Raw genomic sequence first — 114253 nt, forward strand, 5'->3', positions numbered from 1 at the left:
GGCGCGTCGCACAGCCTCGACGGGCGGCCCAGCCAGGCCGCGGCGCGTGCATCGGCGATCACCGCCTGGTTCGACCGCTACCGAACCCGCAAGTAAGGGCTTTTCAGGGCGACCGGGCAGGCGCATGAGGTCGGCGTTCTTGCCGTCCCCGGAGGTTGCACTTGACCCGTTTCGCCCTGCTTCTCGCCGCCACCACGCTTGCCGCCAGCCCGCTTGCCGCGCAGTCCTTTTCGGTCCCGCGCCTGTCGCAGGACATCAAGACGCTTAGCTCCGACGCCTATGAAGGGCGCGGTCCCGCCACGCCGGGCGAGGCCAGGACCGTCGCCTACCTCACCCAGCAACTGAAGGCGGCGGGCGTGCAGCCGGGCGGCGACGTGGTGAACGGCCAGCGCCAATACACCCAGCGCGTGCCCCTGCTGCAGTCGAACTGGAGCGCCGATCCGATCGTCACTCTGCAGGGCGGTGCCGCTGCCGGCCGCTTGGCACAGGGTACCGACATCGCGGTCCGCGCGCCGCTCAACGGCGCCAGCCAGCTTCGCCTCGACAACGCGCCCCTCGTGTTCGCCGGCTATGGCGTACAGGCGCCCGAGCGTCAGTGGGACGACTTCAAGGGCATGGACGTGCGGGGCAAGATCCTCGTCGTCTTCATCAACGACCCCGACTTCGACGGTCCGCTCGCCGATGGCGGCCCCGACTTTGGCGGCAAGGCGATGACCTATTACGGTCGCTGGACCTACAAGTATGAACAGGCCGCCAAGCTTGGCGCCGCCGGCGTGCTGATCGTCCACGAGGACGCCCCTGCCTCGTACGGCTGGGCAACGGTCAAAAACTCGAACACCAATACCATGTTCGACGTCGTTCGTCAGAGCCCGGGGGGCTCGCACCCGGCGATGGAAAGCTGGATCAGCAAGGCGACCGCCGAGAAGATCTTCGCCGCCTCGGGCACCACCCTGGCGCAGGCCAAGGCTGCCGCGCGCCGCCGCGACTTCAAGCCGGTCGAGCTTCCCGTCCGCCTCAGCGCCACCGGCAATGCCGCCGCCCAGACCATCACCAGCTACAATGTCGTCGGACTGCTGCCGGGCACCACCCGCCCGGATGAGACCGTGATCTATTCCGCGCACTGGGACCATCTCGGAGTCGGCCTGCCCGATGCCGAGGGCGACCGCATCTACAATGGCGCCGCCGACAATGCGACCGGCACCGCCCATGTGCTGGAGCAGGCGCGCTGGTTCGCCAAGGAACCGCGCACCCAGCGCAGCCTGGTGTTCCTGTTCGTGACCGCCGAGGAGAAGGGCCTGCTCGGAACCGAATATTATGTGTCGAACCCGCTTTACGCGCTCGGCAAGACCGCCGGCGTGCTCAACACCGATGGCGGCGCGCTCTACGGCCCGGCCCGCGACTTCTCCATCTCGGGTTCGGCCAAGCTCGGCCTGCTCGACATGCTGACCGCCGAAGCCGCCCGCCGGGGCCGCACCTACTCCCCCGACGAGCGCCCGGAAGCAGGCTCCTTCTTCCGTTCCGATCACTTCCCCTTCGCCAAACGCGGCGTCCCGGCGATCAGCTGGAACGGCGGGCGCGATCTGGTCAATGGCGGCAAAGCGCGGGCCAAGGCGCTGGCCGACGAGTATGTCGCCAAGCGCTACCACCAGCCGGCCGACGAGTTCGACCCGAGCTGGGACTTCAGCGGCCTCGTCCAGGATGCCGAGATCCTGCACAAGGTCGGCCGCGACCTCGCCAATTCGGCGGCTTGGCCGAACTGGAGCGAGGATAGCGAGTTCCGCGGTGCGCGCGACACCTCGGCGGCCGAACGCGGCGGCACGGCCCCCGCGGCGACCACCGCGGCCGGCGAGCGGGGCTAGGCTTCGGCCGGCTCGGCCGATCGGGCGATCGCGTCGAGCCGGCTTAGCACCGCTTCCGACAGCTGCAGCTCGGCCGCGGCCAGGTTCTCGCGCAGGTGCGCCCGCGAAGAGGTGCCGGGGATCAGCAGGATGTTGGGCGAGTGCCCGAGCAGCCAGGCCAGCGCCACCTGCATCGGCGTCGCCCCCAGATCCTCGGCAATCGCCGACAGCTCGCCCGACTGCAGCGGAGTGAAGCCGCCCAGCGGGAAGAACGGCACGTAGGCAATCCCCGCCGCCGCCAGCTCGTCGACCATCGCGTCGTCTTCGCGGTGAACCAGATTATACATGTTCTGGACGCAGGCGATTTCGACGATTCCGCGGGCCTCGGCAACCTGCGCGGCGGTCACGTTGCTGATCCCGATGTGCCGTACCAGCCCGCCCTGCTGCAGCCGCGCCATCGCTTCGACCTGGCCGGCGATCGAGCCCTCGGAAGGGCCGTGGCCGTCGCCCATGATCCGCAGGTTGACCACCTCCATCGCCTCGACGCCCAAGCGCTGCAGATTGTCGCGGACGCCCTGCTCGAGGTCCTCCGGCCGGTTCCAGTGCAGCCAGGACCCGTCCTCGCCCCGCCGCGCCCCGACCTTGGTGACGATCACCAGATCGTCGGGATAGGGATGAAGGGCCTCGCGAATGATCTCGTTGGTCACGAACGGGCCGTAATAATCGCTGGTATCGATGTGGTTGACCCCGCTCGCCACCGCTTCGCGCAGGACGGCGATCGCTTCCCCTCGGTCACGCGGCGGACCGAACACGCCCCGGCCGGCCAGCTGCATGGCGCCATAGCCCATCCGCTTCACCTCCCGCTCGCCCAGCCGATAGCTACCTGCCTTCGCGATGTCGGTCATACAAAACTCCCTGTTCGTTTCCCGACAGATAAGGTGCCTGGTCCCATGAAGAAGGGTCGGCTGGGTTGAGGCGGCCAGCGTGTCGCGCTAGTTCTTCCTTTGTTCACAGGCAGGGAGAATCTCGATGGGCGACCTCACCTTCTACACTAACCCCCAGTCGCGCGGGCAGATGGTCCGCTGGATGCTCGAAGAGGTCGGGGCGCCGTACGAGACCGAGATTCTGACCTATGGCGGAACCATGAAGGCGGAGCCCTATCTGTCGGTCAATCCGATGGGCAAGGTTCCGGCGATCAAGCATGGCGACAAGGTGGTGACCGAGGTCGCGGCGATCTGCGCCTACCTCGCCGACGCCTTTCCCGAGGCCGGCCTTGCTCCGCCCACCACCGACCGCGCCGACTATTACCGCTTCCTGTTCTTCGCCGCGGGGCCGCTGGAACAGGCGTTCAGCCTCAAGGCAGTAAATTTCGAGGTCCCGCCCGACAAGCAGGCGCTGTTCGGCTTCGGCAATCACGCCAACACCTTCGCAGCGCTGACCAGAATGCTCGAGGGCCGCGACTATATCACCGGTCAATTCAGCGCCGCCGACCTCTACGTCGCTTCCGAACTCGGCTTCATGATGATGTTCGGCGGGCTCGAGCGGAAAGAGCCGTTCGCCAGCTACGTCGCCCGCTGCACCGACCGCGACGCCTACCGCCGCGCCAAGCAGAAGGACGCGGACGCGGCGGAAGCGATGAAAGCCAGCGCCTGAACCGTCATCGTTCGTCCTGAGCTGAGGTCCGCCATGACCGTAGTCGAAGGGAGTGGTCCCATCCGTCCTTCGACTACGCTACGCTGCGCTCAGGACTAACGATCTGAGGACTGCGTAGAATGACCGACGACCTCAAGGCCCGCGCCATCGAACTGTACGACCGCTTCACCCACGAGGGTATGGAGCGGCGTGAATTCATGTCGCGGATGGTGGTGCTGGCCGGAAGCGCCGCCGCCGCCGAAGCGCTGATCGGAAGCATCGCCGCCTCCCCCGCCGCCGCCGCCATCGTCCCCGAGGGCGACAAGCGCCTGACCATCCGCGACCAGACGATCGCCGGCACCAAGGCCTATGTCGCCGAACCACGCAGCCGCAGCCTCAAGCCTTCCGTGATCGTCATCCACGAAAATCGCGGCCTCAACGCCCACATCAAGGACGTCGCCCGTCGTGCCGCTCTCGCCGGCTACCGTGCGGTCGCGCCCGACTTCCTGACCCCGCTCGGCGGCACCCCCGCCAACGAGGACCAGGCCCGCGACATGATCGGCAAGCTCGATCTCGCCGCGGCTAGCGCGGCCGGGGTCGCAATGGCCCGCGAGCTCGCCGGGTCGAGCCGCGGCGGCAAGGTCGGCGCAGTCGGCTTCTGCTGGGGCGGCGCCTATGTGAACCGCCTGGCGGTCGATGCCGGCGCCGACCTCGACGCCGGGGTGGTCTATTACGGCACGGCGCCTGATCCCAGCCAGGCCGCGCGGGTCCAGGCCCCGCTGCTGATCCAGCTCGCCGGGCTCGACACCCGCGTCAATCAGACTGGCTTTCCCTGGGTCGAAGCGCTGCGCGCGGCGGGCAAGCCGGTCACCTTCCAGCTCTACGACGGCGTCAACCACGCCTTCCACAACGACACGTCGGCCGAGCGCTACGACAAGGCCGCCGCCGAATTGAGCTGGCAGCGGACCCTGCGCTTCTTCAAGAAGAACCTCGACTAGGCGGGCAGCGCGCCGCGTGAGGCTTGGCGCTTGCCGGCGTTCCAGCCCGACCAGGCGACCAAGCCACCGAAGGCGGCGGCGGCGATCATGATCGGCACCGGCGGGACGTCGGCCATGGCGGCGTAGAAATCGCGCCACAGCGGCATCCCGCCGATCGTCGCGAACGCCAGCGCGCCGAGCGTGCTAAGGAACGCCGCCCACAGCCACGGCCGCCCGTCGGCACCACGCCCGCGCGCGATCAGCAGCGCCGCCGCCGCCGCGATCAACTGGCCGGCGATGAAACCCGGATAGAGCAGGTGGAACGTCCCCGGTCCCCGCACGCCCAGCGGGATGCCGCTTAGTCGCCCAAGGATCGGCGGCAGCAGAGCGATCACCGTTGCCAGCATGTAGGCCGAATGCAGCTTGACCTTGCGGCGGTGGCGCAGCGCCTGATGATAGAAGACGATCATCATCGCCACGCTCGGGATGTCGAGCCAGGCGAGGCGCGCGGCGTAGAGGACATGGAATTCGCTTCCGGCGACCATCTTCGCGGCCATACCGAAGAACAGCGCCGCGCCGCCCGCCAGGAACAGCGGAAACAGCACCAGGCTGCCCATGCCCGCCAGGCGGTGCGTGTCGCGATCCCCGTGCTGAATGGTCCAGCTCTGCGCCGCCAGCAGCATCAGCCAGGCGAAGGCGGTGATCCCGTGAGCGTGGAATTGCCAGGTCGTGGACGGCAGCACCGACCAGTAGCTCGGCCAAAAGGCCAGCGCGATTAAAGGAATGAGTCCCAGAACATACCAGTAAGCGTGACGATACGGCATGTGCAAACCCCTTGCTGCCGAGCCGCTCCCCGCGGCGCTTCCACGAGTCGGCAACATACGCCTTGCTTGATCCAGCGCAAGAAAAAGGGCCCGGCGGTTGTCCGCCGAGCCCCTTTCGCGTTGCCGTCTGGATGCCCGCTTAGTCGCGGTTGCCCATGAAGCTCAGCAGGAAGGTGAACATGTTGATGAAGTCGAGATAGAGGTTCAGCGCCCCCATGATCACGACCTTGCCCATCATGTCTGTACCCGCGACATAGGCATACATGCTCTTGATCTTCTGCGTGTCGTAGGCGGTCAGGCCGGCGAAGATCAGGACGCCGATGGCGCTGATCCCGAACGCCAGGGCGCTCGACTGCAGGAAGATGTTGATGACCATGGCCACCAGCAGGCCAATCACGCCCATGATGAGGAACGTGCCCATGCCGGACAGGTCCTTCTTGGTGGTGTAGCCCCACAGGCTCAGGCCCGCGAACGCCGCCGAGACGGCGAAGAAGGTCTGCGCGATGCTGGTCCCAGTGTAGACCAGGAAGATCGAACTCATCGACAGGCCCATGACCACCGTGAACGCCCAGTAGAGCATCTGCAGGGTAGCGGTGGACATGCGATTGAGGCCGAAGCTCATCGCCATCACGAAGCCGAGCGGGGCAAGCATGATCACCCAGCGCAGCGGGGTCGACAGGACCTGCTGGGCAAGGCCGCTCGACGCGAAAAGCAGGGCGACGATGCCGGTCAGCAGCACGCCCGAGGCCATGTAATTGTAAACGCTCAACATGTAGGACCGCAGGCCCGCATCGCGAGCGGCGCGCGGAACGCCGACCGACACCGCCGGATCAAAGGCGGTCGTCGTGCGAGGGTCAGACCAGTTCTGCATTCTCAAGCTCCATCGTCGGCGGACCGAGGGGTCCGTCCACGTCACACTATATCGTAGAGGGGGATAAAGGTTTCAAGGAATTTCCCGAAGCGGAACTGTCCGCTGCGACCCGAGGTGACATCAACCCTCTGGCGCTTGCGCAAAACCGCCCCTTTGCTACTCTTCGACGCAAGTGACGGGGGGAAACAAATTGTTCGGTTATTTCACGGCGGCGCTGCCGCATTTCCTGGCCTATTTTGGAGCGGCGTTGCTGCTCGCCGCGGCGTTCCTTACGCTTTACATACAATTGACACCGCACCGGGAACTGGAGCTCATCCGTGCCGGCAACAGCGCTGCGGCGCTTCAGCTGACCGGCACCTTTCTCGGTTTCGCGCTTCCGGTTGCGGTGGTGATCGGCAACAGCGTCAGCATCCCCGACATGCTGCTATGGGGCGCGGTCGCGGCGATCGTTCAGTTGCTTGTGTTCTTAATCATCGCTCGCCTGCTGTTCCGCGGCATCTCGGCGAAGATCGACGAGGGCTGCACCTCCAGCGGGATCTTCGTCGGCGGCATGGGAACGGCGATCGGCGTGCTCCAGGCCGCCTGCATGGTACCCTGAGCGATGGAAAAGAAACTGACCCTTACCGTCACCCTGGCGGCGGCGCTGGCCGGCCTGGCCGGCTGCTCGGACGGTGACGAACTTCGCGCGACCGGCAATACCCGCGTCTGCGCCGACGACTGGGGCCAGCGCATCGCTGACGAATATTGTGAGCGGCGCGGCGGAGGCGGAAGCTTCTTCTACCTCGGCCGCGGCGCGCCAATCCCTTATTATTACGACAATATCCGCGACAAGCGCTACGCCTCCTACGTCAGCAGAAGCCCGGTGGGCGGGTCCTTTGTCCGTGCCCCCGCGGCCGCCAACATGTCCCGCTCGTCGGCCATCTCCCGCGGCGGCCTCGGCAGCAGCGGCCGCAGCTTCGGCCGCGGCGGCTGACCATGGAACGCCGTCGGCTCCGCCCGCGCGAAGGGTGGCAGGCCAAGGTCGAGGAACAGGGCCTCGTCTGGCACACCCAGGACGGCAAGCCCTATTGGGACGAGAGCGCCGCCTACGTCTTCACGCTGAGGCAGATCGAGACACTGGAAGCCGCCGCCGAGCGCTGCCACGAACTGTTCCTGAAGGCCGGCGACCACCTCGCCAAGCGCCCCGAAAAGCTCGCCCGCTTCGGCATTCCCGACTGGGCGATCGACGCCGTGCTGGCCGAATGGAAGCGCGACCGCCCGGCGCTCGATTACGGCCGCTTCGATTTCGGCTGGGACGGGACCGGCGAGCCCAAGCTGTTCGAGTATAATTGCGACACGCCGACCTCGATGCTCGAATGCGGAGTGGTGCAGTGGCAGTGGAAAGAAGAAGTCTTCCCCGGCCACGACCAGTTCACCTCGCTCCACGAGAAGCTGATCGACCGCTGGCGCTACCTCGCCCGCGACCTGCCCGGGCAGCGGCTGTGGGTCACCCACCATGCCGACGGCCTGCACGAGGACACGGTCACCACCACCTACATGCGCGATCTTGCCAGCCAGGCCGGGCTTGAGACGCGCGGGGTGCTGATCGACCGCATCGGCATCGATGGCGAAGGCCGGATCGTCGACGAGGAAGATTACCTCATCACCGCGCTGTTCAAGCTCTATCCGTGGGAATGGATCGTAGCCGAGGATTATGGCCGCGAAATCGTCCGGCGGATGGATAGCTGCCTGTGGCTGGAGCCGATCTGGAAGATGCTGTGGTCCAACAAGGCGATCCTCCCCCTGCTCCATGAGTTGGAGCCGAAGCACCCCAATCTCCTCGCCGCCGGATGGGACGCGGCCAGCGTCGGCCCCAGCCATGTCGTGAAACCGATCCTCGCCCGTGAAGGCGCCAACATTTTTATCGTCGAAGGCGGCCACGAAACGGCTCGTTCGGAAGGACCCTATCGCGAGTTCGGCCAGGTCTATCAGGCGCTCTATCCCCTGCCCTCCTTCGACGGCGCCTATCCGGTGCTCGGCGTGTGGACGGTCGGCGGCGAGGCGGCCGGGCTCGGCATCCGCGAGGGCGGGCGGATCACCGCCGACGACGCCCGCTTCGTTCCCCACATCATCGAAGGCTGACTCATGGCTACCTCCAGGCTTCGTGCCGCCACCGACACGCTGCGCGAACTGGCGCTGATGTACCTCGCGCTGCTCGCCGTCTGCGCCGCGCTGTTCGGCTGGTTCGAAAGCCGCCCCTTTTTCGAAAGCCTCTACTGGGCCGCGACCACCGCCACCTCGACCGGCTATGGCGACATCAGCGCCACGACCACCGGCGGCATGATCCTGTCGGTATTCCTGATGCACGCCTCGATCTTCATCATCGCCCCGATGATCATCGTCCGCCTGATCGAGCGGCTGAATGAGGATCGGCACGAATTTACTCACGAAGAGCAGGAGCGCATCCTCCTCACCCTGGCCCGGCTGGAAGAGCGGCTGGAGCGCATCGAGCGGCGTTGAACCGCCCATGCACCGCCTGTTCGTCGCCCTTCCCCTACCCGAGGCTATCGCCGACCTCCTGCTCGACGTGGAGGATGGCCCCGACAGCCTGCGCTGGGTCCATGCCGACCAGCTTCACCTGACCCTGCGGTTCATCGGTGAGGTGGACGGAGCGCAGGCCGAGGACGTCGCCGCATCGCTCGCCGCCGTCGCCTTCGACGCCTTTGCGCTCAGACTGAGCGGCACCGGCTGCTTCGCCCATCGCCGCCATGGCGCTTTGTGGGCCGGCGTCGCCCCGCGCGACCCCGTCGCAGCGCTCGCCGCCAAGATCGAGCGCGCGGTGCAGGCGGCAGGTGTCGCGCCCGAAACCCGCGCCTTCCACCCGCATATCACCTTGGCCCGCTGGAGCGGCCCGCAGCCGCCGATCGAGCCTTGGCTGACGCGTCATGCCGGGCTGGTGTCGGCCGAATGGCCTGTCGACCGCTTCGGCCTTTACGAAAGCCGGCTGGGCAAGGCCGGCCCTTCCTATTCGCTGGTAACGAATGTCCAGGCACGTTGAGAAAGTAAGGCCGGCCCGCCTCAGGAGGTGAAAACGGACCGGCCTCTTCGCCGGCTCAGCCGGGAAGGAAAACCTTGTCGGTGACGTGGATCACCCCGTTCGACTGTATCACGTCGGCCTGGGTCACGGTGGCGTTTCCGCCCGCGGCATCGGTGACGACGATGTTGCTGCCCGACATGCGCGCAGTCAGCATTCCGCCCTGGACGGTAGTCAGCATCGCGCTGCCGTTGCCGGCACGAATCTGCTGCATCAGGTCGGCGGCGGTCAGGCGTCCGGCGACCACATGATAGGTCAGCACGCCCTGCAACTGCGCCTTGTTCTCGGGCTTGAGCAGCGTGTCGACCGTGCCCGCAGGCAAGGCGGCGAAGGCGGCGTTGGTCGGGGCGAAGACAGTGAACGGACCGGCGCCGTTCAGGGTGTCGACCAGGCCCGCGGCCTTGACCGCGGCGACCAGCGTCGTGTGGTCGGCCGAATTCATCGCATTGGCGACGATGGTGCGATTGGCATACATCGGCGCGCCGCCGACGGTGACGGTGCCGGCCGGCGCGCTCATCGCCATGCCGCTATCGGCACTGTCCTCGGCCATGGTCATGCAGCCCGCCAGCGGCAAAGCGCTCAGGATCAGGATCAGCGGTGTCTTGTTCATCGATAAACTCCCAGTCTGCCCGTTGCAGGCTCATGAGGAGTTACGGCGCGGCGGGCGCCCCGGATGCAGCGAGGGTCAGCCCTGCTGCAGCGTTCCGGTGCCAAGCACCTCGCCGGTCGGCAGGCCGGTCGGCGATCCGCCGGTCGGTTCGTCGGAGATGGCGACGGTGGCGCCCAGCGCGATCTGGCGGCGGACCGCGGCGGCCAGCACCCGCCGCTGCGGCGCTTCGCCTTCGACCAGGCCGAGCGAGATCGGCGCCTGACCCGCCGGGATCAGCCACAACTGCCGGGCGCGGCGATCCGGGACCGCCAGCCGGGCCGGAACGACCAGCAGTTCGCCGCTGTCCGACAGATAGGTCAGCCCGACCACCGCGCTGGTGCCGGCATCGACCGAAGCGACCAGCAACGGCCCGCGCTCGGCGGTGGCGACGGGCGGAGCGGCCGGTGGCGGGGTGACCGTGGCCGGCACCAGCAGCAGCGCCAGCGCGGCGGCAATCGCCGCTCCTCCGCCTACTGCAGCCGCGGCGCGCCAGGCGCGGACCTGCCGCTTGAGCGAGAACACCAGCGGATCGCCGCCGCGTGCCAGCCTCGCCTCGATCCGCGACCACAGGTCGGCCGGGAGCGCGCGCTCGGGAAACTCGTCGTACCAGGGCGCCAGGCGGTCTTCCCACTGCGCCACCGCCGCCGCGAACTCGGGATCCTCGACCAGCAGGCGGCGTGCGGCGAGCAATTCCTCACCGTCCAGCAGCCGCAGGACCAGTTCGCCAGCCTGGATTTCCTTCTCGCTCATCCGTCCAGGCAATTCTTCAACTGCTGCAATCCGCGGCGGATCCAGCTCTTCATCGTTCCCAGCGGCACCTTTCCACGCTCCGCGAGATCAGGGTAGCTCAGACCGTCGAAGAAGGCGGCGCGGATCGCTGCCTGCTGGCGCCCTTCCAGCTCGTCCATGCACAGCGACAGCCGCCGCGCCGCATCGGCCGACAGCGCGCCCTGTTCGGGGTCGGGCCGCTCGTCGACGATCTCGAATGCCAGGTCGAGCGATGCTCCCTGCCGCGACCGGCGGCTCGAACGCAGCCGGTCGATCGCGCGGTTGCGGGCAATGGTCGCCAGCCAGGTGATCGGGCTCGCCCGTTCCGGGTTGAAGCTGGAGGCCCGATGCCACACGCTGACATAAACGTCCTGCACCGCATCCTCCGCCTCGGCCTCGTCGCCCAAGATACGGTGGCAGATGCCGAACAGCTTCGGACCGGTGCAATCGACCACCAGCTTGAGCGCCGAGCGGTCCCCGCCCGCAACGTCGGCCAGCGCCCGGCGCAGCAGCGCCGGCCCGTCGGGCTGCGGTTGGGGACCTTGGCTCAGAACGCGTCTTCCGCCAGCGCCATCAATGTGTCGCCGCCGGCTTCGATCTGCCCGCGATAGGCGCTCGCCTTGGGCAGCTCGCGCTGCGCATAGAAGCGCGCGGTGGCGAGCTTGGTCTGGTGGAACGCCGCATCCTCACCCGCTTCATTCTCCAAACGCGCCGACACGTCCGCCATCTTGAGCCACATCCAGCCCAAAGTAACAAGCCCGGTCAGGTGCATGTAGGGCACCGCGCCGGCCCCGGCGTGGTTGGGATCGGCCATGCCGTTCTGAGCCAGCCACATGGTCGAAGCCTGAAGCTCACCCAGCGCCTTTTCGAGCGGTCCGGCGACACCCGCCGGATCGCCATTCTTGCGCGCGTTGGCGATGTCGCCGGCGATGGTCTCGAACAGCAGCCGCACGCCGCGTCCGCCATTCTGGGCCAGCTTGCGGCCGACCAGGTCCATCGCCTGCACGCCGTTGGTGCCCTCGTAGATCTGGGCGATGCGCGCATCGCGAACGAACTGCTCCATCCCCCATTCACGGATGTAGCCGTGCCCGCCGAACACCTGCTGCATGTTGACCGTGGCCTCGAAGCCCTTGTCGGTCAGATAGCCCTTGATGACCGGAGTCAGCAGGCTGATCAGGTCGTCGGCCTTTTGCCGCTCCTCCTCGGTCGCGCCCTTGCGGCTGAGGTCGACCTGCAGGCTGCCCCACAGGATCAGCGCCCGCGCCGCTTCGTTGAATGCCTTGGCCTCCAGCAGCATGCGGCGGACGTCGGGGTGGACAAACAGATTGTCGGCCTTGGCATTGGGATCGCGCATCGCCGGGTTGATCGCCCGGCCCTGGCGGCGGTCCTTCGCATAGGCGACGGCGTTCTGATAGGCGATCTCGCCCTGCGCCAGGCCCTGCAGCCCGACGCCGAGGCGCGCGGCGTTCATCATGATGAACATGGCGGCAAGGCCCTTCTCCGGCTCGCCGACCAGCCAGCCAGTCGCCCCGTCATAGTTCATGACGCAGGTCGAATTGCCGTGGATGCCCATCTTGTGCTCGATCGACCCGCAGGCGAGGCTGTTGCGCTCACCCGGCGTGCCGTCCTCATTGACCATGAACTTTGGCACCACGAACAGGCTGATGCCCTTCACATTGTCCGGCGCCCCGGTGATCTTGGCGAGCACCAGATGAATGATGTTCTCGCTCATGTCGTGCTCGCCCGACGAGATGAAGATCTTGGTGCCCGAGATCTTGTAGCTACCGTCGGCCTGCGGCTCGGCCTTGGTCTTGAGCAGGCCGAGGTCGGTGCCGCAATGCGGCTCGGTCAGGTTCATCGTGCCGGTCCATTCGCCCGAGACCATCTTGGGCACGTAGGTCTGCTGCTGCTCGGGGCTGCCCTTGACCAGCAGGCTCGCGATCGCGCCCGCGGTCAGGCCGTGGTACATCTCGAAGCTCTGGTTCGACGAAAGCACATATTCGCTGAGCGCGGTCGCCAGCACGTGCGGCAGGCCCTGCCCGCCGAATTCGGCCGGGGCCGACAGGCTGGTGAAACCCAGCTCGCAGAACTGCTTGTAGGCGTCCTTGAAGCCCTGCGGCGTGGTGACCGAGCCGTCCTCGTGGCGGGTGCAGCCCTCCTCGTCACCGGTGCGATTAAGCGGCAGCAGCACTTCCTGCGTGAAGCGCGCGCCCTCGTTGAGGATCGCCTCGACCAAATCCGGCGTCGCGTCGGAAAAGCCCGGCAGATTGCCGTAGTTCTGCATCTCGACGATGTGATCGAGGATGTAGCGGGTGTCGCGAACGGGGGCGTTGTAGACGGGCATGTCTGGGGCTCTCTCCGGAAGGGGCGGTTGATCAGGGTCTAGGTGCGCAGCGAACTGCTATCAACAAGATTGTCAGCAAAGCGGGTCTCCGGCGAGATCGACCACCGGCTCGGGTTTGTCCATGCGGCTGAAAGTCTTGCCTTCAAAGCTTGCACCCGGTCCGCAATAGAATGCGCAGCCCGCGGTTGGCGCGACCATCGTCAAACGGGTCTCACCCTCGCGACGCACTTCGATCCGGCAGCTGCTGTCCTCCTGAGGCGCGAAATAGAGCTTGCCGCCCCGCTCCTCCATCCGCCCGCTGGCCGAGCAATTCTTGAGACCGTCGGCGGCATAAGTGATGACCGCCGCGGGCGCCGCCCTTCCGCCGATGCAGAGGCGATCCTTTCCGGCTCCCGCGAAGGTCTGGAGATCGTCGTCCAGACCTGCCGCCGAACTATTGCCGGAGCCATTGGCCGCCTGCGGCTCTTGACCGCCCTGCCCGCAAGAGGAAAGCACCAGCACAAGCGGGATGAGCAACGCGCGCATGGCGACCTTCCTGCCCGCACCCGCCGCGCCCTTCAACCCCGGTTCACTCCGCAGGCGACAAAGGCTCCGGGCGCCCGTATAGGGCGGCACTCACGGCGGACGGGCGACATTCATGCTTTCGACCAATCCCTTCGATGACGACAAGCTGCGCGAGGAATGCGGAGTCTTCGGCGTGTGGAACGCCGATGTGGCGGCCAGCTTCGTCGCGCTCGGGCTCCACGCACTCCAGCATCGCGGACAGGAAGCGGCGGGCATCACCTCGCTCGACGGCGCCGGCTTCCATTCGCACCGCGCCCAGGGCCACGTCGCCGGCAACTTCGACCGCGACGAGACCATCCGTGCACTCCCCGGCCGCACCGCGCTCGGTCACGTCCGCTATTCGACCACCGGCTCCAGCGCGCTGCGCAACGTCCAGCCGTTGTTCGCCGAACTTGCCGACGGCGGCTTCGCCATTGCCCACAACGGCAACATCTCCAACGCGATGAAGCTGCGCCGCACGCTCAACCGGCGCGGCTCGATCTTCCAGTCGACCTCCGACACCGAAGTCATCATCCACCTCGTCGCCACCTCGCCCCAGTCCAAGATGCTCGACCGGATCGTCGACGCGCTCCACCAGGTCGAAGGCGCCTATTCCCTCCTGATGCTGACCGAGCAGGGCCTGATCGCCTGCCGCGACCCGCTCGGAATCCGTCCCTTGGTGATGGGCCGGATCGGCGACACCATCATCTTCGCCAGCGAAACCGTCGCGCTCGACGTGATCGGCGCCCGTTACGAGCGTGAGGTTGCCCCGGGCGAGATGATCGTCGTCAACGCCGACGGGGTGCGCAGCTTCCGCCCGTTCGCCGCGGCCGCGCCCCGCCCGTGCATCTTCGAACATGTCTATTTCTCCCGCCCCGACAGCGTGGTCGACGGGATCAGCGTCTACGAAAGCCGCAAGAACATCGGCGCGGTGCTTGCCGAGGAATCGGGAATCGAGGCCGACATCGTCGTACCCGTCCCCGACAGCGGCGTTCCCGCGGCGATCGGTTACGCACAGGCCAGCGGCATCCCGTTCGAACTGGGGATCATCCGCTCGCACTATGTCGGGCGCACCTTCATCCAGCCGAGCCAGGAAGTCCGTCATCTCGGCGTGAAGCTCAAGCACAACGCCAACAGCGCGCTGATCAAGGGCAAGCGCATTGTCCTGATCGACGATTCGATCGTGCGCGGCACCACCAGCGTAAAGATCGTCCAGATGATGCGCGATGCCGGCGCACGTGAGGTCCACATGCGGATCGCCTCGCCGCCGACCCGCCACAGCTGCTTCTACGGGGTAGATACGCCCGAGCGGGCTAAGCTGCTGGCGGCGCAAATGGATGTCGAGGCGATGGCCAAATACATCAATGCCGACAGCCTCGCCTTTATCTCGATCGAAGGCCTCTACCGCGCGCTCGGCGACCAGCGCAGCGCGCAGCAGCCTCAACGCTGCGACGCCTGCTTCACCGGCGACTATCCGACCCGCCTGACCGACCTCACCGACAAGAAGGCCGAAGAAGCCGGGCTGATGCTGAAGGCGGTCGTCTGAGCGCCTTGTTTAGAGGGTGATCGTGCCGTCCTTGCGGCCCTTGGCCAGCTTCTTCAGCAGCATTTCGCGCTTCAGCCGGCTGATGTGGTCGATGAACAGCACGCCGTTCAAATGGTCGATCTCATGCTGCAGGCAGACCGCCAGCAAGCCGTCGATATCGCCCTCCTGCCAGCCGCCATCAGCGTCCTGCCACTTGGCCTTGACCCGGTCGGGCCGCATCACCTCGGCATATTGGTCGGGGATCGACAGGCAGCCCTCCTTGTAGGGGACGAAGCTGTCGCTCTCTTCCAGGATTTCCGGATTGATGAAGACGCTCGGGTCCTTGACCGGTTTACCTTCGGCATCCTCCTCTTCCTGCAGGTCGATCACCAGCAACCGCTTGGGGACGCCGACCTGCACCGCGGCGAGGCCGATGCCGGGCGCGGCGTACATCGTCTCGAACATGTCGGCGATGAGGGTCTTCAATTCAGCGTCGAAGGCTTCGACCGGAGTCGAGATCTCGCGCAGGATCGGGTCGGGAATGCAAACAATAGGAAGAATGGCCATGCGGGGCCATCTAGTGCGGTTTACAGCTGGGCGAAAGACGGAGCACAGCGCTCGACCGCCCTTCGACTTCGCTCAGGGCTAACGAGGGGAAGTGCACGCCCTCGTTCGTGCTGAGCGAAGTCGAAGCACGCTAGCGCTCACCCTCGGTACGTCACCTTCTTCACCGCTTCCACTACGTCCGCCGCCTTGATCAGCGCCAGCTTCTCGAGGTTGGCAGCATAGGGCAGCGGGACGTCGACGTTGGTCACTCGCATGACCGGAGCGTCGAGGTCGTCGAAGCCTTCCTCCATGCAGATCGAGATGATCTCGCTGGCGATCGAGCAGGTCGGCCAGCCCTCTTCCACCACAACCACCCGGTTGGTCTTGGCAAGGCTGGTCAGCACCGCCTGCTTGTCAAGCGGACGCAGCGTGCGCAGGTCGATGACCTCGGCCTCGATCCCCTCGCCCGCCAGCGTGTTCGCCGCGTCGAGCGCGACCCCGACCCCGATCGAATAGCTGACGATGGTGACGTCCTTGCCCTCGCGCATGGTGCGGGCCTTGCCGATCGGCAGCACCCAGTCGTCGACCGCGGGCAGCTCGAAGGTCTGGCCGTAAAGCAGCTCGTTCTCGAGGAACACGACCGGGTCTTCGCTCCTGATCGCCGCCTTGAGCAGTCCCTTGGCATCGGCCGCGTCATACGGAGCGATGACGATCAGGCCGGGTACGCTGGCATACCACGGGGCATAATTCTGGCTGTGCTGGGCGCCGACCCGGCTGGCGGCGCCATTGGGGCCGCGGAACACGATCGGGCAGCGCATCTGGCCGCCCGACATGTAGTTGGTCTTGGCTGCCGAGTTGATGATGTGATCGATCGCCTGCATCGCGAAGTTGAAGGTCATGAACTCGATGACTGGCTTCAGCCCGCCCATCGCCGCCCCGGTGCCAAGGCCGGCGAAGCCATATTCGGTGATCGGCGTGTCGATCACGCGCTTGGCGCCGAACTCGTCGAGCAGGCCCTGGGTCACCTTGTAGGCGCCCTGATATTGCGCGACTTCCTCGCCCATCACGAACACGCGCTCGTCGCGGCGCATTTCCTCCGCCATCGCATCACGCAACGCTTCGCGCAGCGTCAGCTTCTGCATCGCAGTGCCTTCGGGCACTTCCGGATCGACCGCCTGCGGCTTCACCAGCTGGGTAGTTCCGGTCTCGGCCTTCTGCGCCGGCGCGTCGGTTTCGACCTTCTGATCCGCGGGGGTCGGAGCCGCAGCGGGAGCGGGCGCCGGTGCCGGCGCAGCCGAACCCTGTTCGCCCTCGCCGCCCATCAGCGCGATGGCGGTCCCGACCTTCACCCCGTCGGTGCCCTCGGGGACCAGGATCTTCGAGATCACGCCCTCGTCGACCGCCTCGAATTCCATGGTCGCCTTGTCGGTCTCGATCTCGGCCAGGATGTCGCCGCTGGACACGGTGTCGCCTTCCTTGACCAGCCACTTGGCGAGCGTGCCCTCTTCCATCGTCGGGGACAGGGCCGGCATCTTCAGTTCAATGCCCATCAGTAGCGCTCCACCAGAACGTCGGTGTGAAGCTCGCCCGCCTCGGGCTCGGGCGCTTCTTCGGCGAACTTCGCAGCTTCGACCACGATGTCCTTGATTTCCTTGTCGATTGCCTTGAGCTCATCCTCGGGCACGCCCATCGCGGCCAGCTCCTTCTCAGCGCGCTGGATCGGGTCCTGGTTCTCGCGGTAGCTCTGCACTTCCTCGCGGGTGCGGTACTTGGCGGGATCGCTCATCGAGTGGCCGCGGTAGCGGTAGGTCTTGAGCTCGAGGATGATCGGGCCCTTGCCCGACCGGGTCCACTCCAGCGCGACCTGCGCCGCGCCGCGCACCGCCAGCACGTCCATCCCGTCGACCTGGATGCCGGGGATCTGGAAGCTCTCGCCGCGCTTGTAGAAATCGGGCTCGGAGGCCGAGCGCTCGACGCTGGTGCCCATCGCATAATGGTTGTTCTCGATCGCGTAGATCACCGGCAGGTCCCACAGCTTCGCCATGTTGAAGCTTTCGTAGACCTGGCCCTGGTTGGCCGCGCCGTCGCCGAAGTAGGCGAGGTTGACCCCGCCATCCTCGCTATACTTGTGCTTGAGCGCCAGCCCGGTGCCCAGCGACACCTGAGCGCCGACGATGCCGTGACCGCCGTAGAAGCCATGCTCGACCGAGAACATGTGCATCGAGCCGCCCTTGCCCTTGGAAATGCCCGCAGCACGCCCGGTCAGCTCGGCCATGATCACCTTGGGGTCGATCCCGTAGGCGAGCATATGGCCGTGGTCGCGATAGCCGGTGATGACGCTGTCCTTGCCCACCGTCATCGCGCTTTGCAGCCCTACCGCGACCGCTTCCTGGCCGATGTAGAGGTGGCAGAAACCGCCGATGAAGCCGAGACCGTAGAGCTGCCCGGCGCGCTCCTCGAAGCGACGGATCAGCAGCATCTGCTTGTAGAAGTCGAGCAGTTCTTCCTTGCTCGCCTGATAGCGCTGCGGCTGGGGCGGGCGTTCGCGATTGGCGAGAAGCGGTGACGCCTCGTCCGCGCGGGTCAGGTTCAACGGTTCGGCCGGAGCCGCGGCCTTGGGCGTACGCGCCACAATTTACCTCGTCGGATGAATGATCTGGGTGGGTCTATAGGAGCCGATGGCGCCGTCATGCAACGCCGCAGGTGGCTCAGTCCTCGAGCGTGACGATCACTTCGTCGGGCCGGACGAGGCCGAGGTCCTTGCGGATCAGTTCGTCGGCCATGTCGGGATCGGCCTTGCGCGGGTCGAGCAGCGCCGAGCGATGCTTGAGCGCCTGCCGCTCACTCTCCAGCTTGGCCAGTTGCCCCTGCTTGGCGGCGAGGTCGCGGTGATAGCCGCCCCACGCCAGCAGGCCATTGGGCCCGGCCACCGCATGGCCCGCGAAAGTGCCGATGATGAGCAGCGACACCGCGGGCCACATCGCCCTGCGGATCAGGCTTTGCGCCTGGCTCACTGCCCCCCGTCCCATGCGGAGACAGAATCAGTTTTGAGTCACGGACGCAAGGGGTTCGGCACGCCCCTGCAACAAAAAAGTGCCGAACCGATGCTTTCGAACCCTCAGCGGCGATAGGCCTTGAGCGCCGCCCGACCCGGATAGCGCGCGACGTCGCCCAGTTCCTCCTCGATCCGGAGCAACTGGTTGTACTTGGCGGTGCGGTCGCTTCGCGCCAGGCTGCCGGTCTTGATCTGCCCGCAGGCCAGCGCGACCGCGAGGTCGGCGATGGTCGAATCCTCGGTCTCTCCCGACCGGTGGCTCATCACTGCGGTATAGCCGCTAATCTGCGCCAGCCGCACCGCCGCGATGGTTTCGCTCAGCGTGCCGATCTGGTTGACCTTGACCAGGATCGAGTTGGCGATGCCGTCGCGGATCCCGTCGGCCAGCCGCACCGAATTGGTGACGAACAGATCGTCGCCGACCAGCTGGCACTTGTCGCCCAGCAGCTCGGTCAGCGCCTTCCACCCGGCCATGTCGTCCTCGCCCATCCCGTCCTCGATCGAGGCAATCGGGTAATCGCGAACGAGGTCAGCGAGGAAACGGGCATTGTCTTCGGGCGAAAGGCTCAGCCCCTCGCCTTCCATCGCATACTTGCCGTCGCGGTGATATTCGGTGGCGGCGCAGTCGAGCGCCAGAAGCACGTCCTCGCCCAGCGTGTAGCCGGCGGCGTGGACCGCCTCGCCGATGAAGTCGAGCGCCGCCCGGGCCGAGGCGATGTTGGGCGCGAACCCGCCCTCGTCGCCGACCGCGGTCGCCAGCCCGGCCGCATGCAGCTTACCCTTCAGCGCATGGAAGATCTCCGCCCCGCAACGCAGCGCCTCGGCAAAGGTCGGCGCACCGACCGGCATCACCATGAATTCCTGGAAGTCGATCGGGTTGTCGGCATGGGCGCCGCCGTTGAGGATGTTCATCATCGGCACCGGCAGCGTGTCCGCCGCCACGCCGCCGACATAGCGATAGAGCGGTAGCCCCCGCGCGTCCGCCGCCGCCTTGGCCGCTGCAAGGCTGACGCCAAGGATGGCATTGGCGCCCAGCCGGCTCTTATTCTCGCTGCCGTCCAGCGCGATCAGCGCGGCGTCGATCTCGGCCTGGTCCTCGGCCTCGTAGCCGACCAGCTCGTCCGCGATCTCGCCATTGACGGCGTCCACCGCCTTGCCGACCCCTTTTCCGCCCCACCGGCTCTTATCCCCGTCCCGCAGTTCGACCGCTTCATGCGCCCCGGTCGAGGCCCCCGACGGCACCGCCGCCCGGCCCATGCTGCCATCCTCCAGCGTGACGTCAACTTCCACCGTCGGATTGCCGCGGCTGTCGAGGATGGAGCGGGCGTGGATGTCGAGGATGGCGGTCATTGGATCGGGCTCTCCAGCAGGCTAAATCGTTACGCAGCCGTTGCGGACTCGCGGATCGGGTCCCATGTCACTTGTTCAACGATGGCCGGAACGGCGGCGGTAGCGGCTCGTTATCGGCCCATACCCAAGTTTTCCAGCGTCACGATTGAAAGAGGAGAGGCTGATGGCCGATACCACCAACAAACTGCCCGAAGGCACCGACACTGTGATCGAGGCTGGCGGCACTGGCGGCACCACCGGCGGCACGGGCCGCAGCGGCACCGCGTTCGGCGGGGCCGGCACCTCATCCGCGACCAACTCCACGGGTGGCCGCACGTCGGTGACGACGAGCGACAGCCAGACCGACTCGCTGATCACCGGCACCTCGACCAGCGACGATGATGGTTCGGCCAGCAATGGCGGCATCCGCGGCATGGTCAGCAACGTCACCGGCAAGGCCAAGGACGAGGCCCTCGGCCGCGCCCGCGGTTTCGTCGGCGAAGGCCTCAAGAGCGGCTCCACGACCCTCGGCAGCATCGCTGGCATCATCGAGGATACCGTCGAGCAGATCGGCGAGCGCCTCGGCCCGCAGTACGGCGACTATGCCAAGTCCGCGAGCTCGACCATCCAGCGCTACGCCAGCACGCTTGAAAGCAAGGATCCGGACGAGCTGGTCGACGATGCCCGGGCGCTGATCCGCAAGAGCCCGGCGGTGGCGATTACCGGCGCGGCGATCCTCGGCTTCGGCCTTGTTCGACTTCTGAAGGCCGGCATGCCGGAGGAGAGCAGCAATGGAACCCGGAACCGTCAGGATGACCGAGCCAGCACTACCCGGTGATCCGATGCTGAAGCGAACCGTAACCGCGCAGGGCGAACCGGACGGGATCGGTGATCTCGTCCATCGCCTGGTTGAGGATGCCAAGTCCTACGGCCGTGCCGAAGTCGGCTATTACAAGGCCGTCGGCATCGAAAAGGCCAAGGCACTCAAGGCGCCGCTGGTCCTCGGACTGGTCGCGCTGCTGTTCGCCCATGCCGCTTTTCTGGTCATGATCGCCACGATTTTCGTCGGCCTCGCCTCGCTGATGAGCGATACGCTGGCCGGTGTGGTGACGTTGGTGATCTGCCTGGTGGCGGCGGGGGGCCTCGGTTACCTCGCCTACACCAAGGCGACCAAGGGCCTGGAGGATGCGGCATGAGCGGCGCGGCAAAGGTTCGCATCGCCCGGGCCCGCGGCGAGGCCGACGAGGCCAAGGCGCGGCTGTTGAACACGGTCGAAGAAGCCAAGGCCAGGCTCGCGCCCGGCAAGCTGGCTTCGGACGCCGTCCAATCGGCCAAGGACAAAAGCATCGTGGTGGCGGACGACGCCGTCACCGCGGTCAAGGACAATCCCGGCCTCACCGCCGGGGTCGCCACCGTGGCTGCGCTCTACATCGCTCGCAAACCTCTGTTCTCGGCAGTTCGCAGCTTCTTCCGGAGCTCGGACCCCGACACCGCCCCACACCAGAATGACAAGGCGTCGCGCCGCAAGGCCGACGACATGGAGAATCTCAATGGCTAAAAACAACACCTACGACAGCGCCACCAACACCAGCGACCTTGCCGGTACGAGCACCAGGACCGGCAGCCGCTTTTCGGAGCTGGGGTCGAGTGCCTCGGGCCAGATCGACAACTCGCCGCTGATCGCGCTTGGCGCCGGTCTTGCGATCGGTGCCGTGCTCGGCGCCGTGCTTCCCACCAGCAGCCGCGAGCGCGAACTGCTCGAGCCCTATGGCCGCAAGCTCAGCGACGCCGGTACCGGCGCGCTCGATCGTGGCCGTGGACTCGCCAAGCAGAAGTTCGACGAAATGGCCGGTGACAAAGTCCGCGAATTCCTCGGCAGCAGCAGCACGTCGTCCAACGCCTGATGTAAATCCCCTCCCGTTTGTGGGAGGGGCCGGGGGTGGGCCGGCGAACAGCAAGCCCACCCCATTCGCCTTTTGGCGACTGAGCCCTCCCGTTAGCGGGAGGGTTTTTTGTGCGCCACGCTCATGCTAGGCGGCGCGCATGAGCAAGCTCCACCTCGTCTTCGGCGGCCGCGTGACGGATCCGCGGGGCACCGATTTCTCCGACCTTCCCAACATCCACATCGTCGGCCTGTTCGACAATTATGCGGAGGCCGAGGAAGCCTGGCGCGCCAATGCTCAGCGCACGGTCGATGACGCCGAGATGAAATATGTGGTGGTGCATCTGCACCGCTTGCTGGAGCCGGAGGCCTAGCCCCTCAGGCCCGGCGGTACCGCCACAACAGCAACGGCCGCTGCAATAGCAGGCCGGCGACGAACCCGCCTATATGCGCCGGGGTCGCCAGCAGCATGCCCTGCTGACCGGCCGACCAGCCCACCACCACCTGAAGCACGCTCCACGCCGCCGCCAGCCACACGATGTTGATCCAGCGGTTGAGCTTCATGTTCTTACTGACCAGACGCGGTCTGCCGAAGCTCAAGGCATAGGCCCCGATCAGCCCACTGATCGCACCGCTTGCGCCTATCACCGGACCGACGCCCGCCGGGTCCGATGCCCACTGCGCGACCATCGCGGCATAGGCGCCGACCACGTACAAGAAGATCAGGGCGCCTCTGCCCAGCACCCGCTCGACCGCGAGACCACACCATACCAGCATCAACAGGTTGAAGCCGAGGTGCATCGCACCGCCATGGACCAGCGTGGCGGTCAGTGGGGTCAGGAACACCGGCACCGACGTGAACGGAAAGCCGAGCCCAGTGACCCGCGCCGGCACGAAGCCAAAGGTCAGCGGGGCATGGACGCCAAGCGCGCCGAGGCCCGTGAAGATGCTGACCAGCACGGTCACCACCGCGATCCAGAAGGTCGCGGTGCGGGTGATCCCGGCCACCCTCAGACCTTTCCTGCCGGCCATACCGGTCGGAAGGCCGTGCGGAGGGTCATCAAACGAACTCGATCCCCGCAATCTCGTAATAACGATCCCCGCTCGGCGTGGTGACTTCCACCTCCTCGCCGACCTGACGGCCGATCAGGGCACGGCCAAGCGGGCTGTTGTAGCTGATCCGCCCGACCTTGGCGTCGGCTTCGGTCTGGCCCACCAGCTGATAGCGGACCGGCTTGTCGTCCTCGTCGACGAGGTTGACCGTCGCCCCGAACACCACCTTGTCACCGCTGAGCGTGGTCGGGTCGATCACCAGCGCGCGCGCCAAGCGATCCTCGATGTCGGCAAGCTGCGCCTCGATCTGGCCCTGCCGCTCCTTGGCGGCATGATATTCGGCATTCTCGGACAGGTCGCCATGCGCGCGCGCTTCCTCGATCGCATCGACGATCTGCGGACGCTCCGCCTTGAGCCGCTTGGCCTCCTCTTCGAGGCTCCGATAGCCCTCGGCCAGCATCGGCACCTTTTCACTCGCCATCAGCTTACTTCTTTCTTCAAAACTTCCCCGCGCGGCCAGGCCGCGTGCCCGAGTACCGACGTCATGGGGATGATCAGGATACGCGGGCGGAATAATAGGTCTGCAAGGAGCGGACTTCAAGCGAGCGCCCCTTGCTGGCTCGGATCGCCCGCGCCATCGCCTGCGCCGCGGCAACCGTGGTCACGTACGGCACCTTGCGGTTGAGCGCCGTGGCGCGAATCGACTGGCTGTCCTTAAGACTCTGCCAGCCCTCGGTGGTGTTGAACACGATCTGCACTCCGTCGTCGACGATCCGGTCAACGATATGCGGCCGCCCCTGCGCCACCTTGTTGACCCTGGTCACCGGAAGCCCGCGCGCGGCCAGGTGATCGTGGGTCCCGCCGGTCGCGATCACCTCGAAGCCAAGCTCCAGCATCGCTTCGACCGCCGGGACGATCCCTTCCTTGTCACTGTCCTTGACCGACACGAACAACGTCCCTCGGCCCGGCATCACGGTCCCCGCGCCGATCTGACTCTTGGCAAAGGCCATCTCGAAATCGTCCGCGATTCCCATGACTTCGCCGGTGCTCTTCATTTCCGGTCCGAGCACGGGATCGGTTCCTGGGAAGCGCGCGAACGGGAATACGCTCTCCTTGACCGCGACATGCGCAATCGCGCGGTCGATCACCGGCAGGTCCTTGAGCAGCTCGCCCGCCATCACCCGCGCGGCGATCTTGGCGATGGGAATGCCGATCGCCTTGGCGGTGAACGGCACTGTCCGGCTGGCGCGCGGATTGACCTCGATCAGATAGAGTTCGCCGTCCTTAACCGCATATTGGACGTTCATCAGGCCCTTGACGCCCAACGCCAGCGCCAGCGCCCGGGTCTGCTCCTCGATCCGGGCGATGATCTCGGCTGACAGGCTGTGCGGCGGGATCGAGCAGGCGCTGTCGCCCGAATGGACGCCTGCTTCCTCGATATGCTCGAGCACGCCGGCGACCACCACGTCGGTGCCGTCGCAAATCGCGTCGACGTCTACCTCGGTCGCATCGCGCAGATAGCGGTCGACCAGCACCGGGCTTTCGCCCGACACCTGCACCGCGGTGGCGATGTAATGCTCCAGCTGCGCCGGGCCGTCGACGATTTCCATCGCCCGCCCACCCAGCACATAGCTCGGCCGCAGCAGCACCGGATAGCCGATCCGCTCGGCGACCTTCAGCGCCTCTTCCCGGCTGCGGGCGATGCCATTCTCGGGCTGCTTCAAGCGCAGCCGGTTGACCAGCGCCGAGAAACGTTCGCGATCCTCGGCCAGGTCGATCGAATCCGGGCTGGTGCCCAAGATCGGGATTCCCGCCTTTTGCAGGCTGGCGGCAAGCTTCAGCGGGGTCTGCCCGCCAAGCTGCACGATCACCCCGGCGAGCTCCCCCTTTTCGGCCTCGCGGGTCAGGATCTCCAGCACGTCCTCGTGGCTCAGCGGCTCGAAATACAGCCGGTCCGACGTGTCCGGGTCGGTCGACACCGTCTCCGGATTGCAGTTGATCATGATTGTCTCGAAGCCGGCATCGCGCAGCGCGAAGGCGGCGTGGCAGCAGCAATAGTCGAACTCGATCCCCTGCCCGATCCGGTTCGGCCCGCCGCCCAGGATCACCACCTTGCGCCGCTCGGTGATCTCCGCCTCGTCCTCGGCCTCGCCGAACAATGGGGTCTCGTACGTCGAGTAGAGATAGGGCGTAGAGGCGTCGAACTCGGCCGCGCAGCTGTCGATCCGCTTGTAGACCGGCCGCACGCCCAGCTTCAGCCGGTGGCTGCGCACCTCGGCCTCGGTCACCCCGCCGGTCATCGCCCGCATCGCCTCGTGGACGATCCCGCCGCCGCGCGCCTGAAGCTCACCCATCCCGCGGCTCATCCCGGTCGAACGCAGGCTCAGCTGCGCCAGCCGCGAATCGCTGAAGCCCATCGCCTTCAGGCGTCGCATCTCCGCCGCCTCGTTGGGCAGACCATAGGCCCGCACCTGACCCTCGGCACGGACGATCTCCGCCAGCCGCTCGAGGAACCACGGGTCGAACCCGGCGATCTGATTGATTCGCTCGACGCTGATCCCGTGCCGCAGCGCCTCGGCCGCGACCAGCAACCGGTCGGGCGTCGCCACCGCCAGCGCCGCCTCGATCTCGTCCTGCGCCGCATTCTCGAGCGGACGCACCCGGTCGAGCCCGCACAGACCGATCTCCAGCCCGCGCAGTGCCTTCTGCAGGCTCTCGGCGAACGACCGCCCGATCGCCATCACCTCACCCACCGACTTCATCGCGGTCGACAGCTCGGCCGGCGAACCCGCGAATTTCTCGAAGGTGAAGCGCGGGATCTTGGTCACAACATAGTCGATCGTCGGCTCGAAGCTCGCCGGGGTCGCGCCGCCGGTGATGTCGTTGGCGATCTCGTCCAGCGTGTAGCCGACCGCCAGCTTGGCCGCGACCTTGGCGATCGGGAAGCCGGTCGCCTTGGACGCCAGCGCCGAACTCCGCGACACGCGCGGGTTCATCTCGATCACGATCATCCGCCCGGTCTTCGGATCGACTGCGAACTGAACGTTGGAACCGCCTGTTTCGACACCGATTTCGCGCAGCACGGCAATGCTGGCCGAACGCATCCGCTGATATTCCTTGTCGGTCAGCGTCAGCGCCGGAGCGACCGTGATCGAATCGCCGGTATGCACCCCCATAGGATCCACATTCTCGATCGAGCAGATGATAATGGCGTTGTCGGCGCGATCGCGGACCACCTCCATCTCATATTCCTTCCACCCGACCAGGCTCTCGTCGATCAGCACCTCGGTGGTGGGCGACGCTTCCAGCCCGGTGCGGACGAAGTGCAAATATTCGTCACGGTTGTAGGCGATCCCGCCCCCGGTCCCGCCCAGCGTGAAGCTCGGCCGGATCACCACCGGCAGCCCGATGGTGTCGAGCACCGCCAGCGCTTCCTCGACCGTATGGATCACCGCCGACTTGGGGCTCTCCAGCCCGATCCGGTCCATCGCGTCACGGAATTTCTGGCGGTCCTCGGCCTTTTCGATCGCCTCGGCATTCGCGCCGATCAGCTCAACCCCCAGCCGGTCCAGCGTTCCGTCCTTGTAGAGCGCCAGCGCAGTGTTGAGCGCGGTCTGCCCGCCCATCGTCGGCAGCAGCGCGTCGGGCTTCTCCGCCTCGAGGATCTTCGCCACAACCTCGGGCGTGATCGGCTCGATATAGGTCGCGTCGCACAGCTCCGGGTCGGTCATGATCGTCGCCGGGTTCGAATTGACCACGATCACGCGATAGCCCTCGGCCTTCAGCGCCTTGACCGCCTGGCTCCCCGAATAATCGAACTCCGCCGCCTGTCCGATGACGATCGGGCCGGCGCCGATGATGAGGATAGAGGAGATGTCTGTGCGGCGGGGCAAGTCTGCGTTCCTTCTCAGCGGCTCGTGTCTTGGACGGCGATGTAGTCGTGGGCGGCGAGGTGGCGCACCGTAAAGCCGCGCCCCCGCAGCATTTGCTCGATGCGCGGATCGTCGCCGTTGCTTTCGTAGATCAGCGCATCGACCCGATCGAGCAGGCCGGTGGCGCCCCGCAACGCGCCAAACTCCGCGCCTTCCAGGTCCATCTTCATCAGCGCGACGCGGCCTTCGGGGATCAAGGTGTCGAGCCGTGCGGTCTCCACCGTCAGTCGCAACGATCGCCCGCCCTCGCTGGCCGTCGCGATCGAGGCCTGCCCAAGCTTGCTCGGATCGGCACTGGCCTCGAGCATTTCGCCATCTGCCGCCGCCAGCGCTTTCTCGACCACCGTGACGTTGTCAGCGCCAGTCGCCGCGACGTTGGCGCGCAGGCTTTCTGCCGTGCCCGGCATCATCTCGATCGCGACCACCGATCCGCCCGGCCCGACCAGCTGGGATGCGCGCAAGGCATAGAAGCCGATGTTGGCGCCGGCGTCGACGAACCGATCGCCCGGCCGCAGCCGCTCCTCCAGCGCCGCCCACATATGCGGCTCGCGCCAGCGCAGGATGTGGATCGGGTCGTCGGTACCCCCCCGCAGCTGGAAAACACCGACCTTGTCGACCCTAACCTGGACGTCGCGCAGCAGCACCGGTGAGCCGAACCCGTCTAAAGCCCTGAGCGCGGTCAGCGGTGCCGCCAGCGCCGAGGTCGCAAGGGTCCTGCGGTCGGATCCGGATACGCCCGATGCAGCCTTGAGCAGCAACGCCCAATCACGCTGTCGCCGCGCAAAATGCTCGCCCATCCGGACCAGCTTGCGCACCGCGCCCGGCGTCCGCCGGGCCATCTGCTGGCGCAGCAGGGCGAGGCTGCCTGCGCTCACCCCATCATCCCGACGAAGCGCTGGAACAGATAGAAGCTATCCTGCGGCCCCGGGCTCGCCTCGGGATGATATTGCACGCTGAATGCCGGCCGGTCGGCCAGTTCGATCCCGCAGTTCGACCCGTCGAACAGCGACACATGCGTCTCGCGCACGTTGTTCGGCAGCCCCTCGCGCTCGACCGCGAAGCCGTGGTTCATGCTGGTGATCTCGACCTGCCCGTCGGCAAGGCGCTTGACCGGGTGGTTGGCCCCGCGGTGGCCCTGGAACATCTTGCTCGTCTTGCCGCCGACCGCGAGCGCGAGCAATTGGTGGCCGAGGCAGATGCCGAACAGCGGCTTGCCGGTGTCCAGCATCGCCCGGATTACCGGAATGGCGTACTCCCCCGTCGCCGCCGGGTCGCCCGGGCCGTTCGACAGGAAGAACCCGTCGGGCTCGTGCGCCATTACCTCGTCGGAGGTCGCCGTCGCCGGCAGGATCGTCACCCGCGCCCCGGCCTCGACCAGATTGCGGAAGATGTTGCGCTTCGAGCCATAGTCGATCGCGACGACGTGGGGGCGCTCGGCCTCGTTACCACCGTCGGAATAGCCGAGCTCGATTTCCCACTTGCCGCCGCTCCACACCCGCAGCTGCTCGCACGACACCTCCTTGGCGAGGTCCATGCCCTCCAGCCCCGGCCATTCGCTCGCCAGGCGCTGCAACGCCGGCAGGTCGAATTCGCCCGCCGCCGAATGCGCGATTACCACCGTCGGTGGCCCTTCGCGCCGGACCAGCCTGGTCAGCGCGCGGGTATCGACCCCGGCCAGCCCAATCCGCCCATTGCGCTTCATCCATTCGGGGAAATCGACCTTCGAGCGGAAATTGCTCGGGCTCGTCACCGGCTCGCGCACGATCGCGCCCACCGCATGGGGGTCGTCCGCCTCGACGTCCTCGTCGTTGGCGCCGACATTGCCGATGTGCGGAAAGGTGAAGCAGATCGCCTGACGCGCGAAGGAGGGATCGGTCATCACCTCCTGGTATCCGGTCATCGCAGTGTGGAAGCACAGCTCCGCCACCTCTGCGCCCTCGGCCCCGAACCCCTGTCCCCAGACCACCCGGCCATCGGCGAAGACGAGGGCGCCGGTGGCTCCCTTCGGCATGGGCGTGGGCGCAGGACTGGCCATCGGATGGAAGGCTCCGTGAGAGTGAAAACCGGCGATGTCGCTAAGCCGCCGCCGCTACGGCAGCAACGCGGGATGGTCAACCGGAGCGACAGCATTTAACGGCATGTCCATGATCCGAGACACCATCAAGACCGCCCTCGTCACCGCCATGAAGGGCGGGGACAAGCCCGGCACCGCCACCATCCGCCTGATCCAGAGCGCGATCAAGAACCGCGACATCGAATTGCGCACCGGCACTGCGCCCGCCGACGACGATGCGATGGTCACCGAAGTCCTGCAGAAGATGATCAAGCAGCGCCGCGAATCGGTCACCATGTACCGCCAGGGCAACCGCGAAGAGCTTGCCGCGCAGGAGGAAAGCGAGATCGCCGTGATCGAACGCTTCCTCCCTGCGCAGTTGAGCGACGAGGAAGCCGGCGCCAAGATTGGCGAGATCGTCACCGAACTCGGCGCGTCCTCAATGAAGGACATGGGCCGCGTCATGGCCGCAGTTAAAGAGCGCCTTGGCACCAGCATCGAACCGGCGCGGGCCAGTGCGCTGGTGAAGGGGGCGTTGGCGGGCTAGCGTTACCCGCTGTCCATGACCCTCTCCCCCGCCTTCCTCGACGAGCTTCGCGCCCGAGTCACCCTCAGCTCCGTCATCGCGCCCTACGTGAAGCTCACCCGCGCCGGGCGCGAGTGGAAGGCCTGCTGCCCGTTCCACAACGAGAAAACGCCCAGTTTCACCGTCAATGACGAGAAGCATTTCTACCATTGCTTCGGCTGCAGCGCGCACGGCGACGCGTTCCGCTTCCTCACCGACAGCCGCGGCCTGCCGTTCATGGACGCGGTCAAGGAGCTCGCCGCCTCCGCCGGGATGGAAGTCCCCGCCGCCGACCCGCGCGGCCGCGAGCGGGCGGAGCGGCAGGCGACCCTGCATGACGTCATGGCGGCAGCGCAGCGCTGGTTCGCCGAACAGCTCCACACCCCCGAGGGCGCCGAAGCGCTGGCCTACTGCCAGCGCCGCGGGATCGGCGGCGGCGCGATCCAGCGGTTCGGAATCGGCTTCGCCCCCGACCGCCGCCAGGCCCTGCGCACGGCGCTCGCCAGCCACACCGACGCGAAACTGATCGAAGGCGGGCTGCTCATCCAGGTCGACGACAAGGAGCCCTACGATCGCTTCCGCGGCCGGCTGATGATCCCGATCCGCGACGCGCGCGGGCGGGTGATCGGCTTCGGCGGCCGAATCCTTGGCGCGGGCGAGCCCAAGTATCTGAACTCTCCAGAGACCCCGCTGTTCGACAAGGGCTCCAGCCTCTACAATCTCGACCGCGCCTCCCCCGCCTCGCGCCAGGCCAAGCGGCTGATCGTGGTCGAAGGCTATATGGACGTGATCGGCCTCGACCGCGGCGGGATTGCCGAGGCCGTCGCCCCCAACGGCACCGCGCTCACCGAGCGCCAGCTCGAACTGCTGTGGCGGCTCGACCCCTCGCCGATCCTCTGCCTCGATGGCGATGCGGCGGGGCAAAAGGCCGGCATCCGCGCCGCCACCCGCGCCCTGCCCCTCCTCGGCCCCGAACGCACCCTATCGTTCGTCACCCTGCCGCAGGGTCAGGACCCCGACGACCTCGTCAACAGCGGCGGCCGCGACGCGGTCGAGGCGCTGCTGCAGGCCCCCGAACCCCTCGTCGACCGCCTGTGGCGCCACGAGCGCGATTCGACCCCCCTCGCCACGCCCGAACAGCGCGCCGGCTTGAAGCAGCGCCTGCTCGACCATGCCGCCGCCATCCCCGACCGCAGCCTGTCGCAGCTCTACCGCGACGAGTGGATGGACCGCTTTCACGCGCTCAACCGCCGCGAGCGCCCCGCCTTCACTCCCGGCGGCGGCTCGCAGCAGCGCCGCGGGACGTGGGTCAAGGGCCGCGGCTTCGTGCCGCCCGAGCCGCCCGCCAGCGAAGGCGCACGTGCCATCGCTGTCAGCGGGGTCGACCCCTTCACCGCCCGCGCGCTGGCCGCCGGGCTCGCCCGCTTTCCCGACCTGGTGGTGGAGGAAGCCGGCATCCTCTCGGCCCTTCCGTTCGCCGATCCGGCGGCCGAGCGGCTCAAGCATCGCCTGCTCGATCAGGCCCTTGCCGGGGGAAACCTTGATTCGGCTGCGGTCGCGCCCATCTTGGCAGACACCGAGATCGACCGGCTCCTGCAACAGGCGCTGGGCGGCTTCGGAAAAGGTTTCTCCTTCAACCGAATCGATACCGAGCCGAACCAGGCGCGGGCGGACCTCCGGGCGGTGATCGAACTGCTCGGCGACCGCCACGAAATCGCGCAAGGCTTGGCGGAGGTTTCGGCCCGGTTGATGGACGACCCGCAAGCTGTGGCTGAACAGCACCGGCTGCTGCTTGCTAACCAGGAAACAACCAAGAGACTGGCAGATTATAGCGCCAGCGACTAAGCGACCCGACAACCATGGCCAAAGAACCCCTAGAAAACGACGATCAGGACGGCGGCGACGCCCCGCTCATCGATCTCAACGACGCGTCGGTGAAGAAACTGATCGCGCGCGCCAAGAAGCGTGGCACGATCACCATCGATGAGTTGAATGAGGCGCTGCCTCAGGATCAGATGAACTCGGAGCAGATCGAGGACGTCATGTCCGCGCTCAACGATATGGGCGTGCAGATCGTCGAAAAGGAAGAAGGCGGCGACGACGAGGAGGAGGCGGAAGCCGAACCCGCGTCTGACGACGAGGTCGATCCGCTCGACGACGGCGGCCCGCGCCCCGCCGCCGCGGTGAAAAAGGAAACTGTTGATCGCACCGACGATCCCGTCCGCATGTACCTGCGCGAAATGGGCGCCGTCGAGCTTCTCTCCCGCGAGGGCGAGATCGCGATCGCCAAGCGCATCGAGGCCGGCCGCGACACCATGATCTGGGGCCTGTGCGAAAGCCCGATCACCTTCAACGCGATCATCGAATGGTCGACCGCGCTCAACGAAGGCCGCATGCAGCTGCGCGAGATCCTCGATCTCGAAGCCATGCTGTCCAAGGGTCCGTCGGCCGAGCAGCTCAACGCCGCCGAGAATGACGAGGATGGCGACGGCGAAGTCACTGCCGCCGCCGCCGGTCCGTCGATCAAGGAAGAAGAAGAGCCCGAATCGGCCCCAGCCGACGGCGACGACGAGGACGAACTGCGCGAGAATCGCGCGCCCAAGCCCGCTGAGGAAGAGGAAGAGGACAACACCCTTTCCCTCGCCCAGATGGAAGAAACGCTGAAGCCCAGCGCGCTCGAGAAATTCGCGGCGATCACCGACCATTACAAGAAGTTCGCCAAGCTCCAGGACGCCCGCCTCGCCTGCATGGCGGCCGGCACCCCCTTTTCCCCGACCAAGGAGAAGGAGTATCAGAAGCTGCGCGAGACCCTCACCGCCGAGGTCGAGAGCGTCCAGTTCCACAACGCCAAGATCGAATATCTGGTCGAGCAGCTCTACGCTTACAACCGCCGCCTGACCGCGCTCGGCGGGCAGATGCTGCGTCTGGCCGAACGCCACCGCGTGCCGCGCAAGGCGTTCCTTGACAGCTACATGGGCCATGAGCTCGACGACGGCTGGCTGCAGCGCGTGTCGAAGATCGACAAGAAGTTCGCCGCCTTTGCCGCGACCGAGGCCGATACCGTCGACCGCATCCGCACCGAGATCGGCGAGATCGCCCAGTCGACCGGCATGGCGCTCAGCGAATTCCGGCGGATCGTCAACCAAGTCCAGAAGGCCGAGCGTGAAGCCCGCATCGCCAAGAAGGAAATGGTCGAGGCCAACCTGCGCCTCGTCATCTCGATCGCCAAGAAATACACCAACCGCGGCCTGCAGTTCCTGGACTTGATCCAGGAAGGCAACATCGGCCTGATGAAGGCGGTCGACAAGTTCGAGTATCGCCGCGGCTATAAGTTCTCGACTTACGCGACCTGGTGGATCCGTCAGGCGATCACCCGCTCGATCGCCGACCAGGCGCGGACCATCCGCATCCCGGTCCACATGATCGAGACGATCAACAAGCTGGTCCGCACCAGCCGCCAGTTCCTCCACGAAACCGGCCGCGAGCCGACTCCCGAAGAACTCGCCGAGCGCCTCTCCATGCCGCTGGAGAAGGTTCGCAAGGTGATGAAGATCGCCAAGGAGCCGATCAGCCTCGAGACGCCGATCGGCGACGAGGAAGACAGCCACCTCGGCGACTTCATCGAGGACAAGAACGCCGTCATCCCGGTCGACGCCGCGATCCAGGCCAACCTCAAGGAAACGGTCACCCGCGTCCTGGCCTCGCTGACCCCGCGCGAGGAACGCGTGCTGCGCATGCGCTTCGGCATCGGCATGAACACCGACCACACCCTCGAGGAAGTTGGCCAGCAGTTCAGCGTCACCCGCGAACGCATCCGGCAGATCGAGGCTAAGGCGCTGAGGAAGCTCAAGCACCCGAGCCGGAGCCGCAAGATGCGGAGCTTCCTCGACCAGTAAGCGAATGGGTAGGCGCGTTTGGCCTCAGGCGGCCGAGCGCGCCAATTCCGTACCGGTATGACCGTGTCCGGACGGCTCGAACGGCTGCTGCAACAGCTCTGCGGCGGGAACGGGCGGCTGCAGCCAATATCCCTGCCCAAGAGTGCAGCCGAGTTTGAGCATGAGGGTAAGGTGGCGCTCGCTTTCGATATGTTCGGCGACGATGGGCACACCAATCCCGCGGCAGAGCGAGATCACCGCACCCAGCAGACGCTCACCATCCGCATTGTCCAGCGCAGCCGTGACCAGCGCGCCATCGAGCTTAATCTGATCGAACTGAAACTCGCGCAGATAGCCGATCGAGGCATAGCCCGCGCCAAAGTCGTCGAGCACGACCATGACCCCGGCCGCCCGGAGACGCGCCAGATTGTGCTTGGCCGTCCCGAAGTCGGCGAATAGCGCGGTTTCGGTGACTTCGACCTGTAATCGTTCAGGCCCCAGACGGGCTTGCTCGAGGGCGTCCAGAACCTTTTCCGAAAGGTCGGCGGAGCAAAGCTGGACCGCGCTGAGGTTCAGGGACAGACGGATCGCCGGATCCCAGCGCGCGACTTCGTCGATGGCGAGCCTCATCAGGTGATCGCCAAGATTCCCGATAACGTTGAGCTGTTCGGCAATGCTCACGAACTCCGACGGCGGGACATTGCCAAGCTCAGGATCGGTCCACCGGGCCAAGGCCTCGTTCGCCACGGGGCGCCCGGTCGCCAGATCGATTATCGGCTGAAAAAAGACCTGGATACGCTGGGTGACGTCGGTGGCCTGCAGTGCATGTTCGATCTTGGCCCGGCGCTGTCGCGGAACGTCCATGGCGAGCTCGAACACCGCAACGTCGCTAACCGCCTGCGCCTTGGCATCGTAGAGAGCGATATCAGCATCGGTCAGCACCCGCGAGGGCGTAGCCTCGACGCCGTCACGCGACAGGGCGATTCCGCAGCTTACAAAGAGTGGAAACTTGCGTCGCTCGACGATCGCCGGCCGATTGACCTTCTTCAGCAGGCGCTTGCCAGCTTCACGGGCATCGCTCGGCGACGTCATCGACGGAAACAGGATTCCAAATTCGTCTCCACCCATCCTCGCCACCAGGCACTGTGCCGGCGCGGCCCGCGCCAATCGCTTGGCGACGACCTTCAGCAGCGCGTCGCCATAACTATGTCCGTAGGTGTCGTTGACGACCTTGAAGCGATCGATGTCTGTCACTGCGACGGCGAACGGCTGACCGCTGGCGGCGCAATCGGCGACTGCGGCCACGAAGGCGCGGCGATTGGGAAGACCGGTCAGGAAATCGGTCGTTGCCGCGGTGATGGCCTCCTGCCGCGCCGTCTCTGCCAATTCTTGTTGCTGGCCGATCGCCCAGCGCGAGCGGACAATGGTGGTGAACTGGGCGCTTTGCCGCGCAATCAGTTGCAAGACGAGGAACATCACCACGGCAAGACTGACCGCGGCGCCCACATATTTGGGGTTGGGCGATTGCAAGCCGATGGCGGCGAGTGGAACCCCGAGCAGGAGCAGGGTCAGATAAGCGGCGGGGGGCACCGCGCTGAGACCGAAAGCGATACCGACAGCCGTGAATCCGCCGAGCAGGAAGATCGCCATGTGGGTGTCGGAGGGCGCTGTACCGAGCAGGTGCCAGCACCACCAAGCCAGCAAGGCGCACATGAAAGCTGCGAAGCCACATGCCTGGCGGATGCGCGAAATCATCAGCCGGTGGTCGGGATTGCAGGTCGAGCGCAGCCACAGCCACGTCCGCGCGATCGCGCACGCCAGCATGATGGTGGTGACCTCTAGCCCCAGTGAGATCGAGCCATTGGTGGTGATCTGCAAGGCAAAGACGTTGGTCGTTGCCAGCACGTACAGGATGGGCACCTGGCGACGAAGCGCCGCATAGCGTTCCTCGACGAGCGCTCGGCCCATCGGAGTGTCGATCTCCCCAACGGTGAGATGATAACGCAACCGGCTCACAAACATAGCCGCACCGACGTAGCGCGGGAGGCTTAACTTTTGTTTATGGTCGCGGCCGAGCATCGCGGACCAGTGTAGCGCCCTGCTCCTTCATTGCGACAGCCCTTAGTGTGGCGCGTCGAGCGCCCTCCCTCAGCTCCGCTTTCCCACCAGTTCGGCATAATGATCGACCAGCCGGTCCGCCCCTGTCTCCGGCGTCGCCGCCGCGTCGTAGCGATCCGCCTCCTCATTCCACACCAGCATCGACTCTTTCGCATAATAGCGCCCGATCCGCGCATATTCCGCCTTGTCGCGCAGGTTCGGGACCACGCGCCCCAGCGCCCCCAGCACCCCGACGATCACGTCCATCAGCCGCACCGGCACGTGCCGGAAGCGCGGCTTCTCCCCCAGCGGCGCGAACAGCGCCTCGGCCTGCTCGCGCGGCGTGATTGCCGGGCCCGGGCCGCCGATCGGCAGCACCCGGCCGCGCAGCGCCGGATCCTCGACGCAGCGGACAAGATAGGCCGCAAGGTCGGCGTCGCTGATCGGCTTGCACGCGGTCAGCCGGCCGTCACCGAACAGCAGCCACGGCTTGCCCCGCCGCACTGGCTCAACCTGGCCCGACAGCGACTTGAAGAAGGCGGTTGGGCGGACGATCGTGTAGGGCATGCCGCTCGCCATCAGCGCAGTCTCGAACGTGATCTTGGCATGCTGGAACGCCAGCCGCGGCTTCTGCAGACAGATTGCCGACAGTAGGACGAAGTGCCCGACGCCCTGTGCCTGCCCAGCCTCCAGCAGCGCCAGATTGGCGCTATGGTCGATCGCCCAGGCCTCGCGCGGCGACCCGGTGCGCGACGCGAGGCACGACACGATCGTATCGAACCGCTCCCCCCGAAACCAGTCGCGCGCGATTCCTCCGGCCTTAGTCACCTCGCCGACCCTGATCTCCGCACCGGCCAACTCAGGCAGCCGCCGCGCGCCCTCCGCCCCCGCCGGCCGCACGAAGCAGACCACCTGGTGCCCCCGCGCCACCAGCGCCCGCGCGGTGGCCCGGCCGATCGTGCCCGTCGCCCCCACCAGGAAGATGCGCCGGGGCTCCCCTGCCCCCGTCCCGTCTGTTGTCGCTCCGCCCACGAGGGGCAGCGTGCCACGGTCCGCCCCGCGCAGGCAAATGCGGCGCTGGGCGCAGGCCCGCACCTGGCCTAGCCTGCGGCAAGGCGCAGCGCCGTGCCGGACCAGGGAGGCCCCATGAAGCAGCTCATCTACCGCTCGCAGCCCTTCGGTTACGACAAGGCGATGCTCGCCGGCATCCTGCTCGCCGCCCGCCGCAACAATCCGCGCGACGCCATCACCGGCGCGCTGATCTGCCGCCAGGACCTCTATCTCCAATTGATCGAGGGGCCCGAGGCGGCGATCGACGCCCTGTTCGCACGCATCGCCGAGGACGACCGCCACAACGACGTCCGCCTGCTCCTCGACACCCCCGTCGACCGCCGCCTGTTCCCCGACTGGGCGATGCTCGACGATGAGCCCGACTCGCTGTTCTGGTCCCCCGACCAGGTCGCGGCCGGCGCGATCGAGCGGGCGGGCCCGCTGGCCCTCGTCGCGGCCTTCACCCGGCTGACCGGCCGGACCGAACGCTAGCTGCCGCCGGCGCGCTCCTTGCAAAGTAGGATTTCGCCTGTTCTACCCTGGTCGGTGGGCAGTTTCCCTTTCTCTTCGGGCCTCTCCCGACCGGCCGCACGCCTTCGCGCGCGCAGGCAGGGCGCCGCCCGCTGTGACCTTGTTCAGCCCGGCACCCCCGCCACCTGTGACCTTTGTGACCTTGTTCAGGAAAGGCGCATTGGGCGGCACCCGCGTCCAGCCACTCCTCAGCCCTGCAGCAGCGGCGCCATCTGCTCCTGCCACTCGCGCTCGCCGAAGTTGCAGTCGCGCAGGTCGTCCAGTTCCAGGTCGCCCAGTTCGGCCCGCACCTTCACCACTTCCCAGCTTTGGGTCAGCGTGCGGTAGGGCTTGCGGGTGGACAGGTTGGGAAGGACGAAATCGCACCCGACGAGCCTGGGCAGGTCGCTCAGCAGCCCGGTCGCCGCCGCGGGCAGCTTGAGCTCGCGCTTGCCGGTCCCGGTCGACAGCGCAATCCGCCACATGCCCGCGGCGAGGTCGATCTCGCTCCACCGCATGGTCAGGATCTCGCTCGTCCGGGCCCCGGTCAGCATCAGCAGCGCCATGATATATTTGAGCTGGCGGTTGGCGCTGGTGCAGGCGGCAAGCAGCAGCTGGCGCCCCTCCTCGCCGGTGATCAGCGTATAGCCCTGCGAGCGCCGGCCGAAGATCTGCTCGCCGCCGGCCGGCACTTCCTCCGCCTTGACCAGCTTCATGTCGACCGCCAGCGCCCACATCCGTGCCGTCAGCTTGCGCAGCTGCTGCACCTCTTCCTGCTGGAGGCCGGCCGCCTGCTCCGAGTCGAGGGAGGCAATGAAGCCGCCGACGTCGCTCCACCCGACCCGGTCTGCCGACCGCTGTCCGAAGCGCGGCAGGAAATGCTGGGTCAGCGCGTTCTGTGCCGCCCCGATCGCCTGCTCGTCGCCCGCCATGCTGTCGAGATATTCGCGCGACAGGTCGCGGAAGGTCGCGGGCATCCTCGGCAGCTTGAGCGGGTCGCCCCCCGCGACCGCCAACGGCGGATTGAGGCCGATCCGCTGCGCCAGCTTTTCGAGGTCGTTGTCATGGTCGGCCTGGGCCACAGCGCGGTCGGGATCGCCGGGCTTGGGAAGTCCCATCGTCGCCAGCGTGTAGGCCGAGATCCGCCGCCGCGTCCCCAACGCTCCCGTTCCGTCGTCGACCAGCGGCATGTCGAAATGGACGCCCAGCTTCCTCGACCGCGCCCGGACCACGCGGGCAAAGGTCAATTGTCCATCGCCTAGGTCGACGATGATCATCGAATGGACCGCAATCCCCTCGATCCCGTCGATCAGGGCGCCGGTTTCCGACAGGTTGCGGATGATCCCCGAGCGGTAGAAGCCGCCGTGGAGGACGCCGGCCTTGCGATAGACCGACTGGCGGCTGCTGCGCTGCATCGACGGGCCGGTCGGCTCGATCGCCCATTTGCCGTCGGCGACCCGTTCGCGCAGCTCCTCGTTGCTCAGCGCCTTGCTGTAGACCCACCCTTGGACATGGCTGACGCCCAGCCGGCGGATCAGCGCCAGCTGGTCGAGATATTCGATCCCTTCGGCGGTGGTATCCATCCCCAGCGCCTCCGCCAGCGCGACGATGGCCGCGATAATTGCACTGTTGCGCGATCCCGGTAGGGTCGCTTCCCGGACGAAGGTTTGGTCAATCTTGATCTTGTCGAACGGTGCGCTGCGCAGGTAGCCGAGCGACGAATAGCCGGTTCCGAAATCGTCCAGCGCCAGTCGCACGCCCAGCTTCTTCAACGTGGCGAACATGCCTTCCGACACCGTCGTATCGCCGAGGAACACGCCCTCGGTGATCTCCAGCTCGAGCCGGTTGGCGGGCAGGCCGCTACTCGCCAGCGCCGACACGATGGTCGTCGGCAAGGTCCCATCCGAAAATTGCGATGGCGACACGTTGACCGCCACCCGGATGTGGTCGGGCCAGCCTGCGGCATCCTCGCAGGCCTGGCGCAGGGCCCAGTCGCCCAGCCGCCCGACCAGACCCGCTTCCTCGGCGATCGGCACGAACACCGCAGGCGATATCGCCCCCCTCACCGGATGCTGCCACCGCATCAGGGCCTCGACCCCGGTAATGCTGCCGGAATGGCAATGAACCACGGGCTGGTAGACCAGCCGCATCTCGTTGCGCACCAGCGCATCGCGCAGGTCGTCTTCCAGCGCGCGCTTCTCTTCGGCCGACGCCAGCAACTCGGTGGAGAAAAATTTGAACCGCCCGCGCCCCTCGAACTTGGACGCATAGAGCGCCAGGTCGGCGTTGCGGATCAGGCTGACCCGCGAGGTTCCGTCGGCGGGCGACACCGCCACCCCGATCGACGCGCCGATGATGCACCGGCTGCCATCGATCGAATAAGGCTGCGACAGCGTGTGGATGATGTCGGACGCCAGGCTTTCGACCAGCTGCTGGTCATGCGAATTGGCAAGCATCACCTGGAATTCGTCGCCGCCCAGCCTGAACACGCGTTCCTTGTCGCCGACGATCCTCACCAGACGGTCGGCGACCTGCCGCAACAGCGCGTCACCGGCCGGATGGCCAAGCGTATCGTTGACCTGCTTGAAGCGGTCGAGGTCGACCAGCATCACCACGCACGGCCGGTGGTGATGCTCGGCACCGGCCAGCAGGCGGTCGAGATACTCCTCCATCTTGCGGCGGTTGGGCAGTCCCGTCAGCGCATCATAGGCGGCCAGCCTCGAGGCATGTTCGGAGGAGCGGCGCTGGTCGGTGACGTCGATCGCGCTGCCGCGATAGCCCAGGAACTCGCCCGACCGGCCGAAATGCGGTTCGCCCGACACCGACCAGCAGCGTTCGATGTCGGGATCGGCGGTGCGCAGCGTCATGTCGTCGAAAGCCGACCGCTTGGTCAGCATGAAAGGCAGGTTGCGCCGTCCGCTGCTGTCTTCTTCGGCGGCCACGAACAGGTCGCTGAACCCCGTGCCGACCAGCGCTTCGGTCGTGCTCGACAGGATCTCGGCGACGCTATCGCTTATGTAGACCACCCGACCGGCGGCATCGATCGACCAGAACCAGCCCTGGCAGGAACGTTCGAAGCCTTGCATCAGCAGCAGTGCCTCGGCCGTCGAATCGATGGGCGAGCGGGTCTGGCGAACGCGGTTTCCGAACAAAGGAATTTCCTGACGCTTCAGTAAGTGGGACAAAAGGAAGAAGTCTTGGCGACGAATTTCCGGAGGGGACGCCGACGGTCCAGCCGTGGCCGTCCCGGCCTTCGGAGGTGGAGGCGGCCGGGTGGCGCGATGATCGCCCCTTTCTGTGCCGCCCTTCCATGTCGCGAAACCTGCACCTTTTCCGTGATGCCCGCGGTCTACCGGACCCCGCTGAAGCTTGGCTCAACGGTCATGCCTAACAGCGCGTTAGGCAGCTTTGCCCATGTGGTCGCTGCAAGGGAGAACGTCGCTTGGTTCAACCCGAACGGTTCATGAAACCCGTCCCGCTCAGCGACAGGTCGCCGCTTCGCTCCGGCATCGTCCGTCAACACTACCCGGCGCCAGCTTGAGCCCGACCCAGCTTGCCACCGTGGGCAGGATATCGACCGTATCCGCCGCCGCCGCCGGGGCAGCCGGACGCAATCCTGGCGCCATGAACAGGATCGGCACCCGGCGGTCATAGTCCCACGGAGACCCGTGGCTCGCGACATAACCGACGCCGGGCTTCGAAATCGCCGCGACGTGCGACTTCAGTACGATCAACAGGTCGCCGGAGCGCGCCGGGTCGAAGCTCGCGCGGTAGCGCTGGCGGAGTGTCCACTTGGACGGATCACCGCTCGGCATCGGGGTGGAGGCAAGCTCGGCGGCCGTGAACACCGCCTCGACCTGCGGGTGGGCACGGGCAATGGCGATCGCGCCAGCCTCAACGGTGCGGCGATCGGCCGCAGACAGGCTCTTGTCGATCCACACGTCTCCGACCGACCCGCCGAGCAACACCGGCGCGCTTCGCCCGATCCGTCCGGCAAGCTGCCTGCCGATGTTCTGGACAGTGAATTCGGGATCGAGCCGCGCGGCGTCTGCCACGCCTCCGGCTTTCAGCCGCTCGACAAGGTCGAGCCCGCCGTGGTCCGCACTCAGTACCACGGCATAGTCGATCTTGCTGGCGTCGAGCCCGGCAAAGAAACCGTCGAGCTCGCGGTCGAGGCCCAGCATCTGCAGGCACATCTCCTGCCCGCCCCAGCCGTAGCTGTGTCCGACATAATCGGTCCCCGACAGGCCGACGCTCAGCATGTCGGTCGCCGGCCCCTTGCCGAGCCCCATCTCCCCGACCAGGCCAAGCGCGATGGCCAGCGTCGCGCCGTCGATCTCGGGGCTTGCGCGGAAATTGCGATTGTCGCCCGCCCCGCGGGCCAGCGTACCGTTGCCCACCGTCAGCGTCGGCGACACCTGGTATGGCGTCGCCCGCGCCTTGCACAGCGGCGTCGGCTCCAACCCAGCGCGAGGCTGCGCGAACGCGGCGGCAAAGGCCGGGCGGAAGGCGAAGATGGTCCGCGGCAGGGGCGCCGATTTGAGGTCGGTGACCCACGCCTTGCCATCCCAATACCAGCGCTGGTCGGGCGCCTGCCCGCTCATCATCACCGCGGCGCGGTCCTTGCCCGCGACCGCGACGTTGCGGCTGCGCGGGCTGGCTGCCTTCATCAGCTCGCCGAGGGTGGCGGCGCGCAGATGGAGTGGGCTGACCGTGTAGTTGGACGATGAGCTTCTCGCGACGCGCTCATCCTCGGCGCAATAGATCGTCTTGTCGGCGCGCGGCGCGCTCTGATCGATCCAGTCGTTGGCGACGATTCCCGTCGCTGCCGGATGCCGCCCGGTGAGCAGGGTTGAGTGCCCCGGGCAGGTTTCGGTCGCGGCATGGCTCTGATAGCCGTTGGCGAAGGTGACACCCCCCTCGGTGAGGCGCCGAAGCCCGCCCGTGAAATGCGGCCTATACGCCTCGAACAGATCGCTCGAGAACTGGTCGATCGAAATAGCGATGACGAGCTTGGGCGGTCTGGCAGGCCCCTGCGCGATGGCGGGAGCGGCGACAAAGGCCGCGGCGGCGGCAAGAAGCAGGTGACGCATCGTCGCCGCATAGCAGCGCCGATGCGACGCCGCCATGACTAGCCGAGCTTGGCCTTCAGCCGCTCGTTGACCATGCCCGGATTGGCCTTGCCGCCCATCGCCTTCATCGTCTGCCCGACGAAGAAGCCGAACAGCTGCACCTTGCCCTCGCGATATTGCGCGACCTTGTCGCCATTGACGGCGAGGATCTTGTCGATCTCTGCATCGATCGCGCCAGTGTCGCTGTTCTGCTTCAGCCCCTCGCGCTCGACGATCGCATTCGCGCCGTCGCCGGTCTCGAGCATCTTCTCGAACACGGTCTTGGCGATCGAACCGCTGATGGTGCCGTCAGCGACGAGGCCGAGCAGTTCGGCGGCCTGAGCAGGCGAGACCGGACAGTCGACGATGTCCTTGCCGAGGCGATTGAGAGCACCGAACAGCTCGGCCACCACCCAGTTTGCGGCCCGCACCGGTTCCGCGCCGGCTTCCAGCAGCGCATCGAACCAACGCGCGGTCTCGACCTCGGCTGTCAGGACGCTGGCATTGTAGGCGGTGATCCCGCCCGCCTCGTAGCGCTTGCGCTTGGCGTCGGGCAGCTCCGGCAGCGAAGCGCGGCAATCCTCGATGAAGCTGTCTTCCAGCTCCAGCGGAAGCAGGTCGGGATCGGGGAAGTAGCGGTAATCGTGCGCATCTTCCTTTGACCGCAGCGAGCGCGTCTCCTGCTTGTCGGGATCGTAGAGCCGGGTCTCCTGGACGATCGAGCCGCCCTCCTCGAGGATCTCGATCTGGCGCCGCGCTTCATGCTCGATCACGGCCTGGACGAACCGCACCGAATTGACATTCTTGGTTTCGGTCCGCGTACCGAACTCGGCGCCGGGCTTGCGCACCGACACGTTGACGTCGGCGCGCATGGATCCTTCCTCCATGTTGCCGTCGCACGATCCGACATAGCGCAGGATGGCGCGCAGCTTGCGCAGATAGGCCCCCGCTTCGGCTGGCGAGCGCAGGTCGGGCTTGGAGACGATCTCCATCAGCGCGACGCCCGAACGGTTGAGGTCGACGTAACTCATAGTCGGATGCTGGTCGTGCATCAGCTTGCCGGCGTCCTGCTCGACATGGATGCGCTCCACGCCGATCGTTCGCGCGGAGCCCTCGTCCTTCTCGTCGACCAGCACGGTGACCGAGCCTTCTCCGACCAGCGGATGATAGAGCTGGCTGATCTGATACCCCTGCGGCAAATCGGCGTAGAAATAGTTCTTGCGGTCGAACCGGCTCCACTTGTTGATCTTGGCGTCGATCGCGAGACCTGTGCGCACCGCCTGGCGAATGCACTCGCGATTGGGGACCGGAAGCATGCCCGGCATCGCCGCGTCGACCAGGCTGACCTGGGTATTCGGCTCGGCGCCAAACGCCGTTGCCGCGCCGCTGAACAGCTTAGCGTTGGAAGTCACCTGCGCATGGACCTCGAGGCCGATCACGACCTCCCACTCGCCGGTCTCGCCCTTGATGCGATAGGGTGCGTGTGCGTCGGCCATTACCACCACTTTCCCGGACGCGCGGTGAAGCCCGCGCGTTCCTCTATCGCAAGGCCGGCGTTGAGCACGCCCTGCTCGTCCATTTCGCGCCCGATCAGGTGCAGCCCAAGCGGCAGTCCCTGCGCATCAAGCCCGCCCGGCACGCTCATCGCGGGCAGCCCCGCGAGGCTGGCCGGGACCGCGAACACGTCGTTCAGATACATCGCGAGCGGATCGCTCATCTTCTCGCCGATCCCGAATGCCGCGCTTGGCGCGGTCGGGGTGAGGATGATGTCGCAACTCTCGAAGGCGCGAGTGAAATCCTGCTTGATCAGCGCCCGGATCCGCTGCGCCTTGGTGAAATAGGCGTCGTAAAAGCCTGCGCTCAGCACATAGGTGCCGATCATGATCCGCCGCTTGACCTCGGCCCCGAATCCCGCCGCGCGCGTCGCGGCATACATGGCGTCGAGATTGCCGCCTTCAGGCACCTCGCGGAGCCCGTAACGGACACCGTCATAGCGGGCGAGGTTGGAGGAGGCTTCGGCCGGGGCGATGATGTAATAGGTCGGCAGCGCATATTTGGTGTGCGGCAGGCTGATCTCGACCACTTCGGCGCCCGCATCCTTGAGCCAGGCAATGCCCTGGTCCCACAGCGCGTTGATTTCGTCGGGCACGCCGTCGATCCGATATTCCCTGGGAATACCGACGCGCTTGCCCTTGAGATCGCTCGACAATCCCCGCTCCCACGCCGGCACCGGCGCGTCGAGCGAGGTGGCGTCCTTGGGATCGAATCCGCTCATCTGCTCCAGCAGGATCGCGCAGTCGCGCACCGTCCGCGCCATCGGCCCGGCCTGGTCGAGCGAGGAGGCGAACGAGACGATGCCCCAGCGCGAGCAACGGCCGTAGGTCGGCTTAATCCCGGTGATGCCGGTGAATGCCGCGGGCTGGCGGATCGAGCCGCCGGTGTCGGTGCCGGTGACGCCCGGAGCAAGCCCCGCCGCGACCGCCGCCGCCGATCCGCCCGAGCTTCCGCCGGGGGTGAGCGCCGCATTGCCGCCATCGCTCCGCTTCCACGGGCTGATCACCGGCCCGTAGGTGCTGGTCTCGTTCGACGAGCCCATCGCGAACTCGTCCATGTTGAGCTTGCCGAGCATGCCAGCACCCGCATCGCGCAGCTTGGCGGAAACGGTGCTCTCATAAGCCGGCTTGAACCCACCAAGAATCTTGCTGCCTGAGGTCGTATCGACCCCGACCGTTGCGAAGAGGTCTTTGATGCCGAGCGGGATTCCCGAAAGCGGCTTCAGCGCGCCCGACTGCCGCGCGGCATCGGCGGCCTCGGCGCAGGCCAGCGCATCCTCGGGGGTCTCGACGGTATAGGCGTTGAGCGCGCGCGCCGCAGCAACCGCCGCGTTAAAACCCTCGGCGATCTCGCGCGCGGAAAACTCACCGCCGCGAAAGCCGTCGCGCAGCTGCGCCAGCGTCAGGCTGTTGAGATCGGCCATTATTCGATCACCTTGGGCACGGCGAAGAAGCCATGCTGAGCGTCCGGCGCATTCAGAAGCACCTTGTCGCGGACGTTTCCGCCGGTCAGCGGATCGGCATCGATGACGTCGTCGCGCAGCCGCAACTTCTGGTCGATTACGGTCGCCAGCGGCTCGACGCCCGAGGTGTCGGCCTCGCCGAGCTGCTCGACCCAGCCGAGGATGTTGTTGAGTTCGGGCACCAGGGCCTCCACTTCCGCGTCGCTCATGGCGATGCGCGCAAGCTTGGCGATGTGCCGCACGGTGGCGGTATCGACGGACATGGCCGGGCGTTAGCGAGGGGGAGCCGAGCCTTCAACTCCCCCTGCTGCCACCGCGATCACTTCACCTCAGCGAGGCCGGCGGCGATCCCTGCGGTTCTCGCGCCGAAGCTCGCGTGTGTCCTGGCGCTGGTCCTGGCGATACTCGCGGCGATCCTGGCGCCGATCGGTGCGAAACTGCTCCTGGGTCACCTGTCCGGCGTCGCGCGCAGCGCGATCGTCGCGTCGCTCGGTCCGGTAATCGCGGCGATCGTCGCGGCGCTCGGCACGATAGTCGCGATAATTCTGCTGGATCGCCGGGTTGCGGCTGCGCGCAATCCGCTGCTGCTCCCAATAGCGGCGCTGGGCAGTGCTGATCGGATAACGGCGGCGCTGCTGGTCGTAGACGTAGGCGCCGGTGCCCGGATAATAATAGCCGCCGTTCCAGCCGCCATACGACCCGTAATTCGCGCCATAGGCACCGTAGGGGGCATAGCCGCCATATTGCGGGTAATTTCCGTACCCATAGCCATAGCCCGACCCGTAGCCATAGCCGGTATTATAATAAGGCGAACCGACGCCGATCGAAGCGCCGTAATAGGGATCGATAGTGCTGCAACCGGCTAGGCCGACCGCTCCAACCGCAACCAGTGCGAGTTTGCGAACAAGGGACATGAGGACGCTCCGTACAAGCCCCCCGGCCTGACGTACGTCATCCGGCCGCCAGCTTGAACCGGAGGTGAACTGCGCAGGCGCACCGGGGACCTGCGCAGTCCCTCCTACGCTCAGGCTGCCTTGCGGGCAGCGATATAGGCGTCGACCTGCTCTTCCAGCACATCGAGCGGAAGCGAGCCATTCTCGAGCACCGCGGCATGGAAGTCGCGAATGTCGAACCGGTCGCCCAGCTCGCGCTTGGCTGTTTCGCGCAGTTCTAGGATCTTGAGTTGCCCAACCATGTAGCTGGTCGCCTGCCCCGGCCAGTTGAAATAGCGCTCGACCTCGCGAACGGCGTCGGCGCGGGACAGCGGCGCATTGGCCATGAAATAATCGATCGCCTGCTCGCGGGTCCAGCGCTTGTCGTGGATGCCGCTGTCGACCACCAGCCGGACCGCGCGCCAGACCTGCGTCGAGAGCATGCCGAACTCGCTGATCGGGTCTTGATAGAAGCCCATCTCCTTGCCCAGGCCCTCGGCATAAAGGCCCCAGCCTTCGGCATAGGCGCCATAGCCGCCGAACCGCCGGAACTTGGGCACGTTGGGCAGCTCCTGCGCCAGCGCGATCTGGAAATGGTGGCCGGGAGCTCCCTCGTGATAGCTCCGCGCCTCGAGCTGTGGCTTCGACACATCCGCCATGTTGGCGAGGTTGGAATAATAGATTCCGGGCCGCGACCCGTCCTCGGACGGCGAATTGTAGAAGGCGATCGCCGCCGTTCCCTCGCGCCACTTCTCGACCGCGCGTACCTCCAGCGCAGCCTTGGGCAGGCGCCGGAACCATTGCGGCGACTTGGCCATCACCTGCGCGACGAAACCCTCGGCGTCCTTGATGTAGGCCGCCCGCCCGGCATCGGTGTCGGGGTAGCGATACTTCGGATTGGTCCGAAGCTCGTCGAAGAATTGGCGCAGCGTGCCTTTGAACCCGACTTGGGTCTTGATCCGCTCCATCTCGCCATGGATCGCCGCCACCTGGTTGACGCCGAGCTGGTGGATCTGCTCCGCGCTCATCGACGTGGTCGTCGAGTTCTTGAGGCGATTGGCATAGAAGGCCGCGCCATCGGGCAGGCCCCATGCACCGCGGTTGCCCTTGGCCTGGCGTTCGGTCTCGCTCCACGTCGCGAGGAAGTTGCGATAGCCGCGCTGGAACGGTCCGGTCAGCGCCTCGCGGGCCGCGCCCAGCAGCCGGTCCTTCTCGGCCTGCGGTACGTCCAGCTTGGCGACCTTGGCGCGGAAGTCGGCGTAGACCGGCGTGTCCGGACCGCTAGTGAACGGGGCGCCCGCCAGCACCTTTTCGGCGTCCCTGCGGACCGGCGCGAAATTGAAGGTGGAGGGCACGATCCCGGCCGCGGTCTGCGCCCGCATATTGGTGGTGATTTCGCCCATCACCCGCTCGACCGCCTGCAAGCGCGAGACATAGGCCTCGGCGTCGGCGACGCTGGTGATCTTGTGATTGTTTATCAGGAACACCGGCAGCGACCCGGCCGGGCTGCCGTTGGTGCTGGCGATGAAGCCGTGCCGCCGCCAGCGGAAGTTCTCGACACTCTGCTGCACTTCGCTTTCGAAAAGCCGATAACTCAGCCGGCCATTCGGGCTCAGCTTGGCGGGATCGAACTGCGCCCGCATCGAGGCCAGCTGCCGCTGCGCCAGCGCCAGCCCTTCCGCCGCATTGGCGTCGGTGTAGCTGTTGAGCTCATTGTACCGCTCCTTGCGGCCTAGTCCGGTCAGGCCCTGCGGCGAGCGCGCAACCTGTTCCTCGAAGGCAGCGTCGAGGAACACCGTCAGCCTTTGATCCTCGGCTGCCGGATCGATTACGGGCTCTACCGGGCCGGCTGGCGCGGTCGCCGCCGTCTGAGGCGCAGCGAGCTCGCCGTTCGGCGTGGTGCAGGCGGCGGTGGTCAGCAAGAGCAGGGCGGAAAGCTTGATCTTCAAGACAGATACCTTTCACTTCAATCGGCCCCAGCCAAGCCTCACCCGGCCTTCAAGTCAACTTGGCTTTGAACGTGACCGGCCCTACCTGCGCCTCCCATGTGCGCCCGCCGGTTCCTGTTCGTCATCTTTTTCGTCACCTTGCTGGTCGCCGCCGGCGGCTTTGCGCTGTTCCAGTTCGGCGGCTCGGTACTGCGCAAGCAGGCGCTTCCCACCGTCCCCTACGAGGCCCCTCCCCCGGCCAGCGGACCCGACTATGTCCAGGTGGAGAACTGGCTCAATCTGCCCGACACGGTGCCGCCGGGCCCGGCCGAATGGACTCCCAAAGGTCTGACGGAGGACGCCGAGCGAGCCCGCTCGGTCGCCGTCTTCTACATTCACCCGACCACCTACCTCCAGCGCGATCGCTGGAACGCGCTGATCGGTCACCGCGAAAGCCAGGATCGCGCCGCCCTGTTCGTCCGCAGCCAGGCGAGCGCCTTCAATGCCGTCGGCCGGATCTACGCGCCGCGCTACCGCCAGGCGGCCTTCGGCGCCTTCCTCGACACCGGCGAGAATGCGACCAAGGCGCTCGACCTCGCCTATTCCGACGTAGCGCGTGCGTTCGACCGCTTCCTGGCGCAGGAGCCCGATGCGCCGATCGTGCTGGCCGGGCACAGCCAGGGTGGCCTGCACCTCACCCGCCTGCTGCATGAACGAATCGCCAGGAATCCCGCGCTGCAGCGCCGAATCGTCGCCGCCTACATCGGCGGCTGGCCGGTCAGCACCGTGACCGACGTGCCGGCAATGGGCCTGCCCGCCTGCCTCCGCCCCGACCAGGCCCGCTGCCTGCTGTCGTGGCAGAGCTTCTCCGAACCCGCCAACACCGACCTCATCACCGGCGTGTTCGAAGGCTCCACCGGCTTCAACGGGCAGAAGCGCCGCCGCGAGGGCATGCTGTGCGTGAACCCCGTCACCGGATCGTCCGAGCCGAGCACGCCGGCGCAGAGCCTGGGCACCCTGATTCCGGTCGATACGGCGTTGAGCGACGCCGACCTCGTTCCCGGCGCGGTGGGTGCACGGTGCGAAGGCGGGTTTCTGCTGATCAGCGGTGCCGACGACAAGCTGCCCGAACTCGGCCCCTACGTGCTCCCCGGCAACAACTACCACGTCTATGATTACGCCTTGTTCTGGGGCGACATCCGCCGCGACTTCGCTCGCCGCCTAGCCGCCTTCAGGTCGGCGCAATGATCACGGCAGTGGCCGCCGACTTCCTTGCCGCGCTTCCCGATGGCGGCGTGCTGGCCGGGCTCGACGTCGGGACCAAGACCGTCGGCCTCGCGCTTTGCGACTCCGGCTGGAGCTTCGCCGGACCGGCCGAGACCATCCGCCGGGCCAAGTTCACCGCCGACCTAGCACTGCTTCGTGCCTTTATCGACCGCCACTCGGTGCGCGGGCTGGTCGTCGGCCTGCCGCTCAACATGGACGGCAGCGATTCGCCCCGCACCCAGTCGACCCGTGCCTTCGCCCGCAACCTCGCCCCGCTCGCCCTGCCGATCCTGCTGTGGGATGAACGCTGGTCGACCCAGGCGGTCGAGCGGGCGATGATCGCCGCCGACGTCAGCCGGGCCAAGCGCGCCGTCGCGATCGACAAGCTCGCCGCCGCGCACATCCTGCAGGGTGCGCTTGACGCCCTTTGCATGTTGCCGCGGCCAAGCTAGCAGGCGCTTCCGTGCACCTGCTTTCCATCTCGTCGCTCGGCGACTCCCAACTCGACCAGCTCTTCGCCACGGCCCAAGGCTATGCGCAGAACCCGCGCAATGGTCGTGATCGGCTGGCCGGGCGGACCATCTTCAATTGCTTCTACGAAAACAGCACCCGCACCGCGATGAGCTTCGCGCAGGCCGCCGCCCGGCTCGGCGCGCAGGCGATCACGCTGTCGGTCGAACATAGCAGCATCAAAAAGGGCGAAACGCTCGCCGACACGGCGCGCACGCTGGGCGCCATGGCTCCCGACGCGCTCGTCCTTCGCCACCGCCAGAATGGCGCGGCGGAAGAAGTCGCGGCTTTGGTCGACTGCCCGGTGGTCAACGCCGGCGACGGGACCAACGAACATCCTACGCAGGCCCTGCTCGACGCGCTCACGCTGCGCCAGCATTTCGGTTCGCTCGAAGGCCGCACGATCGCAATCTGCGGCGACATTCTCCACAGCCGGGTCGCCCATTCCAACAACCAGCTGCTGCCGCGGCTCGGCGCCACCGTCCGACTTGCCGGCCCGCCCTCACTGCTGCCCTCTGACAGCAATGGCCTGTCGCTCGACGAGGCGATTGCGGGGGCCGATGCGGTGATGATGCTCCGGGTCCAGCGCGAGCGGCTCGACGAGGACCTCGGCGATGCTCCCGGCGAATATCTCCGCCTCTACGGCCTGACGCCCGAGCGCCTGGCGCTTGCCGCGCCCGGTGCCGTGGTGCTCCACCCCGGCCCGATGAACCGCGGGGTGGAGATCGCCGACGAGGTCGCCGACCTTCCCGGTCGGAGCCTCATCCTGCGTCAGGTGGCGAACGGCGTCGCGATGCGGATGGCCGTTCTGGAACTGTTGCTGGCCGGCTGACGCCTTAGCGGCCGGCAAAGCGTACCGGGGCGTCGCCAGCGGCATTGCGGACGAAGCAGGTCGCCCCGCTCGACTTCAGCTGCATGCACAGCCGCCGCGCTTCGCCGTCGCTGGCAAAGCCCTTCAGGCTCAGCCGGTAGACGCTGCCGCGGGCATCAGCGAAGCGCGCGCTCGCCGGGACATAAGCGGTGACGCCGCGATGGCGGCGGGCGATCGTCGCCCAGCCGGCCTTGACCCCCGCCTGCGTAGCATAGGCGCCCAGTTGCACGACGGCCTGGCTCATCCCGAAGCGCTTGGCCGCCGCGCGGCGCAACTCGGCCACCTTGGGCAATACCCCCGAAGGCCTGATCCGCTCCGCCCGCAGGCTGTCCACCATCGCCGCGACGTCGGGCGATGTTGCGGCATATTGAACCGCCGTATAAGGTTGCGGCACCTCGGCTGCCGCGACGGCGACCGGCTGCTGCTCCTGCTCGATCACGGGCACGGGCACGGGCTCGGCCGCTGCAAGCACGGGCGCTTCGGCCACCGGCGCTGCAACCGAGGCCTCGGCACTACGCACGTTCTTCGAGCGAAGCGCAAGCCTGACCGGCATGCCGGAATCGCTTGCGGGCGCTACCTTGAGCCCGATCAGCGACGCCACTTGGGTGGCGGCCACACCCGGCCGGGCGAAGGTTGCCCATTCGCTCATCCGCTGCTCGAGCTGGTCGCCGGAAAGATCCTGCTCCGCGACCCGGCGGGCTCGCGTCCAGTCACCTGCGATCGCATGGGCCAGCGCCAGGTTCTGACGCACTCGCGAGTCCGCTCCGTCGCTGCGGGCGGCCTGCTCGAGCGTCTCAATCGCCGCACCTGGACGCCCCGCCAGCGCCAGCGCCAGGCCGCCATCGGCCGGGCTAATGACCTGGGCATAAGTGTCGAGGGTCTGCGCCGCGGCCTCGTCCCGGCCCTGCGCGACCTGCGCCAGCGCCAGCTTCAGCGGGACGCCGACCTGGTTGGGATAGATGGCCAGCGCATCGGCGAAGGCGGCCTCGGCCGACCGGAAGCGCCCGGCGGCCAGATAGGCGTTGCCGAGCAGCGCGCGGAAGGCGGCATCGGTCGGGCTCTTCTCGACCGCCCGCTCGGCATAGGAGACGGCGCTTGCCACGTCGCCCTTCTGGAGCGCGACATGCGCCCGCATCGCGACGCCGATGTTGCTGTTCTCGGCGAGCCCACCGAAGTGCTTGGGCTTGCCCCCGCCCAGCGCACACCCCGTGAGAGCGGCCGCCGCGACGATGCTGGAGGCGGCGAGAAGTGCGGACCTGGACTTGGTCATAGGGTCAATCCTTACTTGGCTGACGATCGGGAGCGCGGCTGGCCATGGCGTCGAGTTCGGGCATGGTCGCCAGCAACTCGTCGAGCGCGCGGGTGACCAGCAACTGGGCCGACGTGCCGGTGACGGCGCAGGCCAGACGCAGCTTGAGGTGACGCTCTTGGTCCAGCCGCAGGGTGAACGCGGCTTTTGCCTTGCCGGCCGAAGCACGGCTGCGCGGCGTCGGTGCTGAGGCCGGTAGCGGTGCAGCGACCACTGCGGCGGGCACCACGATCGGCGCCCGCTCGGCACGGACCTGAAGCAAGGGCGCTTCTGGCTCGGCTTCGACCGGCGCGGCAAGTAGTTCGGCCAGCGGCGGAACGTCGGCGGGAACCGGGTCGGCGGGAACCGGGTCGGCGGTCTCATCGACCTCGTCACCGGCGTCGTTGGCGAGGCGCTGGGCGATTTCGACGTGGACGGCGTGGATCGGGCTCAGCCCGAGTGCCGGGTTGGACCGCAGCGCGGCGGGCGCCTCTTCACTTGCCGCGACCGGCGCCAGCGCCGGGCGGGGCGGTTCGAAGCCCATGTCGTTCCAGCCGAGATCCTCGAGGCCGCTGCCCATCTGGCCAAAGCCCTGCGGACGCATGGCGGGACGCGCGGCACCCTTGCGGGCGAGCAGTCCGGACGACAGGGAGGCGAAGGGCTTGGGTTCGCTCTTCATCATGGGAAATACGCCCCTTCTCAGCCGACCACGCGGCGGCCGAAGCCACCAACGGGACGCGGTGCGGCCGCTCCGACGCCGGGCGATGCGCCCGGGGCCGCGAACACGGTGCGGCGGAAGTTCTTCTCGAGCCGGTCGGAAATATATTCCCACAGCGCGACGACCTCACCGGCCGACTTGCCCTTGGGATCGACCTCCATCACCGTCCGGCCATCGATCATCGACGCGGCGAAATCGGTGCGGTGGTGAAGCGTGACCGGAGCCACGGTCCCGTGCTGCGACAGCGCGACCGCGGCTTCGTAGGTGATCTTGGCCTTGGGGGTCGCCGCATTGACCACGAAAATCAGCGGCTTGCCGGCGCGTTCGCACAGGTCGACCGTGGCGCCGACGGCACGCAGATCATGCGGGCTCGGCCGGGTCGGGATGACGATCAGTTCGGCCACCGCGATCACGCTCTGGATCGCCATGGTGATGGCCGGCGGAGTGTCGATCACTGCCAGCCGGAAACCCTGCTGGCGAAGGACTTCAAGGTCGCTCGCCAGGCGCGCGACAGTGGTCTGGGCGAAGGCCGGCATTTCGGTCTCGCGCTCGTTCCACCAGTCGGCGAGTGAGCCTTGCGGATCGATGTCGATCAGGCAGACCGGGCCAGCGCCCGCAAGTTGCGCCTGCACCGCCAGGTGGCCGGAGAGCGTGGTCTTGCCCGATCCCCCCTTCTGCGATGCCATAGCCAGAACGCGCATTCCGATCCCCTCGGGTAAGGTGCTTCAATCTTGTTTGCTGCCACCGGGATGCCGGGGCAGGCCTAAAATCAGGTTAACGCCGGGGCTTTGCTCGTTTAGGCTGAGCGCGTTGGGAGAGATGCATGCGTCGGATTTCGCTGATGACGGCGGCGTTGGTCGCGGCGGCCCCCCTCCAGGCTCAGAGCGTCAGGGCCGGGATCGAGGCGTGGGGCGTCGGGCAGCCCGAAAAGGCCGTCGCCATCTGGCGACCGCTTGCCGCCAAGGGACAGGCCGATGCCGCGTTCAATCTCGGCCAGGCCTACAAGCTCGGCCGCGGGGTGCCGGCCGACCTTGCCGAGGCCCAGCGCTTCTACGAGCAGGCAGCGCGCGCCGGGCATCTCGAGGCGCAGACCAGCCTCGGCCTGCTGCTGTTCCAGAACGGCAATCGCACCGCTGCCCTGCGCTGGCTGAAGCAGGCCGCTGACAGTGGCGAGCCACGCGCGATGCTGGTCTATGGCACCGCCCTGTTCAACGGCGACGGCGTGCCCGAGGATCGCATCCGGGCCTATGCCCTGGTCAGCCGATCCGCGGCGCAGGGTCTCGCTCCGGCCAAGACCACCCTCAGCGAGATGGACCGGCTGATCTCGCTGGAGGAGCGCCGCAAGGGCGTGGCGCTGGCGCAGCAACTGGCCAACGCCGGCGCCAGCACCCCGGTCTCGGGCAAGGCACCGCCAGCCAAGGTCATCACGGCCGCCACTGGCAAAGCCGCACCGGTCGTCGTCGGCGCGCCCGCGACGGGAGCCTTTCGAATCCAGCTCGGCGCTTTCCGTGACGGATCCTCGGCCCAACGCCTGTTCGCGACCCTGTTGCCGCGGCTTGGGGGAGCGCGGATGACCCTGGTGCCGTCGGGAACGATGACCCGCCTCCAGGCCGGCCCCTACCCCAGCCGTGCGGCGGCTGCGGCGGCCTGCTCGGCCCTGAAGCCACAGCCATGCTTCCCGGTCGCAGCCCGCTGAGTGAACGATGGGCGCCTAGTCGGTCGTCCATTCCATGCGCGAAATACCTTGAGCCCACAGCAGCGCGGTCAGGTCGTTGTGCCGGATCCGCGCCGTCGCGACCGCCTCCAGTTTGGGCTTGCCGCGGAAGCTGACGCCCAGCCCCGCTTCCTCGATCATCGGCGCGTCATTTGCCCCGTCACCGATCGCCAGCACATCGCCCTTTGCCAGATGCAGCTGCTCGCGCCGTTGGACCAGCGCCTGCGCCTTGGCCGCTGCATCGACGATCGCGCCGGTGACGCGCCCGGTAAGGTGGCCGTACATGCTCTCGAGGTGATTGGCGCGGACCTCCTCGAAGCCGAGTTCGGAGGCGAGCGGATCGGCGAAATCGTGGAACCCGCCAGTCACCAGCAATGTCTTTGCCCCCCGCCCCCTCATGGTCTGGACCAAGGTCCGCGCCCCCGGATTGTGGGTGACGCGCTCAGTCCGGCACCGCTCGAGACAGCCGACGCCAAGGCCGTCCAGCGCGGCGACGCGGGCATGAAGCGCTTCCTCGAAATCGATCTCGCCCTGCATCGCCCGCTCGGTCACCGCGGCGATCTCGTCCTTCTTGCCGGCAAAGTCGGCCAGTTCGTCGATGCATTCCTGCCCGATCATGGTCGAATCCATGTCGGCAACGAACAGCCTCTTCTCGCGGGTCTCGGCTGGCTGCACGATCACGTCGATCCCGGGCAGCCCCGCCTCCAGCTTGTCGCGAAGCGCTCGCCAATCGTCCACCGGGCCGAGCAGCAGGTCGGCCGCATCGCCCTCGTCGATCCATCGCATCTCGCCTCCGCCGGCGATTTCCGCGGCTCGGGCAAGATCGCTGTCGCGAAGGCGTCCTGCTGCTATCAGGGTGGCAATGAACAAGGGCGTTCCTCCTTTGTGCGTCATCGCAGGGCCGACCGCCAGCGGCAAGTCGGGTCTGGCGGTCACGCTTGCTCAACGCGCGAACGGCGTGATCGTCAACGCCGACAGCGCTCAGGTTTATTCGGACCTGCAAGTGCTGAGCGCGCGGCCCGGCGCCGACGAGATGGGCGGCATCGAACATCGCCTTTTCGGCCACCGTGATGGCGCCGTCTCCTGCAGCGCTGCCGACTGGGCAAGCGAGGCCAGGGCGGTGATCGCCGAGGTGCAGGGACGCGGCCAGTTGCCGATCCTTGTCGGCGGGACTGGCCTCTACCTCCGCACCCTTCTCGACGGCATTGCCGAGGTCCCTCCGATCGACCCCGTTACCCGATCCGAGGTCCGAACCGCTCCGGTTGCCGACAATCACCGCCGCCTGGCCGAACATGATCCCGAGGCGGCCGCCCACCTTCACCCCAACGACACCACCCGCATCGCCCGCGCCCTGGAAGTTGTGCTGTCGACCGGCCGCAACCTTAAAGACTGGCAGGCGCGGACCGTCGGCGGCATCCGCGGCAAAGTGACGCTGTTGGGGACGGTCCTGATGCCCGCGGCCGACATGCTGTCCGCCGCCATCGACCAGCGCTTCTGCGCGATGGTCGAAGGCGGAGCGATCGACGAGGTCAGCCGCCTGCTCGCCCGCCGGCTCTCCCCCGCCCTGCCGGTGATGCGCGCCATCGGGGTGCCCGAGATTGTCAGCTTCCTGACCGGCAACACCGACCGATCGGCAATGATCGCCGCCGGGCAGCTCGCTACCCGGCAATATGCCAAGCGCCAGCGGACCTGGTTCCGGGGGCAGGAGCTGGGTCTGGCGCGAGAAGCCGATCGCGACGCCGCCTTGCGCGGCCTTCTCGCCGACGCCAAGGAAAGCGGATGATAGGCGACGCCGACCTCGATCCCGCTCCGTTGGCCGGGCGCACCGTCGCGATCATCGGCTTCGGCAACCAGGGCCGCGCCCAGGCGCTCAACCTGCGCGACAGCGGAATCGCCGTCCGCGTCGGATTGCGGCCCGGTAGCCAGCGCGAGGAACATGCACGCGGCCAGGGCCTGACTGTGCTCGCGCCCGTCGAGGCCGTGCAAGGGGCCGACATCGTCGCCCTGCTCGCCCCCGACGAACATCTCCCGTCCATCTATGCGGGGATCGAAGCCGCGCTGAAGCCCGGCGCGGCGCTGGATTTCGCCCATGGCCTGTGCATCCATTACGGTCTGATCGAGCCGCGCGCCGACCTCGACGTCATCATGGTTGCACCGAAGGGCCCCGGCGCGGCCCTGCGCCGCCTGTATGGGGAAGGCCGCGGCATGGTGGCGCTGGCCGCAGTCGCGCAGGATGCGACCGGCGCGGCCTGGCCGCTCACCCTCGCCTATGCCCAGGCGCTCGGCAGCGGGCGGAAGGGCGCAGGCGTGCTCCGCTCGACCTTTGAGCAAGAGACGCTGTCCGACCTGTTCAACGAGGCCGCGGTGGTGTGGGGCGCGGTCCCGGCCCTGCTCGAAGCGGGCTTCGACACGTTGGTGGAGGCCGGGATCGATCCGCAACTCGCCTATCTCGAATGCGTGTCCGAACTGAAGCTGCTCGCCGATCTGGTCGAAGCCCGCGGCATCGCCGGCATGCGCGAGGCGATCAGCAATACCGCCGAACTCGGCGCCTCGCTCGGCGGGCCATGGCTGGTCGACGATGGGGTGAAACACCGGATGAGGGCCGTCCTTGCCGGCCTCAGCGGCGATGCCTTTGCCCGCTCGCTCACTGCCGAAGCGTCGGCCAACTATCCCCGGCTGCGCGCCGAACGCCGAACCGCTGCGTCCTCGGCGCTGGAAGCCGCCCGCAAGTCGCTACTTTAGCCGATGACCTCGGGCGCCTGCCAGCGTTCGCCGACACTGGCGCGCTCGGCATAGACGCGCTGCAGGCGGCGATGCACTCCCGCCGCGACCGGGTCCGTTGCCTTCTCGGCCCGCTCCTCCTCCTCGGCGGCGCGGCGGGCGAAATAGATGCGGCTGTCCTCGATCATGATCCGCCCTTCCTCGGTCCGGATCCGAAACCATAGCAGATGATCGCCAATCCGCAAAAAAAGGGGCGCCCGGACCAGCCGGACGCCCCTCGTTCGAGACCCTTGAGAAGGGTCGGTCGTTTAGAAGCGGGTACCGACCGTCGCGGCGACCTGATGGCGCACGAGATCGCCCTCATAGTTGCTGTAGCGATACTCGCCGCCCACGTACGACTTGCCGGTGAGCGCGAACTGCGCGCCGGCACCCAGACGGTAACCGTCCACATTGTCGGTGTAGGTGGTGTAAGTGGGCACCGGGGTGAGGCGCGTGACGGTCTCGGCCAGTGTGAAGCGGGCGTTGGTGTAGCCGCCCTTCAGATAGACGTTGCTGCCGTCCGCACCCAGCGGGAAGCTGACTCGGCCACCGGCGTAGAGGTCACGACCGGCGCTGATCTTGCCGGCAAACGTATTCTTCTTGGCGGTCGAGTCCGAGGCCTCGAGATCGGCGCCCAGGGACACGCCATTGCCCAGTGCTACGTCGTAGCCGACACCAAGGCCGTAAAGCACGCCCTCGTCCTTGAACTTGCCATTCGCGACGGCGTCCGAGATATCGAGACGCAGGGCATCATAGCCCACCAGCGCCTCGACGCGCGGACCCTGCGGCGCCTGCGCAAGCGCCGGGGTGGCGGCAAGGGCGACTGTGGCGACGGCGGTCAGCGCAACAAACTTTTTCACAGATATTCTCCCGATCTTTTCATTGGAGCAGCCCAAAGCAACTCGCTGCTCACGGCCAGATGTGGTGCCGTGTGCGAGAATGAAAGATGATCGGGAGAAGAAGTTGCGCCGTTCATGTGCGGGCAAGGCAAATACCTTGCCGCTGCCATGTTGATGAACAATGGTTCATCTTACTGACTGGCGACGCTTAATCTGGGTTTCGCTTCTCCAGTCACACAGATGTTACTTGCCGCGTTTCTTGCGATGACTGTCGAAGTCCAAGACACTGTTCTCGCCTTCCTGCCCTTCAAGCAGGCCAAGCCGGCGCGCGACTTCCTGATAGGCCTCGGCTTCGCCGCCAAGACCCTGCCGAAAGCGGTCTTTGTCGAGCTTCTCGCCCGAGCGCATGTCCCACAGGCGGCACCCGTCCGGACTGATCTCGTCGGCCAGGATGATGCGCGCGAAGTCGTTCTCCCACACCCGTCCGAACTCCAGCTTGAAGTCGACCAACCGGATGCCGATCGCCGCGAACAGCCCGGCCATGAAATCGTTCACCCGGATCGCCATGTCGGCGATGTCGTTCATCTCCTCCTGGCTGGCCCAGCCGAAGCAGGCGATGTGCTCGTCGGTGACAAGAGGGTCGCCCAGCGCATCGTCCTTGAGGTAATATTCGATGATCGTGCGCGGCAGCTGCGTGCCTTCCTCGATTCCGAGGCGCTTGGACAGCGAACCCGCCGCGACGTTGCGGACGACGACCTCGATCGGCACGATCTCGACCTGCCGGATCAGCTGCTCGCGCATGTTGAGGCGGCGGATGAAATGCGTCGGGACGCCGATCGTCGCGAGTGAGGTGAAGATATGCTCGGAAATCCGGTTGTTGATCACACCCTTGCCGCTGATCGTGCCACGCTTCTGCGCGTTGAAGGCGGTGGCGTCGTCCTTGAAATACTGGATCAGCGTGCCGGGCTCGGGACCCTCATAGAGGATCTTGGCCTTGCCTTCGTAGATCTGCCGGCGGCGAGCCATGGGCGTACGCTTTCATCTGGAGGTCGGTTCGCCACGCCATAGAAGCCGCCCGCGCGCGGCGCAACGAAGCTCCGGCCTAGACGAAGATCGCGACGGTCTGGCTTCCGGCCAGCACCCGGCGGCCCGCCGCGTCCCACACCGACATCGCCTGGCGCGAATAGCCGTCGGCGGTGCTCTGCGACGTGGCATGGCACAGGTACCAGGCCGCGGCGTCGTCGGGCAGCCGGTCGAGGTCGAAATTCCACGACAGGCTGCTGATCACGCCGAATTCCGGGAATGCCGGCATCGAGGCCGGCGGAAGCACGTCGGCCAGCGCGATCAGCGAGACCAGGGGATCGGCCCCGTCGGCATCGCGCATCCGCGCCCACATCACGAATTCGGGCTCACCGCCGCTGAAGGGCAATCCGCCCGACACGTGGCGGATGTCGTAATTGGTGGCGAAAGTCGGCCCCTGCCCTGCCTTCAGCACCGCCGGCAGGTCGTCAGGGGCCGGAGCGGCGGGAGCGATCGCCCGCTCGTGCATTACCTTAGACGGCCGGGCCGCGCCGCAAAAAAAGGTCAGCCGGGCGGCAAGTCCCGCTTCGCCGTGGACGTCGACACCGACGGTGGTCGCCGACTTGCCGCGGCGCAGGACAGTCGGCTGCAGGGTCAGCCGGCCGGCCGCAGGTCCGACGAACGCCGCCTGGACCGACCGAAGGGGCGGCAGGTCGGGAACGGTGTGCGCCGCTGCCGCCCAGCCCAAGGCTGCCGTCATGCCGCCATAGAGCGTCCGCCCCTGGCTCCAGCTCGGCGGCGCCTCGAGGGTCAGCGGGTCGCCCGACAGCGAGGCGACGACGGTGGCAAGCGAAGGATGGTCCATGGGGCCTGTCAGGGAATGATGGTGGTTAGTAGATAGGCCGCGAAGATGGCCAGGTGCACCGACCCGTGCAGCAGCGTCGTCCGCCCCCGCGCCAGCGACAGGCTGCCGATGAACAGCGTCAGCGCCAGCAGGGTCACGCTCTTGTTGTCGAGCCCGAGCGCCAGCGGCAGCCCGAGCGCGAAGGAAGCGACTGTCACCGCCGGAATGGTCAGCCCGATCGTCGCCAGCGCCGATCCCAGCGCCAGGTTCAGGCTGGTCTGCAGGCGGTTGGACCGCGCCGCGCGGACCGCGGCCACGCCTTCGGGGAGAAGAACGATCGCAGCAATGGCAATACCGACCAGGGTTAGTGGCAGGCCGGCGGAGGTCACCGCTTGTTCGAGCGGCTTGGACAGCGACTTGGCGAGCAGGATTACCGCGCCCAGGCTGATCAACAGTATGCCGAAGGAGATCCAGGTGGTCCTAAGGTCGGGCCGCTCCGCATGCGCTTCAGGAGACTTCTGGAGATCGCCCCGAGGCAGGAAATAGTCACGGTTGCCGACGGTCTGGACAAACACGAACACCAGATAGAGGATCAGCGAAAAGGCTGCGACGAACGCCAGCTGGGTGTTGCTGTAGACCGGTCCCGCTACGCTGGTGGTGAAGTTCGGAAGCACCAAGGTCAGCACCATCAGTGTCGCCAGCGTGCTCAGCGCCGCGGTTGCGCCGGTGCGGGTGAACCGCACTTCCTTCTGGTGCCGCGACGCCGCGATCAGGCACAGGCCGAGCAGCAGGTTCATGATGATCATCGCCGCCGCAAACACCGTGTCGCGGGCGAGGGTCGAAGCCGCGTCACGGTTGGCGAGCATCAGCGACAGGATCAGCCCGACCTCGATGATCGTCACCGCGACCGCCAGGATCAGGGTGCCGAACGGCTCGCCCACCCGGTGCGCAACCAACTCAGCATGATGCACCGCGGCGATCACGACCCCGATCAGCACTGCGCCAGTGACGAGCGGCGGAATGCTGATCGACACGCCGGCGACGATCAACGCCCACCCCAGCAACGGGCCTACAATACTCGCCCAACTTCCAAGTCTCGCCATGCCCCCTCCATGGAAAATGGGGGCGCAGATGTCGAGCGCTGGAAGGGTCAATGGCCGCGAAAGGTCACGATCCTTCCCACGCTAGGCGAAGCCGGGGCGCTGGCCCCGGCTTCGTTGAGCATACGAGGCAAGCGGACTATTTGCCGCCCATCGCTTCCTTCAGGCCCGGGGCGAATTCGGCACCGTGCGGGACCTTGGCGGTCGACATGGCGAGCGTGTCGCCAATCGGCTCCGCCCGACCACCGAGGCACTTCGACAGGAAGTTCTCGGTCACCGCATTGAATGCGATGTTGTTGACCGGACGGGCAAAGCCATGGCCCTCGTCGGGGAACAGGACATAGGTCACGGGGATGTCGCGGCTGCGCATGGCCTCGACGATCTGGTCGGCCTCGGCCTGCTTGACCCGCGGATCGTTGGCGCCCTGCCCGATCAGCAGCGGGCGCTGGATCTTGTCGGCCGAGAACAGTGGCGAGCGCTCCTTCAGCCAGGCCTTGCCGGCCTCAGTGTTCGGGTCGGCCATCCGTCCGTACAGCTGGGCACGCCCGGCTTCCCAATAGGCCGGGATCGACGCGAGCAGCGTGTTAAGGTTGGACGGCGCGACGATCGCGACACCGCAGGCGAACTCGGTCGGGGTGAAGGCCATTCCGGCAAGCGTCGCATAGCCACCGTAACTGCCGCCCATGATCGCTACCTTGTCGTCGGTGGTGATCCCGTTCTTCACCGCCCAGTTGACCGCGTCGAGCAGATCGTTTTGCATCTCGCGGCCCCACGTGCCGTTGCCGGCCGCCAGGAATTTCTTCCCGAATCCGGTCGAAGCGCGGAAATTGACGCTCATCACCGCATAGCCGCGATTGGCCAGCCACTGGTGGTAGCCGTTAAAGCCATAGCCATCGCGTCCCCATGGCCCGCCATGGACCAGCAACACCATCGGCACTGCCTTGTCGGGCCTGCCGTCGCCATTGCTGTCGCTTCCCGGCGGCAGGGTCAGGTAGCTCGGCAGGGTGAGGCCATCGCGGCTCTTGATCTCCAGCGTCTGCATCGGGCTGAGCGGCAGGCCGGCCAGCGCCGGGCGGCTGTCGAACAGCTTGGTCAGCTTCTTGGCCTGGCGATCGTAGAGATAGGTCGAACTTGGCCGGTCGGCATCGGCGGCTCCGACCACCCATAGCCGGTCGTCGGTGGTCCGCGACGAAATGCCGAAGTCGCCCTTCAGCTGCGTCTTGAGGAAGGCGAGGTCGCCGGCGATGGCATTGCCGACCGGCTTCCAGTCGTTGCGCAGGTAATTGACCGAATAACCTTCGAGCTCGCCGGTGCGCGGGTTGGCGATGCCGCCGCCGATGTCGGCCCGTGCATCCTGCGCGACCACCCGGGTCTTGCCGCTGGCGACGTCCTGCGCGACCAGCGCCGCCGTGTCGCGGCCGCGGCTGTCGACCCAGTAGAGCGTCTTGCCATCGGCGGTGAACCCGGCCGGCGATGTGGTTTGCGCATCTTCCAGACCGACGCTCGCGAACGGGGTCGCCGCCGCCTTGTTGTTCTCGATCCGAAAGAAATCGGTGCCGCCGTCCTTGCGCGGCTTGCTCGCCATGCGGACGTTGAGGTTCGCATCGGCGACAAAACCGGCGAACTCACCTTCGTTCATCAATACCGGCGTGGTCTTGCCGGTCTTTAGGTCAAGGCTGTGGACGTCGTGCCACTTGGGGTCGCGATTGTTGAGGCCGATCAGTATCCGGTCGCGGATGGTCGGCGAAATGCTCATCACCTGGACGGTGGTCTTGGTGAACGGGGTCAGCAGTTTCGCGTCGCCGCCGGTCGGGCTGGCGGCGTACAGCAGGAAGTCCTCGTCGCCGCCCTTGTCGTTGACGAACAGCACCGAAGAGCTGTCCGGCGCCCAGAAATAGCTGCGGATCGGGCGGGTCTTCTCGGCCGTGACCGCCTTGGCGGCGGCGGGGTTGGACGCGGGCGCGACCCAGATGTTCATCACCCCATCGACCGGCGCGGTCCAGCTCAACCACTTGCCGTCGGGTGAGATACGGGCGTTCGCCTTTTCGGGGTTGCCGAACAGGACGTCGCGGGGGATCAGCGGCAGGTTTGTCTGTGCCACGGCGGCTCCAGTCACGAATGTGGCGGCCGCGGTAGCGGCAAGAAGCAGTCGGCGCATCGATTATCTCCCCATTTCGACTCCGAGTCGAAGAGCGAGTTTAACGCCAATCAATCATCCTGGAAGCGGTTGCTGCGCGGAAAGCCGAGTGGCGCCATCCGTCCGCTCGCGCCCCGGATCGCCTTCCATTGCGTCAGATCGCCTTCAGTCCGGGTCCGCCCACTGTCCCCGCCCATGCTCCAGCTGAGGCCTTCGCCGGCCTTGAGCAGCGCAATGTCGGCGAGGCCGCCGTCGCGGTAACGTTGCAGCTGCACACCCGATCCGCGGCCCATCTCGGGCAGTTCGGACAGGTTGAAGACCAGCAGCTTGCGGTCGTCGCCGACCACCGCCACGGCCTCGGCACCCTCGGGTACCAGGCGCAGCACCTGCAACTTGGCGCCGGGGCGCAGGTTCATCAGTTGTTTGCCCTTGCGGGTTTCGGCCAGCACCGCCTCGCCGCTTGTCAGGAAACCGCGGCCATCGCTGCTCGCCGCCATCAGGCGCGCGCTGGGCCTGACCACCAGCATCGCCGCAATCTCGACCTCGGCCTGCAGGTCGAGCGACAGCCGGACCGGTTCGCCAAGGCCGCGTCCGCCCGGCAGCTTGTCCCCTCCGAGCGTATAGACCCGGCCATTTTCGCCCGCAATCAGGATCTTGTCGGTGGTCTGGGCATGCAGCGGCCGGCCCCACAATTCGTCGCCTTCGCGGAACTTGAGGGTCGCGAATTCCTCGGGCGCCAGATGCCCCTTCATCGCCCGGATCCAGCCGCGCGCGGACAAGATGACGGTGATCGGCTCCTTTTCGATCATCGCCGACCAGTCGATCTCGGCCCGCGCCGCTAGCGGCTTCTCCTCGATGGTGGTCCGGCGCGCGTCGCCGAACTTGGTCTTGACCCCTTCGAGGTCCTTCTTGAGCCGGTTGCGCTGCCGCCGCGGGCTTTCGATCAGCCCGAGCAGGTCCTCGCGCTCCTTGGCCAGCGCGGTGCGCTCCTTGGCGATCTCCATTTCCTCGAGCCGGCGCAGGCTGCGCAGCCGCATGTTGAGGATCGCCTCGGCCTGCCGGTCGGACAGCCCGAACTCAGCCATCATCACGACCTTGGGCTCGTCCTCGGTTCGAATGATCTCGATCACCCGATCGAGATTGAGATAGGCGATCAGGAAGCCGTCGAGCAGCTCCAGCCGGTCCTCGATCTTGCCGACCCGGGTCCGCGACCGGTTGAGCAAGACCTCGATCTGGAACGACAGCCAGGCGGTCAGGCAGCTCTTGAGCCCCATCACACCCGGCGTGCGGTGCTGGTCGAGCACGTTGAGGTTCAGCGGGAAGCGGATCTCGAGGTCGGTCAGCCGGTACAGGCTTTCCAGCAGCAGCGCTGGATCGACCGTCCGGCTGCGCGGCTCGAGCACGATCCGCAGGTCCTCGGCGCTCTCGTCGCGCACGTCGGCGAGGATCGGCAGCTTCTTGTTGGAAATGAGGTCAGCGATCTGCTCAATCAGCTTGGCCTTTTGCACTCCGTAGGGGATTTCGGTGACGACCAAGTCCCATCCCCCGCCCTTCTCCTTCTCCTGCGCGGCGCGGGCTCGCAGGCGGAAACTTCCGCGGCCACTCTCGTAGGCGGCCAAGATCGTCTCCCGCGCATCGACCACCAGTCCGCCGGTCGGAAAATCGGGGCCGGACACGAAATCCATCAGGTCGCGCGTCTCGGCCGCCGGATTGTCGATCAGGTGCATCGCCGCATCGATCAGCTCGCTGACATTGTGCGGCGGGATGCTGGTCGCCATGCCCACCGCGATCCCGCTCGCGCCATTGGCGAGCAGGTTGGGGAACAGGCCGGGGAACACCTCCGGCTCCTCTTCCTCGCCGTTGTACGTGGCTCGGAAGGCGACCGTCCCCTCGTCGAGGCCCTGCATCAGCTGGGCCGCGATCTTGGTCAGCTTGGCTTCGGTGTAACGATAGGCCGCGGCATTATCGCCGTCGATGTTGCCGAAATTGCCCTGCCCGTCGACCAGCGGATAGCGAAGCGCAAAGCTCTGCGCCAAACGGACCATCGCATCATAGACCGACTGGTCGCCGTGTGGGTGGTATTTGCCGATCACGTCGCCGACCACGCGGGCGGACTTCTTGTAGGCACCGCCGGGATCGAGCCGGAGCAGGCGCATCGCCCACAGCAGGCGGCGGTGGACCGGCTTCAGGCCATCGCGGACGTCCGGAAGCGAACGGGCGGTGATCGTCGACAGGGCATAGACGAGGTAGCGTTCGGACAGGGCCGCGTCGAAAGGAACCTCGATCTCGGTATCGCTTGGCTGCATGGCCCCGGTGTTAGCTTACCCCTCGGCCATCCGCCACGGGGGAAAGCGACGGGATTCGCCCGCCCGGTAGAGGAAGACGATGTTGCCGGCCGGATCGCGTAGCCGGGCTTCGCGCCACAGCCACGGCTGGTCGCGCGGGCCATGCTCGAACACGAGGCCCGAGCGGGCCAACGCCTCGACCCGGCTGTCGAGGTCGTCGCACTCGAAATAGACCGCGGTGGTGGGGGCGGTCTCCTCTTCGGGATCGATCTGGACCGAGAAGGTGGTGCCGCCCCACGCCTCGAACCGGGCGTAGCCATTCTCGGGACTATCGACGATCTGGTGCAGGCCGATCTTGGTGTAGAAGTCGACCTGCTTGGCGTAATCCTTGCCGGTGACCGTCACCTGGTTGAGCCGCGGGCTGCCGCCGACGTCGAGCCGAACCTTGCCCTGCCCCATCGGGCCGTGTCCCTGCCCCAGCCCCGGCGCCTCGAGCAGCGCGATACGGACGAAGTTGCGCGCCTGCGCCACCGCATCGGCCAGCCGCCGGCCCTCGCCCAGCCCGAAGGCGATGGCGCTGGCCAGCGTGCAGCCAGTGCCATGGCTATGCTCGGTCTCGATCCGGGTGCCCTGCCAGCTGGTAAGGTTATCCTCCTCGATCAGCGCATCGGCCACCGCCTCACCTTCATCATGCCCGCCCTTCACCAGCACCGCACAGCGATGCTTGGAAACGAGTCCTAGCGCGCCGTCGACCGGATCGTCCTTGCCCGTCAAGCGGGTTAGTTCAGGCAGGTTGGGCGTGGTCACCGTTGCCAGGTCCATCAGCGCACCGAAGGCTGCAATGGTGGCCTCGTCGGCCAGCGCGGCGCCACTAGTCGCGACCATGACGGGATCGAACACCAGCGGCACCCGCGGCTCCATCGCTGCCAGCCGCTCGGCCACCATTCGAGCAGTAAAGGCCGATCCGATCATCCCGATCTTGATCGCGTCCACGCCGAAGTCGCTAACAACCGAATCGATCTGCGCGAGGACGATCTCGGCCGGCACGTTGTGGACCGCATCGACTCCAAGGCTGTTCTGTGCAGTGATCGCGGTGATCGCGGTCATCGCATGCCCGCCCAGCATAGTTACGGTCTTGATGTCGGCCTGGATCCCCGCACCGCCGCCGCTGTCCGAACCGGCGATGATCAGGATTCGTGGGATCGCCTTGCCTGTCATGGTTCCTGCCCTGCGGCCGCCGGTGTTAAGATTTTGCCTTGGCAGCGGCAGCCTTTGAACGCGTCGGGCGGTCCAGCAGTTCACCCCGGCAATTGGGGCACCGTTCATCCAGTTCCTCGGCGCAGGGCGCACAGAAGGTGCATTCGAAGCTGCAGATGAAGGCGCCGGGCAGATGCGCGGGAAGCGCCTCGCCGCAGCGCTCGCAAGTCTCCTTCATCGCCAGCATCAGGCCGCCGCCTCTTCCACCGCGGCGCAGATGCGCGCGACGACAGTCTCGACCTCGGCCGCATCGTCGCCTTCGGCCATGACCCGGATCAGCGGTTCGGTCCCCGACTTGCGGATGACCAGCCGCCCGCGACCGTCCAGCTGCCGTTCGGCGTCGGCGATCACCTGCTGCACTGCCTCAGCCTCCAGCGGCGCTCCAGCCTTGAAGCGGACGTTTCTGAGCAACTGCGGGACCGGCTCGAACTGAGCGAGAAGATCGCTTGCCCGGCGGTCCTGCCCGACCATCGCGGCAAGGATTTGCAACCCCGCAACCAAGCCGTCACCGGTGGTCGCATGGTCGGTCAGGATGATGTGCCCCGACTGCTCGCCCCCGACGTTGCAGCCCCGTTCCCGCATCGCCTCGAGGACGTAGCGGTCGCCGACCTTGGTCCGATGGAGCGTCAGCCCCTCCGCCGCCAGATGTCGTTCCAGGCCAAGGTTGCTCATCACCGTCGCCACCACGCCATCGCCCCGAAGCAGGCCCTGCCGTTGCTGGTCGAGCGCGATCAGCGCCATCAGCTGGTCGCCGTCGATCACCTTGCCGCGGTCGTCGACCACGATCAGCCGGTCGGCGTCGCCGTCGAGCGCCAGCCCGATGTCCGCCCCGCTGGCGACCACCGTCTCCTGCAGCAGCTGGGGATGGGTCGAACCACAGGCGTCGTTGATGTTGGTGCCGTTGGGCTGAACCCCGAGCGGGATCACCTCGGCACCCAGCTCCCACAAGGCGTCGGGCGCGACGTGATAGGCCGCGCCATGGGCGCAATCGATGACGATCTTCAGCCCGTCGAGCCGAAGCGTATCCGGGAACGTCGACTTGGCGAAATGGACGTACCGCCCGCGCGCGTCCTCGATTCGCTTCGCCCGGCCGATGCGATTGGCCTCGACCAGGTCCGCGTCCTGCTCAAGCAGCGCCTCGATCGCCAGTTCGTCCTCGTCGCTGAGCTTGAAGCCGTCGGGGCCGAACAGCTTGATGCCATTGTCGTGAAACGGATTGTGGCTGGCCGAGATCATCACGCCGAGGTCGGCCCGCATCGAGCGGGTCAGCATCGCCACCGCCGGGGTCGGCATCGGCCCCAGCAGGACCACGTCCATGCCCACGCTGGTGAAGCCCGCCACCAACGCGCTTTCCATCATGTAGCCGGACAGCCTCGTGTCCTTGCCAATCACCACCCGGTGGCGATGGTCGCCGCGAAGAAAATGCGCGCCTGCCGCCTGTCCCACCTTGAGGGCGATGTCAGCCGTCATCGGCGCCTCATTGGTGAGACCCCTGATTCCGTCGGTACCGAAGAACTTGCGTGCCATGGCGGGTCCTTAGCGCGGGGTCAGCGCAAGGCCCATACCCCTACCGGCAATGGATGAAGCCAGGTCGCGAGGAGGAAGATGGCGGTGCCGCCGAGGAAGGCTGGCCAGCCGGGAAGCGCGAAGCCCTTGCCGAACGGCAGGTAGCTGGTCTTCGCCACCCACTCGGCCCACGCCTCCCCCAGATGCTTGCGTTTCTTGACGTCCTGCCCGGCCGCTCCAACCAGCGCCATCACCAGCACAGTCGCGGCGACCACCACCGCCGAGCGCTCGGCATGCACCAGCAAGTGACTCACCGCCCACAAGGCGAACGACCACATCATCGGGTGGCGGGTGATTCGCATCACGCCGATCGGCTCGCCAATCACCACTTCGCTGCCGGGGCCGAAGGTGACCATCGCCGGATTGCGAACGAACGACCCGGCCAGCAGGATGCCCGCCATCCAGGTCAGGACCGCGGAAAGCGGCCAGGCAAATGCCGGCGGCTGCCACAGCCAGTCTTCCGGCCCCGCGCCCTTCCGGGCCCAGATCATTCCGCCAAAGGTCGCCAGCGCGACTAGGGAATAGAGCCCCTGGAACGCCTTGCCGCCCAGCCGCCTCGCCAGCGGCTGGCGGAGGGGGTGGGAGAAGAGGAGGTGGGTCGCGACGAAGGCTGAGCCGAAGGCAGCAGTCAGCGCGACCGCACTCACCGCCGGTAGGCTTCGGGCAGGACGCCGCGATCGAGGGTGCGGTAGCGATCGCGCAGCTTGGTCTGGCGGGTTTCCAGCGGCTGCTGCACCCCGTCGATATAGACCGCTTCGGCCGCGCTCAGATGGTCGAGCGGGTCGCCCGACCAGATGACGAGGTCGCCGCGCCGGCCGGGCCTGAGGCTTCCGACGTCGCCGCCAAGCCCCATCGCTTCGGCCGGGGCCGAGGTGATGGCGGCAAGAGCCTCACCCCACGACAGCCCGGACGCGCCCGGCAGGCGCGACAGGCCGACGAGGTTGCCGGCATACCAGCGCGCCCGGAACGCCATCCGCTGCTCGTCGTCATTGATGGTGCCGATCGACACCTTGACCCCAGCGGCGCGCATCCGGCCGATGTTGCTGTGGGTCGAACCGAGGCTCTCGAAACTGTTAGGAAGCGAGGTCAGCGCCGAGGCGATCACCGGGATGCCCGAGGCGGCAAGTTCGCTCGCCACGGTCCAGCCTTCATCGGCGCCGACGATCGCCAGCCGCATGCGCGGAAATTCCCGCTTGAGCGCGATCACCTGGCGAAGGTCGGAGGCCCGCTCGGCATGGACAAGCAGCAATTGCCGGCCCTGGACCACCGGGACCAGTGCCACCGCATCGAACCGGGTCAGCAGCACGTCCTGATTGCGCCGCGCCTCGTAGGTGCGATTTTCGTTGGGGTTGGCGACGACCGGATCCTCGCGCGGATCCTCGCTGCTCCGGCCGCTCTCGCTGCGACCACCGGCGGTGCCGCCGGCAACCTGCCGCGCTTCGCGCAACGCGTTGCGCAGGAGGGCGTGGGCCGAGGCCCGGCTTCCGCCCGATGTCTCGGCGCCCTGCTCGCCGAGCTCCACATATTGGAACAGGCGGCCACGCGTGACCGGCTGCCCATCGGCACCGGTGTCGATCAGCGCGCCCTGGCCGGCAAAGATGCTCTTGCCGGTACTCGGCGCGACGATGGCGCGGGTGACGCCTTCGGCTCGATTGATCGCGACCGGGGCGGCGTTGGGGTTGATCGCCGGAGCGATGTCCAGCGCGGCGCTGAACGGTCCGTCAGAGCTCTGGTCATTGGCACCCGCCACCGCATCGACGTCGGCGAGGCCAAGGCGGGAGAAGCCGGCGATGATGCCGGGCGTTACCCACTTGCCGGCGGCGTTCACCACCTGCGCCCCGGCGGGGACTGCAACGCCCTGCCCGGCCGCGACGACCCGCCCGTCGCGGATCACCACGGTGCCGCTCTGGATCGGCGCCGAACCGTCACCCAGGGCAACGGTGCCGCCGGTGATGGCAATCGTCTGCGCAGAGGCCGGAGCGGCGAGCGCCACGACCGCAGCGGTGGCAGCCAGCAGCTGCAGTGAGCGGCGGATCACTTCACGTCTCCTTCGCCCGGCTGGCCAAGCTCGAAGTCGCTGACCGGCCGAATCCGCGGGTTGTTGGCGTCGTACATCAGCGCCCCGTCGATCCACACCCGTTCGGGCCGGGTGTAGGTGCTGAACGGATTGCCGTTCCACAAGACCACGTCGGCATTCTTTCCGGGCTTGAGGCTTCCGGTCTGGTCGAAGATGCCCATCGCCTTGGCCGGATTCATGGACAGCCACTTCCAGGCATATTCCTCGGTGATCGGAAGGCCCGCACGGCGGCCCGCCGCCATCGCCTTGGCCGCTTCCTGGTTGAGGCGCTGGATACCGTTGGCGTCGTCCGAGTGGACGATCGCACAGGCCCCGGCGCGGTCGACGAAGGCGATATTCTCGCGGATCGCGTCATAGGCTTCCATCTTGAAGCCGTACCAGTCGGCCCACATCGCCGAGCAGATGCCTTCGCGAGCGAGAATGTCGGCGATCTTGTAGCTCTCCACCGCGTGGTGGAAGGTGCCGATCCTGTATCCGGCCTCCTTGGAGAGGTCGATCATGTTCGCCATTTCGTCGGCGCGGTAGCAATGGTTGTGGACGAGGATCTTGCCCTCGAGCACGCCCTTCAGCGTGTCCATCGCAAGGTCCTGCTCGGGGACGTCGCCGCCCTCGGCCTCATACTTGTCCCACTTGCGCTTGTAGGCCTTGGCGTTGATCCAGGTCTGGCGGGTGACGGCGATGTTGCCCATGCGGGTCGCCGGTCCGCCCTTTTCGCCATAGACCCGCTTGGGGTTCTCTCCGCAGGCCATCTTGAGGCCGTAGGGTGCGCCCGGGAACTTCATGCCTTGCATGGTCCGCGCCGGCACATTCTTGAGCGTGACCGAGCGGCCGCCGAACAGGTTGGCCGAACCGGGCAGGATCTGCAGCGCGGTGACGCCGCCATTGGCCAGCGCCCGGCTGAAGCCCGGGTCGTTGGGCCATACGCTATGCTCGGCCCACACCTCGGGCCGGGAGGGACCGGTAGCCTCGTTGCCGTCCTCGTGCGCCTCGACCGAGGGGGAGGGATAGTCGCCAAGGTGGCTGTGGACGTCGATGATTCCGGGGGTGACATACTTGCCGGCCCCGTCGATCACCTGCGCCCCGGCCGGGGCGGCGACGGTCTGCCCGACCGCCTGGATCTTGCCATCGGCCAGGAACACCTGCCCGTTGTTGATCCGCCCGCCTTCGCCATCGAGGATGGTGACGCCGGTGATGACAATCGGTGCGCCCGGATAAGGCTGGTAGGTCGAAGGGAAGGGATCGGACGCGATCCGGATCCTTTCCCCATCATCCTTGTCCGCCGCACCGGTGGTGGCGCAGCCGGCCAGCGCCAGCGCCGCCAGCGACGCCCCGATCAGCCCCCTGGTCATCTGCGTCAGGCCTTTCGCGGCGAGTTGGGAATGGTCTCGTCCTGCGGGAACATGCCCGCATCCTGGCCGCGATCGCCGCCCATTTCGGCACGGCCGGCAAGGTCGTCGTCCTGGCCCAGCGTATCGAGGTGCATCCAGCGCTTCACGATCGGCGAGATCGCAAGCACCGCGACGCCCGCGCCTATCGCGATCCAGCCGAACAGCTGGTAGACGTCGAGCAGGCCCTGCTTGGTGATGTCGCCGTCGTGGCCGCCGGTCGCCTCGCCGATCTTGCCCGCGACGAAATTGCCCACCGCGGTCATGTAGAACCAGGCGCCCATGATCAGGCTGGCAAGGAACTTCGGCGCCAGCCGGTTCATCGCGCTGAGGCCCACCGGCGAGAGGCAGAGCTCGGCGGTGGTGGCGAAGAAATAGTAGGCGAAGACAAGGATCACCGGGGTCATCACGGCAATGCCCCACGCCTCGGCGCCCCACACGAGGACGAGGTTGGCGAGGCCCATCTGCGCCAGCGCCAGGCCGAATTTGGCGGGTGCCGACGGTTCGGCGCGACGCTTGCCGAGGAAGACCCACAGGCCGGCGAAGATCGGCGCGAGGATCATGATGAGGATCGGGTTGATCGACTGGAAGATCGACGCGGGAACCCCGCCGCGATCGACGAACTTGTCGGTGAACAGGCTCATCGAGCCGCCCGCCTGCTCGAACAGGCCCCAGAACAACGGATTGAGGCTGATCAGGAACAGGATGGCGAACATCCGCTCGCGCGGCTCCTTGGGCAGCTTGAAGCTCTCGTACAGCACGTAACCGAGCAGCGAGACGCCGGCCACGACCAGCAGGCCCTGGATGACGTCCTGATACTGGACCAGCGCCCAGCACACCGCGACGGCGAGGAAGCCAATACCGTAGATCGTGAATTCGGCGTTCCTGCTGAGCGGACGCGGGGCTTCTCCGGCACCGTTCAGCGCCTTCTTGCCGAGCACGAAGACGACCAGGCCGAGGAGCATTCCGAGACCGGCAAGTCCGAAGCCGTAGCCCCAGCCGATGGTCTCGCCGAGATAGCCGACGAGGATTGTGCCGATCGCGGCCCCGACGTTGATGCCCATGTAGAACACCGTGTAGGCGCCGTCGCGGCGGACATCGGTCAGCTTGTAGAGCTGGCCCACCATCACCGAGATGTTGGCCTTGAGGAAGCCCGAGCCGACGATGATAAAGGCGAGCGCGGCCCAGAACACGTTGATGGTGGGATCATTCTGCCCGCCGACACCCTCGACCGCCATCAGGCTGTGACCGGCGGCAAGCAGCAGGCCGCCGAACAGGACCGCCTTGCGCTGACCGAGATAGCGATCGGCGAGATAGCCGCCGAGCACCGGGGTGATGTAAACGAGGCTGGTGTAGGCGCCGTAGATCAGCGTCGCCTTGCCGTCGCTGAACAGCCAGTGCTTGGTCAGGTAGAAGATCAGCAGCGCGCGCATGCCGTAGTAGGAGAAACGCTCCCACATTTCGGCGAAGAACAGCATGTACAGGCCCTTGGGGTGACCCGCGAATTCAGGCTCCTTCTGAATGGCGACCTTGGCGCCGGTCGCAAGGAAGAGAGCCAGAACAACGACGGCGATCGCGGTGATCCAATCGCTTTCCTGCCACAAACCCATAGGCTTCATAGAATAATCCCGTGCTTGGACCGGACGGGCCGGCCCTTGAAAAGTGGCCGCACCTTACGCAGCAAATCCCTGTTGCCAAGCGCATTGTGACAGGCGGGCGGGCGCCCTATGTCTCGCCCGCCCCATGTTCAACGATCTTTCCACGCCCCTCGCCTATCTCGCCAGCCGCCGTTCGGGACGGCCCCGCGACATGGTCGGCCCGGGCCCCGGCAGCGCCGAACTCGACTCCATCCTCGCGCTCGCCATGCGCACGCCGGACCATGGCAAGCTGTTCCCGTGGCGCTTCGTGGTGGTCGGTTCCGACCAGCGTGACGAGCTTGCCGCGCTGCTGTCCCGGGCGCTGGACCAGAACGACCCGGGTGCCGGCGCCGCCCACCGCCAGAAGGCGGACGAGTTCGCCCACAACGGCGAAGCCTTGGTGGTGCTGCTGTCCGCCCCGGTCATTCCGCACAAGATCCCGGTGTGGGAACAGGAATTGTCGGTCGGCGCGGCGGCGATGAACCTGCTTCATGCGATCCACGCCCATGGCTATGTCGGAAGCTGGCTGACCGGCTGGGCGACCTACGATCCTGTGGTCGAGGAGGCCTTCCGCCTTGCCGCGAGCGAGCGCATCGCCGGTTTCTTCTTCATCGGCTCGCCCGGCCGCCCGCTCGAGGAACGGCCCCGGCCCGATCCGCAGGCCGTCGTTCGCCGCTGGTCGCCGCCACTCTGACGGTTGCAATTGCTTGCGCCGCACCGTATTACCACAGCATGACGCTCCGCGCTCGCACCGATACCAAGCCTGTTTACGTCCGCCTTCGCGATATCATCGCCGAGGCGATCCTGTCCGGCCAGTTCAGCGATGGTGATCCGCTTCCTTCGGTCCGCGCGTTCGCGGCCGAACAGGGCGCCAACCCTCTGACTGTCGCCAAGGCCTATCAGGGTTTCCAGGACGAGGGGTTGATCGTGGTTCGCCGCGGGGTCGGCATGTTCGTCGCGGCAGGAGCGCGCGAACGCCTTTCCACCAGCGAGCGCGACCAGTTTATCCGCAAGGAATGGCCCGCCGTACGCGCGCGGATGGAACAGCTTGGGATCGACCCGGCGGAGCTGCTCGAGCGCAGCTGACTCAAAGCCTCGTTGGTGCTGAGCGAAGTCGAAGCACGCCCGCGCCAGCGCCCTTCGACGTCGCTCAGGGCGAACGATACCTCTTTGGTCTAAGCCAACGCTTCGGCCTCGACGCTGTACAGCAACTTCGCCCCGGCTTCGGCTCCAGCCGCCAGCCCCAGGGCTTCGGGCACCACCACCGCCAGGAAATAGCCCGCCGCCGCTCGCTTGGTGCGCAGGAATGGCGTGTCGCCGCTCGCCGCACGCGCCTGCCGCTCGAGCAGCCAGCCGGCGGTCAGGACCGAACACATTGTAAGGAACGGATAGCTGCCCGCCAGCCGGTCGTCCTGCTCGGCCGCGCGCAGGGTGGTGGCAACCACTTCCACCGCGTCGGCCAGCGCGACCAGCGCCGGATCCTCGATCTCGGCCCGGATGTCAGCGATCAGCCCGTCGAACGCCAGCCCGCCATCGAGGCCGAGCTTGCGCCCGACCAGATCGGCGGCCTGGATCCCGTTGGTGCCCTCGTAGATCGGCGCGATCCGGGCGTCGCGCAGGTACTGCGCCGCGCCGGTTTCCTCGACGAAGCCCATCCCGCCGTGGACCTGGATGCCGATGCTGGCGACTTCGACGCCGATGTCGGTGCCCCATGCCTTGACCAGCGGCGTTAGCACGTCGCCGCGCATCGCCGCCGCCTTGTCGCCGCGGTGGCCGCGATCGATCTGGCCGAAGGCGTAATAGGCCAGCGCCCGCGCGCCGGTGGTCAGCGCCTTCATCCGAAGCAGCATGCGGCGGACATCGGGATGCTCGTGGATCGCCACGGCGTCACGGCTCGCCGCGCCGGCGCGCGCCGACTGCACCCGCCCGAGTGCATAGGCCACCGCGCGCTGGGTTGCCGCCTCGGCGATGCCGACGCCCTGCAGCCCGACGTTGAGCCTGGCATTGTTCATCATCGTGAACATCGCCCGCATGCCGCCATTTTCCGGCCCGATCAGCCAGCCGGTCGCGCCGCCGCCATCCCCGAACGCCATGGTGCAGGTCGGCGAGGCGTGGATGCCGAGCTTGTGCTCGATCGAGGCGCAGCGAAGGTCGTTGCGGCTTCCGTCCGGCAGCACCTTGGGCACCAGGAACAGCGAAATACCGCGGGTGCCGGCTGGCGCGTCGGGCGTGCGGGCGAGCACTAGGTGGATGATGTTGTCGGCGAGATCATGCTCGCCATAGGTGATGTAGATTTTGGACCCGGTGATCGCGTAGCTGCCGTCGCCGTTGGGCACCGCTTTGGTCCGCAGCGCGCCGACGTCGGAGCCCGCCTGCGGCTCGGTCAGGTTCATCGTCGCCGGCCATTCGCCCGACACGATCCTGGGCAGATAATCGCGCTTTTGGCTCTCCGAGCCATGCGCCCCGATCGCCTCGATCGCACCCATCGTCAGCATCGGACACAAGGCAAAGGCGAGGTTGGCGGCGTTCAGATCCTCCATCACCGCCGCGCCGAGGCTGAGGGGCAAGCCCTGCCCGCCCGCTTCCTCCGGCGCGCTAATCGTGCCCCAGCCGCCCTCGACGAACTGGCGATAAGCTTCGTGGAACCCCTTGGGCATGGCAACGCCCTCGGGCGACCATTTGGCGCCCACGGTGTCTCCGATGCGGTTCAGCGGCTCGACCTCGCCCTCGGCATATTGCGCCGCGCCCTCCAGCAGCGCGTCGACGATATCCGCGTCGTTGGTGAGCTCGTGAATGCCGACCACATGCTCCAGCACGAAACGCTGTTCTTCGACGGGGCAGCGAAGCGGCATATCAGTCATTCCCTTGTGAAGCCTTGGCCTTTGCCATAGCGGCGGCGGCATGGCGGGCAAGAGCACCGAGATACGGCCATTCGGGCCCGAGGCCATCGCCGCCGCCGCCGCGCTGATCCGTGACGGACAGCCGGTCGCGGTGCCGACCGAGACGGTCTACGGTCTCGCCGCCGATGCCACGAACGCCCGCGCCGTCGCCCGCATCTACGAGGCCAAGGGCCGGCCGAGCTTCAACCCGTTGATCGTCCACATCCCCAATCTCGCTTCGGCGACACGCCTCGGCACATTCAGCTCCGAAGCCCGCGCCCTGGCAGAGCAGCATTGGCCGGGACCCCTTACCGTGGTCGTGCCGCTTGCACCTGACAGTCCCGTCGCAAGCCTGGTCACCGCCGGCTTGCCGACTATCGCGCTTCGAGTCCCCGCTCATCCGGCGATGCGCGCCTTGCTCGACGCTAGCGGCCGCCCGCTCGCGGCGCCGAGCGCCAATGCCAGCGGACGGATCAGTCCGACCCGCGCGGATCACGTCCTTGCCTCGCTTAGCGGGCGTATCGCGCTGGTGATCGATGGCGGTTCGTCCGCGCATGGCCTCGAAAGCACCATCGTCGCCTTCACCGGCGGTCTGCCGCGGTTACTGCGCCCAGGGCCCGTCGAGGTCCCGCAAGCGCTCGCGCCCAGTTCGTCGCAGATTGAAGCCCCCGGCATGCTCGCCAGCCATTATGCGCCGGCCAAACCGCTCCGGCTGAACGCGACCGAACGAGCGTCGAATGAATGGCTGATCGGTTTCGGCAATATTGAGGGCGACGCCAGCCTCAGTCCATCAGGCGACCTCGGCGAAGCGGCCGCCCGGCTGTTCGACCTTCTGCATCAGGCCGACGCTGGCTCGCAGGCTGCCATCGCCGTTGCACCTGTCCCTGACATCGGCATTGGCCGGGCGATCAACGACCGCCTCGCCCGCGCCGCGGCGCCGCGTCCCTAGGCGGCCCGGCGGTTCGACCGCAGCCGGCTGCGCCAGAACGGCAGCGCTTCGTCTTCGCCCACCGGCCGCGCAAAGAAGAACCCCTGCCCCGATACGCAACCGAGCGCCGCCAGCGTCGTCGCCAGCTCGCGGCTCTCCACGCCCTCGGCAGTGGTCGACATACCCAGCGCCTCGGCGAGGCTCAGAACCGCGCGGACGATCGCGACGCTGTCGGGATCAATCATCATGCCGCTGACGAAGCTGCGATCGATTTTGAGCACGTCGATCGGCAGTCGCTGGAGGTAGGCAAGGCTCGAGTATCCCGTGCCGAAATCGTCCATTGCGACCCGTGCATCCAGCGCCTTCAGCGCGTCGAACACGCGGGTCGCGCGGCGCGGGTCTTGCACGATGGCGCTTTCGGTCAACTCCAAGGTCAGCCGGTCGCCGGTCAGGCCGCTGTTGCGAAGCGCGCCGCCAACCATCGCGGTGATGTCGTCGCGCGCGACCTGGATGGCGGACAGGTTGACCGCGACGCTGACCGGCAGGACCTGCCCCGCTTCGGCGTCCCACCCGGCAAGGGTCGAGGTCGCCTTGTCCATCGCCCACCGGCCGAGATGAAGGATCAGCCCGCTTTCTTCCGCCACGGGAATGAATTCGGTCGGGCTGATCTCCCCGCGGTCGGGATGGTGCCAGCGGGCCAGCGCCTCGAAGCCCGACACTTCGCCGGTCTTGAGGTTGATCAGCGGCTGGTACGACATGCTCAGCTGGTCGTTTTCCAGCGCCCGGCGAAGTTCGGTCTCGATCGAGAAGCGGCGCCGTGCAAGGCTCGCTTCCTTGGGCTCATAGACTTCGGGCCGGCCGCTGGCCTTGGCCTGCTTGACCGCGAATTGCGCGCTCCGGAACAGCTCCTCGGCGTCCTGATCGGGGCCCATCAGGGCGAGACCGATCGCGCAGTCGACCTTGATTTCCAATTCGCTCAGCCGGAACGGCGCATGCATCGCGTCCAGGATTCGGGTCGCGGCCTTGAGCGCGTCGCCGGTCCCGCGTCGAAGCGCGACCACGATGCCGAACTCGTTGCCCCCGGTGCGGGCAAGACTGTCCCCCGCCCGCAGGGCAGAGATCAGGCGCCGTGCGAAGGTGATCAGAAGTTCGTCGCCGGCCAGGCTGCCCATGCTTTCGTTGATTCGGCTGAAGCGCAGCATGTCGACCACCAGCACAGCATGGCCCACGCCCTCACCGCCCGCGCCGCGCCCGGCCGCCTCGACCACCTCGGTAAAGGCCAGGCGATTGGGCAGGCCGGTCAGGCTGTCCCGCAGCATTTCGGCGCGCAGGGTTCGCTCGGCCTGCACTTCGGCGGTGCGGTCGACCACCGACAATAGCGCCCGCCGGATCTCGCCCGCACTCGGTAGCGGCGCCAGCTTCAGAGAATAAAATCGTGCCGCAACACCCGATCCGTCGCGCATTTCGAGGTCGGATGTCGCTTTTTCGCCGCCCGCGAACCACGCCGCGAGATAGCTCGAAACGAGGCCATCGCCCCCCAGGCATTGCTCGCTCAGCCCGTCGAGCGACCCCGCGGTGGAGATGGCGACCGCTTCCTCGAACCGGCCATTATGAGCGGAAATCCGCAATTCTCCGCCGTCGCATTCGATGATTGCGGCCGGGATCGGCAAGGCGTCGAGAAGCAGTCCGCCATCTGCCCACAGGGCAGGTGTTCGCTGAAGCGCGCTGCGGGGGGAGGCCGGCATGGCCCAAGCCTATGGCAGCAAAGGCGTTAAACATCTGTTTCCCCGCCCGTCCCTGACGGGCTTTTGGCCGGGACGCTTGCGGCGGCACTCCAAGGCGGCAAGAAGGGCGCCAGCCCTATTCATTCCGGAGACCCGAAGTCATGCTCAAACCCCTCCTGCTCGCGGCCGGCGTCGCCCTGGTCGCCAGTGCAGCGACCGCCATGCAGAGCCGTGCCCCGGCCCTTCCCGCCGCCGAGAAGCGCGCGCTCGCCGCCGCTGTCGCCAACCCTGCGCGGAGCGAGGCCAACCGTGCCCGTGACCGATACCGCAATCCCGCCGCGACACTCGCCTTCTTCGGCGTGCGCCCGCGGCAGACCGTGGTCGAGCTGTTCCCCGGCGGCGGCTGGTACAGCGAGATTTTGGCGCCGTACGTCCTGAACGGCGGCGGCACCTACTATGTCGCCGCGCCGAACGACCGCGGCCTCGGCGGGTTCAAACGCCTGGTCGAAAAGGACGCAGCCACCTACGGCCGCGCCCGCCAAGTCATCTTCCCGGTGCGCGAAGCGGGCCAGACCGGCGTGCCGGCCGGCAGCGCCGACGTCGTGCTGACGTTCCGCAACGTCCACAATTGGGCGATGGGCGACCAGCCCTACGCCGACCTCGCCTTCAAGCAGATTTACGCCATGCTGAAGCCGGGCGGCGTGCTCGGGATCGAGGACCATCGCCTGCCCGAAGCTGCCAGCAGCGAGCGCGAGAAGAATAGCGGCTACCTCAAGGTCTCGACCGTCCGCCGCCTCGCCGAGCAGGCCGGCTTCCGCTATGCCGGGTCAAGCGAGATCAACGCCAATCGCAAGGACACCGCCAACTGGCCCGACGGCGTGTGGACCCTGCCCCCGACCCTTGCCCTCAAGGACAAGGATCGCGCCAAATATCTTGCTATCGGCGAAAGCGACCGGATGACCCTGCGCTTCGTCAAGCCGCGCTGAGGCCGGCTGCTACTTGACCTCGGTGACCCTTTTGCCGGCCGGGACCCTGGGATTGGTCCGAAGCCAGCTTTCGAGGGCATCGAGGTCGAGCCCGCCGTCCCTGGCGTCCTTGCCTTCGGCCAGCACCGTATAACCATCACCGCCGCTGGCGAGGAAGTTGTTGACGCTCACGCGGTAGCTGGCCGCAGGGTCGATCGGGCGCCCATTCAACGCCATCGACAACACCCGGCTGCCCGCCGGACGACGCCGGTCGAAGCGATAGGTGAACCCCTCCGAGGGGATCAGCAAAGAGGACACCTGCACCTTGCCGTTCACGTCGCGGAACCCCTGCTCGATCAGCGCCTTCAACTGCGCCCCGGTCAGCGTCTTCACGACCAGGCTGTTGCCGAAAGGCTGGGTGGCGAAGATCTGGCCGAAGGTGACGCTTCCGTCCGCCTTCGGCACCAGGTCGGTGCGTACCCCGCCCGAGTTGATGAAGGCAATCTGCGCCCCGCCCCGCTCCGCTGACCTGTTGGCGGCCAATTGGGCATCGGCGATTAGCTCCCCAGCCGGGCTGTCGCCATCGTCGGCGTCCTTGAGCGCCGGGCCCGGTAGCTTGCCCACCACCCGCTCGGCCGCCGGCCGCGCCGCCGCGACATAGCGGTCGACCAACGCCTGCACTTCGGGATCGCGCTCAGCCAGCACCGGCAGGTTCTGGGCCTTGGCGCTGACCAACCGCCGCGTCGCCGGATCGAACGCCAGCCGGATGTCGGTCACCAGATAGCCGTTCTTGCCCGCGCTGGTCAGCAGCCGGGGCGCCCCGCCCGCATCGACCTCGCAAGCATAGGCATGGTGGGTGTGCCCGCTCACCACCACCCGTATCGCGGGGTCGAGCTTGCCGAGGATCGGCACGATATCTCCCGACAGCCCGTCGCAGCCAAGCGCGTCGTAAACCGGTGGGACATAGCCGCCCTGGTGGATCAGCAGCACGATCAGGTCCGCGCCCTCGGCCTTGAGCCTCGGCACCAGCGCGTTGGCGGTGGCGGCCTCGTCGGCGAAGGTCAGGCCCGCGACTCCGGCCGGTGTGACCAACGTCGCTGTCTCCTGCAGCGGCATGCCGATGAAGCCGACCTTGACCGGCCCCATCTGGCGGATGGCCGTTCCGGGAAAAAGCGTATTGCCCCCCTCCGTGATGACGTTGGCGGCGAGATAGCGGAAGCTGGCGCCCGCATGCGGCTCCACCGCGCAGGGCGCGCGCGTCGTCAGCTTGGAACAGCCGCCGTCCTGGATCCGCTTTAGTTCTGCCGCGCCCTTGTCGAATTCGTGATTGCCGACCGCGGCATAGTCGAGCCCGGCCAGGCCCAACGCCTTGATCGTCGGTTCGTCGAGGAAATAGGCCGACACCAAGGGCGTCGCGCCGATGAGGTCGCCCGCGGCCACCGTCACGCTGGTCTGCCCGGTGCGAAGCCGTTTCAGCGTCGCCGACAGCTGCGCCGCGCCGCCAGCGCGATATCTGGTGGTAGTCCCGTCCGGACTTTTCAGCGGCACCGGGTCGCGCGGCGCCTCGAGATTGCCGTGGAAGTCGTTCAGCCCGAGGATCTGGATCTCGACCGGCCCTGCCGCAGCGGCGGGCGCGACCGGCCGCTCGATCGTCGCGCAGGCACCTAGGCCGGCGCTAGACGCGAGCAGCAAAAGGCGTGAAATTCGTCCGTTCATCAAATACGTCCAGTCCTTCGCGGCGCTTCAACGCCCCTACCACCATGTACGTGACAGGCGTGAGAATCGCCTCCCACGCCACCTTCAGCGCCCATTGCGTCAGAAGCACCTTGATCACCAGATCATTGGTCCATCCCGTCGCGCCCCAGAAGGCGAGCGGATAGAAGATAAGGCTGTCCACACCTTGACCGGCGATCGTGCTGCCGATCGTCCGCATCCACAGGTGCCGCCCGCCAGACCATATCTTCATCCGCGCCAGGACGGCCGCATTGACGAATTCGCCAGCCCAGAAGGCGACGATCGAGGCCATGACGATCCGCGGCACCTGGCCGAACACCTGCTCGTAAGCCTCCTGCCCCGTCCAGCCGGCGGCCGGCGGAAGCGCCACCACGACCCAACTCATGAAGGCCATGAACAGCAGGGCCGCGGTGCCGACCCAGATGCAGCGCCGCGCGCGGGCATAGCCATAGACCTCGGTCAGCACGTCGCCGATGACGTAGGCGACCGGAAAGAACAGGATGCCAGCCCCGAACGGCCACAGGCCCACCACCGGCAGGGTAATCTCGCTGACCTTGCCCGCGCCAAGGATGTTGGACAGCAGCAGGATCACGACAAAGGCGGCCATGACGAAGTCGAAATAACGCAAGGATCGTCCCTGCAGCGCGGACGCCTCGACCTTCTGCACCTGATCCATCACCGGCCCCTCTACCTTTCCCGGACCGAGGAAGAACAAGGCGGGGCGCGGGTCAAGATCGGGGTGACGAAGGGCGAGGTTAAGACTAGGCAGCGGCCATGACCGACGCCGACTTCATCGCCGCCGCCCGCGCCGCCGCGCTCAAGGCCTATGCCCCCTATTCCGGTTTCTCGGTCGGCTGCGCGATCCTCAGCACCGAGGGTGAACTGGTGACCGGAGCCAACATGGAAAACGCCTGCTACCGGCTTGGCCTCTGCGCCGAACAAAGCGCGCTCACCACCGCGCAGCACGCCTTCGGCCTGCAGCGCATCGCCCGCATCGCAGTGGCTGGGGGTGACGGCTCGGGCGAAGCGCTTGCCGGCGGTCAGAGAGTCACTCCCTGCGGCGGCTGCCGCCAGGCCCTGCTCGAAGCCAGCCACCTCGCCGGCCGCGACTTCGAGATCCTCTGCGCCAGCGGCGACGGCACCAGCGTCGAACGTCTCTCGCTTTCCGCGCTCATTCCCCATGGCTTCGGCCCGGCCAATCTGTCGGACGCCAGGTGATATCAGTCCCCCGCAAGCGAGGTTGATCAATATTCTCAATCGGATGTGGCCATCGGGCAATTGCGCCAGATTTTCGCGCTGCTAGCTTCCCCCGGCCGGAAAGGAAGCGTGAATGATCTTCGACCAGCCAGGCGGCCAGTTTCGTAATACCGGCAAGATTAGCGAAGGCGCCTTCATCGCGGCGCCGGACTTCCTGCTGACCAACGCGGCCGGGAGCCAGATCGTCGGGGCCATGGGCACCGGCTGGTATGGAAGCGCCGACGCGATCACCTTCCAGTCAGAGGGGAGCACCCTGGTCAACGAAGCGCTGGGCGAGATCGGAGAACGCAATTCCTACGGCTTTTACCCTCAGATCCAGATCAACGGGTCCAGAGGCACCGACACTGTCATCAATGCCGGGATGATCTTCGGCGCAGTGGCCTTGGGCGAAGGCAATGATGTCTACATCGATCGAAATGGATCGGTCTACGCACCCGGCCTCGGCATCGGGCTTGGCGCGGGTGACGACAGCCTCTTGCTCGAAGGGCTTGCACGAAACGCCAATGGTCAAGTCATGCCGTCCGTTTTCGCCTACGGAGACGAGGGGTTCGACAGCGTCTTCGTCCGCACCGCGAATGGAGGGAATGGTGAAGGTCTGCGCGGTTTCGAACGGCTCGTTCTCGAAACGGGGGGCAATCTTCAATATTTCAGCGACTTCCAAACGATCGAACTTGCCGCTCAGCCGGGCGCCTGGTTCAATCTCCTTCATTCGAGCAACCCATTGGTCGACCTTCAGCTGAGCGGGCAGCCAGTCTCGCTGTCCTGGTCGACCCTGCGATCGATCACGGGTAGTTCCGAGGGCGAGCGGGTCAGCCTTTCGAGCAGCGGCCTCTACCATGATTATTCGACCACCGTGTCAGGCGACATCAGGCTTGGGCAAGGCGACGACAACTTCACGATCCACGCCTTCTATGGCGGGAAGAACCCGACGATCGGCGGCGCTCTCGATGGCGGTGCCGGCTTCGACACGGTCGAGTTCATCATCGGCGACAATGGCTCAAGCGGAACCACCTTCACATTCGATTTTGGCCAGGCAACCGGGTTCGAATTTTTGGCAATCAATTCCTATTATAACTACCTGGATTCGCTGGTCTCGCTCTCGAACCTGAGCGGATTCACATCGATCCTGGCTGGCGAGAGGACCAGGCTCACCCTTGTCAGCAGCCAGCTCTCGGGGACCGAATTGCGCGGCGCTGCCGGCGGTACGGTCACGCTTGAAAGCAGTGTGACCCTTGGCAGTTTCACGGCGTTTCGCACGGATCCGCCGACTTTTTCGTCGACTGCCGGCGATGCCGATTCGTCCCTGTCGATGACCTTCCTCAACCACGGCACGATCGAGGGCTCTGTCGTCTTTGCCGCGGGCAACGACATCTATGACGGCAAGCTAGGGCAAGTCGGAGCCGTAGTGCGGGGCGGTGCGGGCGACGACCAACTGACGGGCGGCGCGGCAAGGGATCAGCTGCAAGGCGACTTCGGCTTCGACACGCTCCGGGGCAATGGCGGAAGCGATGTCCTGGACGGCGGTCCGGGCGACGACATCATCTATGGCGACGACGGCGACGACGTCCTGAATGGCGGCGATGGTACGGACGTCGTCTTCGGTGGTGCCGGCAATGATCAAATCGACAGCGGGATCGGGGGCGTGCCTGCCGGCTTCGGCGGGGAGCCGGCGCGGTTCGAACGCATCTTCGCGGAAGACGGCGATGACGTCGTCACCGTCAGCGGGGCGCAATCCGGGCGCTATGTCGAGGCCGAGGGCGGTGCCGGCATCGACACCCTGATCGTCGATCACACGGAAGATCCGTTCTTTGCCTTCGCCTACCGGGGCTTCGAGAATCTCCACGTCGTCAATGCGCTCAATATCTCGAACGCCTCTGGCTATCAGTCGATTTCCATCGTCGACAGCAGGGTCAATTTCGCTTCGTCGATCAATCCGGCGGTCGACCTGACCCTGCAGAACCAGTTTCTTTCGATGTATTTCTCCACCTTCCGCTCGGTAACCGGGGGAAGCGGCAGCGAGAATGTCTGGATCGGTCAATATTCCCGGATCATCGGCGATATAAATCTCGGCGATGGCGACGATCGCCTCGTGCTGGACGGCTTCGGGCCCGGCGACTTTCCGCAGATCTCGCGCGCCGATGGAGGAGCCGGGCGCGACCAGCTCGATGTCTGGTCGGCAAAGGACAAGTTCCTCTCGGTGGATTTCGCAACTGTTTCCGGGTTCGAGATCTTCGGCTTCAATTCGGAATATGGTGAGCGCAACGGAACGCTGACGGCGACCGGCCTCAGCGGCATTCAGGAATTCCGGGTCGGCACAGTTTCGACCCTGATATTGAGCAACAGCCAGCTGTCGGGCGCCGTGCTGACCGGCGCATTCGGCGGCGGCTATACTATTGAAGCCGGCGTCGTCGTCGGACGCTACGGCTTTCCAGCGATCGGGCCGTGGGACCGGTCGACCGACCTCGCGATCGCCAACAGCAGTCTGTCCACCACCTTCCTCAATCGCGGCCTGGTGGAGGGCGATGTCGCCTTCTACACCGGCAACGACCTGTACGACGGCCGTAGCGGAACGCTGGGCGGGACGGTGTTCGGCAATGCCGGAAACGACATCCTGTTCGGCGGGTCCGGTAGCGAGCGGTTCGAAGGCGGGTTCGGGATCGATTTGCTGTCGGGCGGCGGGGGCAACGACCGGTTGACCGGCGGCGCCGGCGCCGACCTGTTCACGGGTACGCCCGCGGACTTCGCCGGCGACACGATCACCGATTTCTCCCCCGGCGATCGCATCGTCATCAAAGGCGTTTCGCTCGCTGGCCTTAACGTGTCGCGCATCGGCGATAGCCTCGTCTTTGCCGAAGGATCACTGATATTGAACAGCGTTTCGGGCACAGCGATTGTCGCCCGCGCAGCCGCAGAAGGAGGCGTTGAATTGACCCTGTCGAACTCATCAACCCAGTTCGCTTCACCAAGCGGAATCCTGGTGAGCAACTTTGCCGTCGGCGCCGGTGGCTGGTCGAGCCAGGATCGTTATCCGCGGCACATCGCCGACGTGAATGGCGACGGGTTCAGCGACATCGTGGGCTTCGGTCAGGCCGGGGTCGTGGTGTCGTTCGGCTCCGCCAGCGGCAGCTTCTCGGCCCCCGGCCTGGTGCTGGCCAATTTCGGCCAGTCGTCCGGCTGGAGCAGTGACAACCAGTTCCACCGTGAGCTTGCGGACCTCAACGGCGACGGCCGGGCGGACATCGTCGGCTTCGGCGTTGCCGGCACCCTCGTGTCCTTCGCACGGGCCGACGGCAGCTTTGGCGCTCCGGTCACCGCCACCGCCAATTTCGGCGCCAACCAGGGCTGGACCTCGCAGGACACCCACGCCCGCACGACCGGCGACGTCAATGGCGACGGCAAGGCCGACCTCATCGGCTTCGGTGCGGGCGGGACGCTGGTCGCGCTCGGCAACGGCGACGGTTCGTTCGGGACCGCGGCGTTGGTCCTGGCCAATTTCGGGGTACAGCAGGGCTGGACCAGCGACAATGCTTCCCACCGCACCGTTGCCGACGTGAACGGCGATGGGGCCGACGACATCATCGGCTTTGGCAGCGCCGGTGTGCTGGTCGCCTTGGCCAGGGGCGATGGCACGTTCGGGGAAACCCAGCTGGTGCTTCTCGACTTCGGACGGGAACAGGGCTGGTCGAACCAGAACAGCTTCGCGCGCGACGTCGCGGACGTGAACGGTGACGGCAGGGCCGATATCGTCGGGTTCGGGATCAACGGCACCTATGTCGCTTACGGCGAAGCCAACGGCACCTTCACGCCCTCTCGCCTCGATCTCCTGAACTTCGGCGCGAACCAGGGCTGGACCAGCGACAACAGCTTCCATCGCGAACTGGCCGACATCAACAATGATGGAGCAATCGATATCGTCGGCTTCGGCGCCGGGGGCGTGATCGCCGGCTATGGCCAGGGCCATTGGCTGTTGTGACGTTCCTCATCATCGCGATCACCAGTGTCGCGCGATAGGTGGCCCCTTGCGGAGTGAGATTCCGCCCGCTTCACGGGCCGGATTGATCGATCACCGGCTTTGTTGCAGCCCTGCCCCGATGGAGGATTCAGGAATTCCGCGTAACTGGCTGGTTCAGGCCAGCTTGATCTCGCGCAGCCGCTCCAGCAGGTAATCGTGGCTGCTGATCGGCGGCCACTTGGGCTCCTCCCCTGCCGGGACGGTGCCGGGCAGCGCCTCAATGGTGAAGTCGGGCCGGAAGTGGAGGAAGAAGGGCATCGAATAACGCGCATTGCTGGCGCGATCCGGTGCCGGGTTGACCACCCGGTGCGGGGTTGAGCGGAGCTTCCCGTTGGTCAGCCGCTGCAGCATGTCGCCGATGTTGATCACCAGTTCGCCGGGCTTAGGCGAAACGGGGATCCAGCGTCCGTCGCGGGTCTTGAGTTCAAGGCCCGCTTCCTCGGCGCCGAGCAGCAAGGTGATGGTGTTGATGTCCTCATGCGCCCCGGCGCGGATATGCTCGCCAGTAGCTTCCTTCTGCGGCGGATAGTGCAGTAGGCGGAGGACCGAATTGCCGTCGCGGACCGTGTCGGTGAAGTAATCCTCGTCTATCCCGAGATAGCGCGCGATAGCCTTCAGCACGGTAACGCCGGTGCGGTCGAAGGTGTCGTACAGCTCAAGGAAGGTCTCCTTGAACCCAGGCACTTCGGACGGCCACACATTGTCGGCCATCACGTCGCGAAAGCTGTGCCCCTCCGCCAGTTCGCGTCCGACGTGCCAGAATTCCTTGAGGTCGTGCGCCTTGGCGCCCTTGGCGGTCTCGATCCCGAACGGCGTGTAACCGCGCGCCCCGCCGCTGCCGAGCGCATATTTGCGCTTGGTTTCTTCCGGCAGCGCGAAGAACTCCTTCGCCTTCTGCTCGGCCCGGGCGATCAGGTCGTCGGGGATGCCGTGATCGGCGAGGACGGCGAAGCCATATTCCTCGAAGCTGCGGCCCAAATGCTGGGCGAAGGCGTCGCCGTCGGCGTCGGCCTCCTTGAGCGAAACGGAAGCGATGTTGTCGGCGGTGAGGGTGTCGGTCGTCATGACCTCGCCTCTACGCCGAAGCGACTGTTCCGCCAAGAGTTCAGGGCAGCATGATCCCCGCCAGCGCCGCACTCATCAGGTTGGCGAGGCTGCCCGCGAGCAGTGCCTTAAGACCGAGCCGCGCGATCACCGGACGCTGGTTGGGGGCAAGCCCGCCGGTCACCGCCATCTGGATCGCGATGGAGGAGAAATTAGCGAATCCGCACAGCGCGAAGGTGACGATCGCCCGGCTGCGGTCGCTCAGCGCCGCCGCCGGTCCCGCCGCATCGCCCAGCGCGATGAAGGCAACGAATTCGTTGAGCACGATCTTGGTCCCGAACAGCCCGCCGGCGACACCCGCCTCGGCCCACGGCACGCCGATCAGGAACATGATCGGCTGGAACAGGTAGCCTACCAGTTGCTGGAAGCTCAGTCCCTCGAGCCCAAACCAGCCGCCGACGCCGCCCAGGATGCCGTTGGCGAGCGCAACCAGCGCTACGAATGCCAGCACCATCGCGCCGACCGCAACCGCCAGCTTGACGCCGGTCTGGGCGCCCTGCGCCGCGGCCATAATGATGTTGGCGGGCTTCTCGCCTTCTTCAAAGGTTTCGGCGATCTCGACTGTCTCGGCCGGCGGCCCGGCTTCGGCCAGCGCTTCGCCGGTGGTCGGCGCGGGCACCGGCTCGATCGGGTCGGGCATCAGCAGCTTGGCCATCAGGATACCGCCGGGCGCGCTCATGAAGGCGGCGGCGAGTAGAAACGGCAGATATTGCTCACCGAGCAGGCTGGCATAGGCGGCAAGGATGGTCCCGGCGACGCCCGCCATGCCGACCACCATCAGGGTGAACAGCTGCGGCGGGGTCAGGCTGGCGAGATAGGGACGGACGACCAGCGGGCTTTCCGACTGACCGACGAAGATATTGGCAGCCGATCCGAGCGCCTCGACCCGGCCGATCCCCGTGATCCAGCCGATCGCGCCGCCGACCCAGCGCACGATCCGCTGCATGATCCCGAGGTAATAGAGGATCGACACCAGCGCGGCGAAGAAGATGATCACCGGCAGCGCACCCAGCGCAAAGGTGTTCCACAGCGCCGGATTGGCTTCCTTCGGACCGAACAGGAACTTGGTGCCTTCGGCGGCATAGCCAAGGAGGTTGGACACGCCGCGGCTCATCCCCTCGATGCCCTGCCGGCCAACGCTGGTGTACAGGACCAGAAACGCGATCGCGGCCTGGAACGCGAAGGCAGCGCCTACAACCCGCGGCCGGATGGCGCGCTTGTCGCTCGACAGGAGAAAGGCGACGAGCAGGATGGCGACGACGCCAAGCAGGCCGAAGAACTGGTTCATGTTGTAAGCTTCCCCGCCCCCCGGCGTTTACCAGACCATGCCTTGCGTAGCGTTTGCTGCAGCTTCGTCCAGCCTGTCGATGGCTTGCGCCGGCGTGTCGGCGACCAGCAACTGGGCCCGCCTTGCCGGCGACAGGAAGCCCGACGCCGAGACATGATCCATGAAGCTGTCGAGCCCGTTCCAGAAGCCGTTCACGTTGAGCAGGCAGAACGGCTTGGCGTGATAGCCGAGCGCGTTCCAGGTCCAGGCCTCGAACAGTTCGTCCAACGTGCCGATCCCGCCGGGCAGGCAGACGAACGCGTCGCACAGCTGGGTCATGCGCGCCTTGCGCTCGTGCATGCCGGCGACCTGATGCAATTCGGTCAGCCCCAGATGCGCGACTTCCTTGTCGACCAACGCGGCGGGGATGACGCCATGCACCTCGCCGCCGGCCTCCAGCATGGTGTCGGCGATCAGGCCCATCAGGCCAAGCCGCCCACCACCGTAGACGAGGTCGATCTTGCGCGATGCCATTTCACGAACAAGGGCGACCGCTGCTTCGGCGAATACAGGATCGTTTCCTGGCGCGGACCCGCAATAAACGGCGATGCGGCGGATGGTCACAGCTTCACCAGTTCGGCGAGGTCGGCGACCGGGCGCGCGCCGAAGTGGCTGATGATTTCCGCCGCGGCGATCCCACCGGTCATCAGCTGCCGGTCGATCGGATGGCCCTTGCAGCGCGCGGCGAGGAAGCCGGCGGCGAACAGGTCGCCGGCGCCCGTAGTGTCGATCACCTGCGGCACGGAAATGGCGGGAACTTCGGTCATGACGCCCTTCTCGAAGGCCAGCGCGCCGGCTGGGCCTCGGGTGAATACCAGCGTCCCGACCTGCGCCGACAACCGCTCGACCGCGTTGTCGAGATCGGCGGCGCCGGCCAGTTGCAGCGCCTCGCTCTCGTTGGCGAAGATGAGGTCGATCCCGCCGGCCGCGATGAGTTGCTGGAGCGGCTCCTTGCGGCCCGGAAGGCAGACGCTCTCCGACAGCGTGAAGGCGACCGTCTTCTCAGCCTCACGGGCGATGTCGATTGCCCGGAACATCGCCTGACGCGACAGTTCGGGCCCGAATAGATAGCCTTCGAGGTAGAGGATCGCGGCCGCGCGCACCGCGGCTTCGTCGACCGCCTCACGCGGCAGGCAATGCGCCGCGCCCGGGCAGGTGTTCATGGTCCGCTCGCCATCGGGCGTGACGAGGATCAGGCACCGCCCGGTCGCCGGTCCGTCGGTCAGCGGCGGCGTGTCGAACCGTACGCCAAGCGCCCGCATGTCGTGGGTGAAAATGGTGCCGAGCTGGTCGTCGGCGACCTGTCCGACGAACGCGACGTCCGCTCCCATCGCCGCCGCGCCCGCCATCGAATTGGCCGCCGAGCCTCCGCTCATCTCGCGTGCCGATCCCATGGCATCGTACAGCGCCAGCGCTTGCGGCTCGTCGAGCAATTGCATGGCGCCCCGCGGCAGGTCGAAGCGGGTCAGGAAGTCGTCGTCGCAGGTCGCGATGACGTCGACAAGCGCGTCGCCCATAGCGAGGATGTCAGTCGCATGGCGCGCGGGTGCCGGATTTTGGGAAAGGTCCACGGAGGCGGGCGGTTAGGGGCGGGAACGGGCGGGGTCAACCTTCCCGCCCGGGCGCGACCACGCGCCTATTTCAGATCGGCAAGGGTCTCACGCGAACGTTCCACCAGCATTCCGACCAGCTGAGCCTGCGTGCCGTCACGCTCGGAATAACGGAACGGCTGGACGTTCCTGACCAAGATCTCCTCCGGCGTCGGCTCGCTGGCGAATAGCGCCATCACCTCGTCGGCGAACTCGTCGAGTGGCTGGTAGCCGGGTCGGGTCGATTGGCCCGGCGTCAGGTCGGTCTGCACACCCGGAGGGGCCAGTTCGATCACTTCGACCCGCCCACGCAGCGATTCGCGAAGGGCGATCGTGTAGCTGTGAATGGCCGCCTTGGTCGCGCTGTAGGTCGGCGTCGACATCAGCGGCACGAAGGCAAGCCCCGAGGTGACGTTGACGATCGCAGCGTCCGCCTAGCCGGTCAGATGATCGATCAGCGCATTGGTCAGCCGGATCGGCCCGAGCAGGTTGGTGGCGATCGTCGCCTCGGCGTCCGCGAGGTCGCGCTCGGCATCGAGCCGTTCGAAGCGCATGATCCCCGCGTTGTTCACCAGCACGTTGATGTCGGGATGGCGGCCGAGGATCGCCGCGACGTTGGCGGAAAGGCCCTCCAGGTCATCGACGTCGAGCCGCTCGACAGCGATACCGTCACGCCCGGCCGCCGTTTCGTCGAGCGTGCCGGTGTTGCGCCCGGCAACCACTACCTTGTTCCCGGCATCGTGCCAGCGCTGCGCCAGCGCGCGTCCGATCCCGGATCCGCCGCCGGTGAGGAGGATGGTATTGTCGCTGGTCTTCATCGCTGACGTGCCCTCGTGCCTGCCGAGCACCGCAGGTGGTCACCCGGCCCCGCTGCCGCAAGTGCGTGGCGGTTGCACTTCCCGCGCCGTTCGCTACCCCTCGCGCCCCATGAGCACCGATACCACGCCGCTTCGCACCCTGATCAGCCCATCCCTGTTCGCTTTCGGCATTGTCTACGGCGGCATGGTCTGCATCGCCGGCGTGCTCGGCAACAAGCAGGTCGCGCTGGGACCGCTGGCGGTCGAGGCCGGCATCTTCGCCTTCCTGCTGCTGGTCGTGACATCGAGCGCGGTGGCCGAGCTCCACGGCCGCGCGGTCGCCAACAAGCTGGTGGTGTGGGGCTTCGTCCCGCTGCTGATGTCCGCCGCGCTGACCGTGCTGGTGCTCGCGCTTCCGGCGTCGGACAAGATGGAGGCCGAACGGCTCGCCTCGTTCGAAACCATCATGGGGTCCAACCTGCGGATCTGGCTTGCCGGCCTGATCGCCTACGGCACCAGCCAGGTGCTCAACGTCACCATCTTCTCCGCGCTCAAGGGCCGCGAAGGCGGGCGCCTGCTGTACTTCCGCTCGGCTGTGGCCTCGGCCCTCAGCCAGATCGTCGACACCCTGATCTTCATTACTGTCGCCTTCTATGGCGTCTTCCCGATCGGCGCCCTGCTGGCCGGACAGATGCTGTCCAAAGTCGTGCTGTCGATTGTGTTCGTTCCGCCACTCATCCTGCTGTTCGTGAAGCTTGGACGCTCGATGGACAGCCGCACAGCTTGAAAATTTGGCGTTAACCTGCTCATGCCTCGCCCGAGTCGCGGGGGTGGCGACGGGCAGATGTTGCATTGCAACAACACGGATCAGGCAAGTTGGTGGCATCCTTCGGGAGGTCACCTTTTTGTCTTAATCCAGCCCTAGCGGCCCCGGTGAACTGAACGAACTCGCGTCAGTCATTCACACCATTACGGGGTATCCCACGTGAAGAAGCTTCTCCTGCTGTCGACTGCGGTCGCCTTTGTGCCGACCGCCGCCTTTGCCCAGTCCACGGGTACCCAAGAAACCGAGCGCGACACCATCGTCGTTACCGGCACCCGCAGCCAGCCCGGCACCGCCGGCGTGGTGGTCCAGGACTCGACCAAGGCCAAGGGCCTGATCACGCAGGAACTGATCTCCAAGGGCAATCCGGGCCAGTCGGTCCTGAACTCGATCAACATCATCCCGGGCGTCAACTTCACCCAGAGCGATCCCTACGGTAGCTCGGGCGGCAACATCCGTATCCGCGGCTTCGACGGCAACCGCATCAGCCTGACGCTGAACGGCGTGCAGCTGAACGACAGCGGCAACTATGCGGTCTATTCGAACCAGCAGGTCGACCCCGAGCTGATCGAGCAGATCAACGTCAACCTCGGCGCGACCGACGTCGACAGCCCGACAGCCTCGGCGGCCGGCGGCACCATCAACCTGCGCACCGCGCTTCCGACTCGCGACGTGCAGGTCCGCGGCGCAATCTCGGGCGGCAGCTTCAACTTCCGCCGCGCCTTCGTCCAGATCAACACCGGCGACATCACCAGCGGCGGCCTCCGCGCCTGGGTGTCGGGCAGCCGCACCAACTACGATCACTGGCGCGGTGAAGGCGAGATTCAGAAGACCCAGTTCAATACGCGAATCTATCAGCCGCTGGCGAATGGCGACTTCGTCTCGCTCGTCGGTCACTACAACGAGAACCGCAACAACAACTACAACAACCCGACGCTGGCCGACCTGCGCACCATCTTCAACGTGCCCAACGCGCCGGCCATCGTTCCGACGACCTACACCGGCAGCCCCGTGGTGGTCGGCGACTACAGCAAGTCGCAGTGGGATCGCATTGACGACCTCGCCTTCTTCAAGGACTGCCTGAACTCGGCCGGTGTCGTTCAGACCCGCCCGACCCCGGTGAACGGCACCATCCAGAGCGATCCGGCGACCTGCTTCACGCCTGGTGGCCCGCTCGCCACCCAAGGCCTTGCCAACAAGCTGTCGGGCCAGATCAATCCGTCGAACACTGGCAACGTCGGCCTGCAGTCGCGCTTCACCCTGCGTGACGGCCTGATCCTGACGGTCGACCCAACCTATCAGTACACCCTCGCCAACGGCGGCAGCCAAACCGCGCTGATCGCCGAGAACAGCTACCTCCTGCGTCAGGGCGTTGCCGGTTCGACCGGCGTCGACCTCAACGGCGATCGTGACACGCTCGACACCGTCCTGCTTGGCCGCCCGTCGATCACCAACACCAACCGCGCCACCCTCGTGACGTCACTGGTGTGGCGTCCAAGCCGCCAGCACACGTTGCGCGCTTCCTACACCTTCGATCGCGCGCATCACCGCCAGACGGGTGAATATAGCTTCACCGGCGATGACTTCTCGGTCCTGAATCCCTTCTTCGGCCGCAACGGGCCGCCGGTGATCACCGCCGCCGGCACCGTCCTGCAGAACCGCGACCGCGTCTCGATCGCCCTGCTCAATCAGCTGTCGGGCCAGTATATCGGCCGCTTCGTCGACAACCGCCTGCGGGTCGAAGTCGGCCTGCGTTCGCCGTGGTTCGAGCGTCAGCTCGACCAGCGTTGCTTCACTCCGGCGGCCGGTGGCGGCTTCCCGGACTGCGTTCAGCCGGCCGACGTCTCCCTGACCGGTCCCAACAGCGGCCGTTACCTGGTTCCGAACAACTTCAATCCGCCGGTCGCCGGCCTGCTCGGCACCCCGGAATATGCTCCGTTCAAGGCGACCTACAAGTATCACAAGCTGCTTCCGAACGTCGGCGCGACCTTCGCGGTCACCGACGCGATCAGCATCTTCTCGAGTTACTCGAAGGGCTTCTCGGCGCCGCGGACCGACAACCTCTATCGCCAGCCGTTCATCGGCGTGACGCCGGAGAGCACCAACAGCTACGACCTTGGCGCGCGTTACGTCACCCGCCGTTTGCAGGCCGAAGCCACCGCGTGGAAGATCGACTACAGCAACCGCATCGTGTCGAGCTTCGACCCGATCACCAACCTGTCGATCGACCGTAACGTCGGCAAGGTGAAGAGCTGGGGCGTCGATGCCAACATCGGTACCCGGGTCGCCACCTTCCTGAACCTGATCGGCAACGTCAGCTACACCAAGGCCGAGCTGCAGGACGACATCGTCATCGGCGCCTTCAACTACGTCCCGGTGGCCATCCCCGCGACATCGACGACGGCGGCGATCAATGCCAGCACCAACATCGGCAGCGTCAACGGGCTGACCTACTTCTGCAACCCGCTCCCGACCACGCTTCCGACCTCGGGCGTCAACACCTACAATGTCTGCGCCCGCACCGGTGGCAAGCAGGTCGTGGAAACGCCGAAGTGGCAGATTGGCGGCCGCGCCGAGATCAACTTCTCGCCCGTCGTCGTGGGTATCCAGGGCAAGTATGTGGGTGACCGCTTTGCGACCGACGTCAACGACGTCGTCAGCAAGGGCTACACTTACTTCGACCTCGACGCCCGCGTCGGCCTGCCGTTCATCCCGAACCAGCGCAGCTACGTGCAGGTGAACGTCAGCAACCTGTTCAACGCACGCTACTTCGGCAACCTGTCGACGAGCATTAACGCGTTCGGCTTCAACAGCAGCCAGCCGCGCTTCACCTCGGTGGCGCCGCGGGCGATCATGGCTACCCTGAACCTCGGCCTGTAAGGCTCGGCGTTCACGCAACAGGATGGAGGGCGTCGCTCACCCGAGCGGCGCCCTTTCTCTTTGCCTGCGATCATGGCCGCGAAACCCTTGTCTCCGCCCCACCCCTGTGGCAATCGCCCGGGCGGCGCCGCGGGTATGATGTAATGGTAGCCTGTCAGCTTCCCAAGCTGAACGCGCGGGTTCGATTCCCGCTACCCGCTCCACTTTCGTTAGCTCTTCGCAGAAAACCGCCACAAATGAGGCGGCAATGCGGACTCTCTCCTACTCACCTGAACACTTAGCCGATCACCAAAGCTGTCTCGTGGCGATATCCGCCTCCGCCTCCGAGTGTCGTGCCTGCTAAATGCGACGCAAACTTATCTCGTTCACAACAAGTCCGACTGCGATATCGGCGCGGCGACGGTTAAGCTCACTCAGAGTGCGCGCCGCAGCTCAGCGAGGCATCGTCACGCTTGCAAGTCTGGGGCACCGGTATGCACCGGGCCAGATGGCCATGGTGGGCCCAGAAGTACCGAAAAGGCGCCTGCCTGTCCGGTTATGGGCAAGAACGAAAAGGTAGGATAAGCATTCGAAACCTACGGCTCGAGGCGCCGCCGGGCTTCAGAAAGTATCCACGGTGTTTGCAGGCGACTCTCCCGATCAGGTCTGGGGCCCTGAGCATTTGCGCCTTGCAGTCGACGCCGCTTGCGTCGCCCTGTGGTCATGGAATCTGGCCGACGACCGCTTCGCAATGGATGAGCGCGCCTTCGACCTCTGGGGACTCGAGTGGAGTTCGAGCGTCAGTTTCGAGGACCTCTCTGCGCACATTCACCCTGCCGATCGTGACCGCGTGAAGGCGGCGTTCACGGCCACTCGGTCCGTCCCCGGACCGTATGAGATCGTCTTTCGTATCCTGGTAGGCCGCGACATCCGGTGGATCTCGGCGCGCGGTATGTCGGCAGAAATGGCTGATTCCGAAGGGGCGATGTTCGGCATCTTTCTCGACGTTACCGGGCGCAAGCAGGCCGAGGAAGGCAACGAACTTCTCGCCGGCGAGATGAGCCATCGCGTCAAGAACCTGCTCGCGATCGCAGCCGGTCTAACCCAGCTGACTTCGCGATCCGCGGCGTCGGTCGAGCAGATGACCGGTGAATTGACTCAGCGCCTGACCTCGCTTGGCCGTGCGCACGATCTTGTTCGCCCCCTGCCGGGCGAGCAGGGTAAGGCAGCCCTGCTCGGTGACCTGCTGTCGGTACTACTCTCACCCTATGAGGACACGGGAGCCTTCTCGGGCCGCATCAGGGTGGCCGTACCCCGGATGGGTGTTGGGCAGGCCACCGCCACTACCTTGGCGATGGTGATGCACGAACTGGCTACTAATTCGGTGAAGCACGGCGCCCTTTCCGCAGCCGAGGGACAGCTCGACGTTACGGGCCGATCGGACGGTAACGAGGTCATCCTCACCTGGGCCGAAACCGGAGGGCCATCAGTTTTTGCCTCGCCCGACATGACCGGCTTCGGAAGCCGGATGATCCAGCGTAGCGTCTCATCCCAATTGGCCGGATCTCTATCTTACGACTGGCAATGCACCGGGCTGGTTGCCACACTCGTCATGCATGCAGACCGAATGGGGCGCTAAGCTCTTTGCTTACGTAGCAGCTAGCTGAGCTTGAGCTTCCGATAGGGGTGCAAGTCGTCCTGCCATGTCCAGCGTCTGCTTTTCGCCGAATGTAGACCATGCGCTCAGCGCCGCAACGATCCTAAACCGGTCTTGGGGGTGACCGCCGATCAATCGCCCGAATACGTAGCGCAGTCCTTACGTTTCGGTTTCGAGGTCGATTACCTGCCAAGCCCTTTCGCGTCCTCCCCTGCTTTCCAATACTGCCGACCCATCCGAGCATCTTGGTAGGTAACAAAGTGGCCTTGCCGTCGAGCAGCAAGGAACGGCTGGCACCCAGTATCGCGACGTCGACTCCGATGTCATCTGCGCTCTGGGTTGTTCCAGCCTTTTGCGGAGGCTTCCGCACATCCTCGATAGGCTGTAGTCGAAATTGTGATCTTCTCCGGTAAAACGTCTGCAACTTTGTCGCAAAGCACTGACCAGCCTAATCAGAGTCCCAGTATCTCTATGCTGACGTCGTTTGACTGGTTGGATTTCCCGCTGGGGTCGCCCGATCGTTGGCCAAGTGCCTTGAAAGTAGCCTTGTCGCTCTGCGTCGACTCGAGTTTTCCCACGGCGATCTATTGCACACGCGAACTCCGCCTCATCTACAACGACGCCTGGGCCCCGATCGCCGGCGAGCGCCACCCTTGGGCATTCGGCCGTCCTGGCGCGGAAGTTTGGGCCGACATTTGGCCCGTCGTCGGGCCCCAATTCGACGAGGTCTGGCGAACCGGCGAGGGCTTTGCAACCTTCGATCAGATGCTCCCCATACGCCGTGGCGGGGAGGTGCAGGAAACCTACTGGAATTACAGCTTCACGCCAATCCGCGACGAGAACGGCGAAATCGTCGGCATTCTCAATCAGGGCAACGAAACGACCGCGCGTGTGATGGGCGAACGCGCCCAGTCATTCCGCCTCGACCTCGAGCAATCTCTCAGGACTCTCGACGACCCGGTCAGCGTGATGCGCGTGGCGGCGGAGCTGCTCGGCGCGACCTTAGGCGTTAGCCGGGCCGGCTATGGCGAGATCGACGCCGATGGCGAGATCATCCGTGTGTCGCGCGACTGGACGAGGTCCATGCCAAGCCTGGCCGGCGAAGCGCGCCTTCTCGATGGGTTTGGACAAACGATCGCGGAGGAACTGCGCGCCGGCCGCACCCTGGTGGTGAACGACAGCGCCTCGGATCCGCGCGTGGCGGGGGCCAACGTCGCCGACGCGTGGGCCAGCACCAACCTGCGAGCGATCATTGCGGTGCCCCTAATCAAAGAAGGGCGACTCGTTGCCTTCCTCTACGCGCACGAGAGCAAACCGCGGCAATGGAAAGCGACCGAGATCGCGCTGATGCAGGATGCGGCCGAGCGCACCTGGGCAGCCGTCGAACGCGCACGGGCCGAACAGGCTCTGCATGAGTTGAACGAGACCCTGGAGGCGCAGGTCGAAGCCCGGTCTGCCGAACGCGACCGGCTTTGGAACCTGTCGCAGGACATGCTCGCGCGGGCGGACTTCACTGGCATGATGTCGGCCGTCAGCCCGGCCTGGACGCAGGTGCTCGGGTGGACCGAGGCCGAATTGCTCACTCAGGGCTACGCAAGCTTCATGCATCCCGACGACATGCCGCCGACCCTTGCGGCGATCGAGGGGATGAGCGCGACCCGCCAGCCGGCGCGCTTCCAGAACCGGATCGCCACGTCCGACGGCGGATGGAAGCCGATCGAGTGGACCGTCGCTCCCGAAGCCGACGGCCTGAACTTCATCGCCGTCGGTCGTGACCTCAGCGATGCCAAAAGAAAGGAGGCCGAGCTCGCTGCCGCGCAGGAGGCGTTGCGGCAAAGCCAGAAGATGGAGGCGATGGGCAGTCTGACCGGCGGCGTGGCGCACGATTTCAACAATCTCCTGACCCCGATCATCGGCTCGCTCGACATGCTGGTGCGCAAGGGCATCGGCAGCGAACGCGAGCGCCGACTGATCGATGGTGCCCTCCAGTCGGCGGAGCGCGCCAAGACTTTGGTGCAGCGCTTGCTCGCGTTTGCCCGGCGGCAACCGCTTCAATCGACTGCGGTGAATATCGGCACACTCGTCGGCGGCATGACGGATCTGATCGCCTCGACCGTCGGGCCGACCATCGACCTCGGCCTCGATCTGGACCCCGCGCTTCCCCACGCCATCGCCGATGCCAACCAGCTTGAGATGGCGCTGCTGAACCTTGCGGTGAATGCGCGCGATGCCATGCCAAGGGGCGGGCAGCTCACCATCGCGGCGCGCAGCGAGCGCATCTCGGCCCGGCATCCGGCCGGACTCGGGCGGGGCGACTATGTCCGATTGAGCGTCAGCGACACGGGCGCGGGCATGGATGAAGAGACGCTGAGACGGGCGGTGGAGCCTTTCTTCTCGACCAAGGGCATCGGGAAAGGGACGGGCCTTGGCCTTTCTATGGTGCACGGCCTTGCCGCGCAGCTCGGCGGCGGGCTGAGCATAGACAGCACTCCGAACAAGGGGACCGATGTTACCCTCTGGCTTCCCCTTAGCACAGAGCCCGCGACAGGTCAGGCGCCGTCGTCGACACCGACGCAGACACCGCTGGTGCGGGGCACCGTGCTTCTAGTCGACGACGAGGATCTGGTGCGGATGAGCACGGCCGACATGCTCATCGACCTCGGATTCGACGTCGTCGAAGCAACCTCGGGCGATGAAGCGCTGAAGCTGCTCGAAACCGGGCAGGCCCCCGACCTTCTCGTTACCGATCACCTCATGCCGGGGCTCAGCGGCGCCGACCTTGCGAGCTTGGCTCGAGCGCGGATCCCCGGATTACCCGTGCTGATCGTCTCCGGATATGCGGAAGTCGACGGCATCTCGCCTGACCTCCCTCGACTGACGAAACCTTTCCGCAACGCTGATCTTGCGGCGCACTTGGCTGAGATCTTGCCGGTCACCGGTAAATGAAATGCGATCGGATGGAAGTGACAACATCATTTCTGATCGCATCACTTTTCGTTAGCAGTAGGTTATGTGTGCAACGGATTGCAGGCGCAGTAACCCCTTCGGACGTTGAGCCAGCGACTTACGACGCTTCTTAGGCTTTCCGTTCCGCGTTCCGAGGCAATGATGCAGGTCGACCCTTCGAGCACAATCCCCAGAGTAATCATCGAGTCGTCGCAGATCCCGGAGGCCGAGCAGTTTTCCTACTGGAGCGCCCATATTCGCTGTGCGCGATTGTCTCAGCCGGTGCCCGGATCATTCCACAGTAGCGGCAACATGTGGAACCTCGGCGCGCTGCAGATCATCCTGATGGAAGTGGACCCGTTTGTTGCCATCCGGGATCGCGAGCTCGTGAACGCCGTGGATGCCGACTTCATCCAGGTTGCCCAGCTGCTTGAAGGCACGATGACCTTCGAGACCGCCGGTGATGCGTGTAATCTGATGCCGCCTGCCTGCTTTGTCCGCGATGCCCGTCGAACGAGCGAGATTTCATCAACGCGCGCACGCCTGCTCATGCTGTATTTCTCGCGCGGCTTTCTTGAGGAGCGGACAGGATCGATCGACTTTCAAGGAGTATTGGCAGACGTTCCCGAATTGGCATTGTTGCGCGAAATGGCGTGCGATCTGATCCGCTTCTTTCCCCAGGCGAGGGAAGAAAGTGCCCCGCTTTACGCCGCCATCTTGCGTGACCTTACCGCTGCCGCGCTGGTGGCTGCCGGAGCGACCGACGTGTCCGCGCAGTCGCCATTGCTCGCTTCCGCCAAGGACTATGTCGCCACGCAACCGCCAGGGACGCTGACGGTATCGGGAATCACCGCCGCATTGGGCGTTTCGCGATCGGTCATCTACCGCTTGTTCGAGCGCGAAGGGGGGCTTCTCGCTTATGATCGAATGCGTCGACTTCGCGCGTTGCACAGGGCGATGTGCAATCCTCTCAATACCAGCACGCTTGCAGAACTCGCGCAGCGCTACGGTTTTCGCGACCAGGCATCGCTCCTTCGCAGCTTTCGCAAGGCTTTCGGCTACCCGCCGAGCGAACTGCGCCGACGGCATCTTTCCAGGACCGCGCCGCCGATTAGCGCTTCGGCATCGGCGCAAATACAGCACGCCTTCGACAACATCGATTAGCAACGGCCGACGCGCCGCGTTCAAGCCGCTGCTTGGCTACAATTTTTGGAGATGTTGGAGTCAGGCCGCCGAGTGTTTCGGTCTCGCTTCACTCGCGCGCGAGCTGCAGATCGAACCTGAAATCCCGCTCGATTAGGCACTGCGTCCCAACGCGCAATTGAGGTTTGCGGCTCTGATAAACCCTTATTAACGCGAACTTATCGACGGCGGATTTGCTCACTGGGGGCAAGACGGCTCGTCCTGTTGGGGGTAAGATCGTGATTCCAATCAAGCGCCTCGCGCCGCCCGCGCGCCTGCTGCCCGTCACCCTCGCTTGCGCGTTTGCCAGCGTTCCAGCGTCTGCCGCCGAGTTCGTGACAACGTACACCAGCACCAATGTCTTCGCCGGAAGCGCCATCCGCGCCAATCTTGCCATTACCGCAAGTGACACGCTGAACTCTCGTGGTGGATACGATATCCAGTCGATGTCCGGCAATGTGAATGGAACGTCGATTTCCGGTCTCGTCGTGAATCCGAGCCAGCCCGACACTGCGTCGCAAAGTATATTCACGTACGACAACATCTACTACGGCGGCGCTTACCCGTTCGACAGCACGGGCATCCTGTTCACCACGTCGGATGGTAAGCTTTATAACTTCTGGGCCAATACGAGTACCAGTTATCAGCTGAAATCCACGTCTGGTCTCAACAGCCAAACGACGGTCGACAACTCCACCGGCTACATCGGCAGCACCCCGCCGGCAGCGGTGGTCCAGCCGGATCATCCGAGCGGATCAACCATCCTTACCTTCGAGGAAGTGCCGCCCTATTTCGAGAACCAGGTCTCGACCCAGGGTTACACGTTCACCAGCGCCGGAAACTGCTGCGCCTACGCCTGGTCCCAAGACCCGACGGCTCGGAACGGTTGGGAGTACCTCATGTACACCCGCCATGCTGAAACAATGCGAGCCGTCGACGGATCGCTTTTCTCGGTGTCGAGCTTCGACGCTGCCATCGGAGCCTATGCGAAGTATTCCGAGTACCTGCTGCTTCTTACGGGCCTCCGCGCCGATGGCTCAACGGTGACAACCAACATCAGCATCGGATCGTCGTACCAGTCTTTCACATTGAGCGGCTTCGACAATCTGAGCGCGCTGACATTCTCGCACCCCACCAACGATCCCGGCATGTATGTGAAGATCGACAATCTCGCCGTGTCCGCGGCCGTGCCCGAGCCATCGACCTGGGCCCTCTTGCTCCTCGGTTTCGGCCTGGTCGGCGGTTCGCTGCGCCGCCGGCGTCAGGGTTCCTTGATCCAGCAAGTCGGCTGACCGCTCCGATCAGAATGGGCCTTTCCAAGCTCCAGCCTGCTGTTCGATGAGCTCAAACATTGAAGAGGGAGTAACTGTAAATGAAGTTCACTCTCGTACTAACGGCGATTGCCGCCGCCTCTTTCTCCTCCCCGGCCCTTGCCGATATTTGCGGGTTCAGCATCGCTGGTCTCGACACGGCAAGCTTCGAGCTTGATTGCTCTCCCACCAAGATAGATTTCTTCCGCGAAGGCCTGTTCATCATCAGAAGCGTGCCGATTACCCTGAACGGCGACGCCGGCACGGGCGAAGTGCTTTTCAACTCGGGCTCAACTTCCGGCGGCTTGGCCTTGAGCGTAGTCGGCGGTGGCGGAATCTCCTTTGCGGGTGACCCACTGTTCGCCGGCTACGAAGGATCGCCGACGTTTGTGCCCGGGGATTACATCGGCACCGGTGAAGTCGGTGGTCCGACCATCTACAACATTTCGATCCGGAATGTGACCGCGGCGGTGCCCGAGCCCGCGACTTGGGCGATGATGCTTCTGGGCTTTGGCACAATTGGCGTCACGACCCGGCATCGTCGTCGGAGGCTTCGTTATCTTGGGTGAAATGCGGAATTCCATTCCGCTGGCCCAAGTCCCGTTCATCGGTCCTCCGGCCAGGAGGCTAAGTCTCAAGGAGAGCTTCCATGCGTAATCGAGTGCAACTTGCGGTGATGGCGATGGCACTGAGCGCCGCGACGCCTGCATGCGCGTCCGAGACGATCACCTACAACGTGGCCGGCCTCCTCAACGGGAGGTTCTCTCTGGAGGAAAGCAACGGCACCTATACCTTGAGTTCGGCCAATCTCAGTCTGGTGGGAGCATCGTTCACGACTGGGACCACCGGGTTCCAGATGACGTGGGCCAGACGGCGTCGTCCTTGACGTTCACCTTGCCGTTCTCCCTCGACGTCAATCGGTCGTCTGTTGTTGCAGTAACCAGGCTCGAATCTGCTGTTCCTGAGCCAGCCACCTGGATGCTGATGCTTTTTGGGTTCGGCGCTGTTGGGTGCGGCATTCGTCGCAAGGACCTGCAAGCAGGCGTGACTTACACCTAGACCGTCATTTTGACGCTTGCATGCGTTTGAACAAGCTTATTTGCTTCTGAATTGCAAAGAGACGTCCTCTTCAGGCGCGCTGCTGCCGCGACGTCGCGTCTGAAGCAATGTCCGCTTCTGCCCGTTGCGGGCCCAAAGCAGCCCTTCCGCTTTCCACCAATACCTGTCACCTACGTTCGTCAACGCCTCCCCTTCCCGCCGGACGACCATCACCAGACCGACGCAGGATTACGAGCGATCGCCGGTGAACTGGCCAGAACCAAGTACTCTCACTGGCGATTTGAAGAGGAGGTGCGCTGTTGGGCTTCAATCGACCCAGAAGGTCCGCAGTTGCACGATGCGTCCGGAAACGATCCCTAACCCTGGCGACTGGTGCCAGCATCTGAACTAATTGAAGGCCTAACCCTCGGTGGGCCTAGTCGTCCCCGAAATCTCCCTGCGCTGATGCTGGAGCGCAGATCATGGCCGGGTGCCGACAGGTCAGGCTTTTCCTGCCCGACCTCATCTTTTTCAATTTCGTTCGAATTGCCCAGGCCAGGCCGAGAGTTTCACCGCTGCTGAAAAGCAATTTGTATTAACGTCCTTGCTTGTGGTCTGTCGGGAACAGAGCCGCACAAAGTTGGAAATCTTCCGCCCCGAGTAGATCATGCTCGCCGGCGCTTAAGTATGCATTTCTAGTGGGGGGCAAACTCACTTTGCTAAAGGCAGCAAAGGCAAGCAGGCAGGCTCCTTGTCGAAGAGCCTACTTCTCGGACCAAGCGGCGTGGTCGCTCTAGCAGGCGACATCCAGATCCGCGTCGACATCCACACTTGCCTCTATGGGGCCATTGCGGAGCAGTTCGGGATCTCTCGCGATGAGATTACGCCAAAGCTTAAGCCAAGCGAAGACCCGATCGGCGCCCTCGAAGTGGGCTGGGGAATGTGCCTGAAGAACTACGAGGGCAGGATGAAGGCGCTTCGCCCGCTCTAGTCCTTCTACCATCAACGTTCGAGCTACGCATCTGGCACGCTCAAGCTCACCATCAAGGAGACCAAAGCCTACCTCTACGAGCGCCTGATCAAACAGCTGGAAGAGGTCCTGGACTGATGCGCAGGCTCCTCCTCCTCCTCGCCAGCACCATGAGGGTCTTCTTCTCGTCGCCGGCCGCCGCGGACGTGTTGACTGCTGAAAACAAGGTTTCACTCTGCACGGCCGACTATCAGGGTCGCGTGGCCGTCGATCGGGACGAACTGGCCTATGCTATCGTCGGCATTGCCTCTGGCATCAACCGCTACCTTGATGGCGCGAATCCTGCTGGCCTTCGCAACGGCTCGATCGAGCGGAGATCGAAGAGCGGACTCTCGAGCGAACCCCTCTATGCCGTTCGGAACGCAGGCACGAAGTTACCGCCACAGCCAATCGCCCCTTCGGGCCCACCGTGAATCTTTCCACCGACATGATCGCCGCAAGTGCCCAGAAGGCGATTGCCGACGAAGTAGCCGAGCTCTTCGAAATCACCTCTACCGCTTCAAAAAGAGCGGGTGACGTCACTTACCGATGAGCGGCGCGGTGGCTCGCTCGACGAGTATGTCTTCCCCAGCCGCGTTGACCGGCTGTCACACATGAGCACCCGGCAATACGCTCGTCTGGTCGACGAGTGGGTGACGGCAATTGGGCTCCGTCGAGAGGACTACGGCACCCATTCGCTTCGGCGCACGAAGGCAGCCCTTATCTACAAGCAGACTGGCAACCTCCGAGCAGTACAGATTGTACTTGGCCACACCAAGATCGAGACGACGGTTCGATACCTTGGCGTCGAGGTCGAAGATGCTCTGGTGCTGGCCGAAGCGGCCGAGATCTGAGTGGAATGGTGGGCCGGTTCGCCAGCCCACCCATCCCGTGCTCCGAGCGTCCGCAGGTGGCCGAAAGCTGCAAGTCTTCTTCAGTGAAGAAAAAAGGCGATTGCCGCCGTTCATTCAGATCAGCCGCAAAGTGCTCCAAGGACCCTGAATGGCAAGCGTTCGCCCAGGGCGGTAAACGTTGACGAACATAGTCCGACCGTCGGGCGCAAAGCAGACGCCGGCCAGTTCGGTGTCGGCGCGAAGCAGCGCCATCGTGTAGACCTTGCCCTCGTGGGTCACGCCACGGAGATGATTAGGCTTGCCGTCGGTACGGTCCTCGCAGACGATCAGGTGGCCGTTGGGCGCGACGGTGAGATTGTCGCCATAGTCGAACACGCTGGCATCCTCGCTTTCCAGAAAAAGCTGAAGGCGGCCGGAGCGCTCGACCTCGCCGGCATGACCCTCGAACGGCGAGGGAATGTAACGGAATATCTGGCCGAGCTTCTTGGCGCCGCCGGAGGTGCAGGTGAAGTAGAGTTCGTTGCTGCCGGCGTGGATGCCTTCGCCCCTTGCGAAGATCGCGGCGCCGGCGGCGCGGCCGCGCTTTCGGAGGTCATCGGCCGGGTTGTCGACCGCGTCGAGGTCGACCCATCGCACAGACGGAGCTGCACCAGAGGCGAAAATAATCCGGTCCCAGTTGCGCGTGTCCATGCCCGGCAGGCCGTCGATCGCCAGCGCTTGAAGACGGCCTCCGGCGGCCAGGTTACCGGGCTTGTCGGGGATGAAGCGGGTGAACAGGCCGTCGGCCATGTCCTCGGTCAGGTAGAAGATGCCGGTGCGCTTATCGACCGCTGCGGCCTCATGTCGGAAGCGACCCATGCCGGTCAGCGGTTTGGGATCGACCAGGCCGCGATGGTAGGCCGGCACTTCGAAGATCCACCCGTGCGAACGTTCGACATCGGGAGCTGCAAGCGTGGTCTCCTCGCACGTCAGCCAGCTCCCCCAGGGTGTATCGCCCCCGGCGCAGTTCACCGCAGTCCCGGCGAGGCTCAACCATTGAGCCTCGCGTTTCATGGTCCTGAGGTCGATGACCACGGTCGAAGTGCCGCCGGGAAGCACACGGCCGTCCCACCCGCGACCGAACGCCGGGCCGTCCTTCAGCCGTTGCTCGAGCCGGGCGAGGCCGGCGCTCGGCCCCAATTCTTCGTCGCCGGGCTTGAGTTCATGGTTACGGACCAGCGCAATGCGGTTCGCGTCGAGGGCGAAGCAGCCCATGCCGTCGAACTTGTCGGGCGTGGCGAAGCCGTCGTCCATCGCCTCGCCGGCCGCGGACAGGATCGTGTAGGTGAACCCTTCGGGCAGATCGAACAGACCGGCAGGATCGCGCCGCAAGGGCCCATAGCCGGGCACTTCGTTGCGATAGGTCAGAACCTCGGATGCATGACTGGCCCGGACGCGCGACGCGCCACTAAAGGCGAGCGATGCGAGACCGGTTGTTGTGAACGTGCGGCGATCGAGCTGCATGGCCCTAGTTTCTCGCCTGCTGCTTTATGGCTTCAAGGACATCGGCCCAGGCCACCAGCTTGAAGTTCTGGGCCGAAAGCGCATTCATCCCGTCCTGCGCGATGAACAGTCCGCCCGGATAATCAGCGCCAAAGTCGCCAAGCTGAAGCTCGATCCCATCGGTTTCTTCGGTCCCGCCCAGTCTGCCGGCGTTGATGCGGAAGCGGCCGAGCCAGCGCTCGTCGCCCAGGCTCCACACCGCATAGGCATTGTCGCCCTGGCTGGAGACAACCAGAAAGCCGCCACCGCGCCCGTCAGGGGCAACCGCCACACCTTCGACATCCTCGACCAGCCTCTTGCCGTCGGCCGGAGCCACGAGGACTGGCGGTGTCGCTGCATCGGCTGCCAGATCGAAGCGCCACAGACCGCGCCCCTCTTCGGCGACGTAGAGCCGCTTGCGCCCTTCCTCGACCGCGCAGCCTTCGGACTGGGTGGCGAGCTTCATTGTCCGGATGAGGGTCGCGCCTGGCTGTCCGGTGAGATCGAAGCGATACTGGCTTATGGTCCCGTCCTTCGCGACCATGAAGCCATGCAGCGCATCGTCGAGCGTGGCGAGGCAAATCCCATAGGCTTCCCCCCGACCGGCTGGTAGTGTTCCAAGCAATCGCAGCGTACCCGCGAGCGGATCGAGCGTGAACAGCGCGAACTTGGCGTTGGCGAGGTCGTTCCGATCGCTTGCCACCACGACGATCTGGCGCGACCCGCCGACCATCACATCGGACTTGAGGTCGACATTGTTGACCCGCCCCGCGTCGATGAAGCTGCGGGTTGTGCCGGTCAGGCCATAGACGTAGAGCCCGGCCTTCTTGTCCGTGCCGACGATCAGGCTGGCGGCAGGATCGGCGGGATTGCGCCAGATGGCGGGATCGTCGGCGGCGTCCTCCGCCTCCGTCCCGACCGGCGCCGTTTCGCCCCGGGCAGCGACGCTGACCGCCGGGTCGGCATTGCCGATGCGAACCGCCACAGGCACTTCGGTGGCGGCACAACCGCTCAGGAGCAGCGCCGTCAGGATGATGAGCTGGCGCATCAGAAAGCGTACCTCGCGACGAGCTGGAATACGGGTCCGGCTTCTTCCGCTTCAAGCTCATATTCATCGAAGTCACGATTTGCCTGATCTTCGATGGTGGTGAACTTGTTGAACACCTCCTTCTTCTTGCCATTCAGGAGGTTCGATCCGACCGCTCGGATGGTCAGCTTTTCGAACAAGCGCTTCTCGACGAAGACCTCGAGATCGGCGCCATAGGTGGTGCGGATCTCTTCCCCGACGATCCGGTCAACCGCCGGCCCTTGCTTGCGGAAGGTCGCGCCGAAGGCAGCATCGAGGCGGCGGAGGTTCTGAATGAAGCCGAAGTTGTAGACGTATTTGGACTGACCGTTGAAGCGCCGCTTACCCGCGAAGTCGCGGATCGAGCTGTCGAGCAGCGACAGGTTGCCGAAGATGCCGGTGTCGCTGAGGCCGATGGCGGCGAGGCTGGCGGAAAGGTCGAACTCGATCCCCCATGCCTTGCCGCTGCCGCTGTTCTGCGGTTGCAGGACGAAGGTGCCTTCTCCTTCCGAGCCTTCGTTGCCGGTGTTGGCGACCTCGACCAGATTCTTCACGCGACGATAGAAGACGTTGACCCCGGCGACGCCCGTGCGGCCGATCCGCCGTTCATAGCCAGCGTCGACGCCCCATGCGGTTTCGGGCTTCAGCAGCGGATTGCCGAGCAGGTCGTTGTCGCCAAGTTCAGCCTCGAGCAGCGCTGGTGTGATGAAGTTGAAGTTGGGACGACGGTTGGTCCGCGCTACCGACGCGGTGAGGCGGTCGCGCCCGGTCAGGTCGAACTTCATCGAGGCTGATGGCAGCCACAGGTCGAAATCATTGTCGAAGCGCTGGCCGCTATCAAGGTCGACGATCTTCACGTCCGTGCTTTCCCGCCGGACCCCGGCTTCCCAGCGCAGTGCGCCGGTCCGGCCCTCGACCAGGGCAAACAGGTCGCGGCGGTTTTCGTCGATCCGGTTCAGCCCGCCGGCGACGGCAAGCAAGGGATCGAAGGGCGTGACGAAGGCATCGGGGCTTTGCGTGAACTGGTCGTAGACCCGCGTTGCTGCCGCAAGGTTGAAGCGGTTGCGATCGGTCGCGATGTCGGTGTCGCGCCTCTTGTCCTGCGCATAGCCGCCGAACACGACATTGACCCCGCCGCCGATCGGCAGCTTGTGATCGAGCCCGAGGCTGAATTCCCGGTCGTCGATGTCGGTGAGCGTCAAGTCGCCGGTGAAGCGCGGCGGCGCGCGGTCGAAATCGATCTCGAACTCGGTCTCGCGGCTGTCCTGCTGAAAGCGGGCGGCGCCGAACCGCGCGGTGGTCGTGCCAGCGCTCCAGTCCTGCGCCAGCTTGGCCGCCAGCGAGTAGCTGTCCTGGTTGATGCTGTTCACATTGGCATTGTCGGTCAGCAGATTGCCATTCACCGGCGTGCGGACGGGACCGGTCCGGGCGGTCGGATCATCATATTCGAAGCTGCGCTCGGTCTCGGTCCGATCGGTATGGACGTAAAAGCCGCTGAGCTCGGCGCGGGTGGCGCCCAAGTCGAGGCCGTAAGACGCGTTGACGTTATAATCGGTGCCATCGCGGGTGTCGCTCTGGTCCTCGCGATTATCGAAATCTTCGGTGCGGAAGGACGGATTATTCTCGGGCGAGTCGGAGAAACGAAGGCTCGACTTCTGCTTGGGATTGTAGCGCCCCTGGATGTTGCCGCCGATCAGCAATCGGCCCGGTCCGACCGGGCTTCCGAAAACCGCGCCGACATTGGGTTTGACCTTGCCGTCGTCGAACAACAGCCCGCCGACGCGGGCGTAACCGCCGTCGAACTTGAACGCGTCGCGAAGAACGATGTTGAGCGTGCCGGCGACCGCATCGCCAGTCCGGCGGGCGCTGTTGGCACGAACGATCTCGACCCGGTCAACCAGTTCGGCGGGAATGCGATCGAGGAAGAAGCTGCGGTCGACGTTGGCGCCGGGCACACGCTCGCCGTTGACTAGGATCTGCGTATAGCCGGGGTCGAGACCGCGGAGCCGTGCGCCATCGCTCTCGAGGACGTCGGACAGGAAGGTGACAGACGGAACGCGCTTCAACGCATCGCCGATGGTCAGCGGCTCGAAGCGCTGGAAATAGTCTGTGTCGTAGACGAGGACCGGCTCGGCCGCTTCGCTGCGGTTACGATAACCGATGTTGGCCTGCACCACGATTTCCTGCGCTGTGCGCAGCTGCTCGTCTTCGGCAGTGTCGCCGGCAGCGACGCTCTCGATCGGCGTGGCGGGAGCGCGCTCGCTTTGCGCCATCGCCGGAACAGCCGTAAGCGACAGCAGCGACACTCCAGCAAAAGCGCTGGCACGAACCAGTTTCATTCTAGATACCCCCCGGGAAGACTTCGTTGCGCTAGCGGGGGGCAGAGACTCTGCTGCGACGGCTTTGCGACGTGCCTATTGCACCTGCACGACGCATTGGTGACTGGGTCCGACTGAAGCCGTCTTGCTGGGCTGGGCGACCTCATGGTGATTTCCGCTTCACCCGCGAGCTAGAGTAGCAGGCTAGCGCTACCAAAATCCATCGGCTAATACCGATTAATGACGACCGAAGATGCTTTGATCGCGCTAGCGGCGCTATCGAATCCTACCCGGCTTGAAACATTCCGGCTCCTCATACGACATGAATCCGCCGGGCTTGCGACAGGCGAAGTCGTGAGCCGATTGGGTATGACCCAAAGCACCTTCTCCACTCATCTTGCGGTGCTAGCGAAAGCCAGGCTGGTGCGAGCTGAAAAGCAGGGCCGCAATCAGGTACAGCATGCCGAGATCGATACGCTTCGCGAGCTAATGCTTTTCCTGGCCAAGGATTGCTGCCGCGGCAGCCCGCAACTCTGTGCGCCGCTGATCGCCGAACTCACCTGCTGCTGACGGAAACGCTCATGACCGACATCGTGATCTACCATAATCCTGCCTGCGGCACGTCGCGCAATGTGCTGGCAATGATCCGCAACTCCGGCGTCGAGCCCCACGTCGTCGAGTATCTGAAGACCCCACCGGCGCGAGCATTGCTCGTCAAGTTGATCAATCGGGCCGGTATGAGACCACGCGACCTGCTGCGGGAGAAGGGCACCCCTTTCGCTGAGCTTGGACTGCAGGACGCCAGTCTCTCTGACGAGGCGCTGATCAACGCAATGATCGAGCACCCGATACTGATCAATCGGCCTCTGGTGGTAACGCCTTTGGGAGTGAAACTCTGCCGCCCATCCGAGGCGGTCCTCGATATCTTGCCCAATGCTCAAGGCGGCGCCTTCACCAAGGAGGATGGCGAGCAGGTAGTCGATGATGCTGGCCAGAAGCTGAGCTGATGGAGCAGCTTTCTCGCCCTGAGCGGCTTGGATTCCTCGATCGCTGGCTCACACTATGGATCGTCGCCGCGATGGCCTTGGGCCTGGTGCTCGGCAGCGTCTTCCCGGGCCTGCCATCGGCGCTGAATGACCTATCGATTGGGTCGACCAACGTGCCGATCGCGATCGGCCTCATCATGATGATGTACCCGCCGCTGGCACGCGTACGCTACGAAGATCTACCAAAGGTGTTTGCGGACAAGCGCGTGCTTGCCCTTTCGCTGGTCCAGAATTGGCTGATTGGCCCGACCCTGATGTTCGTGCTGGCCGTCATCTTCCTGCGAGACAGCCCTGAGTACATGACCGGCGTCATTCTGATCGGCCTGGCGCGATGTATCGCCATGGTGCTGGTCTGGAACCAGCTTGCCCAGGGCGACAACCAATACGTCGCCGGCCTGGTGGCCTTCAATTCCGTCTTCCAGATCGTCTTCTTCAGCGCTTACGCTTGGCTGTTCCTTAGCTTCCTTCCACCGCTGTTCGGACTAGAAGGAAGCATCATCGACGTGAGCTTCTGGACGATCGCCCAGGCGGTACTGATCTACCTTGGACTACCGTTCTTGGCAGGCTTCCTCACGCGTCGCCTACTCGTCGCACAAAAGGGGGCGGACTGGTACGAGGTCCTCTTCCTGCCAAGAATCGGCCCGATCACGTTGGCTGCGCTGCTCTTCACGATCGTCGCCATGTTCACGTTGAAGGGCGGTGACGTGGTGCGCTTGCCGCTCGATGCCGTGCGGATCGCTATTCCGCTCACCATCTACTTCGTGGTGCAGTTCCTGATCAGCTTCTTCATGGGCAAGCTGATCGACGCGGACTACCCGCGCACCACGGCAATCGCCTTCACTGCCTCTGGCAACAACTTCGAGCTTGCGATCGCGGTCGCCATTGCTGCGTTTGGCTTGGCATCGCCTGTCGCGTTCGCAGCCGTGATCGGGCCGCTGGTGGAGGTGCCTGTCCTTATCCTGCTCGTCCACGTGGCCCTTCGGCTTGGACGCCGCTGGTTTCCTTCGACCGCGCCGGCCTAAGGACATCGAATGCCGCTTCGCACCCTTGCCGATGCCGACCATCTGCCCGCACTCGAGCGGGCCTACATCTTCGATCAACCCGCGATTGGTTTGGGACCAAGCGACGCGCCGCCGCGCATCCTCTTGCTTTATGGGTCGCTGCGAGAGCGATCATACTCGCGCCTGTGCGTAGAAGAGGCGGCGCGCCTGCTGCAGTTGTTTGGCTGCGAAACGCGGATATTTGATCCGTCGACGCTGCCGTTGCCCGACCAGGTTGTCAGTGACGATCACCCCGCCGTCGATGAGCTTCGCGAGCTGTCGCTCTGGTCGGAGGGACACGTCTGGTGCAGCCCCGAGCGCCACGGCCAGATTACCGGCGTGATGAAGGCGCAGATTGACCACCTTCCGCTCTCCATGGCCGGAATGCGACCGACGCAAGGCAGAACACTGGCTGTTATGCAGGTGTCGGCCGGGTCGCAATCGTTCAACAGCGTCAACACCTTGCGCATCCTAGGCAGGTGGATGCGCATGTTCACCATCCCGAACCAGTCGTCGGTCGCCAAGGCTTTCAACGAGTTCGACGAGGGCGGCCGGATGAAGCCGTCGAGCTATTACGAGCGGATCGTAGATGTCATGGAGGAACTGGTGCGCTTCACCGTTCTGATGCGCCCGCATGCAGTCCAACTCGTCGATCGCTATTCCGAGCGCAAGGCGGCCGGCGTACCTCTCGACAGAGGGCAAGACCTGTCGAGCATCGCACTTGACGGCCGCTAACGGGTGCTTGTGGCGTATCTCTGAATGACTGGCTTGGGCGCCGAGCCGACGCGCCGAACCTATGAACAAGCGTCTGCTATCCGCCTCGGCCCACCGAAAGCAGTCGGTCCACTAACCACCAAGAACATACATTCATCGTCGCCGCGCAAGCCAGCGACAGCCGTCCTCAGGTTGATTGATGACACGGGCATGCGCGATTGACGGTCGGGAAGGTTTTAGGCCCTTAGCGCCTCTTGGATAGAGACAAGGCGCCGCTTCTGCTCGTCCCAGAGCACCAGCCGTACGGCGGCAAAGCTCTCCCGAACACTCACTCGGCTGACAGCAGCAAGCGCCGGAATGTCCCGCAGAACTTCGGGCAGCCGATAGTAGGGGATGCGGCTGGCGAGGTGGTGAACATGATGAACGCCGATATTGGCGCTGAACCAGCGCAGTAGCGGTGGCAAGGCGTAGTGCGAACTGCCGTAGAGCGCCGCCTCGTGGAATGCCCACTTGGGACTGCGCTCCCAGTGCGTCTGCTCAAACTGATGCTGCACGTAGAAGAACCACACGCCGAGCGAAGCCGCCACCAGCGTGATCGGGATGTGCACCAGCAGGAAGATCTTGAGGCCCATAAGCCAAATGAGCACGCCGCCAACCAAGGCGATGCTGGTGTTTGTGCCAAGGGTGCTCAGCCACGGCCTCCAGCCATTCTTCATCATCCCAATCGGGAGCCGATGGCGAAGCAGAAACAGGTATGCCGGGCCGAGGCCGAAAAGAACGACCGGGTGGCGATAAAGACGGTAACGAAAACGGCCCACTCGACCGAGCGCCCTGTATTCTGAGACTGTCAGCGTATCGATGTCACCAACGCCGCGCTGGTCCAGATTGCCGGTACTTGCGTGATGCAAGGCATGCGAACGCCGCCAATAATCATAGGGCGTTAGCGTCAGCACCCCCAGGACCCGGCCGAGCCAGTCATTGCTTTTCTGGCGCGAGAAAAAGGCGCCATGCCCACAATCATGCTGGATCAGGAAAAGCCTGAGCAGAAAGCCGCCAGCCGGAATGGTCAGCAGCAAACCCGCCGTGTACCCGGCACTGAGGATGGCCCAGGTCGCGGTCCAGAGCAGCACGAACGGCAAGGCCGTGATCGCAAGTTCGGTCAGACTGCGCCCCGGGCGGGGCTTCCGATACGGAGCTACCTGCTGGAGCAAAGCGCGCGGATTGAGGTCCGGCCTTGGAACGGATGAAAGATGCAAAATCATACCTTTAGGGGGATGCTCACAGCTGAACGTTGGACGGGCT

General features: G+C 65.8%; 100 protein-coding genes, 1 tRNA gene and 5 pseudogenes (1 of these 106 cut by a window edge). 48 read left to right on the forward strand and 58 right to left on the reverse strand.

Annotated elements, in window-relative coordinates; genetic code table 11:
• Both M1K48_RS04030 and M1K48_RS04035 read left to right on the forward strand, forming a co-directional pair.
• Positions 1-96, forward strand: the final stretch of a protein-coding gene (locus tag M1K48_RS04030) for a S9 family peptidase (protein ID WP_249504584.1). It extends 1980 nt beyond the left edge of the window; the window shows 96 of its 2076 coding nt (coding positions 1981-2076); its start codon lies beyond the left edge, outside the window; the stop codon is at positions 94-96.
• A gap of 65 nt (positions 97-161) precedes the next feature.
• The gene (locus tag M1K48_RS04035) at positions 162-1859 is read left to right on the forward strand and encodes a M28 family peptidase (RefSeq protein WP_249504585.1); all 1698 of its coding nucleotides are present in this window, start codon (positions 162-164) and stop codon (positions 1857-1859) included.
• On the opposite strand, the gene M1K48_RS04040 is transcribed toward M1K48_RS04035, so the two are convergent.
• Entirely contained in the window at positions 1856-2743 is an 888-nt protein-coding gene (locus tag M1K48_RS04040; RefSeq protein WP_249504586.1) for an aldo/keto reductase family oxidoreductase, read from the reverse strand. The genes M1K48_RS04035 and M1K48_RS04040 overlap by 4 nt on opposite strands.
• Positions 2744-2867: 124 nt before the next feature.
• Here M1K48_RS04040 and M1K48_RS04045 point away from each other — a divergent pair, with 124 nt between their 5' ends.
• Both M1K48_RS04045 and M1K48_RS04050 read left to right on the forward strand, forming a co-directional pair.
• A complete protein-coding gene (locus tag M1K48_RS04045; RefSeq protein ID WP_249504587.1) occupies positions 2868-3491 on the forward strand; it encodes a glutathione S-transferase family protein in 624 nt (207 codons plus the stop codon).
• A gap of 119 nt (positions 3492-3610) precedes the next feature.
• Positions 3611-4468: a dienelactone hydrolase family protein gene (locus M1K48_RS04050; RefSeq protein WP_249504588.1), complete on the forward strand. Its 858-nt coding sequence runs from the start codon at positions 3611-3613 to the stop codon at positions 4466-4468.
• Here M1K48_RS04050 and M1K48_RS04055 read toward each other — a convergent pair.
• Positions 4465-5271 carry a hypothetical protein gene (locus M1K48_RS04055; protein WP_249504589.1) on the reverse strand — a complete coding sequence of 269 codons (807 nt, stop codon included), beginning with the start codon at positions 5269-5271 and terminating at the stop codon, positions 4465-4467. The genes M1K48_RS04050 and M1K48_RS04055 overlap by 4 nt on opposite strands.
• Positions 5272-5410: 139 nt before the next feature.
• Positions 5411-6142 (reverse strand): Bax inhibitor-1/YccA family protein, encoded by a 732-nt coding sequence (locus tag M1K48_RS04060; RefSeq protein ID WP_249504590.1) that lies wholly within the window; start codon positions 6140-6142, stop codon positions 5411-5413.
• Positions 6143-6332: 190 nt separating this feature from the next.
• Between M1K48_RS04060 and M1K48_RS04065 the strand changes: the two genes are divergently transcribed.
• From M1K48_RS04065 to thpR, 5 genes are read left to right on the forward strand one after another with little or no spacing between them, the layout of a single operon-like run.
• A complete protein-coding gene (locus M1K48_RS04065; RefSeq protein WP_249504591.1) occupies positions 6333-6740 on the forward strand; it encodes a DUF350 domain-containing protein in 408 nt (135 codons plus the stop codon).
• Between the two features lie 3 nt (positions 6741-6743).
• Complete coding sequence (locus M1K48_RS04070; protein WP_249504592.1) at positions 6744-7115, forward strand: hypothetical protein; 372 nt, start codon at positions 6744-6746, stop codon at positions 7113-7115.
• A 2-nt stretch (positions 7116-7117) separates the two neighbouring features.
• Positions 7118-8263, forward strand: a complete 1146-nt coding sequence (locus M1K48_RS04075) for a glutathionylspermidine synthase family protein (protein WP_249504593.1) — start codon at positions 7118-7120, stop codon at positions 8261-8263.
• A 3-nt stretch (positions 8264-8266) separates the two neighbouring features.
• On the forward strand, positions 8267-8641 hold the full coding sequence (locus tag M1K48_RS04080; RefSeq protein WP_249504594.1) for a potassium channel family protein: 375 nt from the start codon (positions 8267-8269) through the stop codon (positions 8639-8641).
• Between the two features lie 7 nt (positions 8642-8648).
• Positions 8649-9179, forward strand: a complete 531-nt coding sequence (gene thpR, locus M1K48_RS04085; RefSeq protein ID WP_249504595.1) for an RNA 2',3'-cyclic phosphodiesterase — start codon at positions 8649-8651, stop codon at positions 9177-9179.
• A gap of 55 nt (positions 9180-9234) precedes the next feature.
• Here thpR and M1K48_RS04090 read toward each other — a convergent pair whose 3' ends face one another.
• The 5 genes from M1K48_RS04090 to M1K48_RS04110 all read right to left on the reverse strand — a co-directional run bounded on the left by M1K48_RS04090 (position 9235) and on the right by M1K48_RS04110 (position 13501).
• Positions 9235-9825: a fasciclin domain-containing protein gene (locus tag M1K48_RS04090; RefSeq protein WP_406697124.1), complete on the reverse strand. Its 591-nt coding sequence runs from the start codon at positions 9823-9825 to the stop codon at positions 9235-9237.
• 75 nt (positions 9826-9900) lie between these two features.
• Entirely contained in the window at positions 9901-10614 is a 714-nt protein-coding gene (locus M1K48_RS04095; RefSeq protein ID WP_249504596.1) for an anti-sigma factor, read from the reverse strand.
• Positions 10611-11087 (reverse strand): sigma-70 family RNA polymerase sigma factor, encoded by a 477-nt coding sequence (locus M1K48_RS04100; RefSeq protein WP_249504597.1) that lies wholly within the window; start codon positions 11085-11087, stop codon positions 10611-10613. The genes M1K48_RS04095 and M1K48_RS04100 overlap by 4 nt, the downstream gene beginning before the upstream one ends.
• A gap of 92 nt (positions 11088-11179) precedes the next feature.
• Entirely contained in the window at positions 11180-12976 is a 1797-nt protein-coding gene (locus tag M1K48_RS04105) for an acyl-CoA dehydrogenase C-terminal domain-containing protein (RefSeq protein ID WP_249504598.1), read from the reverse strand.
• A 72-nt stretch (positions 12977-13048) separates the two neighbouring features.
• Positions 13049-13501, reverse strand: a complete 453-nt coding sequence (locus M1K48_RS04110; RefSeq protein ID WP_249504599.1) for a hypothetical protein — start codon at positions 13499-13501, stop codon at positions 13049-13051.
• Positions 13502-13613: 112 nt separating this feature from the next.
• Here M1K48_RS04110 and purF point away from each other — a divergent pair, with 112 nt between their 5' ends.
• Positions 13614-15065 carry an amidophosphoribosyltransferase gene (gene purF, locus M1K48_RS04115; RefSeq protein WP_249504600.1) on the forward strand — a complete coding sequence of 484 codons (1452 nt, stop codon included), beginning with the start codon at positions 13614-13616 and terminating at the stop codon, positions 15063-15065.
• A gap of 9 nt (positions 15066-15074) precedes the next feature.
• Here the strand turns inward: purF and def are convergent, their stop codons facing one another.
• The 5 genes from def to eno form a co-directional block, all read right to left on the reverse strand.
• On the reverse strand, positions 15075-15611 hold the full coding sequence (gene def, locus M1K48_RS04120; protein ID WP_249504601.1) for a peptide deformylase: 537 nt from the start codon (positions 15609-15611) through the stop codon (positions 15075-15077).
• Positions 15612-15748: 137 nt separating this feature from the next.
• On the reverse strand, positions 15749-17140 hold the full coding sequence (locus M1K48_RS04125) for a pyruvate dehydrogenase complex E1 component subunit beta (protein WP_249504602.1): 1392 nt from the start codon (positions 17138-17140) through the stop codon (positions 15749-15751).
• Positions 17140-18183, reverse strand: coding sequence for a pyruvate dehydrogenase (acetyl-transferring) E1 component subunit alpha (gene pdhA / locus M1K48_RS04130; RefSeq protein ID WP_406697331.1), 1044 nt, complete (start codon positions 18181-18183; stop codon positions 17140-17142). Before pdhA ends, M1K48_RS04125 begins: the two co-directional genes overlap by 1 nt.
• A gap of 115 nt (positions 18184-18298) precedes the next feature.
• A complete protein-coding gene (locus tag M1K48_RS04135; protein ID WP_249504603.1) occupies positions 18299-18604 on the reverse strand; it encodes an FtsB family cell division protein in 306 nt (101 codons plus the stop codon).
• A 104-nt stretch (positions 18605-18708) separates the two neighbouring features.
• Positions 18709-19995, reverse strand: a complete 1287-nt coding sequence (gene eno / locus M1K48_RS04140) for a phosphopyruvate hydratase (RefSeq protein WP_249504604.1) — start codon at positions 19993-19995, stop codon at positions 18709-18711.
• Between the two features lie 163 nt (positions 19996-20158).
• On the opposite strand from eno, the gene M1K48_RS04145 reads away from it, so the two are divergent.
• The 5 genes from M1K48_RS04145 (at position 20159) to M1K48_RS04165 (ending at position 22230) form a co-directional block, all read left to right on the forward strand.
• Complete coding sequence (locus M1K48_RS04145; protein ID WP_249504605.1) at positions 20159-20812, forward strand: hypothetical protein; 654 nt, start codon at positions 20159-20161, stop codon at positions 20810-20812.
• Entirely contained in the window at positions 20787-21170 is a 384-nt protein-coding gene (locus M1K48_RS04150) for a phage holin family protein (RefSeq protein ID WP_249504606.1), read from the forward strand. Before M1K48_RS04145 ends, M1K48_RS04150 begins: the two co-directional genes overlap by 26 nt.
• Positions 21167-21532, forward strand: a complete 366-nt coding sequence (locus M1K48_RS04155; protein WP_249504607.1) for a hypothetical protein — start codon at positions 21167-21169, stop codon at positions 21530-21532. Before M1K48_RS04150 ends, M1K48_RS04155 begins: the two co-directional genes overlap by 4 nt.
• Positions 21525-21878 carry a hypothetical protein gene (locus M1K48_RS04160; RefSeq protein ID WP_249504608.1) on the forward strand — a complete coding sequence of 118 codons (354 nt, stop codon included), beginning with the start codon at positions 21525-21527 and terminating at the stop codon, positions 21876-21878. Before M1K48_RS04155 ends, M1K48_RS04160 begins: the two co-directional genes overlap by 8 nt.
• Before the next feature lie 139 nt (positions 21879-22017).
• Positions 22018-22230 carry a DUF4170 domain-containing protein gene (locus tag M1K48_RS04165; protein ID WP_249504609.1) on the forward strand — a complete coding sequence of 71 codons (213 nt, stop codon included), beginning with the start codon at positions 22018-22020 and terminating at the stop codon, positions 22228-22230.
• A 4-nt stretch (positions 22231-22234) separates the two neighbouring features.
• On the opposite strand, the gene M1K48_RS04170 is transcribed toward M1K48_RS04165, so the two are convergent.
• From M1K48_RS04170 to carA, 5 genes are all read right to left on the reverse strand, one after another.
• Positions 22235-22864, reverse strand: coding sequence for a rhomboid family intramembrane serine protease (locus tag M1K48_RS04170; RefSeq protein WP_249504610.1), 630 nt, complete (start codon positions 22862-22864; stop codon positions 22235-22237).
• 52 nt (positions 22865-22916) lie between these two features.
• Positions 22917-23393 carry a transcription elongation factor GreA gene (greA, locus tag M1K48_RS04175; protein ID WP_249505171.1) on the reverse strand — a complete coding sequence of 159 codons (477 nt, stop codon included), beginning with the start codon at positions 23391-23393 and terminating at the stop codon, positions 22917-22919.
• Positions 23394-23463: 70 nt separating this feature from the next.
• A complete protein-coding gene (gene carB / locus M1K48_RS04180; RefSeq protein ID WP_249504611.1) occupies positions 23464-26802 on the reverse strand; it encodes a carbamoyl-phosphate synthase large subunit in 3339 nt (1112 codons plus the stop codon).
• Between the two features lie 14 nt (positions 26803-26816).
• Entirely contained in the window at positions 26817-27716 is a 900-nt protein-coding gene (locus tag M1K48_RS04185; RefSeq protein ID WP_249504612.1) for an FkbM family methyltransferase, read from the reverse strand.
• Positions 27713-28876: a glutamine-hydrolyzing carbamoyl-phosphate synthase small subunit gene (gene carA / locus M1K48_RS04190; RefSeq protein ID WP_406697132.1), complete on the reverse strand. Its 1164-nt coding sequence runs from the start codon at positions 28874-28876 to the stop codon at positions 27713-27715. The genes M1K48_RS04185 and carA overlap by 4 nt, the downstream gene beginning before the upstream one ends.
• A gap of 109 nt (positions 28877-28985) precedes the next feature.
• Between carA and M1K48_RS04195 the strand changes: the two genes are divergently transcribed.
• From M1K48_RS04195 to rpoD, 3 genes are read left to right on the forward strand one after another with little or no spacing between them, the layout of a single operon-like run.
• Entirely contained in the window at positions 28986-29441 is a 456-nt protein-coding gene (locus M1K48_RS04195; protein WP_249505172.1) for a GatB/YqeY domain-containing protein, read from the forward strand.
• 15 nt (positions 29442-29456) lie between these two features.
• Entirely contained in the window at positions 29457-31304 is a 1848-nt protein-coding gene (gene dnaG, locus M1K48_RS04200) for a DNA primase (RefSeq protein ID WP_249504614.1), read from the forward strand.
• A gap of 14 nt (positions 31305-31318) precedes the next feature.
• On the forward strand, positions 31319-33355 hold the full coding sequence (rpoD, locus tag M1K48_RS04205) for an RNA polymerase sigma factor RpoD (protein ID WP_249504615.1): 2037 nt from the start codon (positions 31319-31321) through the stop codon (positions 33353-33355).
• Between the two features lie 24 nt (positions 33356-33379).
• Here rpoD and M1K48_RS04210 read toward each other — a convergent pair whose 3' ends face one another.
• Both M1K48_RS04210 and M1K48_RS04215 read right to left on the reverse strand, forming a co-directional pair.
• Positions 33380-35413, reverse strand: a complete 2034-nt coding sequence (locus M1K48_RS04210) for a putative bifunctional diguanylate cyclase/phosphodiesterase (RefSeq protein ID WP_249504616.1) — start codon at positions 35411-35413, stop codon at positions 33380-33382.
• A gap of 69 nt (positions 35414-35482) precedes the next feature.
• Positions 35483-36526 (reverse strand): NAD(P)H-binding protein, encoded by a 1044-nt coding sequence (locus M1K48_RS04215; protein WP_249504617.1) that lies wholly within the window; start codon positions 36524-36526, stop codon positions 35483-35485.
• Positions 36527-36577: 51 nt separating this feature from the next.
• Between M1K48_RS04215 and M1K48_RS04220 the strand changes: the two genes are divergently transcribed.
• On the forward strand, positions 36578-36973 hold the full coding sequence (locus M1K48_RS04220) for a BLUF domain-containing protein (RefSeq protein ID WP_249504618.1): 396 nt from the start codon (positions 36578-36580) through the stop codon (positions 36971-36973).
• A 227-nt stretch (positions 36974-37200) separates the two neighbouring features.
• Here the strand turns inward: M1K48_RS04220 and M1K48_RS04225 are convergent, their stop codons facing one another.
• The 7 genes from M1K48_RS04225 to M1K48_RS04255 all read right to left on the reverse strand — a co-directional run bounded on the left by M1K48_RS04225 (position 37201) and on the right by M1K48_RS04255 (position 47999).
• Positions 37201-40143, reverse strand: a complete 2943-nt coding sequence (locus M1K48_RS04225) for an EAL domain-containing protein (RefSeq protein ID WP_249504619.1) — start codon at positions 40141-40143, stop codon at positions 37201-37203.
• Positions 40144-40470: 327 nt separating this feature from the next.
• Entirely contained in the window at positions 40471-42084 is a 1614-nt protein-coding gene (locus M1K48_RS04230; protein ID WP_249504620.1) for an alkaline phosphatase family protein, read from the reverse strand.
• A gap of 38 nt (positions 42085-42122) precedes the next feature.
• Positions 42123-43598 carry an Asp-tRNA(Asn)/Glu-tRNA(Gln) amidotransferase subunit GatB gene (gatB, locus tag M1K48_RS04235; protein ID WP_249504621.1) on the reverse strand — a complete coding sequence of 492 codons (1476 nt, stop codon included), beginning with the start codon at positions 43596-43598 and terminating at the stop codon, positions 42123-42125.
• Positions 43598-45079 carry an Asp-tRNA(Asn)/Glu-tRNA(Gln) amidotransferase subunit GatA gene (gatA, locus tag M1K48_RS04240; protein WP_249504622.1) on the reverse strand — a complete coding sequence of 494 codons (1482 nt, stop codon included), beginning with the start codon at positions 45077-45079 and terminating at the stop codon, positions 43598-43600. Before gatA ends, gatB begins: the two co-directional genes overlap by 1 nt.
• On the reverse strand, positions 45079-45381 hold the full coding sequence (gatC, locus tag M1K48_RS04245; protein ID WP_249504623.1) for an Asp-tRNA(Asn)/Glu-tRNA(Gln) amidotransferase subunit GatC: 303 nt from the start codon (positions 45379-45381) through the stop codon (positions 45079-45081). The genes gatA and gatC overlap by 1 nt, the downstream gene beginning before the upstream one ends.
• Before the next feature lie 66 nt (positions 45382-45447).
• Positions 45448-46032 (reverse strand): hypothetical protein, encoded by a 585-nt coding sequence (locus M1K48_RS14375; RefSeq protein ID WP_406697137.1) that lies wholly within the window; start codon positions 46030-46032, stop codon positions 45448-45450.
• A 110-nt stretch (positions 46033-46142) separates the two neighbouring features.
• Complete coding sequence (locus tag M1K48_RS04255; protein WP_249504624.1) at positions 46143-47999, reverse strand: DUF885 domain-containing protein; 1857 nt, start codon at positions 47997-47999, stop codon at positions 46143-46145.
• A gap of 96 nt (positions 48000-48095) precedes the next feature.
• Here M1K48_RS04255 and M1K48_RS04260 point away from each other — a divergent pair, with 96 nt between their 5' ends.
• The 3 genes from M1K48_RS04260 to M1K48_RS04270 are packed head-to-tail and all read left to right on the forward strand — an operon-like array spanning position 48096 to position 50586.
• A complete protein-coding gene (locus M1K48_RS04260; RefSeq protein ID WP_249504625.1) occupies positions 48096-49226 on the forward strand; it encodes a DUF3089 domain-containing protein in 1131 nt (376 codons plus the stop codon).
• Positions 49223-49696, forward strand: a complete 474-nt coding sequence (ruvX, locus tag M1K48_RS04265) for a Holliday junction resolvase RuvX (RefSeq protein ID WP_249504626.1) — start codon at positions 49223-49225, stop codon at positions 49694-49696. The genes M1K48_RS04260 and ruvX overlap by 4 nt, the downstream gene beginning before the upstream one ends.
• Before the next feature lie 11 nt (positions 49697-49707).
• Positions 49708-50586, forward strand: a complete 879-nt coding sequence (locus M1K48_RS04270; RefSeq protein ID WP_249504627.1) for an aspartate carbamoyltransferase catalytic subunit — start codon at positions 49708-49710, stop codon at positions 50584-50586.
• Between the two features lie 4 nt (positions 50587-50590).
• On the opposite strand, the gene M1K48_RS04275 is transcribed toward M1K48_RS04270, so the two are convergent.
• The 3 genes from M1K48_RS04275 to M1K48_RS04285 are packed head-to-tail and all read right to left on the reverse strand — an operon-like array spanning position 50591 to position 53332.
• Entirely contained in the window at positions 50591-51895 is a 1305-nt protein-coding gene (locus M1K48_RS04275) for an SPOR domain-containing protein (protein WP_249504628.1), read from the reverse strand.
• A 4-nt stretch (positions 51896-51899) separates the two neighbouring features.
• Positions 51900-52595, reverse strand: coding sequence for a hypothetical protein (locus tag M1K48_RS04280; protein ID WP_249504629.1), 696 nt, complete (start codon positions 52593-52595; stop codon positions 51900-51902).
• A 17-nt stretch (positions 52596-52612) separates the two neighbouring features.
• The gene (locus M1K48_RS04285; RefSeq protein ID WP_249504630.1) at positions 52613-53332 is read right to left on the reverse strand and encodes a ParA family protein; all 720 of its coding nucleotides are present in this window, start codon (positions 53330-53332) and stop codon (positions 52613-52615) included.
• Positions 53333-53454: 122 nt separating this feature from the next.
• On the opposite strand from M1K48_RS04285, the gene M1K48_RS04290 reads away from it, so the two are divergent.
• Complete coding sequence (locus M1K48_RS04290) at positions 53455-54327, forward strand: SPOR domain-containing protein (protein WP_249504631.1); 873 nt, start codon at positions 53455-53457, stop codon at positions 54325-54327.
• A 15-nt stretch (positions 54328-54342) separates the two neighbouring features.
• Here M1K48_RS04290 and serB read toward each other — a convergent pair whose 3' ends face one another.
• Complete coding sequence (gene serB, locus M1K48_RS04295) at positions 54343-55215, reverse strand: phosphoserine phosphatase SerB (RefSeq protein ID WP_249504632.1); 873 nt, start codon at positions 55213-55215, stop codon at positions 54343-54345.
• Between serB and miaA the strand changes: the two genes are divergently transcribed.
• Together miaA and ilvC are read left to right on the forward strand one after the other, a co-directional pair.
• Positions 55208-56128, forward strand: a complete 921-nt coding sequence (gene miaA, locus M1K48_RS04300; RefSeq protein WP_249504633.1) for a tRNA (adenosine(37)-N6)-dimethylallyltransferase MiaA — start codon at positions 55208-55210, stop codon at positions 56126-56128. The genes serB and miaA overlap by 8 nt on opposite strands.
• Positions 56125-57087: a ketol-acid reductoisomerase gene (ilvC, locus tag M1K48_RS04305; protein ID WP_249504634.1), complete on the forward strand. Its 963-nt coding sequence runs from the start codon at positions 56125-56127 to the stop codon at positions 57085-57087. Before miaA ends, ilvC begins: the two co-directional genes overlap by 4 nt.
• On the opposite strand, the gene M1K48_RS04310 is transcribed toward ilvC, so the two are convergent.
• The 14 genes from M1K48_RS04310 to M1K48_RS04375 form a co-directional block, all read right to left on the reverse strand.
• Positions 57084-57254: a hypothetical protein gene (locus tag M1K48_RS04310; RefSeq protein WP_249504635.1), complete on the reverse strand. Its 171-nt coding sequence runs from the start codon at positions 57252-57254 to the stop codon at positions 57084-57086. The genes ilvC and M1K48_RS04310 overlap by 4 nt on opposite strands.
• A gap of 120 nt (positions 57255-57374) precedes the next feature.
• A complete protein-coding gene (locus tag M1K48_RS04315) occupies positions 57375-57965 on the reverse strand; it encodes an outer membrane protein (protein WP_249504636.1) in 591 nt (196 codons plus the stop codon).
• Between the two features lie 222 nt (positions 57966-58187).
• Complete coding sequence (gene purC, locus M1K48_RS04320) at positions 58188-58970, reverse strand: phosphoribosylaminoimidazolesuccinocarboxamide synthase (protein WP_249504637.1); 783 nt, start codon at positions 58968-58970, stop codon at positions 58188-58190.
• Positions 58971-59046: 76 nt separating this feature from the next.
• Positions 59047-59829, reverse strand: a complete 783-nt coding sequence (locus tag M1K48_RS04325) for an acyl-CoA thioesterase (protein ID WP_249504638.1) — start codon at positions 59827-59829, stop codon at positions 59047-59049.
• Positions 59830-59837: 8 nt separating this feature from the next.
• Positions 59838-60911, reverse strand: a complete 1074-nt coding sequence (locus M1K48_RS04330; RefSeq protein ID WP_249504639.1) for a calcium:proton antiporter — start codon at positions 60909-60911, stop codon at positions 59838-59840.
• A 136-nt stretch (positions 60912-61047) separates the two neighbouring features.
• On the reverse strand, positions 61048-63009 hold the full coding sequence (locus tag M1K48_RS04335; protein ID WP_319941199.1) for a S9 family peptidase: 1962 nt from the start codon (positions 63007-63009) through the stop codon (positions 61048-61050).
• Between the two features lie 107 nt (positions 63010-63116).
• Positions 63117-65351 carry a DNA topoisomerase IV subunit A gene (parC, locus tag M1K48_RS04340; protein ID WP_249504641.1) on the reverse strand — a complete coding sequence of 745 codons (2235 nt, stop codon included), beginning with the start codon at positions 65349-65351 and terminating at the stop codon, positions 63117-63119.
• A 15-nt stretch (positions 65352-65366) separates the two neighbouring features.
• A complete protein-coding gene (thiD, locus tag M1K48_RS04345) occupies positions 65367-66548 on the reverse strand; it encodes a bifunctional hydroxymethylpyrimidine kinase/phosphomethylpyrimidine kinase (RefSeq protein ID WP_249504642.1) in 1182 nt (393 codons plus the stop codon).
• A gap of 25 nt (positions 66549-66573) precedes the next feature.
• The gene (locus tag M1K48_RS04350; RefSeq protein ID WP_249504643.1) at positions 66574-66774 is read right to left on the reverse strand and encodes a DUF1272 domain-containing protein; all 201 of its coding nucleotides are present in this window, start codon (positions 66772-66774) and stop codon (positions 66574-66576) included.
• Positions 66774-68114: a phosphoglucosamine mutase gene (gene glmM, locus M1K48_RS04355; RefSeq protein ID WP_249504644.1), complete on the reverse strand. Its 1341-nt coding sequence runs from the start codon at positions 68112-68114 to the stop codon at positions 66774-66776. The genes M1K48_RS04350 and glmM overlap by 1 nt, the downstream gene beginning before the upstream one ends.
• A 20-nt stretch (positions 68115-68134) precedes the next feature.
• Positions 68135-68800 (reverse strand): NnrU family protein, encoded by a 666-nt coding sequence (locus M1K48_RS04360; protein ID WP_249504645.1) that lies wholly within the window; start codon positions 68798-68800, stop codon positions 68135-68137.
• Positions 68797-70191 (reverse strand): amidohydrolase family protein, encoded by a 1395-nt coding sequence (locus M1K48_RS04365; protein ID WP_249504646.1) that lies wholly within the window; start codon positions 70189-70191, stop codon positions 68797-68799. The genes M1K48_RS04360 and M1K48_RS04365 overlap by 4 nt, the downstream gene beginning before the upstream one ends.
• Complete coding sequence (locus M1K48_RS04370; RefSeq protein WP_249504647.1) at positions 70188-71579, reverse strand: amidohydrolase; 1392 nt, start codon at positions 71577-71579, stop codon at positions 70188-70190. Before M1K48_RS04370 ends, M1K48_RS04365 begins: the two co-directional genes overlap by 4 nt.
• Before the next feature lie 5 nt (positions 71580-71584).
• Positions 71585-73234 carry a peptide MFS transporter gene (locus M1K48_RS04375; protein ID WP_249504648.1) on the reverse strand — a complete coding sequence of 550 codons (1650 nt, stop codon included), beginning with the start codon at positions 73232-73234 and terminating at the stop codon, positions 71585-71587.
• Positions 73235-73358: 124 nt separating this feature from the next.
• Here M1K48_RS04375 and M1K48_RS04380 point away from each other — a divergent pair, with 124 nt between their 5' ends.
• Both M1K48_RS04380 and M1K48_RS04385 read left to right on the forward strand, forming a co-directional pair.
• The gene (locus M1K48_RS04380) at positions 73359-73946 is read left to right on the forward strand and encodes a nitroreductase family protein (RefSeq protein ID WP_249504649.1); all 588 of its coding nucleotides are present in this window, start codon (positions 73359-73361) and stop codon (positions 73944-73946) included.
• Between the two features lie 38 nt (positions 73947-73984).
• Entirely contained in the window at positions 73985-74338 is a 354-nt protein-coding gene (locus M1K48_RS04385) for a GntR family transcriptional regulator (protein WP_249504650.1), read from the forward strand.
• An 89-nt stretch (positions 74339-74427) separates the two neighbouring features.
• Here M1K48_RS04385 and M1K48_RS04390 read toward each other — a convergent pair whose 3' ends face one another.
• Positions 74428-76104, reverse strand: a complete 1677-nt coding sequence (locus M1K48_RS04390) for an acyl-CoA dehydrogenase (protein WP_406697147.1) — start codon at positions 76102-76104, stop codon at positions 74428-74430.
• A 49-nt stretch (positions 76105-76153) separates the two neighbouring features.
• On the opposite strand from M1K48_RS04390, the gene M1K48_RS04395 reads away from it, so the two are divergent.
• On the forward strand, positions 76154-77080 hold the full coding sequence (locus tag M1K48_RS04395) for an L-threonylcarbamoyladenylate synthase (protein WP_249504652.1): 927 nt from the start codon (positions 76154-76156) through the stop codon (positions 77078-77080).
• On the opposite strand, the gene M1K48_RS04400 is transcribed toward M1K48_RS04395, so the two are convergent.
• Complete coding sequence (locus M1K48_RS04400) at positions 77077-78804, reverse strand: putative bifunctional diguanylate cyclase/phosphodiesterase (RefSeq protein ID WP_249504653.1); 1728 nt, start codon at positions 78802-78804, stop codon at positions 77077-77079. The genes M1K48_RS04395 and M1K48_RS04400 overlap by 4 nt on opposite strands.
• A 140-nt stretch (positions 78805-78944) precedes the next feature.
• Between M1K48_RS04400 and M1K48_RS04405 the strand changes: the two genes are divergently transcribed.
• Complete coding sequence (locus M1K48_RS04405) at positions 78945-79769, forward strand: class I SAM-dependent methyltransferase (RefSeq protein WP_406697150.1); 825 nt, start codon at positions 78945-78947, stop codon at positions 79767-79769.
• 9 nt (positions 79770-79778) lie between these two features.
• Here M1K48_RS04405 and M1K48_RS04410 read toward each other — a convergent pair whose 3' ends face one another.
• Positions 79779-81464 carry a bifunctional metallophosphatase/5'-nucleotidase gene (locus M1K48_RS04410; protein WP_249504654.1) on the reverse strand — a complete coding sequence of 562 codons (1686 nt, stop codon included), beginning with the start codon at positions 81462-81464 and terminating at the stop codon, positions 79779-79781.
• Positions 81424-82158 (reverse strand): queuosine precursor transporter, encoded by a 735-nt coding sequence (locus M1K48_RS04415; RefSeq protein ID WP_249504655.1) that lies wholly within the window; start codon positions 82156-82158, stop codon positions 81424-81426. Before M1K48_RS04415 ends, M1K48_RS04410 begins: the two co-directional genes overlap by 41 nt.
• Before the next feature lie 98 nt (positions 82159-82256).
• On the opposite strand from M1K48_RS04415, the gene M1K48_RS04420 reads away from it, so the two are divergent.
• Positions 82257-82700 (forward strand): cytidine deaminase, encoded by a 444-nt coding sequence (locus tag M1K48_RS04420; protein ID WP_249504656.1) that lies wholly within the window; start codon positions 82257-82259, stop codon positions 82698-82700.
• Positions 82701-82812: 112 nt separating this feature from the next.
• Positions 82813-86712, forward strand: a complete 3900-nt coding sequence (locus M1K48_RS14330; RefSeq protein ID WP_264757846.1) for an FG-GAP-like repeat-containing protein — start codon at positions 82813-82815, stop codon at positions 86710-86712.
• Between the two features lie 153 nt (positions 86713-86865).
• Here M1K48_RS14330 and M1K48_RS04440 read toward each other — a convergent pair whose 3' ends face one another.
• The 5 genes and pseudogenes from M1K48_RS04440 to M1K48_RS04460 all read right to left on the reverse strand — a co-directional run bounded on the left by M1K48_RS04440 (position 86866) and on the right by M1K48_RS04460 (position 91589).
• Positions 86866-87816: an isopenicillin N synthase family dioxygenase gene (locus M1K48_RS04440; RefSeq protein ID WP_249504657.1), complete on the reverse strand. Its 951-nt coding sequence runs from the start codon at positions 87814-87816 to the stop codon at positions 86866-86868.
• 40 nt (positions 87817-87856) lie between these two features.
• Positions 87857-89143 (reverse strand): NupC/NupG family nucleoside CNT transporter, encoded by a 1287-nt coding sequence (locus M1K48_RS04445; protein ID WP_249504658.1) that lies wholly within the window; start codon positions 89141-89143, stop codon positions 87857-87859.
• Between the two features lie 27 nt (positions 89144-89170).
• A complete protein-coding gene (locus M1K48_RS04450) occupies positions 89171-89746 on the reverse strand; it encodes a TIGR00730 family Rossman fold protein (RefSeq protein ID WP_319941200.1) in 576 nt (191 codons plus the stop codon).
• The gene (locus M1K48_RS04455; RefSeq protein ID WP_249504659.1) at positions 89743-90753 is read right to left on the reverse strand and encodes an adenosine kinase; all 1011 of its coding nucleotides are present in this window, start codon (positions 90751-90753) and stop codon (positions 89743-89745) included. The genes M1K48_RS04450 and M1K48_RS04455 overlap by 4 nt, the downstream gene beginning before the upstream one ends.
• A 65-nt stretch (positions 90754-90818) precedes the next feature.
• Positions 90819-91589: pseudogene (locus M1K48_RS04460) on the reverse strand (SDR family oxidoreductase).
• Positions 91590-91698: 109 nt separating this feature from the next.
• Here M1K48_RS04460 and M1K48_RS04465 point away from each other — a divergent pair.
• From M1K48_RS04465 to M1K48_RS04525, 13 genes and pseudogenes are all read left to right on the forward strand, one after another.
• Positions 91699-92355: a queuosine precursor transporter gene (locus M1K48_RS04465; RefSeq protein ID WP_249504660.1), complete on the forward strand. Its 657-nt coding sequence runs from the start codon at positions 91699-91701 to the stop codon at positions 92353-92355.
• A gap of 198 nt (positions 92356-92553) precedes the next feature.
• Positions 92554-95271: a TonB-dependent receptor gene (locus M1K48_RS04470; RefSeq protein ID WP_249504661.1), complete on the forward strand. Its 2718-nt coding sequence runs from the start codon at positions 92554-92556 to the stop codon at positions 95269-95271.
• A gap of 129 nt (positions 95272-95400) precedes the next feature.
• Positions 95401-95474: transfer RNA gene (locus M1K48_RS04475), tRNA-Gly, on the forward strand.
• Between the two features lie 413 nt (positions 95475-95887).
• On the forward strand, positions 95888-96889 hold the full coding sequence (locus M1K48_RS04480; protein WP_249504662.1) for a sensor histidine kinase: 1002 nt from the start codon (positions 95888-95890) through the stop codon (positions 96887-96889).
• Positions 96890-97378: 489 nt separating this feature from the next.
• Positions 97379-99853, forward strand: coding sequence for an ATP-binding protein (locus M1K48_RS04485; RefSeq protein ID WP_249504663.1), 2475 nt, complete (start codon positions 97379-97381; stop codon positions 99851-99853).
• A gap of 159 nt (positions 99854-100012) precedes the next feature.
• A complete protein-coding gene (locus tag M1K48_RS04490; RefSeq protein ID WP_249504664.1) occupies positions 100013-101017 on the forward strand; it encodes a helix-turn-helix transcriptional regulator in 1005 nt (334 codons plus the stop codon).
• A 1181-nt stretch (positions 101018-102198) separates the two neighbouring features.
• Positions 102199-102327, forward strand: a pseudogene (locus tag M1K48_RS14380) (PEPxxWA-CTERM sorting domain-containing protein); the annotation flags it as partial.
• 455 nt (positions 102328-102782) lie between these two features.
• Positions 102783-102914: pseudogene (locus M1K48_RS14385) on the forward strand (PEPxxWA-CTERM sorting domain-containing protein); the annotation flags it as partial.
• A gap of 80 nt (positions 102915-102994) precedes the next feature.
• The gene (locus M1K48_RS04505) at positions 102995-103231 is read left to right on the forward strand and encodes a hypothetical protein (RefSeq protein WP_249504667.1); all 237 of its coding nucleotides are present in this window, start codon (positions 102995-102997) and stop codon (positions 103229-103231) included.
• A 65-nt stretch (positions 103232-103296) separates the two neighbouring features.
• Positions 103297-103404: pseudogene (locus M1K48_RS14390) on the forward strand (PEPxxWA-CTERM sorting domain-containing protein); the annotation flags it as partial.
• Positions 103405-104134: 730 nt separating this feature from the next.
• On the forward strand, positions 104135-104374 hold the full coding sequence (locus M1K48_RS04515) for a hypothetical protein (RefSeq protein ID WP_249504668.1): 240 nt from the start codon (positions 104135-104137) through the stop codon (positions 104372-104374).
• Between the two features lie 116 nt (positions 104375-104490).
• Positions 104491-104826 (forward strand): hypothetical protein, encoded by a 336-nt coding sequence (locus M1K48_RS04520; RefSeq protein WP_249504669.1) that lies wholly within the window; start codon positions 104491-104493, stop codon positions 104824-104826.
• Between the two features lie 114 nt (positions 104827-104940).
• Positions 104941-105246: pseudogene (locus M1K48_RS04525) on the forward strand (tyrosine-type recombinase/integrase); the annotation flags it as partial.
• A gap of 114 nt (positions 105247-105360) precedes the next feature.
• On the opposite strand, the gene M1K48_RS04530 reads toward M1K48_RS04525, so the two are convergent.
• Genes M1K48_RS04530 through M1K48_RS04540 form a run of 3 tightly spaced genes read right to left on the reverse strand, consistent with a single transcriptional unit; the run spans position 105361 to position 110172 of the window.
• A complete protein-coding gene (locus M1K48_RS04530) occupies positions 105361-106749 on the reverse strand; it encodes an alkaline phosphatase PhoX (protein WP_249504670.1) in 1389 nt (462 codons plus the stop codon).
• A 4-nt stretch (positions 106750-106753) separates the two neighbouring features.
• The gene (locus tag M1K48_RS04535; RefSeq protein ID WP_249504671.1) at positions 106754-107815 is read right to left on the reverse strand and encodes a phytase; all 1062 of its coding nucleotides are present in this window, start codon (positions 107813-107815) and stop codon (positions 106754-106756) included.
• Positions 107815-110172, reverse strand: coding sequence for a TonB-dependent receptor plug domain-containing protein (locus M1K48_RS04540; protein WP_249504672.1), 2358 nt, complete (start codon positions 110170-110172; stop codon positions 107815-107817). Before M1K48_RS04540 ends, M1K48_RS04535 begins: the two co-directional genes overlap by 1 nt.
• Positions 110173-110391: 219 nt before the next feature.
• Here M1K48_RS04540 and M1K48_RS04545 point away from each other — a divergent pair, with 219 nt between their 5' ends.
• From M1K48_RS04545 to arsH, 4 genes are read left to right on the forward strand one after another with little or no spacing between them, the layout of a single operon-like run.
• Entirely contained in the window at positions 110392-110721 is a 330-nt protein-coding gene (locus M1K48_RS04545) for an ArsR/SmtB family transcription factor (RefSeq protein WP_249504673.1), read from the forward strand.
• An 11-nt stretch (positions 110722-110732) separates the two neighbouring features.
• Positions 110733-111158, forward strand: a complete 426-nt coding sequence (arsC, locus tag M1K48_RS04550; RefSeq protein WP_249504674.1) for an arsenate reductase (glutaredoxin) — start codon at positions 110733-110735, stop codon at positions 111156-111158.
• Positions 111158-112219, forward strand: a complete 1062-nt coding sequence (arsB, locus tag M1K48_RS04555) for an ACR3 family arsenite efflux transporter (RefSeq protein WP_249504675.1) — start codon at positions 111158-111160, stop codon at positions 112217-112219. The genes arsC and arsB overlap by 1 nt, the downstream gene beginning before the upstream one ends.
• Positions 112220-112228: 9 nt before the next feature.
• Positions 112229-112972, forward strand: coding sequence for an arsenical resistance protein ArsH (arsH, locus tag M1K48_RS04560; protein WP_249504676.1), 744 nt, complete (start codon positions 112229-112231; stop codon positions 112970-112972).
• A gap of 215 nt (positions 112973-113187) precedes the next feature.
• Here arsH and M1K48_RS04565 read toward each other — a convergent pair whose 3' ends face one another.
• On the reverse strand, positions 113188-114081 hold the full coding sequence (locus M1K48_RS04565; RefSeq protein ID WP_249505177.1) for a fatty acid desaturase: 894 nt from the start codon (positions 114079-114081) through the stop codon (positions 113188-113190).
• Positions 114082-114253 lie beyond the last annotated feature (172 nt).

It is taken from the genome of Sphingomonas glaciei (assembly GCF_023380025.1).
GTDB classification, from domain to species: Bacteria; Pseudomonadota; Alphaproteobacteria; order Sphingomonadales; family Sphingomonadaceae; genus Sphingomicrobium; species Sphingomicrobium glaciei.

What these genes read in the sequence shown, in the direction of transcription:
- M1K48_RS04040 (WP_249504586.1), bottom strand. Translation starts at nt 2,743, where the DNA reads ATGACCGACATCGCGAAGGCAGGTAGCTATCGGCTGGGCGAGCGGGAG.
- M1K48_RS04045 (WP_249504587.1), top strand. Translation starts at nt 2,868, where the DNA reads ATGGGCGACCTCACCTTCTACACTAACCCCCAGTCGCGCGGGCAGATG.
- M1K48_RS04050 (WP_249504588.1), top strand. Translation starts at nt 3,611, where the DNA reads ATGACCGACGACCTCAAGGCCCGCGCCATCGAACTGTACGACCGCTTC.
- M1K48_RS04055 (WP_249504589.1), bottom strand. Translation starts at nt 5,271, where the DNA reads ATGCCGTATCGTCACGCTTACTGGTATGTTCTGGGACTCATTCCTTTA.
- M1K48_RS04060 (WP_249504590.1), bottom strand. Translation starts at nt 6,142, where the DNA reads ATGCAGAACTGGTCTGACCCTCGCACGACGACCGCCTTTGATCCGGCG.
- M1K48_RS04070 (WP_249504592.1), top strand. Translation starts at nt 6,744, where the DNA reads ATGGAAAAGAAACTGACCCTTACCGTCACCCTGGCGGCGGCGCTGGCC.
- M1K48_RS04075 (WP_249504593.1), top strand. Translation starts at nt 7,118, where the DNA reads ATGGAACGCCGTCGGCTCCGCCCGCGCGAAGGGTGGCAGGCCAAGGTC.
- M1K48_RS04080 (WP_249504594.1), top strand. Translation starts at nt 8,267, where the DNA reads ATGGCTACCTCCAGGCTTCGTGCCGCCACCGACACGCTGCGCGAACTG.
- thpR (WP_249504595.1), top strand. Translation starts at nt 8,649, where the DNA reads ATGCACCGCCTGTTCGTCGCCCTTCCCCTACCCGAGGCTATCGCCGAC.
- M1K48_RS04090 (WP_406697124.1), bottom strand. Translation starts at nt 9,825, where the DNA reads ATGAACAAGACACCGCTGATCCTGATCCTGAGCGCTTTGCCGCTGGCG.
- M1K48_RS04095 (WP_249504596.1), bottom strand. Translation starts at nt 10,614, where the DNA reads ATGAGCGAGAAGGAAATCCAGGCTGGCGAACTGGTCCTGCGGCTGCTG.
- M1K48_RS04105 (WP_249504598.1), bottom strand. Translation starts at nt 12,976, where the DNA reads ATGCCCGTCTACAACGCCCCCGTTCGCGACACCCGCTACATCCTCGAT.
- M1K48_RS04110 (WP_249504599.1), bottom strand. Translation starts at nt 13,501, where the DNA reads ATGCGCGCGTTGCTCATCCCGCTTGTGCTGGTGCTTTCCTCTTGCGGG.
- purF (WP_249504600.1), top strand. Translation starts at nt 13,614, where the DNA reads ATGCTTTCGACCAATCCCTTCGATGACGACAAGCTGCGCGAGGAATGC.
- def (WP_249504601.1), bottom strand. Translation starts at nt 15,611, where the DNA reads ATGGCCATTCTTCCTATTGTTTGCATTCCCGACCCGATCCTGCGCGAG.
- M1K48_RS04125 (WP_249504602.1), bottom strand. Translation starts at nt 17,140, where the DNA reads ATGGGCATTGAACTGAAGATGCCGGCCCTGTCCCCGACGATGGAAGAG.
- eno (WP_249504604.1), bottom strand. Translation starts at nt 19,995, where the DNA reads ATGACCGCCATCCTCGACATCCACGCCCGCTCCATCCTCGACAGCCGC.
- M1K48_RS04145 (WP_249504605.1), top strand. Translation starts at nt 20,159, where the DNA reads ATGGCCGATACCACCAACAAACTGCCCGAAGGCACCGACACTGTGATC.
- M1K48_RS04150 (WP_249504606.1), top strand. Translation starts at nt 20,787, where the DNA reads ATGACCGAGCCAGCACTACCCGGTGATCCGATGCTGAAGCGAACCGTA.
- M1K48_RS04155 (WP_249504607.1), top strand. Translation starts at nt 21,167, where the DNA reads ATGAGCGGCGCGGCAAAGGTTCGCATCGCCCGGGCCCGCGGCGAGGCC.
- M1K48_RS04160 (WP_249504608.1), top strand. Translation starts at nt 21,525, where the DNA reads ATGGCTAAAAACAACACCTACGACAGCGCCACCAACACCAGCGACCTT.
- M1K48_RS04165 (WP_249504609.1), top strand. Translation starts at nt 22,018, where the DNA reads ATGAGCAAGCTCCACCTCGTCTTCGGCGGCCGCGTGACGGATCCGCGG.
- carA (WP_406697132.1), bottom strand. Translation starts at nt 28,876, where the DNA reads ATGGCCAGTCCTGCGCCCACGCCCATGCCGAAGGGAGCCACCGGCGCC.
- M1K48_RS04195 (WP_249505172.1), top strand. Translation starts at nt 28,986, where the DNA reads ATGATCCGAGACACCATCAAGACCGCCCTCGTCACCGCCATGAAGGGC.
- dnaG (WP_249504614.1), top strand. Translation starts at nt 29,457, where the DNA reads ATGACCCTCTCCCCCGCCTTCCTCGACGAGCTTCGCGCCCGAGTCACC.
- rpoD (WP_249504615.1), top strand. Translation starts at nt 31,319, where the DNA reads ATGGCCAAAGAACCCCTAGAAAACGACGATCAGGACGGCGGCGACGCC.
- M1K48_RS04210 (WP_249504616.1), bottom strand. Translation starts at nt 35,413, where the DNA reads ATGCTCGGCCGCGACCATAAACAAAAGTTAAGCCTCCCGCGCTACGTC.
- M1K48_RS04220 (WP_249504618.1), top strand. Translation starts at nt 36,578, where the DNA reads ATGAAGCAGCTCATCTACCGCTCGCAGCCCTTCGGTTACGACAAGGCG.
- M1K48_RS04230 (WP_249504620.1), bottom strand. Translation starts at nt 42,084, where the DNA reads ATGCGTCACCTGCTTCTTGCCGCCGCCGCGGCCTTTGTCGCCGCTCCC.
- gatB (WP_249504621.1), bottom strand. Translation starts at nt 43,598, where the DNA reads ATGGCCGACGCACACGCACCCTATCGCATCAAGGGCGAGACCGGCGAG.
- gatA (WP_249504622.1), bottom strand. Translation starts at nt 45,079, where the DNA reads ATGGCCGATCTCAACAGCCTGACGCTGGCGCAGCTGCGCGACGGCTTT.
- gatC (WP_249504623.1), bottom strand. Translation starts at nt 45,381, where the DNA reads ATGTCCGTCGATACCGCCACCGTGCGGCACATCGCCAAGCTTGCGCGC.
- M1K48_RS14375 (WP_406697137.1), bottom strand. Translation starts at nt 46,032, where the DNA reads ATGTCCCTTGTTCGCAAACTCGCACTGGTTGCGGTTGGAGCGGTCGGC.
- M1K48_RS04260 (WP_249504625.1), top strand. Translation starts at nt 48,096, where the DNA reads ATGTGCGCCCGCCGGTTCCTGTTCGTCATCTTTTTCGTCACCTTGCTG.
- ruvX (WP_249504626.1), top strand. Translation starts at nt 49,223, where the DNA reads ATGATCACGGCAGTGGCCGCCGACTTCCTTGCCGCGCTTCCCGATGGC.
- M1K48_RS04275 (WP_249504628.1), bottom strand. Translation starts at nt 51,895, where the DNA reads ATGACCAAGTCCAGGTCCGCACTTCTCGCCGCCTCCAGCATCGTCGCG.
- M1K48_RS04280 (WP_249504629.1), bottom strand. Translation starts at nt 52,595, where the DNA reads ATGATGAAGAGCGAACCCAAGCCCTTCGCCTCCCTGTCGTCCGGACTG.
- M1K48_RS04285 (WP_249504630.1), bottom strand. Translation starts at nt 53,332, where the DNA reads ATGCGCGTTCTGGCTATGGCATCGCAGAAGGGGGGATCGGGCAAGACC.
- M1K48_RS04290 (WP_249504631.1), top strand. Translation starts at nt 53,455, where the DNA reads ATGCGTCGGATTTCGCTGATGACGGCGGCGTTGGTCGCGGCGGCCCCC.
- miaA (WP_249504633.1), top strand. Translation starts at nt 55,208, where the DNA reads ATGAACAAGGGCGTTCCTCCTTTGTGCGTCATCGCAGGGCCGACCGCC.
- ilvC (WP_249504634.1), top strand. Translation starts at nt 56,125, where the DNA reads ATGATAGGCGACGCCGACCTCGATCCCGCTCCGTTGGCCGGGCGCACC.
- M1K48_RS04310 (WP_249504635.1), bottom strand. Translation starts at nt 57,254, where the DNA reads ATGATCGAGGACAGCCGCATCTATTTCGCCCGCCGCGCCGCCGAGGAG.
- purC (WP_249504637.1), bottom strand. Translation starts at nt 58,970, where the DNA reads ATGGCTCGCCGCCGGCAGATCTACGAAGGCAAGGCCAAGATCCTCTAT.
- M1K48_RS04325 (WP_249504638.1), bottom strand. Translation starts at nt 59,829, where the DNA reads ATGGACCATCCTTCGCTTGCCACCGTCGTCGCCTCGCTGTCGGGCGAC.
- M1K48_RS04330 (WP_249504639.1), bottom strand. Translation starts at nt 60,911, where the DNA reads ATGGCGAGACTTGGAAGTTGGGCGAGTATTGTAGGCCCGTTGCTGGGG.
- parC (WP_249504641.1), bottom strand. Translation starts at nt 65,351, where the DNA reads ATGCAGCCAAGCGATACCGAGATCGAGGTTCCTTTCGACGCGGCCCTG.
- thiD (WP_249504642.1), bottom strand. Translation starts at nt 66,548, where the DNA reads ATGACAGGCAAGGCGATCCCACGAATCCTGATCATCGCCGGTTCGGAC.
- M1K48_RS04350 (WP_249504643.1), bottom strand. Translation starts at nt 66,774, where the DNA reads ATGCTGGCGATGAAGGAGACTTGCGAGCGCTGCGGCGAGGCGCTTCCC.
- glmM (WP_249504644.1), bottom strand. Translation starts at nt 68,114, where the DNA reads ATGGCACGCAAGTTCTTCGGTACCGACGGAATCAGGGGTCTCACCAAT.
- M1K48_RS04370 (WP_249504647.1), bottom strand. Translation starts at nt 71,579, where the DNA reads ATGACCAGGGGGCTGATCGGGGCGTCGCTGGCGGCGCTGGCGCTGGCC.
- M1K48_RS04375 (WP_249504648.1), bottom strand. Translation starts at nt 73,234, where the DNA reads ATGAAGCCTATGGGTTTGTGGCAGGAAAGCGATTGGATCACCGCGATC.
- M1K48_RS04380 (WP_249504649.1), top strand. Translation starts at nt 73,359, where the DNA reads ATGTTCAACGATCTTTCCACGCCCCTCGCCTATCTCGCCAGCCGCCGT.
- M1K48_RS04385 (WP_249504650.1), top strand. Translation starts at nt 73,985, where the DNA reads ATGACGCTCCGCGCTCGCACCGATACCAAGCCTGTTTACGTCCGCCTT.
- M1K48_RS04390 (WP_406697147.1), bottom strand. Translation starts at nt 76,104, where the DNA reads ATGCCGCTTCGCTGCCCCGTCGAAGAACAGCGTTTCGTGCTGGAGCAT.
- M1K48_RS04395 (WP_249504652.1), top strand. Translation starts at nt 76,154, where the DNA reads ATGGCGGGCAAGAGCACCGAGATACGGCCATTCGGGCCCGAGGCCATC.
- M1K48_RS04400 (WP_249504653.1), bottom strand. Translation starts at nt 78,804, where the DNA reads ATGCCGGCCTCCCCCCGCAGCGCGCTTCAGCGAACACCTGCCCTGTGG.
- M1K48_RS04405 (WP_406697150.1), top strand. Translation starts at nt 78,945, where the DNA reads ATGCTCAAACCCCTCCTGCTCGCGGCCGGCGTCGCCCTGGTCGCCAGT.
- M1K48_RS04410 (WP_249504654.1), bottom strand. Translation starts at nt 81,464, where the DNA reads ATGAACGGACGAATTTCACGCCTTTTGCTGCTCGCGTCTAGCGCCGGC.
- M1K48_RS04415 (WP_249504655.1), bottom strand. Translation starts at nt 82,158, where the DNA reads ATGGATCAGGTGCAGAAGGTCGAGGCGTCCGCGCTGCAGGGACGATCC.
- M1K48_RS04420 (WP_249504656.1), top strand. Translation starts at nt 82,257, where the DNA reads ATGACCGACGCCGACTTCATCGCCGCCGCCCGCGCCGCCGCGCTCAAG.
- M1K48_RS14330 (WP_264757846.1), top strand. Translation starts at nt 82,813, where the DNA reads ATGATCTTCGACCAGCCAGGCGGCCAGTTTCGTAATACCGGCAAGATT.
- M1K48_RS04440 (WP_249504657.1), bottom strand. Translation starts at nt 87,816, where the DNA reads ATGACGACCGACACCCTCACCGCCGACAACATCGCTTCCGTTTCGCTC.
- M1K48_RS04445 (WP_249504658.1), bottom strand. Translation starts at nt 89,143, where the DNA reads ATGAACCAGTTCTTCGGCCTGCTTGGCGTCGTCGCCATCCTGCTCGTC.
- M1K48_RS04465 (WP_249504660.1), top strand. Translation starts at nt 91,699, where the DNA reads ATGAGCACCGATACCACGCCGCTTCGCACCCTGATCAGCCCATCCCTG.
- M1K48_RS04485 (WP_249504663.1), top strand. Translation starts at nt 97,379, where the DNA reads ATGCTGACGTCGTTTGACTGGTTGGATTTCCCGCTGGGGTCGCCCGAT.
- M1K48_RS04490 (WP_249504664.1), top strand. Translation starts at nt 100,013, where the DNA reads ATGATGCAGGTCGACCCTTCGAGCACAATCCCCAGAGTAATCATCGAG.
- M1K48_RS04505 (WP_249504667.1), top strand. Translation starts at nt 102,995, where the DNA reads ATGCGTAATCGAGTGCAACTTGCGGTGATGGCGATGGCACTGAGCGCC.
- M1K48_RS04520 (WP_249504669.1), top strand. Translation starts at nt 104,491, where the DNA reads ATGCGCAGGCTCCTCCTCCTCCTCGCCAGCACCATGAGGGTCTTCTTC.
- M1K48_RS04530 (WP_249504670.1), bottom strand. Translation starts at nt 106,749, where the DNA reads ATGCAGCTCGATCGCCGCACGTTCACAACAACCGGTCTCGCATCGCTC.
- M1K48_RS04535 (WP_249504671.1), bottom strand. Translation starts at nt 107,815, where the DNA reads ATGCGCCAGCTCATCATCCTGACGGCGCTGCTCCTGAGCGGTTGTGCC.
- M1K48_RS04540 (WP_249504672.1), bottom strand. Translation starts at nt 110,172, where the DNA reads ATGAAACTGGTTCGTGCCAGCGCTTTTGCTGGAGTGTCGCTGCTGTCG.
- M1K48_RS04545 (WP_249504673.1), top strand. Translation starts at nt 110,392, where the DNA reads ATGACGACCGAAGATGCTTTGATCGCGCTAGCGGCGCTATCGAATCCT.
- arsC (WP_249504674.1), top strand. Translation starts at nt 110,733, where the DNA reads ATGACCGACATCGTGATCTACCATAATCCTGCCTGCGGCACGTCGCGC.
- arsB (WP_249504675.1), top strand. Translation starts at nt 111,158, where the DNA reads ATGGAGCAGCTTTCTCGCCCTGAGCGGCTTGGATTCCTCGATCGCTGG.
- arsH (WP_249504676.1), top strand. Translation starts at nt 112,229, where the DNA reads ATGCCGCTTCGCACCCTTGCCGATGCCGACCATCTGCCCGCACTCGAG.